105 protein-coding genes, 2 tRNA genes, 2 pseudogenes and 1 riboswitch (2 of these 110 only partly in view) are annotated in these 110,822 nt (G+C 64.0%); of the genes and pseudogenes, 64 read left to right on the forward strand and 45 right to left on the reverse strand.

Translation table 11 applies throughout. From position 1 onward, the window contains the following. Positions 1 to 244: the end of an energy-dependent translational throttle protein EttA gene (ettA, locus tag FQ664_RS03955; RefSeq protein ID WP_015268893.1), read on the forward strand. The gene continues 1,424 nt to the left of window position 1, outside the view; only the last 244 of its 1,668 coding nucleotides appear in the window; the start codon falls outside the window, past its left edge; the stop codon is at positions 242 to 244. 313 nt (positions 245 to 557) lie between these two features. Continuing rightward, the gene (gene gdhA / locus FQ664_RS03960) at positions 558 to 1,898 is read left to right on the forward strand and encodes an NADP-specific glutamate dehydrogenase (RefSeq protein WP_144170491.1); all 1,341 of its coding nucleotides are present in this window, start codon (positions 558 to 560) and stop codon (positions 1,896 to 1,898) included. A 129-nt stretch (positions 1,899 to 2,027) separates the two neighbouring features. On the opposite strand, the gene FQ664_RS03965 is transcribed toward gdhA, so the two are convergent. The 4 genes from FQ664_RS03965 to FQ664_RS03980 all read right to left on the reverse strand — a co-directional run bounded on the left by FQ664_RS03965 (position 2,028) and on the right by FQ664_RS03980 (position 5,606). Next, positions 2,028 to 2,525 (reverse strand): GreA/GreB family elongation factor, encoded by a 498-nt coding sequence (locus FQ664_RS03965; RefSeq protein WP_144170492.1) that lies wholly within the window; start codon positions 2,523 to 2,525, stop codon positions 2,028 to 2,030. A gap of 67 nt (positions 2,526 to 2,592) precedes the next feature. After that, a complete protein-coding gene (locus FQ664_RS03970; RefSeq protein ID WP_144170493.1) occupies positions 2,593 to 2,949 on the reverse strand; it encodes a hypothetical protein in 357 nt (118 codons plus the stop codon). 240 nt (positions 2,950 to 3,189) lie between these two features. Next, positions 3,190 to 5,043, reverse strand: coding sequence for an Lnb N-terminal periplasmic domain-containing protein (locus FQ664_RS03975; protein ID WP_144170494.1), 1,854 nt, complete (start codon positions 5,041 to 5,043; stop codon positions 3,190 to 3,192). 74 nt (positions 5,044 to 5,117) lie between these two features. Next, entirely contained in the window at positions 5,118 to 5,606 is a 489-nt protein-coding gene (locus FQ664_RS03980; RefSeq protein WP_144170495.1) for a DUF3015 domain-containing protein, read from the reverse strand. Between the two features lie 253 nt (positions 5,607 to 5,859). On the opposite strand from FQ664_RS03980, the gene FQ664_RS03990 reads away from it, so the two are divergent. The 5 genes from FQ664_RS03990 (at position 5,860) to FQ664_RS04015 (ending at position 10,729) form a co-directional block, all read left to right on the forward strand. After that, complete coding sequence (locus FQ664_RS03990; RefSeq protein ID WP_144170497.1) at positions 5,860 to 8,298, forward strand: Lon protease family protein; 2,439 nt, start codon at positions 5,860 to 5,862, stop codon at positions 8,296 to 8,298. A 161-nt stretch (positions 8,299 to 8,459) separates the two neighbouring features. Then, a complete protein-coding gene (locus FQ664_RS03995) occupies positions 8,460 to 8,798 on the forward strand; it encodes a PA4575 family protein (protein ID WP_003247487.1) in 339 nt (112 codons plus the stop codon). 199 nt (positions 8,799 to 8,997) lie between these two features. Then, positions 8,998 to 9,486 carry a TIGR00645 family protein gene (locus FQ664_RS04000; protein WP_016501546.1) on the forward strand — a complete coding sequence of 163 codons (489 nt, stop codon included), beginning with the start codon at positions 8,998 to 9,000 and terminating at the stop codon, positions 9,484 to 9,486. 234 nt (positions 9,487 to 9,720) lie between these two features. After that, positions 9,721 to 10,026: a DUF6482 family protein gene (locus tag FQ664_RS04010; RefSeq protein ID WP_144170499.1), complete on the forward strand. Its 306-nt coding sequence runs from the start codon at positions 9,721 to 9,723 to the stop codon at positions 10,024 to 10,026. A gap of 85 nt (positions 10,027 to 10,111) precedes the next feature. After that, complete coding sequence (locus FQ664_RS04015; protein ID WP_144170500.1) at positions 10,112 to 10,729, forward strand: BamJ family beta-barrel-assembly machinery protein; 618 nt, start codon at positions 10,112 to 10,114, stop codon at positions 10,727 to 10,729. A 66-nt stretch (positions 10,730 to 10,795) separates the two neighbouring features. On the opposite strand, the gene FQ664_RS04020 is transcribed toward FQ664_RS04015, so the two are convergent. From FQ664_RS04020 to FQ664_RS04035, 3 genes are all read right to left on the reverse strand, one after another. Beyond that, positions 10,796 to 11,041: a PA4570 family protein gene (locus FQ664_RS04020; RefSeq protein ID WP_003256316.1), complete on the reverse strand. Its 246-nt coding sequence runs from the start codon at positions 11,039 to 11,041 to the stop codon at positions 10,796 to 10,798. An 84-nt stretch (positions 11,042 to 11,125) separates the two neighbouring features. Continuing rightward, entirely contained in the window at positions 11,126 to 11,467 is a 342-nt protein-coding gene (locus tag FQ664_RS04025) for a zinc ribbon domain-containing protein YjdM (RefSeq protein WP_009686103.1), read from the reverse strand. A gap of 187 nt (positions 11,468 to 11,654) precedes the next feature. Next, positions 11,655 to 12,623, reverse strand: coding sequence for a polyprenyl synthetase family protein (locus FQ664_RS04035; RefSeq protein ID WP_144170502.1), 969 nt, complete (start codon positions 12,621 to 12,623; stop codon positions 11,655 to 11,657). A gap of 244 nt (positions 12,624 to 12,867) precedes the next feature. Between FQ664_RS04035 and rplU the strand changes: the two genes are divergently transcribed. From rplU to FQ664_RS04060, 5 genes are all read left to right on the forward strand, one after another. Continuing rightward, positions 12,868 to 13,182, forward strand: coding sequence for a 50S ribosomal protein L21 (rplU, locus tag FQ664_RS04040; protein WP_003247466.1), 315 nt, complete (start codon positions 12,868 to 12,870; stop codon positions 13,180 to 13,182). Positions 13,183 to 13,220: 38 nt separating this feature from the next. Beyond that, positions 13,221 to 13,478, forward strand: coding sequence for a 50S ribosomal protein L27 (gene rpmA / locus FQ664_RS04045; RefSeq protein WP_003247464.1), 258 nt, complete (start codon positions 13,221 to 13,223; stop codon positions 13,476 to 13,478). A gap of 189 nt (positions 13,479 to 13,667) precedes the next feature. Beyond that, positions 13,668 to 14,894, forward strand: coding sequence for an Obg family GTPase CgtA (gene cgtA / locus FQ664_RS04050; protein WP_144170503.1), 1,227 nt, complete (start codon positions 13,668 to 13,670; stop codon positions 14,892 to 14,894). 85 nt (positions 14,895 to 14,979) lie between these two features. After that, a complete protein-coding gene (proB, locus tag FQ664_RS04055) occupies positions 14,980 to 16,098 on the forward strand; it encodes a glutamate 5-kinase (protein WP_144170504.1) in 1,119 nt (372 codons plus the stop codon). After that, positions 16,095 to 16,556 carry a CreA family protein gene (locus tag FQ664_RS04060; protein ID WP_144170505.1) on the forward strand — a complete coding sequence of 154 codons (462 nt, stop codon included), beginning with the start codon at positions 16,095 to 16,097 and terminating at the stop codon, positions 16,554 to 16,556. Before proB ends, FQ664_RS04060 begins: the two co-directional genes overlap by 4 nt. Positions 16,557 to 16,643: 87 nt before the next feature. Here the strand turns inward: FQ664_RS04060 and mksF are convergent, their stop codons facing one another. Genes mksF through mksB form a run of 3 tightly spaced genes read right to left on the reverse strand, consistent with a single transcriptional unit; the run spans position 16,644 to position 21,458 of the window. After that, positions 16,644 to 19,475: an Mks condensin complex protein MksF gene (gene mksF, locus FQ664_RS04065; RefSeq protein ID WP_144170506.1), complete on the reverse strand. Its 2,832-nt coding sequence runs from the start codon at positions 19,473 to 19,475 to the stop codon at positions 16,644 to 16,646. Further along, positions 19,472 to 20,179 carry an Mks condensin complex protein MksE gene (gene mksE, locus FQ664_RS04070; RefSeq protein WP_063911191.1) on the reverse strand — a complete coding sequence of 236 codons (708 nt, stop codon included), beginning with the start codon at positions 20,177 to 20,179 and terminating at the stop codon, positions 19,472 to 19,474. Before mksE ends, mksF begins: the two co-directional genes overlap by 4 nt. Continuing rightward, positions 20,169 to 21,458: an Mks condensin complex protein MksB gene (gene mksB / locus FQ664_RS04075; protein WP_144170507.1), complete on the reverse strand. Its 1,290-nt coding sequence runs from the start codon at positions 21,456 to 21,458 to the stop codon at positions 20,169 to 20,171. The genes mksE and mksB overlap by 11 nt, the downstream gene beginning before the upstream one ends. Positions 21,459 to 21,743: 285 nt before the next feature. Between mksB and FQ664_RS04080 the strand changes: the two genes are divergently transcribed. The 4 genes from FQ664_RS04080 (at position 21,744) to FQ664_RS04095 (ending at position 24,314) form a co-directional block, all read left to right on the forward strand. Continuing rightward, positions 21,744 to 22,529 (forward strand): energy transducer TonB, encoded by a 786-nt coding sequence (locus FQ664_RS04080; protein WP_144170508.1) that lies wholly within the window; start codon positions 21,744 to 21,746, stop codon positions 22,527 to 22,529. Further along, the gene (gene rimI, locus FQ664_RS04085) at positions 22,526 to 22,981 is read left to right on the forward strand and encodes a ribosomal protein S18-alanine N-acetyltransferase (RefSeq protein ID WP_046616794.1); all 456 of its coding nucleotides are present in this window, start codon (positions 22,526 to 22,528) and stop codon (positions 22,979 to 22,981) included. Before FQ664_RS04080 ends, rimI begins: the two co-directional genes overlap by 4 nt. A gap of 51 nt (positions 22,982 to 23,032) precedes the next feature. Further along, on the forward strand, positions 23,033 to 23,671 hold the full coding sequence (can, locus tag FQ664_RS04090; RefSeq protein WP_025337641.1) for a carbonate dehydratase: 639 nt from the start codon (positions 23,033 to 23,035) through the stop codon (positions 23,669 to 23,671). A gap of 67 nt (positions 23,672 to 23,738) precedes the next feature. After that, entirely contained in the window at positions 23,739 to 24,314 is a 576-nt protein-coding gene (locus FQ664_RS04095) for a D-Ala-D-Ala carboxypeptidase family metallohydrolase (RefSeq protein WP_144170509.1), read from the forward strand. Here FQ664_RS04095 and FQ664_RS04100 read toward each other — a convergent pair. Beyond that, positions 24,254 to 25,171 carry a LysR substrate-binding domain-containing protein gene (locus FQ664_RS04100; RefSeq protein ID WP_144170510.1) on the reverse strand — a complete coding sequence of 306 codons (918 nt, stop codon included), beginning with the start codon at positions 25,169 to 25,171 and terminating at the stop codon, positions 24,254 to 24,256. The two genes, FQ664_RS04095 and FQ664_RS04100, sit on opposite strands and share 61 nt — an antisense overlap. 246 nt (positions 25,172 to 25,417) lie before the next feature. Here FQ664_RS04100 and FQ664_RS04105 point away from each other — a divergent pair, with 246 nt between their 5' ends. After that, positions 25,418 to 26,032 (forward strand): LysE family translocator, encoded by a 615-nt coding sequence (locus tag FQ664_RS04105; RefSeq protein ID WP_144170511.1) that lies wholly within the window; start codon positions 25,418 to 25,420, stop codon positions 26,030 to 26,032. 83 nt (positions 26,033 to 26,115) lie between these two features. Here FQ664_RS04105 and FQ664_RS04110 read toward each other — a convergent pair. Continuing rightward, positions 26,116 to 26,192: transfer RNA gene (locus FQ664_RS04110), tRNA-Met, on the reverse strand. 208 nt (positions 26,193 to 26,400) lie between these two features. Between FQ664_RS04110 and FQ664_RS04115 the strand changes: the two genes are divergently transcribed. The 6 genes from FQ664_RS04115 (at position 26,401) to FQ664_RS04135 (ending at position 33,579) form a co-directional block, all read left to right on the forward strand. Beyond that, positions 26,401 to 27,618, forward strand: a complete 1,218-nt coding sequence (locus FQ664_RS04115) for an MFS transporter (RefSeq protein ID WP_144170512.1) — start codon at positions 26,401 to 26,403, stop codon at positions 27,616 to 27,618. 200 nt (positions 27,619 to 27,818) lie between these two features. Further along, entirely contained in the window at positions 27,819 to 27,956 is a 138-nt protein-coding gene (locus tag FQ664_RS27180; RefSeq protein ID WP_178090946.1) for a hypothetical protein, read from the forward strand. Between the two features lie 83 nt (positions 27,957 to 28,039). Continuing rightward, positions 28,040 to 29,197, forward strand: a complete 1,158-nt coding sequence (locus FQ664_RS04120; protein WP_144170513.1) for an MFS transporter — start codon at positions 28,040 to 28,042, stop codon at positions 29,195 to 29,197. 88 nt (positions 29,198 to 29,285) lie between these two features. After that, a complete protein-coding gene (locus tag FQ664_RS04125; RefSeq protein WP_144170514.1) occupies positions 29,286 to 29,912 on the forward strand; it encodes a DNA-3-methyladenine glycosylase family protein in 627 nt (208 codons plus the stop codon). Between the two features lie 141 nt (positions 29,913 to 30,053). Next, positions 30,054 to 31,112 carry a bifunctional DNA-binding transcriptional regulator/O6-methylguanine-DNA methyltransferase Ada gene (ada, locus tag FQ664_RS04130; RefSeq protein WP_144170515.1) on the forward strand — a complete coding sequence of 353 codons (1,059 nt, stop codon included), beginning with the start codon at positions 30,054 to 30,056 and terminating at the stop codon, positions 31,110 to 31,112. 55 nt (positions 31,113 to 31,167) lie between these two features. After that, on the forward strand, positions 31,168 to 33,579 hold the full coding sequence (locus FQ664_RS04135) for a DUF3772 domain-containing protein (protein WP_144170516.1): 2,412 nt from the start codon (positions 31,168 to 31,170) through the stop codon (positions 33,577 to 33,579). Positions 33,580 to 33,664: 85 nt separating this feature from the next. Here the strand turns inward: FQ664_RS04135 and FQ664_RS04140 are convergent, their stop codons facing one another. The 5 genes from FQ664_RS04140 to FQ664_RS04160 form a co-directional block, all read right to left on the reverse strand. After that, on the reverse strand, positions 33,665 to 34,882 hold the full coding sequence (locus FQ664_RS04140; RefSeq protein WP_144170517.1) for a DUF3422 domain-containing protein: 1,218 nt from the start codon (positions 34,880 to 34,882) through the stop codon (positions 33,665 to 33,667). Positions 34,883 to 35,297: 415 nt separating this feature from the next. Then, the gene (locus FQ664_RS04145) at positions 35,298 to 35,543 is read right to left on the reverse strand and encodes a hypothetical protein (protein WP_144170518.1); all 246 of its coding nucleotides are present in this window, start codon (positions 35,541 to 35,543) and stop codon (positions 35,298 to 35,300) included. A gap of 384 nt (positions 35,544 to 35,927) precedes the next feature. Next, a complete protein-coding gene (locus FQ664_RS04150; RefSeq protein ID WP_144170519.1) occupies positions 35,928 to 37,358 on the reverse strand; it encodes an aldehyde dehydrogenase family protein in 1,431 nt (476 codons plus the stop codon). A gap of 13 nt (positions 37,359 to 37,371) precedes the next feature. Next, positions 37,372 to 38,871 carry a purine-cytosine permease family protein gene (locus FQ664_RS04155; RefSeq protein ID WP_144170520.1) on the reverse strand — a complete coding sequence of 500 codons (1,500 nt, stop codon included), beginning with the start codon at positions 38,869 to 38,871 and terminating at the stop codon, positions 37,372 to 37,374. Between the two features lie 96 nt (positions 38,872 to 38,967). Then, positions 38,968 to 39,357 carry a YybH family protein gene (locus FQ664_RS04160; RefSeq protein WP_144170521.1) on the reverse strand — a complete coding sequence of 130 codons (390 nt, stop codon included), beginning with the start codon at positions 39,355 to 39,357 and terminating at the stop codon, positions 38,968 to 38,970. Between the two features lie 305 nt (positions 39,358 to 39,662). Here FQ664_RS04160 and ycaC point away from each other — a divergent pair, with 305 nt between their 5' ends. The 7 genes from ycaC to FQ664_RS04195 all read left to right on the forward strand — a co-directional run bounded on the left by ycaC (position 39,663) and on the right by FQ664_RS04195 (position 47,342). After that, a complete protein-coding gene (gene ycaC, locus FQ664_RS04165; protein ID WP_144170522.1) occupies positions 39,663 to 40,283 on the forward strand; it encodes an isochorismate family cysteine hydrolase YcaC in 621 nt (206 codons plus the stop codon). Between the two features lie 231 nt (positions 40,284 to 40,514). Then, positions 40,515 to 41,333, forward strand: a complete 819-nt coding sequence (gene ppk2 / locus FQ664_RS04170) for a polyphosphate kinase 2 (RefSeq protein ID WP_144170523.1) — start codon at positions 40,515 to 40,517, stop codon at positions 41,331 to 41,333. 36 nt (positions 41,334 to 41,369) lie between these two features. Further along, positions 41,370 to 42,566 carry a monovalent cation:proton antiporter-2 (CPA2) family protein gene (locus tag FQ664_RS04175; RefSeq protein ID WP_144170524.1) on the forward strand — a complete coding sequence of 399 codons (1,197 nt, stop codon included), beginning with the start codon at positions 41,370 to 41,372 and terminating at the stop codon, positions 42,564 to 42,566. Between the two features lie 38 nt (positions 42,567 to 42,604). Continuing rightward, entirely contained in the window at positions 42,605 to 43,702 is a 1,098-nt protein-coding gene (locus FQ664_RS04180; RefSeq protein ID WP_144170525.1) for an AI-2E family transporter, read from the forward strand. Positions 43,703 to 43,715: 13 nt separating this feature from the next. Continuing rightward, positions 43,716 to 45,236: an efflux transporter outer membrane subunit gene (locus tag FQ664_RS04185; RefSeq protein ID WP_144170526.1), complete on the forward strand. Its 1,521-nt coding sequence runs from the start codon at positions 43,716 to 43,718 to the stop codon at positions 45,234 to 45,236. After that, positions 45,233 to 46,330: an HlyD family secretion protein gene (locus FQ664_RS04190; RefSeq protein ID WP_144170527.1), complete on the forward strand. Its 1,098-nt coding sequence runs from the start codon at positions 45,233 to 45,235 to the stop codon at positions 46,328 to 46,330. The genes FQ664_RS04185 and FQ664_RS04190 overlap by 4 nt, the downstream gene beginning before the upstream one ends. Then, positions 46,320 to 47,342 carry a DUF2955 domain-containing protein gene (locus FQ664_RS04195; RefSeq protein ID WP_144170528.1) on the forward strand — a complete coding sequence of 341 codons (1,023 nt, stop codon included), beginning with the start codon at positions 46,320 to 46,322 and terminating at the stop codon, positions 47,340 to 47,342. Before FQ664_RS04190 ends, FQ664_RS04195 begins: the two co-directional genes overlap by 11 nt. An 89-nt stretch (positions 47,343 to 47,431) precedes the next feature. Here FQ664_RS04195 and FQ664_RS04200 read toward each other — a convergent pair whose 3' ends face one another. The 10 genes from FQ664_RS04200 to FQ664_RS04245 form a co-directional block, all read right to left on the reverse strand. Continuing rightward, positions 47,432 to 49,144 (reverse strand): SulP family inorganic anion transporter, encoded by a 1,713-nt coding sequence (locus FQ664_RS04200; RefSeq protein ID WP_144170529.1) that lies wholly within the window; start codon positions 49,142 to 49,144, stop codon positions 47,432 to 47,434. 146 nt (positions 49,145 to 49,290) lie between these two features. Next, a complete protein-coding gene (locus tag FQ664_RS04205; protein WP_144170530.1) occupies positions 49,291 to 49,761 on the reverse strand; it encodes an OsmC family protein in 471 nt (156 codons plus the stop codon). 140 nt (positions 49,762 to 49,901) lie between these two features. Then, positions 49,902 to 51,002, reverse strand: coding sequence for a redox-regulated ATPase YchF (gene ychF, locus FQ664_RS04210; protein ID WP_013970895.1), 1,101 nt, complete (start codon positions 51,000 to 51,002; stop codon positions 49,902 to 49,904). A gap of 24 nt (positions 51,003 to 51,026) precedes the next feature. Beyond that, positions 51,027 to 51,611 (reverse strand): aminoacyl-tRNA hydrolase, encoded by a 585-nt coding sequence (gene pth / locus FQ664_RS04215; RefSeq protein ID WP_144170531.1) that lies wholly within the window; start codon positions 51,609 to 51,611, stop codon positions 51,027 to 51,029. A gap of 79 nt (positions 51,612 to 51,690) precedes the next feature. Further along, the gene (locus FQ664_RS04220) at positions 51,691 to 52,284 is read right to left on the reverse strand and encodes a 50S ribosomal protein L25/general stress protein Ctc (protein ID WP_144170532.1); all 594 of its coding nucleotides are present in this window, start codon (positions 52,282 to 52,284) and stop codon (positions 51,691 to 51,693) included. A 121-nt stretch (positions 52,285 to 52,405) separates the two neighbouring features. Then, positions 52,406 to 53,347, reverse strand: a complete 942-nt coding sequence (locus FQ664_RS04225) for a ribose-phosphate pyrophosphokinase (RefSeq protein WP_003247410.1) — start codon at positions 53,345 to 53,347, stop codon at positions 52,406 to 52,408. 47 nt (positions 53,348 to 53,394) lie between these two features. Then, positions 53,395 to 53,469, reverse strand: a tRNA-Gln gene (locus FQ664_RS04230). A 20-nt stretch (positions 53,470 to 53,489) separates the two neighbouring features. Then, positions 53,490 to 54,350 carry a 4-(cytidine 5'-diphospho)-2-C-methyl-D-erythritol kinase gene (gene ispE, locus FQ664_RS04235; protein WP_144170533.1) on the reverse strand — a complete coding sequence of 287 codons (861 nt, stop codon included), beginning with the start codon at positions 54,348 to 54,350 and terminating at the stop codon, positions 53,490 to 53,492. 3 nt (positions 54,351 to 54,353) lie between these two features. After that, positions 54,354 to 54,971, reverse strand: a complete 618-nt coding sequence (gene lolB / locus FQ664_RS04240; protein ID WP_085626905.1) for a lipoprotein insertase outer membrane protein LolB — start codon at positions 54,969 to 54,971, stop codon at positions 54,354 to 54,356. Between the two features lie 4 nt (positions 54,972 to 54,975). Next, entirely contained in the window at positions 54,976 to 56,697 is a 1,722-nt protein-coding gene (locus tag FQ664_RS04245; protein ID WP_144170534.1) for a tetratricopeptide repeat protein, read from the reverse strand. A 1,052-nt stretch (positions 56,698 to 57,749) separates the two neighbouring features. On the opposite strand from FQ664_RS04245, the gene hemA reads away from it, so the two are divergent. The 6 genes from hemA (at position 57,750) to FQ664_RS04275 (ending at position 63,095) form a co-directional block, all read left to right on the forward strand. Next, positions 57,750 to 59,027, forward strand: a complete 1,278-nt coding sequence (gene hemA / locus FQ664_RS04250; protein ID WP_144170535.1) for a glutamyl-tRNA reductase — start codon at positions 57,750 to 57,752, stop codon at positions 59,025 to 59,027. Further along, entirely contained in the window at positions 59,024 to 60,106 is a 1,083-nt protein-coding gene (prfA, locus tag FQ664_RS04255) for a peptide chain release factor 1 (RefSeq protein ID WP_144170536.1), read from the forward strand. Before hemA ends, prfA begins: the two co-directional genes overlap by 4 nt. After that, entirely contained in the window at positions 60,106 to 60,936 is an 831-nt protein-coding gene (prmC, locus tag FQ664_RS04260; RefSeq protein ID WP_144170537.1) for a peptide chain release factor N(5)-glutamine methyltransferase, read from the forward strand. The genes prfA and prmC overlap by 1 nt, the downstream gene beginning before the upstream one ends. Then, complete coding sequence (locus FQ664_RS04265; RefSeq protein ID WP_144170538.1) at positions 60,930 to 61,685, forward strand: molybdopterin-synthase adenylyltransferase MoeB; 756 nt, start codon at positions 60,930 to 60,932, stop codon at positions 61,683 to 61,685. Before prmC ends, FQ664_RS04265 begins: the two co-directional genes overlap by 7 nt. Continuing rightward, on the forward strand, positions 61,678 to 62,475 hold the full coding sequence (gene murI / locus FQ664_RS04270; RefSeq protein ID WP_144170539.1) for a glutamate racemase: 798 nt from the start codon (positions 61,678 to 61,680) through the stop codon (positions 62,473 to 62,475). The genes FQ664_RS04265 and murI overlap by 8 nt, the downstream gene beginning before the upstream one ends. Positions 62,476 to 62,576: 101 nt before the next feature. Continuing rightward, positions 62,577 to 63,095: an acyloxyacyl hydrolase gene (locus FQ664_RS04275; RefSeq protein WP_144170540.1), complete on the forward strand. Its 519-nt coding sequence runs from the start codon at positions 62,577 to 62,579 to the stop codon at positions 63,093 to 63,095. A 122-nt stretch (positions 63,096 to 63,217) separates the two neighbouring features. Here the strand turns inward: FQ664_RS04275 and FQ664_RS04280 are convergent, their stop codons facing one another. From FQ664_RS04280 to FQ664_RS04300, 5 genes are all read right to left on the reverse strand, one after another. After that, positions 63,218 to 63,916 carry an SDR family NAD(P)-dependent oxidoreductase gene (locus FQ664_RS04280; protein ID WP_144170541.1) on the reverse strand — a complete coding sequence of 233 codons (699 nt, stop codon included), beginning with the start codon at positions 63,914 to 63,916 and terminating at the stop codon, positions 63,218 to 63,220. Further along, entirely contained in the window at positions 63,913 to 65,355 is a 1,443-nt protein-coding gene (gene phrB / locus FQ664_RS04285) for a deoxyribodipyrimidine photo-lyase (protein ID WP_144170542.1), read from the reverse strand. Before phrB ends, FQ664_RS04280 begins: the two co-directional genes overlap by 4 nt. Further along, positions 65,346 to 66,245 carry a MerR family transcriptional regulator gene (locus tag FQ664_RS04290; protein WP_144170543.1) on the reverse strand — a complete coding sequence of 300 codons (900 nt, stop codon included), beginning with the start codon at positions 66,243 to 66,245 and terminating at the stop codon, positions 65,346 to 65,348. Before FQ664_RS04290 ends, phrB begins: the two co-directional genes overlap by 10 nt. Continuing rightward, positions 66,235 to 67,203 carry a YbgA family protein gene (locus FQ664_RS04295; RefSeq protein WP_144170544.1) on the reverse strand — a complete coding sequence of 323 codons (969 nt, stop codon included), beginning with the start codon at positions 67,201 to 67,203 and terminating at the stop codon, positions 66,235 to 66,237. The genes FQ664_RS04290 and FQ664_RS04295 overlap by 11 nt, the downstream gene beginning before the upstream one ends. Before the next feature lie 100 nt (positions 67,204 to 67,303). Continuing rightward, entirely contained in the window at positions 67,304 to 68,290 is a 987-nt protein-coding gene (locus FQ664_RS04300; protein ID WP_144170545.1) for an NAD(P)/FAD-dependent oxidoreductase, read from the reverse strand. A gap of 187 nt (positions 68,291 to 68,477) precedes the next feature. Here FQ664_RS04300 and FQ664_RS04305 point away from each other — a divergent pair, with 187 nt between their 5' ends. Together FQ664_RS04305 and hemH are read left to right on the forward strand one after the other, a co-directional pair. Then, positions 68,478 to 69,383, forward strand: coding sequence for a TIGR01777 family oxidoreductase (locus FQ664_RS04305; protein ID WP_144170546.1), 906 nt, complete (start codon positions 68,478 to 68,480; stop codon positions 69,381 to 69,383). A 13-nt stretch (positions 69,384 to 69,396) separates the two neighbouring features. Further along, positions 69,397 to 70,410 carry a ferrochelatase gene (gene hemH, locus FQ664_RS04310; RefSeq protein ID WP_144170547.1) on the forward strand — a complete coding sequence of 338 codons (1,014 nt, stop codon included), beginning with the start codon at positions 69,397 to 69,399 and terminating at the stop codon, positions 70,408 to 70,410. Positions 70,411 to 70,542: 132 nt separating this feature from the next. Here hemH and FQ664_RS04315 read toward each other — a convergent pair whose 3' ends face one another. Then, entirely contained in the window at positions 70,543 to 71,817 is a 1,275-nt protein-coding gene (locus tag FQ664_RS04315) for a uracil-xanthine permease family protein (RefSeq protein WP_144170548.1), read from the reverse strand. Positions 71,818 to 71,819: 2 nt separating this feature from the next. Next, positions 71,820 to 72,458: a uracil phosphoribosyltransferase gene (upp, locus tag FQ664_RS04320; RefSeq protein WP_087502882.1), complete on the reverse strand. Its 639-nt coding sequence runs from the start codon at positions 72,456 to 72,458 to the stop codon at positions 71,820 to 71,822. 159 nt (positions 72,459 to 72,617) lie between these two features. Between upp and FQ664_RS04325 the strand changes: the two genes are divergently transcribed. The 4 genes from FQ664_RS04325 to FQ664_RS04340 all read left to right on the forward strand — a co-directional run bounded on the left by FQ664_RS04325 (position 72,618) and on the right by FQ664_RS04340 (position 74,622). Further along, a complete protein-coding gene (locus FQ664_RS04325; RefSeq protein WP_003256346.1) occupies positions 72,618 to 73,175 on the forward strand; it encodes a hypoxanthine-guanine phosphoribosyltransferase in 558 nt (185 codons plus the stop codon). A gap of 2 nt (positions 73,176 to 73,177) precedes the next feature. Continuing rightward, a complete protein-coding gene (locus tag FQ664_RS04330; RefSeq protein WP_144170549.1) occupies positions 73,178 to 73,651 on the forward strand; it encodes a WbuC family cupin fold metalloprotein in 474 nt (157 codons plus the stop codon). A gap of 141 nt (positions 73,652 to 73,792) precedes the next feature. Beyond that, positions 73,793 to 74,263 (forward strand): hypothetical protein, encoded by a 471-nt coding sequence (locus FQ664_RS04335; protein WP_144170550.1) that lies wholly within the window; start codon positions 73,793 to 73,795, stop codon positions 74,261 to 74,263. 68 nt (positions 74,264 to 74,331) lie between these two features. Continuing rightward, entirely contained in the window at positions 74,332 to 74,622 is a 291-nt protein-coding gene (locus FQ664_RS04340; protein WP_144170551.1) for a PA4642 family protein, read from the forward strand. A gap of 155 nt (positions 74,623 to 74,777) precedes the next feature. Here the strand turns inward: FQ664_RS04340 and mqo are convergent, their stop codons facing one another. After that, positions 74,778 to 76,286, reverse strand: a complete 1,509-nt coding sequence (gene mqo, locus FQ664_RS04345; RefSeq protein WP_144170552.1) for a malate dehydrogenase (quinone) — start codon at positions 76,284 to 76,286, stop codon at positions 74,778 to 74,780. Positions 76,287 to 76,886: 600 nt separating this feature from the next. Further along, the gene (locus FQ664_RS04350; RefSeq protein ID WP_144170553.1) at positions 76,887 to 77,120 is read right to left on the reverse strand and encodes a hypothetical protein; all 234 of its coding nucleotides are present in this window, start codon (positions 77,118 to 77,120) and stop codon (positions 76,887 to 76,889) included. A 145-nt stretch (positions 77,121 to 77,265) separates the two neighbouring features. On the opposite strand from FQ664_RS04350, the gene FQ664_RS04355 reads away from it, so the two are divergent. Continuing rightward, on the forward strand, positions 77,266 to 77,850 hold the full coding sequence (locus tag FQ664_RS04355; RefSeq protein WP_013970929.1) for a YajG family lipoprotein: 585 nt from the start codon (positions 77,266 to 77,268) through the stop codon (positions 77,848 to 77,850). 164 nt (positions 77,851 to 78,014) lie between these two features. Then, positions 78,015 to 78,275, forward strand: coding sequence for a hypothetical protein (locus FQ664_RS04360; protein WP_144170554.1), 261 nt, complete (start codon positions 78,015 to 78,017; stop codon positions 78,273 to 78,275). A gap of 131 nt (positions 78,276 to 78,406) precedes the next feature. On the opposite strand, the gene FQ664_RS04365 is transcribed toward FQ664_RS04360, so the two are convergent. After that, positions 78,407 to 79,573 (reverse strand): 1-acyl-sn-glycerol-3-phosphate acyltransferase, encoded by a 1,167-nt coding sequence (locus tag FQ664_RS04365; RefSeq protein WP_144170555.1) that lies wholly within the window; start codon positions 79,571 to 79,573, stop codon positions 78,407 to 78,409. Positions 79,574 to 79,698: 125 nt separating this feature from the next. On the opposite strand from FQ664_RS04365, the gene FQ664_RS04370 reads away from it, so the two are divergent. The 4 genes from FQ664_RS04370 to FQ664_RS04385 all read left to right on the forward strand — a co-directional run bounded on the left by FQ664_RS04370 (position 79,699) and on the right by FQ664_RS04385 (position 81,794). Further along, positions 79,699 to 79,884: a CPXCG motif-containing cysteine-rich protein gene (locus FQ664_RS04370; RefSeq protein ID WP_063911241.1), complete on the forward strand. Its 186-nt coding sequence runs from the start codon at positions 79,699 to 79,701 to the stop codon at positions 79,882 to 79,884. Further along, complete coding sequence (locus FQ664_RS04375; RefSeq protein ID WP_085623735.1) at positions 79,884 to 80,144, forward strand: putative signal transducing protein; 261 nt, start codon at positions 79,884 to 79,886, stop codon at positions 80,142 to 80,144. The genes FQ664_RS04370 and FQ664_RS04375 overlap by 1 nt, the downstream gene beginning before the upstream one ends. A gap of 15 nt (positions 80,145 to 80,159) precedes the next feature. After that, positions 80,160 to 80,780 (forward strand): SOS response-associated peptidase, encoded by a 621-nt coding sequence (locus FQ664_RS04380; protein ID WP_144170556.1) that lies wholly within the window; start codon positions 80,160 to 80,162, stop codon positions 80,778 to 80,780. Between the two features lie 198 nt (positions 80,781 to 80,978). Then, positions 80,979 to 81,794 carry a M48 family metallopeptidase gene (locus FQ664_RS04385; RefSeq protein WP_144170557.1) on the forward strand — a complete coding sequence of 272 codons (816 nt, stop codon included), beginning with the start codon at positions 80,979 to 80,981 and terminating at the stop codon, positions 81,792 to 81,794. 35 nt (positions 81,795 to 81,829) lie between these two features. On the opposite strand, the gene FQ664_RS04390 is transcribed toward FQ664_RS04385, so the two are convergent. The 3 genes from FQ664_RS04390 to FQ664_RS04400 form a co-directional block, all read right to left on the reverse strand. Continuing rightward, positions 81,830 to 82,414 (reverse strand): TMEM165/GDT1 family protein, encoded by a 585-nt coding sequence (locus FQ664_RS04390; RefSeq protein ID WP_003247342.1) that lies wholly within the window; start codon positions 82,412 to 82,414, stop codon positions 81,830 to 81,832. A gap of 87 nt (positions 82,415 to 82,501) precedes the next feature. Next, positions 82,502 to 82,641: riboswitch (yybP-ykoY riboswitch) on the reverse strand. A 39-nt stretch (positions 82,642 to 82,680) separates the two neighbouring features. Further along, a complete protein-coding gene (locus FQ664_RS04395) occupies positions 82,681 to 83,679 on the reverse strand; it encodes a class I SAM-dependent methyltransferase (RefSeq protein ID WP_144170558.1) in 999 nt (332 codons plus the stop codon). A 54-nt stretch (positions 83,680 to 83,733) separates the two neighbouring features. Further along, the gene (locus FQ664_RS04400) at positions 83,734 to 84,699 is read right to left on the reverse strand and encodes a 2-hydroxyacid dehydrogenase (protein ID WP_144170559.1); all 966 of its coding nucleotides are present in this window, start codon (positions 84,697 to 84,699) and stop codon (positions 83,734 to 83,736) included. A 306-nt stretch (positions 84,700 to 85,005) separates the two neighbouring features. Between FQ664_RS04400 and FQ664_RS04410 the strand changes: the two genes are divergently transcribed. From FQ664_RS04410 to FQ664_RS04450, 8 genes are all read left to right on the forward strand, one after another. Next, entirely contained in the window at positions 85,006 to 86,688 is a 1,683-nt protein-coding gene (locus tag FQ664_RS04410; protein ID WP_144170561.1) for a fatty acid--CoA ligase, read from the forward strand. Positions 86,689 to 87,020: 332 nt separating this feature from the next. Next, positions 87,021 to 88,904: a DUF1302 domain-containing protein gene (locus FQ664_RS04415; protein WP_144170562.1), complete on the forward strand. Its 1,884-nt coding sequence runs from the start codon at positions 87,021 to 87,023 to the stop codon at positions 88,902 to 88,904. Positions 88,905 to 88,929: 25 nt separating this feature from the next. Further along, positions 88,930 to 90,294, forward strand: coding sequence for a DUF1329 domain-containing protein (locus FQ664_RS04420; RefSeq protein ID WP_144170563.1), 1,365 nt, complete (start codon positions 88,930 to 88,932; stop codon positions 90,292 to 90,294). A 338-nt stretch (positions 90,295 to 90,632) separates the two neighbouring features. Next, positions 90,633 to 93,350, forward strand: a complete 2,718-nt coding sequence (locus FQ664_RS04430) for a winged helix-turn-helix domain-containing protein (protein ID WP_144170564.1) — start codon at positions 90,633 to 90,635, stop codon at positions 93,348 to 93,350. A gap of 159 nt (positions 93,351 to 93,509) precedes the next feature. Continuing rightward, a complete protein-coding gene (locus FQ664_RS04435) occupies positions 93,510 to 95,117 on the forward strand; it encodes a response regulator (protein ID WP_144170565.1) in 1,608 nt (535 codons plus the stop codon). Further along, positions 95,114 to 95,806 carry a sensor histidine kinase gene (locus FQ664_RS04440; RefSeq protein WP_144170566.1) on the forward strand — a complete coding sequence of 231 codons (693 nt, stop codon included), beginning with the start codon at positions 95,114 to 95,116 and terminating at the stop codon, positions 95,804 to 95,806. The genes FQ664_RS04435 and FQ664_RS04440 overlap by 4 nt, the downstream gene beginning before the upstream one ends. 142 nt (positions 95,807 to 95,948) lie before the next feature. Beyond that, a complete protein-coding gene (locus FQ664_RS04445; protein WP_144170567.1) occupies positions 95,949 to 96,593 on the forward strand; it encodes an MBL fold metallo-hydrolase in 645 nt (214 codons plus the stop codon). 108 nt (positions 96,594 to 96,701) lie between these two features. Next, a complete protein-coding gene (locus tag FQ664_RS04450; RefSeq protein ID WP_144170568.1) occupies positions 96,702 to 97,424 on the forward strand; it encodes a YiaD family glycine zipper/OmpA-like lipoprotein in 723 nt (240 codons plus the stop codon). 125 nt (positions 97,425 to 97,549) lie between these two features. Here the strand turns inward: FQ664_RS04450 and pta are convergent, their stop codons facing one another. Further along, a complete protein-coding gene (gene pta, locus FQ664_RS04455; protein ID WP_144170569.1) occupies positions 97,550 to 99,637 on the reverse strand; it encodes a phosphate acetyltransferase in 2,088 nt (695 codons plus the stop codon). Between the two features lie 31 nt (positions 99,638 to 99,668). Beyond that, positions 99,669 to 99,971, reverse strand: a complete 303-nt coding sequence (locus FQ664_RS04460; RefSeq protein WP_144170570.1) for a DUF3565 domain-containing protein — start codon at positions 99,969 to 99,971, stop codon at positions 99,669 to 99,671. On the opposite strand from FQ664_RS04460, the gene FQ664_RS04465 reads away from it, so the two are divergent. Both FQ664_RS04465 and FQ664_RS04470 read left to right on the forward strand, forming a co-directional pair. Further along, positions 99,970 to 100,455 carry an FKBP-type peptidyl-prolyl cis-trans isomerase gene (locus FQ664_RS04465; RefSeq protein ID WP_144170571.1) on the forward strand — a complete coding sequence of 162 codons (486 nt, stop codon included), beginning with the start codon at positions 99,970 to 99,972 and terminating at the stop codon, positions 100,453 to 100,455. The two genes, FQ664_RS04460 and FQ664_RS04465, sit on opposite strands and share 2 nt — an antisense overlap. Positions 100,456 to 100,599: 144 nt before the next feature. Continuing rightward, a complete protein-coding gene (locus FQ664_RS04470; protein WP_144170572.1) occupies positions 100,600 to 101,082 on the forward strand; it encodes a glutathione peroxidase in 483 nt (160 codons plus the stop codon). Positions 101,083 to 101,146: 64 nt separating this feature from the next. On the opposite strand, the gene FQ664_RS04475 is transcribed toward FQ664_RS04470, so the two are convergent. Continuing rightward, entirely contained in the window at positions 101,147 to 102,337 is a 1,191-nt protein-coding gene (locus FQ664_RS04475) for a glycosyltransferase family 4 protein (protein ID WP_144170573.1), read from the reverse strand. Positions 102,338 to 102,604: 267 nt separating this feature from the next. Between FQ664_RS04475 and FQ664_RS28180 the strand changes: the two are divergent. Then, positions 102,605 to 103,285: pseudogene (locus tag FQ664_RS28180) on the forward strand (PAS domain-containing protein); the annotation flags it as partial. Between the two features lie 126 nt (positions 103,286 to 103,411). Continuing rightward, positions 103,412 to 103,831: pseudogene (locus tag FQ664_RS28185) on the forward strand (methyl-accepting chemotaxis protein); the annotation flags it as partial. A 152-nt stretch (positions 103,832 to 103,983) separates the two neighbouring features. Here the strand turns inward: FQ664_RS28185 and cysZ are convergent. Next, the gene (gene cysZ, locus FQ664_RS04485; protein ID WP_144170575.1) at positions 103,984 to 104,712 is read right to left on the reverse strand and encodes a sulfate transporter CysZ; all 729 of its coding nucleotides are present in this window, start codon (positions 104,710 to 104,712) and stop codon (positions 103,984 to 103,986) included. A gap of 329 nt (positions 104,713 to 105,041) precedes the next feature. On the opposite strand from cysZ, the gene trxB reads away from it, so the two are divergent. After that, complete coding sequence (gene trxB, locus FQ664_RS04490; RefSeq protein ID WP_144170576.1) at positions 105,042 to 106,004, forward strand: thioredoxin-disulfide reductase; 963 nt, start codon at positions 105,042 to 105,044, stop codon at positions 106,002 to 106,004. A gap of 176 nt (positions 106,005 to 106,180) precedes the next feature. On the opposite strand, the gene nadC is transcribed toward trxB, so the two are convergent. After that, on the reverse strand, positions 106,181 to 107,029 hold the full coding sequence (nadC, locus tag FQ664_RS04495; protein ID WP_046616049.1) for a carboxylating nicotinate-nucleotide diphosphorylase: 849 nt from the start codon (positions 107,027 to 107,029) through the stop codon (positions 106,181 to 106,183). A gap of 242 nt (positions 107,030 to 107,271) precedes the next feature. Between nadC and FQ664_RS04500 the strand changes: the two genes are divergently transcribed. The 3 genes from FQ664_RS04500 to ampE form a co-directional block, all read left to right on the forward strand. Further along, positions 107,272 to 109,416: a DUF1631 domain-containing protein gene (locus FQ664_RS04500; protein ID WP_144170577.1), complete on the forward strand. Its 2,145-nt coding sequence runs from the start codon at positions 107,272 to 107,274 to the stop codon at positions 109,414 to 109,416. A gap of 127 nt (positions 109,417 to 109,543) precedes the next feature. Next, positions 109,544 to 110,116, forward strand: coding sequence for a 1,6-anhydro-N-acetylmuramyl-L-alanine amidase AmpD (gene ampD, locus FQ664_RS04505; RefSeq protein ID WP_144170578.1), 573 nt, complete (start codon positions 109,544 to 109,546; stop codon positions 110,114 to 110,116). Then, positions 110,113 to 110,822 carry the 5' portion of a regulatory signaling modulator protein AmpE gene (gene ampE / locus FQ664_RS04510; protein ID WP_144170579.1) on the forward strand. It continues 121 nt past the right edge of the window, so only the first 710 of its 831 coding nucleotides appear in the window; it begins with the start codon at positions 110,113 to 110,115; the stop codon falls past the right edge of the window. Before ampD ends, ampE begins: the two co-directional genes overlap by 4 nt.

The raw sequence follows: 110,822 nt of genomic DNA on the forward strand, positions 1-110,822 counted from the left end.
CGACGTCGAAACCCTGCGTTCGCTGGAAGAAGCCCTGCTGGACTTCCCGGGCGCGGCGATCGTGATCTCCCACGACCGTTGGTTCCTGGACCGTGTGGCTACCCACATCCTGGCGTACGAAGACGACTCGAACGTGGTGTTCTTCGAGGGTAACTACACCGAGTACGAAGCCGACCGCAAGAAGCGCCTGGGCGATGCTGCTGCCCAGCCGCACCGTGTACGGCACAAGAAGCTGGCCCAGTAAGCCGGTTTTCTGATGCACAAGAGTGGGGCCCTGTGTGGCCCCATTTTTGTGCCTGGCTGGAAAGTGGTGCTGGCTTCTTCGACGGGTAAACCCGCTCCCACAGAGAACCCTCAACCTTGGGGCTTATGCAAACCCCTGTGGGAGCGGGTTTACCCGCGAAGAAGCCGGCACTGACGGTTGGTTTGTATACAGTTATAGAAAATGCACCAAATAATTTCAAAAAAACGACATCTCGCCCTGTTCCAGTGCGTTTGCTTCTTGGTACATTCCTGAAAAAACCAATAAGTCCAATCCTCTTGGTGAGATGTCTACCATGATCGAATCTGTCGACAATTTCCTCGCGCGCCTGAAACAACGCGACCCGGGCCAACCTGAATTCCACCAGGCGGTGGAGGAGGTGCTGCGCAGCCTGTGGCCGTTCCTCGAGGCCAACCCGCATTACCTGCAGGCCGGCATTCTGGAGCGCATGGTCGAGCCTGAGCGCGCCGTACTGTTCCGTGTGTCCTGGGTCGATGACCAGGGCAAGGTGCAGGTCAACCGCGGCTACCGCATCCAGATGAGCAGCGCCATCGGCCCGTACAAGGGCGGCCTGCGCTTCCACCCGTCGGTCAACCTGGGCGTGCTCAAGTTCCTGGCCTTCGAGCAGGTGTTCAAGAACTCCCTCACCTCGCTGCCCATGGGCGGCGGCAAAGGCGGCTCGGACTTCGACCCCAAAGGCAAGAGCGACGCTGAAGTCATGCGCTTCTGCCAGGCGTTCATGAGCGAGCTGTACCGCCACATCGGCGCTGATCTGGACGTCCCTGCCGGCGACATCGGCGTGGGTGCGCGCGAAATCGGCTTCATGTTCGGCCAGTACAAGCGCCTGGCCAACCAGTTCACTTCGGTGCTGACCGGCAAGGGCATGACCTACGGCGGCAGCCTGATCCGCCCGGAAGCCACCGGCTACGGCTGCGTGTACTTCGCCGAAGAAATGCTCAAGCGTCAGGACAAGCGTATCGATGGCTGCCGCGTGGCGATTTCCGGCTCGGGTAACGTGGCCCAGTATGCCGCGCGCAAGGTCATGGACCTGGGTGGCAAGGTGATTTCGCTGTCCGACTCCGAAGGCACCCTGTACGCCGAAGCCGGCCTGACCGAAGCCCAGTGGGATGCGGTGATGGAGCTGAAGAACGTCAAGCGTGGCCGCATCAGCGAACTGGCCGCGCAGTTCGGCCTGGAGTTCCGCAAGGGCCAGACCCCGTGGAGCCTGCCGTGCGACATCGCCCTGCCGTGTGCCACGCAGAACGAGCTGGACGCCGAAGACGCCCGCACCTTGCTGCGTAATGGCTGCATCTGCGTGGCCGAAGGCGCCAACATGCCGACCACCCTGGAGGCTGTGGACATCTTCCTGGAAGCCGGCATCCTGTACGCCCCGGGCAAGGCCTCCAACGCCGGCGGCGTGGCCGTCTCGGGCCTGGAGATGTCGCAAAATGCCATGCGCCTGCTGTGGACTGCCGGCGAGGTGGACAGCAAGCTGCACAACATCATGCAGTCGATTCACCATGCTTGCGTGCATTACGGTGAAGAGGCCGATGGCAGCATCAACTATGTCAAAGGTGCGAACATCGCGGGCTTTGTGAAAGTGGCCGATGCGATGCTGGCGCAGGGCGTGGTCTGATTCGAGGCCCTAGGGGCTGCTTTGCAGCCCATCGCCGGCAAGCGCGGCTCCCACAGGTACTGAAAGGCTTGAGAGCTGCGCGCTTCCTGTGGGAGCCGCGCTTGCCGGCGATGGGGCGCGAAGCGGTCCCTAGGGCTCACCTTCAATTTCGATCACCTCGATCACCTGATCCCCCACCGGCCGCCGCCAGGCCACCTCATCCCCCGGCCCCGCCCCGAGCAAGGCCTGCCCCAACGGCGACCCCCAGTTGATCAGCCCCCGCCCTGCATCCGCTTCATCCTCGCCCACCAGCCGCACCACATGTTCCTGGTCCTGCGCATCGACAAACCGCACCTGGCTACCAATCTGCACCTTGCTGCGCGACGTAGCCGCCGGCACTACCTGGGCACTCTGCACCCGCGCGCTGAAGTAGCGCAGGTCCCGTTCGGTATCCGCCAGCCGCTGCTTGTCGCCGCGCTCGCCCTGTGCCTGCAGTTCGCTGCGCAGGGCATTGAGCTCGGCCACGCGCGCCTGCAGCTGGCGCAGGCCAGTGGCGGTGAGGTAGTTGGGTTGTTCGCTGACCCGTCGCTCGACCGGCTGGTCAGCCTGGGCGGCGGCCTGGTCTTCGTTGACGAATGCTCGGCTCATGGGGGGCCTCCTTGTGCAGGAGACCATCATCGCAGGCCGCCGGTTTCAAGGGATATCCGTTTACGACTCAGTTGTGGCGATAGGCGCGTGCGGCGTCGCGGTCCTTTTCCTGCTCCCAGTCGCGCTCGCGCTGGTCCCGGAAGCGTTCGTGGTACTGGCGCTGTTCTTCGCTGTTCTGCATGGCGTGGCACTGGCGAAAGCCGTCGTCCCAGCCGCTTTCGTACTGGCGCTCGTGCAGGTAGCGCGGCACATCCTTGCGAAAGCCGCCAACCATCAGCCCGGCCGCCTGGCGGCCGCTGCTGCAGCCGTCCTGAAAACCATCGGCATAGGCCGGGGGATAGCCCTGGTTGACCATCTGCTCGTGGGTGGTTTCGCAACCAGACAGCAACAACGCCATGCACACGCCGAACCAGTACCGCGACATAACCACAAAACCCTCCGGTTGATACTGGCAAGTCTAGGTGGCGATTTGTCGGGGAGCCGTTAAAACAGTGTCAAAGAGTCGGTTGGTTCACACAGCTCAGCCTTGATGCGGTCATTTGTGGGAGCGGCCTTGCGTCGCGAAAGGGCCGCAAAGCGGCCCCGGCAATTCTGCATGAGTGCAACAATCTGGGGGCGCTTCGCACCCCTTTCGCGACGCAAGGCCGCTCCCACAAAGTCCGCTTCAGTAGTGATACCACTTCAATTCCAGCATCACCTCGTTCTGCGCCGTAGCCAGGTGGCTGAACTCCCGCGAAGCGCTCAACCGCAGCCCCAGGTTCTGGCTGATCTCCCACTGCTGGTTCAGGCTCACGCTGCGCCGTACCTCGCCATTGGTGAAGTAATCACCCTTGGCCTCCAGGGTCATGTTGCCCAGCCCGTTGCGCCACAGCAGCCCGCCATTGAAGCCTGCCGCCGGGGCGACGAACTGGGCGAAATCATTGTGATGCTCGACCCGCACCGTGCCCAGGGCAAAGCCCAGCAACCCGTCGGCCAGTTGCCAGGTGCCGCCGGCCCCGCCGTTCACATGGCTCACCAACACCTCGTCATCATGCTTGCCCGGCACCCGCTCCAGCCCGCCGGCCACCTGCCACGACCAGGGCTTGAGCAGCGCGTTGCGCGGTGTCAGCGAGCGGATGGTGGCCAGGTCCAGGCGCTGTACCTGCCAGTCGTTGCCTTCGTACTGGCGCAGCTTCAGTTGCAGGATCTCGATCTGCGCCCCCAGCGGGAAGCCATAGGCGTTGTCATTCAGGTCGTGATAGGCCATGCGCAGGCCGTACTCGGCGTAGGCGCGGTCTTCGCGGGTGCCCACGCCCAGCTGCCAGGTGCGAGAGTCGTGGCCGTCTTCGGGCAGGCCCGGACGCTCGATCTGCAGGGGCGGTGGTGGGTTGCTGTTGATCGCCCGCAGCAGTTCGAAGCTGCGCTTCGCCTGCCCGGGGTCGCGCTCCTGGCCATTGGCGCGGTAACGCTCCAGGCGGTACGCGGCATCCTGCACCAGCGCCTGGCGCTCGCGGGGCAGGGCCTTGAATTCGGCGCCCAGCAGTTGTGCGGTGTCGGCGCTTACCGCCAGCACCTGGCGCTTTTCGCCGTGATCGAGCGGCTCGGCCCGGGCCAGCAGTTCACGTTCGCGCGAGGGGCGGTACGTCTCGCTGGCGACCATGCCGGACTGCTTCACGGCCTTCACCGTGTCGGTCGGGATGGCGGTCAGCGGGAACTGCGAGGTCAGGTCCAGGCTCGGCCGGGCCACCTGCAGCAGCTCCAGCAGGCGATACGAGCAGTTTTCGTCGAAGAAGAAGTAGTCGAACTGGATCTGCTTCAACTCCCACACATGCTCGACCATGCGCCCGGTTTCTTTCGGGGTCAGGTCCAGCTGGTACTCCCACAGGTCGCGGTTTTCCAGGCTGCGGTATTCGGACAGTTTTTCCTGGTAGGGCATTAGCGCGAACAGGCCCGGGTAGCCGCCCATCAGGCCCTTCCAGGCGTACAGGATGCTGTTGTCGCTGCCTTCGATATAGGCGCCGAAGTTGATCGCGTAGCTCAGCAACGTGGTGTCGTCGCTGCGGGTGTTGGACTGGTCGATGCGCAGCAGGGTGTGGCCGAACATCGATGACGGGCTGTTCAGGTAGGCTGCCGGGAAAATCAGCGCCGCACTGTGCGGGTCGATCGACTGGTACCAGGTGGTGAATTCCTGGCAGTGCGGTTGCGGCAAATCTTGCAGGTCGAGCTGTTCGCGCAGCCACCGGGTGCGCGCCGGGAACACGCATTGGGCGTGCTTGTCACCGAGGTCGGCCGGGGCGTACAGCGCTGCGAGCGTGGCTTGCAGCTCCCGGTCGGGGTGGTGCGCGCCGTCCTCGGCGAGGAAGAACGCATCATCGTCCACATAGCTGCGCCAGCCACCGAACTTGGCGGTTTCGTAATGGCCCAGGGCAATCCAGTAAGGGGTGTTGGCCAGTTGCTGGGCACGGCCTTGGTCCAGCACGGGCGCGGCATGAACAGGGGCGCAGGCACACAGCGCCAGGGATACGAAGCGTTTGAGCATGTCGGGCAACTACTTCTTAACGATGCCGGTAAAAGGCGAAACCCGCCCCGGAGCCGGGGCGGGAGCAGCTGTACTCAGGCCTCGGGAGCGTATTTGGCCAGGCGTGGGTCGTTCTTCAGAACGGCCAGGGTGTTGCTGTGGACCGTTTCGGCAGTGACGTCGGCGCTGCTGAAGATCTGGTTGAAGTGCTGGTGGGTGACCGACGCGAAGTAGCCACGGTCTTCCGGGGCCACGCCGAGAACCACGGCATAGGTGGTCAGTGCTTCGCCCTGGCCCATGGCCATGTCTTCGGACAGTTCATTCATCATGCCGTTCATGGCGAACCAGGACTTGCCACCATAGGTCAGCGACGCCTTGGTCGAGCAGCCGTTGGTGCCGGAGGTCATGCCGAAGGTGGCGTTACCGGAGGTGCCGTTGGTGGTGGAAGCCAGGAAGTGTGCCGGAGTGCCGCGCTGGCCTTCGAACAGCATGTTGCCCCAGCCGCAGTTCGGGCCGCCTGGCGCTTCGGCCATGGCATTGAGTGAGGCTACGGTGAACAGAGTACCCAGAAGAATCCGTTTCATAGCATTTGTTCTCTATTTGACTTAACCAAGGGTCAGGGTTTCTGGCAACTCGGTTGCCAGGTCGGGAAAGCGTTTCACCCACCCGCGCAGCTTGGAGTTTAGGCACGATCTAACGGTTGCGTTGTTGATTGCGAAAAATTTGCTGTTACATGTCCCGCTCCGGCTGCGACATAAAGTCCTGTGGAGCCTTGCAAGGCGCGCGCAGGCAGCGCCAGAATGCTGCGTATCTGCCCCGCCGAAGTAAGGAAACCCAATGCCCGATCCTGTCGCTGCGCGCCTGCGTCTCGCGCCTGAAGCCCTGACCCGGCGTTTCTCCCCCGAGCAGTTTGCCTTTACCAATACCGACGATCTGGAGCCGTTTCGCGGAGTCCTGGGCCAGGAGCGCGCTGTCGAGGCCCTGCAGTTTGGCGTGGCCATGCCGCGCCCCGGTTACAACGTGTACGTGATGGGCGAGCCTGGCACCGGCCGCTTCTCGTTCGTCAAGCGCTATCTCAAGGCCGAGGGCAAGCGCCAGCAGACCCCGGCCGACTGGGTCTACGTCAACCACTTCGACGACACCCGTGAACCCCGCGCGCTGGAGTTGCCGTCCGGCAGCGCCGGGGCGTTCATCGCCGACATGAACGGGCTGATCGACAACTTGTTGTCGACCTTCCCGGCGGTGTTCGAGCACCCGTCGTACCAGCAGAAAAAGGGCGCTATCGACCGCGCCTTCAACCAGCGTTACGACCGCGCCCTGGATGTGATCGAGCGCGCCTCGCTGGAAAAGGACGTGGCCCTGTATCGCGACGCCAGCAACGTCGCCTTCACCCCGATGGCCGACGGCAAGGCGCTGGACGAAGCCGAATTCGCCCAGTTGCCGGAAGAGGTGCGCGAGCAGTTCCACGAGGACATCGCCCTGCTCGAGGAACGCCTGAACGAAGAGCTGGCCAGCCTGCCGCAGTGGAAACGCGAGTCGAACAACCAGCTGCGCCAGCTCAACGAAGAAACCATCACCCTGGCCCTGCAGCCTTTGCTGGCGCCGCTGTCGGAAAAGTACGCCGAGAACGCTGCGGTCTGCGCCTACCTGCAGTCGGTGCAGATGAACCTGCTGCGTACCGTGGTCGAACAACTGGTCGATGACAGCAAGACCGATGCCGCCGCGCGCAAGCTGCTGGAAGAGCAGTACGCCCCCAGCCTGGTGGTCGGCCACCACGCCGACGGTGGTGCGCCGGTGGTGTTCGAGCCGCACCCGACCTACGACAACCTGTTTGGCCGTATTGAATACAGCACTGACCAGGGTGCGCTGTACACCTCGTACCGCCAGCTGCGCCCGGGCGCGCTGCACCGGGCCAACGGCGGCTTCCTGATTCTGGAAGCGGAGAAGATGCTGGGCGAACCATTCGTCTGGGACGCGCTCAAGCGTGCGCTGCAGTCACGCAAGTTGAAGATGGAATCGCCACTGGGCGAGCTGGGCCGGGTGGCCTCCGTCAGCCTGACGCCGCAGATGATCCCGCTGAACGTCAAGCTGGTCATCATCGGTTCGCGCCAGCTGTACTACGCGCTGCAGGACCACGACCCGGACTTCCAGGAGATGTTCCGGGTGCTGGTGGACTTCGACGAAGACATGCCCATGGTCGACGAGAACCTGGAGCAGTTCGCCCAGCTGTTGCGTACCCGCACCAACGAAGAGGGCATGGCGCCACTGACCAGTGACGCGGTGGCGCGCCTGGCCACCTACAGCGCCCGTCTGGCAGAAAACCAGTCGCGCCTGTCGGCCCGCATCGGCGACCTGTTCCAGCTGGTCAGCGAAGCCGATTTCATCCGCCAGCTGGCCAGTGACGAAATGACCGACGCCGGGCACATCGAGCGTGCGCTAAAGGCCAAGGCCACCCGCACCGGGCGTGTTTCGCAGCGGGTGCTGGACGATATGCTCGCTGGCATCATTCTGATCGACACTGAAGGCGCGGCCATTGGCAAGTGCAACGGCCTGACCGTGCTGGAAGTGGGTGATTCGGCGTTCGGCATGCCGGCGCGTATCTCCGCCACCGTGTACCCGGGCGGCAGCGGTATCGTCGACATCGAGCGTGAGGTCAATCTCGGCCAGCCGATTCACTCCAAAGGAGTGATGATCCTCACCGGCTACCTGGGCAGCCGCTATGCCCAGGAGTTCCCGCTGGCGATCTCGGCGAGCATCGCTTTGGAACAGTCCTACGGCTATGTGGACGGTGACAGCGCCTCGCTGGGCGAAGCCTGCACGCTGATTTCGGCCTTGTCACGCACGCCGCTCAAGCAGTGTTTCGCCATTACCGGTTCGATCAACCAGTTTGGTGAAGTGCAGGCGGTGGGCGGGGTCAACGAGAAGATCGAGGGCTTCTTCCGCCTGTGCGAGGCGCGTGGATTGACCGGCGAGCAGGGGGTGATCATCCCGCGCGCCAACGTCGCCACGCTAATGCTCGACGAACGCGTGCTGCAGGCCGTGGAAAACGGCATGTTCCACGTCTACGCCGTCAGCCAGGCCGACGAGGCATTGAGCCTGCTGGTGGGCGAGGAGGCCGGAGTGCTGGATGACAAGGGCCAGTTCACCGAAGGTAGCGTCAACGCCCGGGTGGTGGAGCGCCTGCGTGAGATCGCCGAGATGATCAGCGAGGAAGAAATCGAGAAGGCGGAGAAGGAGCGTATGGAAGAGGTGATCGCCCAGGCCAGGCCGGCCTGAGTCAAGAAGCCGGCGCTAGCGGCGATGTGCTACCGTTCAGCGCCGGTTTTCCATCTTTCGATACTGTTCTTCTATGCTGGAACTCAAGGACGGTATTAGCGTTCAGGATGGAAACAGCCTGAGGTTCAGGCTGAACAAGGCTTATTGGAGGGGGCGCGGCCATGCGCAATCTCAGCCTCACACGCCAGTGCCTGGGCCTGGTGACCCGCATCGAATGCAGCATCCGTCCGCTGGCCGGGGACAATGGCATGTGGACGCTGCTGTTCGCCGCCGGCATGGCCGGTGAACAACCGTCCGCGATCAAGGCCCAAGGGCCGTTCCATGGGCCGCTGGTGGCCGAGTCGGTACTCAATGCCATTGTCGACAGCCTGACCTTGCATGGCTATCAGGTGGCCGAGGATCCGCAGATCTGGTGTCTGCATTTGCAGGCGCAGTTGCGGCGGATCAATGGTGAGCGGTGCCGGAACCTGGGGGATTACCAGTTTCATCCTGAGACCTGAGTAACTTTCACTGGCCTCATCGCCGGCAAGCCAGCTCCCACAGGTAAAGCAAAGGCCATAGGTCAGTGATCAACCTGTGGGAGTTGGCGTGCCGGCGATTGGGCTGCAGAGCAGCCCCTTTCACCGGGCTTTTGCTGTAACAGGTGGCTGGCTATACTCGCCGTCGCTTTTTTAGTCACCTGATGAGTCCCAACCCCCCATGGAACGTATCCTCGAAAATGCGATGTATGCCTCGCGCTGGCTGCTCGCCCCCATCTACTTCGGCCTGTCCCTCGGCCTGCTGGCCCTGGCGCTGAAATTCTTCCAGGAAGTGGTCCACGTCCTGCCCAACGTCTTTGCCCTGAGCGAAGCCGACCTGATCCTGGTGATCCTGTCGCTGATCGACATGTCGCTGGTGGGTGGCCTGCTGGTGATGGTGATGATCTCGGGCTACGAGAACTTCGTCTCGCAACTGGACATCGACGATAGCAAGGAAAAGCTCAACTGGCTGGGCAAGATGGACTCTTCGTCGCTGAAGATGAAGGTTGCCGCGTCGATCGTGGCCATTTCGTCCATCCACCTGCTGCGGGTGTTCATGGACGCGCAGAATATTTCCACCGATTACCTGATGTGGTACGTGATCATCCACATGACCTTCGTGGTCTCGGCATTCTGCATGGGCTACCTGGACAAGCTGACCAAGCACTGAGTCTTTCCCTTTGTGGGAGCGGCCTTGTGTCGCGAAAGGGCTGCGCAGCAGCCCCCGCTGTTCATGCATTGCTGCTGATATCCCGGGGCCGCCACGCGGCCCTTTCGCGACACAAGGCCGCTCCCACACAGTTCGGCTTCCAACTGACGAGCGGCGTCAGTCATGCCTTGTGTATTCTCCCTTCCTGTAGAAAAAATGAGCACTCATGCGTGGTTCCACCAGCGAGGTGCTCTCATGAACCTGCATCAGCTCAACACCGAGGCCAGGGCTGGCCATGTCGACGAACTGAACCTGATCGCCATCGAAGGCGGTGACTACCTGCTCGAGGCCCGGATCAAAGGCCACCCCCACCCCCTGTCCGACGCCCGTGGTGAACGCTTGCGCGTGCATTCGGTGGAGGATGCGCGCAAGTTGCTGCAAACCATCCCCTTGGTCTCGATGAACCTGGTGCACTGGTCGGTGCAGGACGAAATGTGCGGCATGGGCACGCACCCTGAAGAAGACTTGAAGGTGCCGATTTCCCAGCGCTCGGCCTGGTAGCTGCTCGCCGCGCCCCAGTGTGCTAGGCTGCTCGCCCTTTTCATCAAGGGCGCGGCTTCACTGCGCCCTGCAGTGGAGCACGACAATGTCCGAACTCAACCTGTCCACCGACGAAACTCGCGTCAGCTACGGCATTGGCCGTCAGCTGGGCGGCCAGCTGCGCGACAACCCGCCGCCAGGCGTCAGCCTGGAAGCCATCCTGGCCGGCCTGACCGACGCCTTCAGCGGCGCCGACAGCCGCGTCAGCGAAGCCGACTTGTCGGCCAGCTTCAAGGTCATCCGCGACGTGATGCAAGCCGAAGCGGCTGCCAAGGCTGAAGCCGCTGCTGCTGCTGGCAAGGCATTCCTGGTCGAGAACGCCAAGCGTGACGGCATCACCACCCTGGCCTCGGGCCTGCAGTTCGAAGTGCTGACCGCAGGCGAAGGCGCCAAGCCGACCCGCGAAGACAACGTGCGCACGCACTACCACGGCACCCTGATCGACGGCACTGTGTTCGACAGTTCCTACGACCGTGGTCAGCCGGCTGAATTCCCGGTGGGTGGCGTGATCGCTGGCTGGACCGAAGCCCTGCAGCTGATGAATGCTGGCAGCAAGTGGCGCCTGTACGTGCCGAGCGAGCTGGCCTACGGCGCCCAAGGCGTTGGCAGCATCCCGCCGCACAGCGTGCTGGTGTTCGACGTCGAGCTGCTCGACGTTCTGTAATGCTCTCGGGGCCGCTTTGCGGCCCCATTCGCGGGTTTACCCGCGAAGAGGCCGGCCCTGCTGGCCTCAATTCCAGTCTGTTCCCCCGGGGCGCAACGCCCGCGCATAGCAGAACAGAAACAGATTGCGCACCAGCTCCTTGAGTACCCCCGGTTCACTCGAATTCAGCCCGCTCATGTCCAGGTCACCCTGGTCACGCAGCTCGTCGAGCGCTTCTTCTTCAAGCACCGCGCACACTTCGCCGGTTTCCCGATGAAGGATGCGCAGGTAGGGGTGAGGGCGGTCCAGCCAGGCGTCGATCAGATAAGTCATGGCTATTCTCCTTGGATAGCAATTCCAATGAGAATAATTCCTATTATCAAAATAGCAAGCGCCAATTGGCGGATTTCTGGGTGATCAGACCTTGCGCACGAACTCGGACTTCAGCTTCATGGCGCCGATGCCGTCGATCTTGCAGTCGATGTCGTGGTCGCCGTCGCACAGGCGGATGTTCTTGACCTTGGTGCCGACCTTGACCACCAGGGAAGAGCCCTTGACCTTGAGGTCCTTGATCACGGTGACGGTGTCGCCGTCCTGCAGGATGTTGCCGACCGAGTCCTTTTTCACCACCTCGTCGCTGGCCGCTTCGGCGTCGCCGCTGGCCGACCACTCGTGGGCGCATTCGGGGCAGATCAGCTGAGTGCCATCCTCATAGGTGTATTCGGAGTTGCATTTCGGGCAGGGTGGCAGAGTGCTCACTTCGGTTCCTCAAACAAACAGACGGGCGGTTAAAGGCCCGCATTGTAAAAGGTATTTCTGCGAAAGTGATTATGTCCGGACAAAAGCTTCGCGGGTAAACCCGCTCCCACAGGTACAACATAGACCCAGAGGCCTGCGATATCCCTGTGGGAGCGGGTTTACCCGCGAATGAAGGCGACTCGATCTGTCAGTGAGTACGCGCGACAGCAAACTCGCTCAGCTCAACCAGCGCATCCCGGTATTCACTGGCTGGCAGCACCTCGAGACATGCGATGGCACGTTTGACATAGTCACGCGCCAGCTCCGCCGTGTAGTTCAGCGCCCCCGACTCCTCGACCGCCACGCGAATCTGCTCCAGGTCCTCCAGGCCACCCTTCTGGATCGCCTGGCGCACCAGCGCAGCCTGTTCGGCGGTGCCTTCGCGCATGGTGTAGATCAGCGGCAGGGTAGGCTTGCCTTCGGCCAGGTCGTCACCGACGTTCTTGCCCAGGGTCTGCGAGTCGCCCTTGTAGTCCAGCAGGTCGTCGACCAGCTGGAACGCCACACCCAGGTGGTCACCGAAGGTACGCAGGGCCTCGCGCTGTTCATCGGTGGCTTCGGCCAGCGCGGCGGCGCTGTGGGTCGAAGCTTCGAACAGCATCGCGGTCTTGCCGCGGATGACCTCCATGTAGACTTCCTCGGTGGTGCTGGCGTCGCGTACCCGCGACAGTTGCAGCACTTCACCCTCGGCAATTACACGGGTGGCCTTGGACAGGATCTGCATGACCGGCATCGAGCCCAGTTCGACCATCATCTCGAACGAGCGCGAATAGAGGAAGTCGCCCACCAGCACGCTCGGCGCGTTGCCCCACAGGGCATTGGCGGTGGAGCGGCCACGGCGCATGCCGGACATGTCGACCACGTCGTCGTGCAGCAGGGTAGCGGTGTGCAGGAATTCGATGGTGGCAGCCAGCAGGCGCAGGTCGTCGCCTTCGCGGCCCAGGGCCTTGCCACACAGCAGCACCAGCAGGGGGCGCAGGCGCTTGCCACCGGCGGACGTGATATAGTCGCCGATCTTCGATACCAGCGGCACGCGCGAGGTCAGCTGCTTCTTGATGATCTCGTCGACGGCGCTGAAATCATCAGCCACCGCGCGGTAGAAGGATTGGGGTTGCATCGGCTGCTCCAGTGAGGTTGCGCGGCATGCTAGGTCGCGGGTACCGGTGTGTCAAGGCGCGGTGCCAGTGCACCGGGGGCGGTACTTGCAAGCAAAACCGCGGTTGCGTACAATCGCGCACCCTAACTTCCTGGGCAGCACCTGCCTTACGCAATTGCGCCGGGCCGTTCCAGCCCTGTGCAGCCATGCCAGCCAATACTCATCATATAAAGCGCTGGGTGAGCAGGATTATCGGAGAAATACCATGTCTTACGCAGTAATCGTTACCGGCGGCAAGCAGTACAAAGTCGCTGAAGGTGAATTCCTCAAGATCGAAAAACTGGAAGTCGCCACTGGCGAATCCGTGACCTTCGATCGCGTCCTGCTGGTCGCCAACGGTGAAGAAGTCACCATCGGTGCTCCAGTTGTTGCTGGCGCTAAAGTAGTGGCCGAAGTCGTTTCGCAAGGCCGCCACGACAAGGTTCGCATCATCAAGTTCCGTCGTCGTAAGCACCACATGAAGCGTATGGGCCACCGCCAGTGGTTCACCGAGATCAAAATCACCGGCATCCAGGCTTAATCCCCTAGATCCCCTGAATTTATTTGGAGAATTGAACCATGGCTCACAAGAAGGCTGGTGGTAGTACTCGTAACGGTCGCGACTCAGAATCGAAACGCCTTGGCGTGAAGATGTATGGCGGCCAGGTTATCAAGCCAGGCAACATCATCGTCCGTCAGCGCGGCACCGAATTCCACGCTGGCTACGGTGTTGGCATGGGCAAGGATCACACCTTGTTCGCCAAGATCGAAGGCGTGATCAAGTTCGAGAAAAAAGGCGAGTTCATGCGCCGTTACGTGAGCATCGTCGCCGCTTAATCGCGACGTCGCTCCAGAAGCCCCGTCATGCGACGGGGCTTTTTCGTTTGTGGTGAGCCTCTTGCAAAGCTGTTTGTATGGGCTGCCGGCGTGGGTTTCTTCGGTCGTACGGGGCCGCCGCGCTCATTTTTGCAAGAGCCTCAGGTTTTTCAGGTATTCAACTCGCCAGTAGGCGAGAGGCGGTTTTGAATGAAGTTTGTTGACGAAGTATCCATTCGGGTCAAGGCCGGTGATGGTGGTAACGGTTGCATGAGCTTCCGTCGCGAGAAATTCATCGAGAACGGTGGCCCCAACGGTGGTGACGGTGGTGACGGTGGCTCGGTGTACATGGTTGCCGACGAAAACCTCAACACCCTGGTCGACTATCGCTACACCCGCCACCACGAGGCCCAGCGTGGCGCCAACGGTGGCAGCACCGACTGCACCGGCAAGAAAGGCGACGACCTGTACCTGCGCGTGCCGGTCGGCACCACCGTGATCGACGCTGCCACCCAGGAAGTGATCGGTGACCTGGTCACCCCGGGGCAGAAGCTGATGGTCGCCCAAGGCGGCTGGCACGGTTTGGGCAACACCCGCTTCAAGTCCAGTACCAACCGTGCACCGCGCCAGACCACCCCGGGCAAGCCAGGTGACCAGCGCGACCTGAAGATGGAAATGAAAGTGCTGGCCGACGTCGGCCTGCTGGGCTTGCCGAACGCCGGCAAGAGCACCTTCATTCGCTCGGTTTCGGCCGCCAAGCCGAAAGTGGCCGACTACCCGTTCACCACCCTGGTGCCGAACCTGGGTGTGGTCAGCGTCGACCGCTGGAAGAGCTTCGTCATCGCCGACATCCCAGGCCTGATCGAAGGTGCTTCCGAAGGCGCCGGCCTGGGTATCCGCTTCCTCAAGCACCTGGCGCGTACCCGCGTGCTGCTGCACCTGGTGGACATGGCGCCGCTGGACGGAAGCAGCCCGGCCGATGCCGCCGAAGTCATCGTCAACGAGCTGACCCGCTTCAGCCCGTCGCTGGCCGAGCGTGAGCGCTGGCTGGTGTTGAACAAGGCCGACATGGTCATGGACGACGAGCGCGACGAGCGGGTCAAGGAAGTGGTCGAGCGCCTGCAGTGGGAAGGTCCGGTCTACGTGATTTCGGCCATTTCCAAGCAGGGCACCGAAAAGCTCAGTCACGACCTGATGCGCTACCTCGAAGACCGCGCCGACCGCCTGGCCAACGACCCGGCCTACGCCGAAGAGCTGGCCGACCTCGACCAGCGCATCGAAGACGAAGCGCGTGCCCAGTTGCAGGCCCTGGACGACGCCCGCACCCTGCGTCGCACCGGCGTCAAGAGCGTGCACGACATCGGCGACGATGACGGTTGGGACGATGATTTCGAGGACGACGAAGACGGCCCGGAAATCATTTACGTGCGCGACTGACCGGTTGCAGTACACTAAACGCCGCTCTTTGGAGCGGCGTTTTTGTATCCACGGTATCTACAGATTCGACATAGGTTGGAAGAAGATGCGAAGCAAGGTGACGGGCGCCAAGCGCTGGGTCGTGAAGATTGGCAGTGCTCTGCTGACCGCCGATGGCAAGGGCCTCGACCGCGGTGCCATGGCCGTTTGGGTCGAGCAGATGGTTGCGCTGCGTGAGGCAGGCGTGGAGTTGGTACTGGTCTCCTCCGGGGCCGTGGCTGCCGGCATGAGCCAGCTGGGCTGGACCTCGCGACCGAGTGCGATGAACGAGCTGCAGGCCGCTGCCTCGATCGGTCAGATGCGCCTGGTGCAGGCCTGGGAGTCGAGCTTCGGCCAGCACGGCAAGCACACCGCGCAGATCCTGCTGACGCATGACGACCTGTCCGACCGCAAGCGTTACCTGAACGCCCGCAGCACCCTGCGCACGCTGGTCGACCTGGGCGTGGTGCCGGTTATCAACGAAAACGATACCGTGGTCACCGACGAGATCCGCTTCGGCGACAACGACACCCTGGCGGCGCTGGTGGCCAACCTGGTCGAGGCTGACCTGTTGGTGATCCTCACCGACCGCGATGGCATGTTCGATGCCGACCCGCGCAACAATCCCGAAGCCCAGCTGATCTACGAGGCTCGCGCCGACGACCCGGCGCTGGACGCCGTGGCCGGCGGTACCGGTGGCGCCCTGGGCCGTGGCGGCATGCAGACCAAGCTGCGCGCCGCACGCCTGGCAGCCCGTTCCGGTGCCCATACCATCATCATCGGTGGCCGCATCGAGCGCGTGCTGGATCGCCTCAAGGCCGGCGAACGCCTGGGTACCTTGCTGTCGCCCGAGCGCGGCATGCTTGCCGCGCGCAAGCAGTGGCTGGCCGGCCACCTGCAGACCCGTGGCACCCTGGTGCTGGATGCCGGTGCCGTGCAGGCGCTGCGTCAGGCCAACAAGAGCCTGCTGCCGGTTGGCGTGAAAACCGTGCAGGGCAGCTTCCGGCGTGGCGAGATGGTGGTGTGCGTCGGTCCGGACGGTGTTGAAGTGGCCCGCGGCCTGGCCAACTACAGCGCGCTGGAAGCGCAAAAGATTATCGGCCAGCCATCCGATGTCATCGAAAGCGTGCTGGGCTATATCGCCGAGCCGGAACTGGTGCACCGCGACAATCTGGTGTTGGTATGAGCCTGTTCAAGCGCGTGATCGGTGTGGCAGCACTGGTGCTGCCAATGCTGGCCGTGGCCGAGGAAGTCGGCCAGGTGTCCACCGTGTTCAAGTTCCTCGGGCCGAACGACCGTATTGTGGTCGAGGCGTTCGACGACCCCAAGGTCGAGGGCGTGACCTGCTACCTGTCGCGGGCCAAGACCGGCGGCGTGAAGGGTGGGCTGGGGCTGGCGGAGGACCGGGCGGAGGCATCGATTGCCTGTCGTCAGGTCGGGCCGATCAACTTCAAGGGTGAGCTGAAGGATGGCGAGGAAGTGTTCAAGGAACGCACCTCGCTGGTGTTCAAGACCATGCAGGTGGTGCGCTTCCTCGACAAGAAGCGCAATACGCTGGTGTATCTGGTGTACAGCGACCGCATCATCGAAGGTAGCCCGCAGAATGCGGTGACGGCGATTCCGATCCTGCCCTGGGCTCGTTGATAGCCTGACAGACTGCCGGGAGGCCGTTGGCCTCCTTTCGCCGGCAAGCCAGCGATAGGGCCGCAAAGCGGCCCCGATGCACCAATATCAGGCCAATTCCTCGGCCTGATCCTCACGCACAACCGCCTTCACCTCATCCCGACGGCTGATGAACTTCCAGTCCGCTTCGTCGATGTAGATGCCATTCGGCCCGCTGCCGCCTTCCAGGTCGATCGCCACCCGCGCCGACACCTGCGGCTTCACGCTCGCCAGAATCGGCACGAAGCCCAGCTGCAGGCTGGTTTCCAGCAGCGCCGCCTGGTTGCGTTCGTCGATGTCCGCCGCTTCGTCCAGGTAGTACGGCAGGCGGATGCGCCCGGCCAGGTCGCGGTCCATCAGGTGCAGCAACAGGTACATGTTGGTCAGCGCCTTGATGGTCATGGTGGTGCCGTTGGATGCCGCGCCGTCGATGTCGGCATGGATCACCGGCTGGCCGTTGACCTTGGTGATCTCGAATGCCAGCTCGAACAGGTCCTTCAGGCCCAGCTGGTTGTGGTTGGCCGCCACCAGTCGTGCCAGGTATTCCTTGGCCTCTTCGTTCTTGTTGTCCTGTTCGGCACTCTGGGTCAGGTCGAACACCGACAGGGTTTCGCCTTCTTCGTACTGACCGGCGCTGTGGATGATCTGGTCGATGTGCTTGAGCGCTTCCTTGTTCGGCGCCAGCACCACGCGGAAGCTCTCCAGGTTGGAGACCTGGCGCTTGTTGATCTCGCGGTTGAACAGCGCCAGCTGGTGTTCGAGGCTGTCGTAGTCGCTGCGGATGTTGCGCAGGGTCCGGGCGATGTCGGTGACCGCGGCGCGGCGGGCCTTGGCCAGGGTCAGCGCTTCGTCGGTGCGGTGCGCGTAGGCGTTCACCAGCAGCTGCAGGCGGCGTTCCATGTCGTCTTCGCTGTCGAACTTGGCCACGCCTTTCAGGCGCACCTGGGCGTACAGCGCCTCGATCTGGTTGTCCACCCGCTGCAGGCTCTGCCAGCTGTCCTGGTAGTCGTTGAGCAGCGGCAGCAGGTTGTCCATCGAGTCGTCGATGGCTTCCATGTACGGCGTGCCGTAGGGCAGGTCGGCCGGCAACAGCTGGCGACGGCGCAGGGCGTCTTCCAGGGTGCGTTGCTTGGCCTCGAGGTCGCCGATCTGCCGGCCCACCAGCTGCAGCTTGGCCGACAGTTGCTGGACGCGTTCGGTGAAGGCGTCGCTGGAGCGCTTGAGTTCGTCCTGGGCGGCTTCCAGCTGCGACAGCTGCTCCAGCTTCTCGGGCTCTTCGGCGGCCAGGGTTTCGCTGCGGCGGAAGTCTTCCAGCGCTTTCTGCGCGTCCAGTACTTGCTGGTACAGGGCTTCGGTCTGCGCCTTGGAGGCGGAGCGGTCGGCGGCCACTGCTTGCTGGGTCTTGAGCTGCTTCAGCTCTTTTTCCAGGCGCTCTTTCTGGTCACGCAGGGCGGCACGGTCGGCCAGGGCCTGCAGCGCCGGTGGGTCGATGTGCGACAGGTCGATGGACAAGCCAGGGGCTTCGAAGCGTTCGCCTTTGAAGCCGTCGAGTACTGCCTCCAGCGATTTTACCCACAGGTCGCTGTCGTCCAGTTCGATACCGCGGTCACCCAGCGGCAGGCTGAACAGCGCGCCGTTGAACAGGCGCATCAGGCGGTCGACGTCCTGCTGCGAGAACTCTTCGCGCAGGCGGGCGTAGCTGTTGTTGTCGGCGTGGTCGAGCTGTTGCCTGACCTGCTTCAGGCGCTTTTCCAGGTCGCGGACGCGTTCGTCGAGGTCTTCGGCGCTGAACTGCCGCGACTGGGCCAGGGCGCCGGCCAGTTCGTCGTGGGCGTCCTTGGCCGCCAGCAGTTGCTGCTCCAGCCCCTTGACGTCATCGACCAGGGCGAAGCGGTGCTTGAGCACCGACAGCTCGCCCAGCCAGCGCTGGATACCGGTGATTTCACGCTCCAGGCGCATCAGTTCCTGGGTGCCGCCGCGCTGGTCGTTCTGCAGGCGGTCCTGCTCGCCACGGTAGTGCTCGGCCTGGATCACCAGCTCTTCCTTGCGCGCCATGGCGTATTCCTGCCACGTGCCCAGCAGGGTGTCGAGCACCGGCGAAATGCGGTGCAGTTTGCCGCGCAGGATGTCGCGCTGGGCCACGCCACCGGCCAGGGCCTCGACCAGTGGGCCGGCGGCGACCAGGGCGTTGTAGTCCTGCTCCATGCGGCGTACGTCGCGGAAGGCTTCTTCGCAGGCGGCGATGTAGTCGACGCTGCCCGAGCGCAGGCTGTGTTCAAAGGCGTCGAGGAACAGCTGCTTGAGCTTGGCGGCGGTGATTTCGCGCATGTGCAGCAGGTTGATGAACAGCGCGCGGAAGGTTTTCAGGCTTTGCTCGCTGGTCGAGCGCAGCGGGATCATGGTCAGGTCCAGCGGCACCGAGGTGTGGCCACCGACCAGCAGCCGGCGCAGCTCGTCCGGCTTCAGCTCGTAGGCTTTTATCCCTAAGCGTTCGAGGTTGGTGAACAGCTCTTTGTGGCGCAGGCAGGTGTCGTTCTTCTGGTAGTGGGCCAGGTCCAGTTCGCCCTTGTAGGCAAAGAACTGGTGGCCGAAACCGCCGCCCGGGCCGCGGCCGACCACGCCGATCACGTGCGGGCCGTGGGGCAGGCTCAGTTCGCAGAGAATGTACGAAGTATCGCTGGCGAAGTAGAAGCGGCGCGACTGCTCGAGGCTGTACTTGCCGAAGCTCATGTCCGACATGCGCGCCAGGATCGGGAACTGCAGGGCGTTGATCGACGCCGATTTACCCAGGTTGTTGGCACCGTAGACCGACAGCGGCTGTTCCAGTGGGAACAGGCCAAGGCTGTAGCCGGCGGTGTTGAGCAGTGCGAAGCGGCGGATGCCGTAGCGTTCCTGGCTCATGCGTCAATCTCCTGTTGCTCTTCGCGGATGGCCCGGGCCAGGGCTTGCTCTTCGCTTTCCTCGCCCTCGAAGGGGCTGAGGTCGAGCGGGTCGTCGGTGCGGTTGAGTTCTTCGGGGCTTTCTTCCTCGACCAGCACCGGGGTTGGCAGCGGCAGGTCGCTGTGCAGGGTGGCAGCGAGGTCGCGGTCCTGCTGCACGGCCAGGCACACATCGAGGAAGCGATGCATCGGCGGCAGGAAGCGGTAGATACCGCCTTCCTCGAAGGCGAAGCCGAGCTGGGTCATGCGGCGCAGGATTTTTTCTTCCAGCTCGTCCACGGTCTGCACTTCGGCCTGCAGGAACAGGTCGCGGTACTTGTCCAGCAGCGAGGGCAGTTCGTCACGGCCGATGCTGCCGCCATCGAGCACGGCCATCGGGTCGCGGCCCTGGTCGGCCAGGTGTTCGACCAGGATGAAGGTGAACAGCGACAGGCGTTGCGCGGTCTTGTTGACCTGCGCGGCGGTCATGTCCGGGACGAAGTAGTAGAAGCCACGGGTGTCGCACACCAGTTCGAAGCCCAAGGCCTTGAACAGGGTGCGGTACTGGTCCTGGAAGTTCGACAGCTGGGCGTACAGCTCGGGGTCGCGGCGGCTGACGTGGAAGCCTTTGAACAGCTCGCGGAAGATCGGCGCGAGCTGGGACAGTTCGGAAAGATCAAGATGCATGGGCTGGGCTCGCGGTGGATTCGGTAGGCGCGCTGGCGGCGTCTTCGCGGCTGGAAGTCAGGGCGAACGAGCGCAGGCTGACCAGGTGTTCCTGGGTGCTGTACTCGCGGCGGTCGAGGCGTTCGCGCTTGAAGCGCTTTTCCCGCGACAGGCGTGAGAACCAGTACAGCAGTTCGTCGGTGGCGCCTTCGGGTTCCTGCTCCAGCAGCCAGACCATCAGGTCGGGCAGCGGCAGGGCCTGTTCGCAGCGCTCGGCCATTTCCTTGACCGTGCGCGGTGCGCGCGGCAGGGGGCCGGACTGGGTCTTGTGGGCTTTGGGGAAGCGCGCCGGCTTGGGCTCGAAGCGGGCCAGCGCGTAGACATAGGCCTCGACCTGGCTGGCGCTGCCGAGGAAGGTGCTTTGCGGGCGGGTGAACATCGGCATGGCCGCTTGCGGTACGGCGTCGATGCCCTTGCGCCGGATCACCGACAGGGCCAGTGCGGCGCCACGGGTCACGGCGTTGTGCCGGCGGGCTTCTTCACGCAGTGGCAGCAGCAGTTCACGGGCGTGGCGCAGGGTCAGCTGGGCGCTGGTCTGCATTTCCAGGATGCGCGCGTGGGTGCGCAGCAGCATGTCGTCGTCGACCAGGTGGCCCAGGCGCGCCTGTTCACCCAGCAGCTTCAGCAATACGGTCTCGACCTTGCGTACGCCCTGTTCGAAGGCGCCGTCGGCGTTGACCAGCTGGATCATCGGCTCGACGTACTCGTCCCAGGTCGCCAGTACTTCGGCATAGCGCTGGCGCAGCGGGATCTGGCGGTTGCTGGTCTTGGCCCGCTCGGCCACGGCCACCAGTGCCTGTTCGTCGTTGTCGAGCTTCTTCAGTACATCGCGCACGCGCATGTCGAGCAGGCGCAGCTGGCGCGCCAGGTCGTCGCTGTCGCGGTTGTCGAAGGCGTCCTGGATATGCCCGGCCAGGCGTTCCAGATGGCGCAGGTAGGCTTCGATCTCCAGGCACAGGCCCAGCCGGTGTTCACGGCGCAGGTAGGCGAGGAAGTCGTGGATCTGCGCGTTGAGCTCGAAACGGTTCGGGCTCTTGGCCACCGGGACCAGGATATCCAGACGGATCCACACGTCGAGCAGCTGGGTGATGTCCTGCGGGGTGCTCTCGACCTGCTGGCGGGCCACATGCTGGCGCAATTCGACCAGGCTCAGGGTACCCTGGTCGAAACGCTCGCACAGCGGCTCGATCAGGGCCCAGTGTTCGGCTAGGGCGCGCAGGACGCGCTTGGGTTCGATCATTGGCTTCGACTCGTTGCCAAGAAAAAGGGGGCGATTGTACTGCATCCGGGGGGGAGGTTTTCACCCCTTGGTCTGTAATGAGAGATATCCTTCATCCTTGTAGGGGATTCACTGGCCCTTTCGCGGGTGAACCCGCTCCCACAGGTACTGCACAAGGCCCTGTGGGAGCGGGTTCACCCGCGAAAGGGCCGGTACAGGCAACAAAAATCCGCCGACCAGTTGCGCCACTCGAATGCCAACAGCGTTAGAATGGCCAATTGTTTTCGCCCCTCGGAACCCCGCCCCTTGCTCACCGAACCCCGTCGCCGCGCCTACCTTTCCGCCATGCAAGTGGTGCAATGGCTGCCGCGCGCCGAATTGCCGTTCGCCGCAGCGTCGCGGCCCGAGCTGCTGTTGCCGGTGGCGCCGGTCGAGGACCTCGATTTCGACGTCAGGCCGGCACCGGCTGCCAACGAGGCGCCCGCCAGCCCCCAGGCCCGCTCCGGCGAGCGGCCGAAAATCGAGATCCCGCGCCCGGGCAGTGCGCCCAAGCCGGCCACCAAGCCCACCGAGGTCGAGGAGCCGGCCCCGCCACCGCGGCCGGCCCCGGTGCCGCCCCCGCGCTTCTCGCTGCAGCTGCTGCGTGCCGGCAGTTGCCTGCTGCTGGTGGAGTTGGCCACCGGCCAGCCGTTCCAGAGCCGCGACCCGTCCTACCTGCTGCTCAAGGACATGCTGCGCGCCGCCGGCCTGCCCGACGCCCCGCAGATCATCGGCGAGCCGGTGCGCTGGCCGCTGCTGGTGCGCGGCAACATGGACCAGGGCCCGGAGGCCGCGCGCGATTTCGTCCAGGGCTTTGTCCAGGCGCGCCTGGAAGACGCCTCGTGCACCTGCCTGTGGCTGATCGGCCTGCCGGCGCTGCGCTTTGCCGCCAATGTCGACGCCGAAGCCTATTACCAAACCCTGAAGCTCGAGGGCCTGGGCGAAGCCTGGGCCTTGCCGGGCCTTGAACTGTTGATGGACGAGCCGCAGCGCAAGGCGGACGTCTGGAAAGCCATGCGCCAGCTGATGGCGCGCTGGAAGAGCGTTGAATGAGTGACTCGATCAGCTTCCGCCCGATGACCGAGGCGGATCTGGATGCCGTACTTAAGATCGAATATGCCGCGTTCAGTCATCCCTGGACCCGCGGGATCTTTCAGGATGCGCTCAAATCGTACGAAGTCTGGCTGATGTTCGATGGCCAGCAGCAAGTGGGCCATGGCGTGATCAACGTGATCATCGACGAGGCGCACCTGCTCAACATCACCGTCAAGCCGGAAAACCAGGGCCGCGGGCTGGGTCTGCGTCTGCTCGAACACCTGATGGCCCGGGCCTACCAGCTCAATGGTCGCGAGTGCTTCCTGGAAGTGCGCGCCAGCAACCAGTCGGCCTATCGTTTGTACGAGCGCTACGGTTTCAACGAAATCGGCCGCCGCCGCGACTATTACCCGGTTGCCGGCGGCCGTGAAGACGCCCTGGTGATGGCCTGCACCCTGCTCGAGGATTGACCTTGCAGGGGCTGGCGCTGTCATGCAGGCACACCTGATGAGGCAACGACCATGCACGACCTGCAGGAACTGATCGACAACAATGCCCGCTGGGCCGACGCGATCAACCAGCGCGACCCCGACTTCTTCGCCAAGCTGGCCCGTCAGCAGACTCCGGAATTCCTCTGGATCGGCTGCTCCGACGCCCGCGTACCGGCCAACGAAATCGTCGGCATGCTGCCGGGCGATCTGTTTGTCCACCGCAACGTCGCCAACGTGGTGCTGCACACCGACCTCAACTGCCTGTCGGTGATCCAGTACGCGGTGGAGGTACTGAAAGTGCGGCACATCCTGGTTACCGGCCACTACGGTTGCGGTGGCGTGCGCGCCGCCATGCAGGACCGCCAGCTGGGCCTGATCGACGGCTGGCTGCGCTCGATCCGCGACCTGTATTACGAAAAGCGCGCCGAGCTGGCCAAGCTGGACAACGAAGAGGCCAGGGTCGACCGCCTGTGCGAATTGAACGTCATCCAGCAAGTGGCCAACGTGGCCCACACCAGCATCGTGCAGAACGCCTGGCACCGTGGCCAGGAGCTGTCGGTGCATGGCTGCATCTATGGCATCAAGGATGGCCGGTGGAAAAGCCTGGACACCACCATCAGCGGCTTTGCCCAGCTGCCGCCGCAGTATCGGTTGCGGGCGTTGGAGTAACGGGCGCCTGGGTTATTCACAGCGCGTTGTGGGCAGGTTTTGTTTGCTATGCAGGGATGGGTAAAGGATGAAAAAACGGCTGCTGGTGGCAGGCTTGCTGATAGCGGCCACTGCTCACGCCGAGGAGCGCGACCTGTGGATGTTCGCCCAGTGGGCTGGCGACCACCACACCCGTCCCTTCCGTGAAATGCTGGTGGATGCCCGCCTTTACGGCATAGTGCCTATCCATCAGCTGCTGCGTTCGGCTTCGGACTGGAAGCAGTGCCACGCGTCCCCCTTCGCCGTGCCGCCGGTCAGCAACTGGCCGGCAGTACGTTCGACGCTCTCGCTGATCAAGACGCTCGACGATCAAGGCATTCTGCGTCAGTTCGAGGTGGTTTCGGCCTACCGCGACCCACGCCTGAACGTCTGTGCCGGCGGGGCAGCCAACAGTGCCCATACCCGGGCCTTCGCCGTCGATATCTTGCTACCTGCCTGGGCGGACCCCAACCCGCTGTGCCGTTTCTGGCAGCAGTATGGCCAGGCCTGGAACATGGGCCTGGGCCGCTACCCGTCCGGGCGTATTCATGTGGATACCGCGGGCTACCGTACCTGGGGGGGTGACGGCCGTTCCGCTTCGTCGTTCTGTATCAAGCCCCGATGAGCCAGGCAGCCCCGGCATTCGCCTATCACCCATGCGGCGAAGCGCTGGCGCTTGCCACCGTCTTCCACGGGCTGCGGGCTGAGCAGGTGGTAGGCCGAGCCGTCGCGCACAAAGCCGAACGGTGCCTGCAACTGCCCGCTGTCGAGTTCGTCACCCACCATCAGGACTGAGGCCATGGCCAGGCCCAGGCCGGCGCTGGCGGCCTTGATCGACAGGTAGAAATGCTCGTAGTCGCTGCGCTCGGTGTGCCGGGCCTGCTGGCCGCTCAGGCGCAGCCAGGTGGGCCAGGCGCCGGGGCGAGTGGCGCTGTGCAGCAGGCGTTGGCCTTCAAGCTGGATGGGGGAGGTGGGGTGGCACACCGGGCCGATCCATTCGTCGCAGATTTTCTGGTTGTACAGCTGCTTGTCCCAGTGGAAGTCATCGCGGCGTATGGCCAGGTCGACACCGCTGCGGGTGAAGTCCAGTGGCCCGCCTGCGGCCACCAGGTGCAGCTGCAGGTCGGGGTGGGCGGCATGGAAGCGGGGCAGGCGCGGGATCAGCCAGCGCATGGCGATGGTTGGTTCGCACGACAGCACCAGCACGTTGTCGCGGGCCTGTTGCTGCAGGCGCTGCACGGCGCCTTCGAGCTGCTCGAAGATCGCCTGGGTGGTGCCCTGCAAGGCGCGACCGGCAGGGGTGAGGAAAATGGCCCGGTTGCGACGCTCGAACAGCTCCACGCCAAGGCTTTCTTCAAGCAGGCGCACCTGGCGGCTGACCGCGCCGTGGGTGACGTGCAGGTGCTCGGCGGCGCGCACGAAGCTCTCGGTTTCGGCGGCGATGTCGAAGTAGCGGAAGGCGTTGAGTGGCGGCAGTTTCATGGCATCCCTGTTTGCCTGTGCCGGCCTCTTCGCGGGTAAACCCGCTGCCACAGGGACTGCACCGAACTTGAGGGCGGCACATCACCTGTGGGAGCGGGTTTACCCGCGAAGAGGCCGGCACGGGTTCTATATATCTGTGAGGAAAGCTATCAGGTTTGCTTCACTATAAATCGATTTTTCCGGGGCTATAAGCTCTCGATAATTACAGGGTCTGTGCATTTCCATCGCCTATCGAGAGCCACCAGCATGACCGAACTCATCGCCGTCGCCCTGTTCACCCTGCTCGCCGTCATCAGCCCCGGAGCCGACTTCGCCATGGTCACCCGCAGCAGTTATGCGCAGGGCCGCAAGGCCGGGTTGGCTGCCGCCGTTGGGATCGCCCTGGGGGTGCAGGTGCATGTCCTGTACACGGTGCTGGGCATCGCGGTGATCATCAGCCAGAGCCCGGCCTTGTTCCTGGTTATGAAAGTGCTGGGCGCGGGTTACCTGGTTTACCTGGGCTACCAGTCGTTGACCAACACCCGGCGCATCAGCCTCGACGGGGGCGCCGCATCCGCGGCCAGCGTAACGCAGGCCCTGCGCACGGGGTTTCTGACCAACGCGTTCAACCCCAAGACCATGCTGTTCGTCATCAGCGCCTTTACCCAGGTGGTGCAACCCGGCAGCCCGCTGGTACTGGATTTTGCCTACGGTGCTTTCATGTCCGTTGCCCACTGGCTGTGGTTCAGCCTGGTGGCTGTGTTCTTTTCCAGTACGGCATTGCGCAAGGCGATGATCGAGCGGCAAGGGCTGGTGGATCGGGTGATCGGCCTGGCGCTGATAGGGCTTGGCCTGGCCGTCGCTGTTACCGGCATGCGTTGAGGCGGGAGAAGGAGGGCGGGCCTGTGGTGTTTTTCGCAGGCAAAGAAAAAGGGCTTACCTTTCGGTAAGCCCTTCGTCTTGTTTGGTGGCTACACAGGGACTTGAACCCCGGACCCCAGCATTATGAATGCTATGCTCTAACCAACTGAGCTATGTAGCCGATGGCGCGCATTATTCTCTTGAACGGCCCCCCTGTCAACACTCATTTCAAAAAAAATTTGCACGCTTTCAAAAACTTAGCGGCCAGGCCCGGTTTTAGCGCACTGCGGGCTGCTGCGCCGGGGCGATCCGGATAATAAAAAAGGTAGCTATGTATCTATTTCTTTTCCGATAATCGGATCCCAAACCGAGGACGGAGATTCTGGCTCATGGCTATCAGTAGTAGCGCCTCCGAGGCGTCCACCCATGCGGCGGCCAGCCAAGCCACACCGCTGGTGATGCGTATCATCGGCTTCTGCGCGCTGGCGCACCTGATCAATGACCTGATCCAGTCGGTGCTACCGGCGATCTACCCGATGCTCAAGGCCAACTACGATCTGAGTTTCGCCCAGATCGGCATGATCACCCTGACGTTCCAGATCACCGCCTCGCTGCTGCAGCCTTGGGTGGGCTTCTTTACCGATCGCCGACCAGCACCGAACCTGCTGCCGCTGGGCACCCTGTGCACCTTGGTGGGTATCGTGATGCTGGCCTTCGTCGGCAGCTTCCCGATGATTCTGCTGGCCTCGGCGCTGGTCGGTATCGGCTCGTCGACTTTCCACCCGGAGACCTCACGTATCGCGCGTCTGGCCTCGGGCGGGCGCTTCGGCCTGGCCCAGTCGAGCTTCCAGGTCGGCGGCAACACCGGCTCGGCCCTGGGCCCGCTGCTGGCGGCGGCCATTGTCATTCCGTTCGGCCAGACTCACGTGGCCTGGTTCGGCCTGGCTGCGCTGTTCTTCCTTGGCGTCACCCTGCTGCTGCGTGGCTGGTACAAGGAACACCTCAACCAGGCCAAGGCGCGCAAGGCAGTGCAGGCGACCCACGGCATTTCCCGCAGGCGGGTAATCGCGGCGCTGATCGTGCTGGGTTTGCTGGTGTTCTCCAAGTACTTCTACATGGCCAGCTTCACCAGCTACTTCACCTTCTACCTGATCGAGAAGTTCGATGTGTCGGTGGCCAGCTCGCAGCTGCACCTGTTCCTGTTCCTCGGTGCAGTGGCGGCGGGTACCTTCTTTGGCGGGCCGATCGGTGACCGCATCGGGCGCAAGGCGGTGATCTGGTTCTCGATCCTTGGCGTGGCGCCGTTCACCCTGGCGCTGCCGTATGCCGACCTGTTCTGGACCACGGTGTTGAGCGTGGTGATCGGCTTTATCCTGGCCTCGGCGTTTTCCGCGATCGTGGTGTATGCGCAGGAGCTGGTGCCGGGCAGCGTGGGCATGATTGCCGGGATCTTCTTCGGGCTGATGTTCGGCTTTGGCGGCATTGGCGCGGCGCTGCTGGGGTATGTGGCAGACCTGCGCGGTATCGAATATGTATATGGGGTGTGTTCGTTCCTGCCGTTGTTCGGGTTGTTGGCGGTGTTCTTGCCGAGTACCGGTAAGCGCTGATACTGCCGGGGCTGCTTTGCAGCCCATCGCCGGCAAGCCAGCTCCCACCTCGACCGCACCGGCCTCCAGTCATGCGCAATCCCTGCAGGAGCTGGCTTGCCGGCGATGGGGCGCGCAGCGGCCCCCGACGATTGACGGCCTGACACCCTTGGCCTAGAGTGCCGCCTCTTTTCCCAACCACCTGCGTAGTAGCCAAAGCAATGTGCCGTACCCAGTCCCTGCCAAATGCCCGCCAGCCGGCCCTCCAGGCCCTGCGTCGTGCCTGGCCGAGCGACACGGTGCTCAAGCGTCGGCGCAGCGTGCTGTTTGCCTTCACCTTCTCGCCACACCGCGCCTGAACTGATCTGCGCTTTCGCGTCGCTCGCCGCCCTGGCGTGCGCGCCTGTGTCTGCACGTCTTTTCGGTTTGCAAGGAGTGGTACATGAACATGCGTTTGCTGGCGGGCTTGTTGTTCGCCGTTTCGGTCGTGGGTTTCAGTTTGGGGGCCAGCCTGCCGCTGGTGTCGTTGCGTCTGCATGAGGCCGGTGCGAGTACCCTGGAAATCGGCATCATCTCGGCCATACCTGCTGCCGGCATGATGCTCTCGGCGTTCCTGGTCGACGCCTGCTGTCGCCACCTCACCCGGCGCACCATCTACCTGCTGTGCTTCAGCCTGTGCACGCTCAGCATCGCCTTGCTCGAATCGGCGTTCGCCTCGCTGTGGCTGCTGGCGCTGTTGCGCCTGGGCCTGGGGCTGGGCATGGGGATCGCCATCATTCTCGGCGAGTCGTGGGTCAACGAGCTGTGCCCGGAGCACAACCGCGGCAAGATCATGGCCCTGTACGCTACCAGTTTCACTGGCTTCCAGGTGCTCGGCCCGGCCATGCTGGCGGTGCTTGGCGCCGACAGCCCGTGGATCACCGCTGTGGTCACCGCCTGCTATGGCCTGGCGCTGCTGTGCATCGTGCTGACCGTGCCCAACGACCAGGTCGAACATGACGAGGGTGAAAAGAGCTTCGGCCTCGCCGGTTTCTTCCGCGTGGCGCCGGCGTTGTGCATGGCGGTGCTGTTCTTCTCGTTCTTCGATGCCGTGGTGCTGTCGCTGCTGCCGGTGTACGCCACCAGCCATGGTTTTGCCGTGGGCGTGGCGGCGCTGATGGTGACTGTGGTGTTTGCCGGTGACATGCTGTTCCAGCTGCCGCTCGGCTGGTTGGCCGACCGGGTGGAGCGTACCGGGCTGCACCTGGTGTGCGGGCTGTTGGCGATGGCGATCGGTAGCGGCCTGCCCTGGCTGCTGAACATGACCTGGCTGCTGTGGCCGCTGCTGGTGCTGCTGGGCGCAGTGGCAGGGGGCATCTATACCCTGGCGCTGGTGCTGATCGGGCAACGCTTCAAGGGGCAGGACCTGGTGACCGCCAATGCCAGCGTAGGCTTGTTGTGGGGCGTGGGTAGTTTGGTCGGGCCGCTGGTCAGCGGTGCGGCGATGGATGTGGCGCCGCATGGCCTGCCCATCGCACTGGCGCTGATGGCCGGATTGTTCGTGTGCTTTGCCCGGCAGTCGTACCGGCGCGCGGGGCGGTTGCGGGTGATAGCAGACTGACGGTCAGGAATTGGTCGCGCAAGAACCGGCGTTCTGGGGATGAGCGGCTGCGCTAAGCTGGACCTGCAATCGACTTGCTGGAGGTGCCATGATCCTGGCCGACCTTTCGCCTGCTGCTTACCGCGAGGCCACCGAATACCTGGCGGCGCTCGACCCGGACTGGTCGCGGCATATCGCGGTGACCGGGCCTTGCCTGCACCAGGCCACGCCGGGGCGTGAGCCTTACGAGGTGTTGGTGCGGGCGATTGCCTACCAGCAGTTGCATGCCCGTGCCGCCGAGGCAATTCTTGGGCGGTTGCTGGCGCTGTTTCCGCAGGCTGCGTTCCCAGGGCCGGAGCAGTTGTTGGCGGTTACCCCGGAAACCCTGCGCGCCTGTGGTTTTTCCGCGAGCAAGATGGCGACGATCCAGGGCATTGCCCAGGGCCGTGTGGAGGGTGTGGTGCCGACCCGGGAGGAGGCACTGACCATGTCTGACGAGGCGTTGATCGAACGGCTGGTGGCGTTGCGCGGGGTAGGGCGGTGGACGGTGGAGATGTTGCTGATCTATAGCCTGGCGCGTTCGGACGTGCTGCCGGTGGACGATTTTGGCGTGCGCGAGGGGTATCGGCGGCTGAAGGGGCTGGACAAGGCGCCGACGCCGGCGCAGATGCGTTCGCTGGGCGGCGGCTGGCGGCCGTACCGCACCGTGGCGGCCTGGTACCTGTGGCGGGCCTGACGTTTTGCACTGCCTGTACCGGCCTCTTCGCGGTAAACCCACAGGGATTCCCACAGTCTTGAAAGTCTATGCAGTATCTGTGGGAGCGGGTTCACCCGCGAAAGGGCCGGTACAGGCATCAACCTATCTGGACACTAACCAATGAACCCCTACACCACCCTCGACCAACGCTGGCAAGCCGTAGAATCCCGCGACAGCGCCGCCACCGGCCACTTCGTCTACGCCGTGCGCACCACCGGCATCTACTGCCACCCCGGCTGCAAATCACGCCTGGCCAAGCGAACCAACGTCGAGTTCTACGACACCCCAGCCGCCGCTGAGGCCGCCGGCTACCGCGCCTGCAAACGTTGCACCGCCACCATCAACGCCCGCGCCACCCGCCATAGCCTGCTGGTCACCCGCGCCTGCCGCCTGATCGAAGCCAGCGACCCCGCGCCCAGTCTCGACCAGCTCAGCGCCCAACTGGCCGTCAGCCCCTTTCACCTGCATCGCCTGTTCAAGGCCGAAACCGGCCTTACCCCCAAAGCCTACGCCACCGCCTTTCGCGCCCGGCGCCTGCGCGCGAGCCTGGACGATGGCCAGCGCTCGGTCACCGATGCCATCTACGACGCTGGCTACAACTCCAACAGCCGTTTCTACGAAAGCGCCGACCAGCGCCTGGGCATGCGCCCGCGGCAATACCGCGCCGGCGGCGCCGGGGCAACCATCCACTTTGCCCTCGGCCAGTGCTCTCTGGGCGCGATCCTGGTGGCCCAGAGCGAGAAGGGCATTTGCGCGATACTGCTGGGCGACGACCCCGAGGCACTGCTGCACGACTTGCAGGACCAGTTCCCCAAGGCCCGGCTGATCGGCGGCGACAGCGCTTACGAACGGCTGGTTGCCGAAGTGGTGGGCTTCGTCGAAGCCCCGGCACTGGGCCTGGCCCTGCCGCTGGATGTGCAAGGCACGGCCTTCCAGGAACGGGTGTGGCAGGCCCTGCGCGAAGTGCCGGCCGGTAGCCGGGTCAGCTACACCGACATCGCCGAGCGCATCGGCGCACCCAAGGCGGTGCGCGCGGTGGCCATGGCCTGCGCGGCCAACCGCATCGCCGTGGCCATCCCCTGTCATCGGGTGGTGCGCCGGGACGGCGACATCAGCGGCTACCGCTGGGGCGTCGAGCGCAAACAGCAACTGCTCAAGCGAGAAACGGCACTCACCTGATCGCGTGAAGCCGAGTAGAATCCGCCGCCAAATCGAATTGTAAGAGGAATATTCGATGAGGCGTCTCAGCCTTGCCCGTTATTGCCCTGGCCTGATGGTCCTGATGGCCCTGATGCTGGCGCTTGCCAGCCCGGCCTGGTCGGCCCCGGCCACGCCCTTGTCCAACCTGGCGGTTGCCGAAGCGCCCGTGCTGGATGAAAACGCCAGCTTCGAGCAACTGAGCGAGCGCCTGGACCAGATCCGTCAGGGTGTCTCCAACGAGGCCAACGACGATCTGCTGTCGCAACTGCGCCTGGGCGCCATGCAGGTTCAGCGCCAAGCCGATGCGTTGACTGCCCTGCGCACCGCGGATGTAGAAAAAGTCGACGACCAGCTCAAGGTCATCGGCCCGGTCCAGCCGGACGAGGCCGCCACCCTGACCCAGCAGCGTAAAGCGTTGGAGGCCGAGAAGAAGGCCTTGGTAGCCCAGCAGGACCAGGCTGCCAAGCTGACTCAATCGGCCCGCGACCTGTCCACGCAAATCGTCAACCTGCGCCGCAGCCAGTTCAACTCGCAGATCACCAGCCGCGCGGCCTCACCGCTGAGTCCGGCATTCTGGCAGAGCATCATTCGCCCCACCCAGGATGATGTGGGGCGCCTGCGTGACCTGCGTGGCGAGACGGCCGATGCCATCGGCAGCGCCTTCAGCGCCGAGCATCGCTGGCTGTTCATTACCAGCCTGGTGGCGGCAGTCCTGGTCTGGACCTTGGTGCGCCGCGTGCTCGAGCGCTTGCTGGCCAACGCCATGGTCAGCTGGCTACCCGAAGGCCGCCTGCGCCGCAGTGCGTTGGCGCTGGGTGTGAGCCTGGCAACCCTGGGTACCATCGCCGGCTCGGTCTCGCTGCTGCGGTGGGGGCTGGAGAGCAGCGCCGAGCTGGGCTCCGATATCGCCAGCCTGGCCAACCATGTGCTCGCCCTGGTGGTGTTCAGCGCCTTCATCACTGGCCTGGGCCGCGCCATGCTGATGCTGCAACGCCCGTCCTGGCGCTTGCCGCCGATCCACGACGAAGTGGCCAGTGCACTGGGCTGGTTCCCCAAGGTGCTGGCGTTGGCGCTGATGGTCATGATGACCATGGAACGCATCAACAGCGTGATCGGTGCCAGCCTGGCGCTGACCGTAGCGGTCAACGGCCTGACCGCGCTGGTAGTGGCGGTCACCTTCGCCTGTGCGTTGCTGCGTTACCGCCGCACCCTGCGCAAGCATGACCTGGAGCGCCCCACCGGCCTGGCCGGGTTGATCCCGTTCGTGATGGTGATCTGGCTGACGCTGATCCTGCTGGCCCTGCTCACCGGTTACCTGACACTCGCCTACTTCCTTACTGCCAAGCTGCTGTGGGTCAGCCTGGTGGTCACTTGTGCCTACCTGCTGACCACCTTCTTTGGCGACCTGTGCGAAACCCTGCTGTCGCCCCGCCAACCCGGCGGCCTGGCGCTGGCCTCGACCCTGGGCCTGGCGCCACGTCACCAGGCCCAGGCCAGCACCATCCTGGCCGGCATCGGCCGTACCGTGGTGCTGTTCCTGGCGCTGCTGCTGGCCCTGATGCCGTCGGGCACCAGCCCCAGCGAGCTGCTACTGAGCCTGGGTGATTGGGACGGTACCGGCGGCAAGCTGCTCGGCAACATGAACATTGTCCCCCAGGACATCCTGTTGGCGCTGGTGATGTTCTTCGGTGGCCTGTTCGCCATCCGCGTGGTCAAGCGCTGGCTGAGCGATCGCCTGCTGCCGGAAACCGACATGGACGCCGGCATGCGTGCCTCGCTGGTGACGCTGGTGGGTTACCTGGGCTTCATCTTCCTGGCCATGCTGGTGATGTCGACCCTGCGCATCAACCTCACCAGCCTGACCTGGGTGGTCAGTGCCCTGTCGGTGGGTATCGGTTTCGGCTTGCAGCAGATCGTGCAGAACTTCATCTCCGGCCTGATCCTGTTGACCGAGCGCCCGGTCAAGGTGGGCGACTGGGTCAGCCTGGCGGGCGTCGAGGGCGATATTCGCCGTATCAACGTGCGCGCCACCGAGATCCAGATGTCCGACCGTTCGACGGTTATCGTGCCCAACTCGCAGTTCATTTCCCAGAACGTGCGCAACGTGACCATGGGCAATGCCTTGGGCGTGGTCGGCATTACGCTGACGCTGCCGCTGGAGACCGATGCCAACCACGTGCGTGAACTGCTGCTGGCGGCGTACCAGGAGCACGAGGCAATTCTGGATGCGCCGGCCACGTCGGTGTCGTTCAAGGATCTGACCAGCAGCGGCATGGTGATTGGGGTGAGTGGATACGTAGCGGGGCCGCGGCAGGTCTCCGGTACCCGCAGCGACCTGCTGTTCACCATCCTTGGGCGCTTGCGTGATGAAGGCATTGCCTTGTCTTCGCCGCAGAGCATGGTGTTGGTGCAAGAGAACGGGCGCCCGGCTGACGAGTCGGCGTGAAGCCAATCGCCGGCAAGCCAGCTCCCACAAGGACCGCGTCGAGAGCTGACGAGTCGGCGATTGGGCTGCAAAGCAGCCCCTTGCCTCAATGCTGCTTGGCCTGCCTGATCCGCAGCAAGATCACCAGCAACACCAGCAGCACAGGCGGCGCCATGGCCAACAGCCCATCCCGCGCCGTCAGCCCCAGCCCCAGCACATTCAGCCCGCCGTACAGCAGCTTGAACAAGTTCAGCAGGTAATAGGTGATGGCAATGATCGACAGCCCCTCCACCGCCCGCTGGATCTTCACCTGGGCATCGGCCCGGGCATTGAGGCTGCGCAGGATCTCGGCGTTCTGTTCTTCCATCTCCACCTGTACCCGCGCCTGCAACAGGTCGCCCAGATTGGCCACATTCTTCGCCAACTGCTCCAGGCGCTGCTCGGTGGCCGCGCAGTAGCGCACGGTCGGCTTGAACCGACGTTCGATGAACACCCCCAGGCGCTGGCAGTCGCCCACATGGTTTTCCCGCAGCTCGCCCAGGCGCTCGAACACCAGTTGCGCATAGGCTTGCGTGGCGCCGAAGCGGTGGCGGGTTTTCACCGTGCGGCTGACCACCTGGCGTGACAGGTGGGCAATGGCTTCCAGCAACCCTTTGGAATCATGGCCATCGACCCCGGCACTGCGTTCCGAGAGGCTGACCAGGGTCTTGTCGAAGGCATCCAGTTCCTGGCTCAGGTCCTTGGCCGTGGTCAGGGTCAGCGAGGCCATCATGCGGTAGGTCTCGATCTCCAGCAGGCGGCGGATCATGCGGCCCTGGCGGTAGGCATTGAGGCGCCGGTTGATGAACAGGAAGCGGTTGGTGCCGTCCTCGGTCAGGCGAAAATCGCTCCACACCACCGCATCGCCACCGCCGACGCAGGAGCCGCACGGGTCCTTGAAACCGTATTGGGGCAGGTCCAGTTCGTGTTCGTCACGGACCAGCACCTGCACCGCGTTGATCACCTGCGCCGCTTGCGGGGCGATAGCCTCGGCCAGCACCGGCGGCAGCGTTTGCCACTCGGTGTCGGCGGCAGTGCAGGGCACCACCAGGGTCAGGGTGAAGAACTCGGTGTGCCGCTCCCACTTGAACGGATGGCCATCCAGGCGGGTGATGCCCTGGGCGGCTGCGGTGTCCAGGGCATCCGGGCAGCAGCGTTGCAGCAGTGCCGCACAGGCAGCATCGCCGCCGAGCAGGGCGAGGTGGAAGACCTGCGCCGGGCCGTCGAAATACAGCGACGGGCGGGCGTGCAGTTCATTGTGCAAGGCGGTGCGTTGAGGGTGCATGGGTGGTCCGGCCTGGTGTTGTGATTGTGGGGGTACCAGGAAGTGGGACTTTGCGGGGGAACGGGAAAGTCACGCGGGTGGGCGTTTTGTGTTGCCTGTGCCGGCCCCTTCGCGGGCACACCCGCTCCCACAAGTACGGCACCGCCCTTGAGTACTGTGCTGTACCTGTGGGAGATCGCCCAGTCCTTTGGGCTGCGCTGTCGCGTAGAGAACTGAATTCGCAAGCGGTACGCGTACCCTGTGGGAGCGGCTTTAGCCGCGAAGAATCCAACGCGGTGCATGGCACCGGCTGCGCCGGTGTTCGCGGCTAAAGCCGCTCCCACAGAGTCCCTGCTAAATCAATGATCTATGTGTTTTTCTATGAGAGCGGGCGTGCCCGCGAAGAGGCCGGTGAATCCGGCATCGATGTCAGGTCTTACTCACGGTTCAACAGCAACAGGTTGAGCGCCCGGGTCATCTGCACGTTATGCACGGTATTGACCAGCAACCCGACGCCTGGTTCGCCAGCATTGGCGCAGATGTATTCGTCGAGGGTGTCCTCGATGCCGAGCAGCAACTGCGAGATGTATCGCAGCGCCTCGGGGGAGGGCAGGTCGTTGTTGATGGTGTAGAACGGGCTGGAGCCAGGTTTTACAGGTGGGTCGGGTACAAGTTTCTTCATAGCGTTCACCTAGGTCGGTCAGGAGCTACCGCCCATTCCCTCTCACAGGATTGGGTGGCAGCTGTACGCGGAGTGAGAGACCGGAGACCTAGGAACCCGGCCAGGACGAAGCCTGCCCGCGCACAGCTACCGCTGAGGTTGCAACTAGATCAACACGGGCTCTCACACTCGGTCGCCATTTGTGACGACCCGGGGAAATTAGCCCTGATGCTCATCTTCAACAACAGAGAAACGGCTGCTGCGCGGGTAGGATAATTCCCAAGCTACTTCTATCTGAAGCATTTGGTTTCAGGTTGGGAAAAGTCTTACGGATGTCAGGGGGCCTGGCTTGAATTTTGTGGCGGCGCTTGATCTGACAGACGCTGAAAATCTCTCGGCGAACCCCTAGCCCAAACACCGCGTCACATGCTTCACCGACTGGTAGGCCGACAACCCCCAAGGCCCCAGCTCACGCCCGATCCCGCTACCCTTGGTGCCACCCCACGAGGTCTCGACGAACACCGCCTGCACCGAGTTGATCCACACATGGCCAACCTCCAGCGCATCGGCCACCCGCTCTGCGCGCTGCAGGTCGGCGGAGCACACCGTCGCCACCAGCCCGAAACGGCTGTCGTTGGCTTCGGCAATCGCCTGTTCCTCGGTCGCAAAACGCCGTGCGCACAGCACCGGGCCAAAGATTTCCTCGGTCCACAGGCGGCTGTCTTGCGGCACATCGGCATACAGCGTCGGGCTGACGAACCAGCCGTCCCGGTCCAGCGCCTTGCCCCCGGCCAGGCACTGCAGGCCTTCTTCCCGCGCGGTGGCAAAGTAGCTGACCACCTTCAACCACTGCGCCTGGCTGGTCAGTGGTCCCATGTCGACCTCTTCGGCCAACGGGTTACCGACCCGCAGCTTTTCCAGTGCCGCCTGCAAGCGCGGTAGCAGCGCATCGGCAATGCCGTCCTGCACCAGCAGCCGCGAAGTGGCCGAGCACATCTGCCCGGCGTTCCAGGTGATACCGGCGACGATCCATTCCACCGCCTGGTCGACATCGCAATCATCGAACACCACGATCGCCGACTTGCCACCCAGTTCCAGCGTCACCGGCCGGCACTGTGCCGACGCACTGCGCATCACCTGGCTGCCGACGCTGTTGCTGCCGGTGAACGACAGTTTGTCCAGGCCATTGTGGTTGCTCAGTGCGGCACCGGTCTCGGCCTTGCCGTTGACGATGTTCAACACCCCGGCCGGCAGGCCCAGGCTGTCGGCGATCTGGCCGTAGCTCTGCTCGATCAGCGGGGTGACTTCCGACGGCTTGAGCACCACGGTGCAACCGGCGGCCAGGGCCGGGGCCAGCTTCCAGGCGCTGGTCACCAGCGGGAAGTTCCACGGCACGATCAGGCCGACCACGCCCACCGGCTCCAGGCGAGTGCGCGCGGTGAAACCCGCTGCAGCCAATGGTACGTCACGGTTCTTCGATGGCAGTTGCTCGGCCAGTGCGGCGTAGTAGCTGAAGGTGGCGATGGCGTCGTCCAGGTCGATTTCCGCTTCGTGACGTGGCTTGCCGTTGTTGCGCATCTGCAAGGTGATCAGCGCTTCGCGGCGCTGGCCGAGTTGCTCGGCAAAACCGTGCAGGTAGGCAGCGCGCTCGTTCGCACTGGTGGTTTTCCAGGCGGGCAAGGCGCCACGGGCAGCGCTCACGGCTTGGTCGACCTGGGCGACGCTGGCCGCCATCAGTTCGGCGAACGGTTGCCCCAGCGCCGGGTCATTGACGCTGATGCAGTCGCTGCCCTGGCCTTCGACCCAGCGGCCGGCGATGTAGTGGGTAGTGGTCATGGTCGGTTTCCAGTCAGGTCATTTCGGCAGTGGTTACCGGCGTGTGCGCGGCGCTTTTGCAACGCACCCAACGCGGGCCCTGGGGGCCATACACGCCAGCAGGTTCGGGGAACAGGTTGAGCAGCAGCAGGTACAGCGCGCCGGCCAGCCCCAAGGTGACCGGCAGGCTCAGGTCGATGCCACCGGCCAGGTCGCCCAACGGGCCGACGAACTGCCCTGGCAGGTTGACGAAGCACAGGCCGACCGCCGCGCTGGGGATCCACGCCCCCATGCCGCGCCAGTTCCAGCCATGCAGGAACCAGTAGTGGCCGCCACGCTGGCCGCGGGTGAACACCTGCAGGTCGTCGGCATGGTAGAAGCCGCGGCGGGTGATCAGGCCGAGGATCATGATCACCATCCACGGGCTGGTGCAGGTGATGATCAGCACGGCGAAGGTCGACACGCTCTGCACCAGGTTGAAGGTGAAGCGGCCGATGAAGATGAAGCCGATCGCCAGCACACCGATCAGCAGTGTGGCGCCGGCACGGCTGAGCAGGCGTGGGAACACGCTGGACATGTCCAGGCCGGTGCCGTACAGCGCGGTGGTGCCGGTGGACATGCCACCGATCACCGCAATCAGGCACACCGGCAGGAAGAACCAGCTTGGCGCCACCGCCAGCAGGCCGCCGACGTAGTTGTTGGCGGCGATGTAGTCCGGTGCCTGGGTGGCCACCAGGGTGGCGGTGCACAGGCCGAACAGGAACGGGATCAGGGTCGCGCCCTGGGCCGCGATCACCGCCAGCATGATGCGCGCCTTGGGTGTTTCACGCGGGATGTAGCGCGACCAGTCGCCGAGGAACGCACCGAACGACACCGGGTTGCTCATGGCCAGGATCGCCGCGCCGACGAAGGCTGCCCAGAAGCCCGCCTGGCCGAGGTTGACGCTGCCCGCGTAACCGGCATCGAACGGCCCGGCAAAGGCAACGATGCCCAGCAGGAACAGCAGGCTTGAGGCCCACACGGCAACTTTGTTGACCCACAGCATGAAGCGGAAGCCGAAGATGCACACCACCAGTACCAGCACCGCGAACAGGCCGTAGGCCAGGCCCAGGGTCAGGTCGGTTTCCGGCAGGCCAGCCAGGCGCTTGGCGCCGCCAACCAGGGCGTCGCCCGAACTCCACACCGACAGCGAGAAGAACGCCACCGCGGTGAGCAGCGACAGGAACGAGCCGACGATGCGCCCGTGCACGCCAAAGTGCGCGCCCGACGACACTGCGTTATTGGTGCCATTGAGCGCGCCGAACAGGCCCATGGGCGCGAGGATCAGCGCGCCGACGCCGACGCCGAGCAGGATCGCCCACATACCGGCCTGGAACGACAGCCCGAACAGCACCGGGAAGCTGCCCAGCACGGCCGTGGCGAAGGTATTGGCGCCGCCGAAGATCAGGCGGAACAGGTCCAGCGGGGAGGCGTCGCGTTGATCGTCGGGGATCTGTTCGACGCCGTTGGTCTCGATACCGGTCGAGTGGCTCATGGTGATGCTCCAGCGCGGTTGTTGTGGGCCGGCGCAGTGCGCGGGCCTTCTTGTGGGGGCGATGGCAGGGCGGCAGGGCCGCGTGAAAAAAGTTGATCAGGCCGGTGAAACGACCGACAGGTGCTCGTGGCAGGCCAGCCACTGTTCGCCGTGGCGGCGGAAGATGATGGTCTCGCGCTCGCTCAACTGGTGTTCTGCGCCGGCAATACGGATGTGCGTGGCCACATCGTGCATGAAGATCGCCACGTCGCCTTGCAGGCTCACCTGGGCATTGCCTGATTCGCAGGCGAGCACGGCAAAACCGTCGGCCTGCCACAGGGCCCAGAGTTGTTCGTAGGCACGGCGCGACAGCAGCGGTTGCGGCAGGGTGTGGAAAAGGAAGCTGGCGTCTTCGCTGAAGCAGGCGAAATAGCGGGCGGTGTCGTTGCTGGCGAACGCGGCAACGAGGTCGGCGGCGGCTTGCCGTACCTGGAGTGTCTGGTCCACGGGAGTGGCCTCACGGTTCTTGTGATTGTGGTGAAGCGATTCTGGTGGCGGTTGGCGAGGGGAAAAATCGCTGCGGGCAAATAATCAGTTCAGGAATTTGTGAAGTGATGGCTGCGCTTTCTTTGCCCTCGTGGGATGCGTGGATCAAGGTCTTGGCAGGGACCCTGTGGGAGCGGACTGCTTACGAACTCAGTTCTCTAGACGACAGCGCCGCCCAAAGGGCTGCGATCTGACTGACGGCCTCCTCCAGCCCTCATCCTTGCCTACGCTGATATTCCCAACCCGCTACAGCAAGGAGATCTGTCATGGCCTTCCAATACAAGCGTCTGGACAAGAACAACGCCGCCGTGCTGCTGGTCGACCACCAGACCGGCCTGCTCTCGCTGGTAAGGGACATCGACCCCGACCGCTTCAAGAACAACGTTCTGGCCCTGTCGGACCTGGCCAAGTACTTCAAGCTGCCGACCATTCTCACCACCAGTTTCGAGACTGGCCCCAACGGCCCACTGGTGCCCGAACTGAAAGAACAGTTCCCCGACGCCCCGTACATCGCCCGCCCCGGCAACATCAACGCCTGGGATAACGAGGACTTCGTCAAGGCCGTCAAAGCCACCGGCAAGCAGCAACTGCTGATCGCCGGTGTGGTGACTGAAGTGTGCGTGGCCTTTCCGGCACTGTCGGCGCTGGAGGAGGGCTTCGAGGTATTCGTCGTCACCGATGCCTCCGGCACCTTCAACGAACTGACCCGTGACTCGGCCTGGCGGCGCATGGAGGCGGCCGGGGCGCAGCTGATGACCTGGTTCGGCGTGGCCTGTGAGCTGCACCGCGACTGGCGCAATGACATCGAAGGGCTGGGTACCCTGTTCTCCAACCATATTCCGGACTACCGCAACCTGATGACCAGCTACAACAAGCTGGCCAAATAACTCGGCCTCAAGGGCGCCGCATAGCCTGTGGGAGCGGGTTCACCCGCGAATGCGTCGGTGGCTTCAATGACTGTCTTCGCGGCTAAACCCGCTCCCGCACGCTCAGCAGAACACCCAACAATACTCATTAAAATCAAAGAAATAGAGACAGCGCCTGCGAAAACAGCAAGCGATGCGGCAAACTGCCATGGATCGACCATACTCACTCTTCAATCGCCTCAGGAGAGTGCCATGTCGAAGTCGTCCAGGAAGAAAGACCCCAAGAACCAGCCGGAAAAACTGGGCGGCAAGGCTTATGAGAAGGAACTCAAGCACCTGCATGTGGAACTGGTGAAGCTGCAGGAGTGGGTGGTGGCCAAGGGCCTGAAGGTGTGCATTGTCTTCGAGGGCCGCGATGGTGCCGGCAAGGGCGGCACCATCAAGGCCATTACCGAGCGCGTCAGCCCACGAGTATTCCGCGTGGTGGCACTGCCGGCACCGACCGAGCGGGAAAAGACCCAGATGTACGTACAACGCTACCTGGGCCACTTGCCTGCCGCGGGCGAGGTAGTGATCTTCGACCGCAGCTGGTACAACCGCGCCGGCGTCGAGCGGGTGATGGGCTTCTGCACTGAAGAGCAGAGCAGCAAGTTCCTCACTGTGGTGCCGCTGTTCGAAAAGTTGATGGTCGAGTCGGGGATCATCCTCATCAAGTACTGGCTGGAGGTCAGCGCCGAAGAGCAGACCCGCCGCCTGCAGGACCGCATCAAGGATGGCCGCAAGCTGTGGAAACTGTCGCCGATGGACCTCAAGTCGTACACCCGCTGGGATGAGTACACTCGCGCCCGCGACGACATGTTCGCTGCCTCCGACTCATCCTGGGCACCGTGGTTCATGGCCCATTCCAACGACAAGCGCCGTGCCCGGCTGAACATCATCAGCCATCTGCTCAGCCGCATCCCCTACAAGGACATTACCCGCGACCAAGTGGTGAAGCTGCCCGGGCGCGGCAAGATCGGCAAGTACCAGGCCGTGGCCTACCCGTTCAAGGTTGTTGACGAACGTTTCTGATCTCCTCCCTGCGGGGAGCAGCGAGGGTGTGAGCTTATGCCACATGATGGCAGCCTGTTGCAGGCGACGGTGGTGTTCCTGCTGGCTGTGGTGCTTCTGGTCCCGCTGGCGCAGCGTTTGAAAATGGGCGCGGTGCCGGGCTACCTGTTGGCCGGCATGCTGATCGGCCCCTCGGTGCTGGGCCTGCTGAACAACCCGGACAACGTGGCGCGCCTGTCGGAGATGGGCGTGGTGATGCTGTTGTTCGTCATCGGCCTGGAGTTGTCGCCGCGGCGCTTGTGGACCATGCGCCGGGCGCTGTTTGGCGTCGGTTCGCTACAAGTGGGCTTGAGCAGCGTGGTGCTTGGCCTGCTGGCGTACTGGCTGTTCGACCAGTCGAAGCCGGCGGCCATCGTGCTGGGCCTGGGCCTGGCGCTGTCGTCCACCGCATTCGGCCTGCAGGTACTGGCCGAGCGCAAGGACCTGGGCAAGCCGCACGGCCGCCTGGCCGTGGCCATCCTGTTGTTCCAGGATATTGCCGCAATCCCGCTGATTGCCGTGGTGCCGCTATTGGGCGGCAGTGTCAGCACCGCCGACGAAGGCGCCTGGCCGGTGCTGGCGGTGATAGCGGGTATCGGGGTGCTGATTGTCTTTGGCCGCTACCTGTTGACCCCTGTCTTCAAATGGACGGTCGGCTCGGGCTTGCCCGAGCTGTCAACCGCGACCGCCTTGCTGGTGGTGCTGGGCACCGCCTGGGTGATGGAGCACGTGGGCGTGTCCATGGCGCTGGGGGCATTCCTGGCGGGCGTGCTGATGGCCGAATCGCCATTTCGCCACGAACTGGAAACCCAGATCGAACCGATCAAGGGCCTGCTACTGGGATTGTTCTTCGTTGGCGTAGGCATGAGCGCCGACCTTCGCCTGCTGTTCGACCTGCCGCTGCGGGTGCTGGGGCTGACGCTGCTGTTGGTGGCGGTCAAGCTGCCGCTGCTGTATGCCTTGGGGCGCGCGGCCGGCGGGCTCAACCACCCCCAGGCACTGTGCCTGGGGGTGGTGCTGGCGTCCGGCGGCGAGTTTGCCTTCGTGGTGTTCAAGCTGGCGCTCGACCATCAGGTGCTGGCGCAGCAGGTACATGACCTGCTGGTGCTGGCCATCACCTTGTCGATGGCGGTGGTGCCCTTGGTAATGATGGCCCTGGCGCGGCAGTTGCGTGACGACAGCCCAGCCCAGGCAAGCCCTGAAACGGGCCACTGAATTGCGCCACATGGCGTACCTGAGTTTGGAGGTGATGCATGCAACCGGGTATCAAGCTGGACAGCAGCCTGTCGCGGGGCTTGCTCGATGTGCTCATCAAGGCCGGCCTGGTGGCTGCGCTGGTGATGTTCGCCTTCCAGACGTTCCAGCCGTTCCTGGAGCTGATGCTGTGGTCGGTAATCCTGGCGGTGACCTTGTACCCGTTGCATTGCCTCATCCAGCGCCGCACAGGGCTCAAGGACGGGCTTTCGGCGACGCTGGTGGTTCTGCTGGTACTGGTCGTGCTGCTGGTGCCGGTCTACCTGGTGGTGATGTCCATCGGCGAGTCGGTGGACAGCCTGGTGACGCTGCTCAAGAGCGGGGCCTGGAGCGTGCCGGCACCTCCTGAGTCGGTGGCGGCCTGGCCGCTGATCGGGCCAAAGGTGCATGCCCTGTGGCTGGCCGCCTCGGAAAACATGGCCGGTGTGCTGAACCAGTGGATGCCCCAGCTCAAGGGCGCCGGGCGCACGGTGCTGGGGGCAGCAGCCAGCGCAGGGGGGGCGTTTCTGTTGTTCATCGCGGCGATCATCGTCTCGGGCATCATCATGGCGTTCGGTGACCGCGGCGAAATCGCGGCGCAGCGCATCGCCATGCGGGTGTCGGGCGAGGAGCGTGGCAAGCCCCTGGCCAAGCTGTGCACCGCGACCATTCGCGCGGTGGCCCAGGGCGTGATCGGCATTGCCTTCATCCAGATGCTGCTGATCGGTGTCGGCTTCGTCATCAAAGGGGTACCGGGGGCCGGGATGCTGGCCATTGTCATCCTCATGCTGGGGATTGCCCAGGCACCGGCCACGTTGATCACGGTGCCGGTGATCATCTACGTATTCAACGTCGAAGGCTTTACCGTGGCGACCATCATCTTCGCCATCTACAGCTTTGTCGCCGGGCTTGCCGACAACGTGCTCAAGCCGCTGTTGCTGGGGCGCGGGGTGGACGTGCCGATGCCGGTGGTGCTGATCGGGGCGCTGGGCGGCATGGTGGTCAAAGGCATCATCGGCCTGTTCATCGGCCCGGTGATCCTTGCCGTCACCTATGTGCTGTTCTGGCAGTGGGTGGCACTGCAGGTGCCGGAAAACCCCGTCGAGCCATCGGCGTAAGCCAAGGCCTGCCATGCCCGGACGCTTCTATGGATGTGCACTGAGCCTGGCTGCCACGTTGCTGGGCTGTACCCAGGTCGGCCCGGATTTCCAGCCGCCGCAAGACCCGTGGCTGAGCACCTGGAACACCCCGCTGCTGGAGCAGGCCGGACGGCAGGCCGCTGCGCCCGACCTGCGCCAGTGGTGGGCCGTGTTCGCCGACCCGGTCCTGGATGCCTTGATCGCCGAGGCCGATGCCAACAACAGCAACCTGCGCGCGGCGGGCTTGCGTATTGCCGAAGCCCGCGCCCAGCTGGCCATCGTGCAGACCGGGCGTTATCCACAGCTGCAGCAACTGCGCGCCCAGAGCCTGTACCTGAAACAGGACCAGTCCGGCACCGCCAGCGCTCGCGACTCGGTGTTCTGGCAATCCAGCGCGGGCTTCGATATTGGCTGGGAAATCGACTTCTGGGGGCGCTTCAGCCGCGCCATCGAAAGCGCCGACGCCGTCTACTTCGCCTCCCAGGCCAATTACGCCGATGTCACGCTGCTGTTGCGTGCGCAGGTGGCCGACACCTACTTTGCCCTGCGCACCGCCGAGGCGCGGCTGGATATCGCCGAAGAAAACGCCCGCCGCCAGGCGCGCAGCCTGGAGATAACCGAACGGCTGTTCCGTCATGGTGAAAACGACGAACTCGACTGGCAACAGGCGCGTACCCAGTACCTGGCTACCCAGGCCACCATCCCCGAGTTCCAGAACCAGCTCAATGCCCTGCGCAACGTGCTGTGCTCGCTGCTCGGCAGGCCACCAGGGCCGCTGCCGCAGCTGGATGCAGGCCACGGCCAGCTGCCGTTGCCGGACCGTGCCGTGCTGCAGGACGTACCCGCCAACCTGCTGCAGCGCCGCCCGGACATCCGCGCCGCCGAGCAGGCGGTGGCGGCGCAGTCGGCGCTGGTCGGGGTGGCCGAGGCTGATCTTTATCCGCAGCTGAGCCTGCTGGGCAGCATTGGCTGGAGCTTCGTCACGGCCAATCACCTGCCCGATACCTTCGACATCGCCGCCGGGCCCAGCCTGATCTGGAACCCGTTCGACTACGGCCGGCGCAAGAACGCCGTGCGCGTGGAAGATGCCCGCTTGCAGCAGCTGATCGAACTGTATCACCAGGGCGTGCGCGAAGCCGCCCGCGAGGCCGACGATGCCGCCAGCGGGCTGGTACGCTCGCTGCAGAGTGCAAGCATTCGCGACCAGGCCTCGCAGGCCGCGCAGCGCTCGCTGAACCTGGCCAGCTCGCAATACCGCGAAGGCTTTGCCGACTTCCAGCGCGTGCTCGACGCCCAACAACTGCTGCTGCAGCAACAGGACGGCTACCTGGTCAGCCGCGGCAATGCCGTCAGCAGCCTGGTGACGCTGTACAAGGCCCTGGGTGGTGGCTGGGACGCCAGCCGCGCACCGATCGACCCGGCCACGCGCCAACAGATGCAGCAACGCACCGACTGGGGCGAACTGCTCGACGAGCCAGCCCCCAGCGCACATGCACAAGGTGAACCAAAATGAGCGACGTCACGCCAACACCATCCCCGCCAGCCCCCGATCGCGGCATGCGCTGGGTGCTGCTGCTGATTGCCGTGAGCCTGCTGTGGTACCTGCTGGCCGACCGCTTCACGCCCTACACCCAGCAGGCCCGCCTGCAGGCCTACGTGGTGCCGGTGAGTGCCGAGGTGGCCGGGCAGGTGAAGCGTGTGGCGGTGGGCAACAACCAGGAAGTGCGCCAGGGCGATGTGCTGTTCGAGCTGGACCAGGCGCAGTACCGCATCGCCCTGGCCCGCGCCGAAGCCGACCTGGACACGGTACGCCGGCAGATCGGCGCCCACACCGCAGGCATCGACTCGGCCCAGGCGGCATTGGTGGCGGCCCAGGCCAACGAGCGCAAGGCGCGGCAGGACGCCGAGCGGCTCAAGCGCTTGATCGATGAAGACCCCGGCACGGTGTCGGTGCGCCGCCTGGAGGGCGCTCAGGCCACCCGCGACCAGGCCATCAGCCAAGTGGCGGCAGCCCGTGCCGAAGTGGAGCGGGCCCGTGAGCAGCAGGGCGGCGCGCAGGACGACAACGCCCAGTTGCGCAGCGCGGCAGCCAATGTGGAAAAAGCCCGCCTGGACCTGGCGCGCACCGTGGTACGCGCCGACGCGAACGGGCTGATTACCGACCTGCGCACCGACGTTGGCCACTATGTCGGCGCCGGCAGCCCGATGATGACCCTGATTGCCATCCATGACGTGTGGATAAGCGCCGACATGACCGAGAACAACCTCGGCCGCCTGCGCCCCGACACCCCGGTGCTGGTGGTGCTCGATGCGCTGCCCGGCACGGTGTTGAAGGGGCGCATTCGCAGCATCGGCTATGGTGTGAGCGTGGGCCAGAGCACCCCGCCGGGCACGCTGCCGACCGTGCAGAACAGCCGCGAGTGGTTGCGCTCGGCGCAGCGCTTCCCGGTGATCGTCGAACTGGAGCGTGACCAGTTGCACGACCAGACCGGCTTGCGGGTCGGTGGCCAGGCCGAAGTCATGGCCCTGCCCGGCGAGGGCAACCCATTGAACCTGCTGGGCCGGCTGTTCATGTGGCTGATGAGCTGGCTGTCGTATGCCTATTGAGCTGCGCCGCCTGCGTGCCCTGCGCCTGGCGTGGGGCGTGGCGCTGTGCCTGGCGGTGAGTTTCGGCATCGGCTTGCCGGTGCCGATCCTGGCGCCGGTGTTCGCGGTGCTGTTGCTGGCCATGCGCAGCCAGCCCTTGCCCCTGCGTGCCGCACCGGCCCTGGCAGTGCTGGTGCTGCTTGCTTGCGGCAGCGGGCTGCTGCTGATTCCGTTGCTGCGCCATGCCCCGCTGAGTGGGGTGTTGCTGGTGGGCGTGGGGGTTTTCCTGGCCTTGCGCTATGCGCTGAAGGGCGGCAACGGCCTGCTGGCCAATTTGCTGGTGATCGGCCTGACCATGATCGCTGCCGCTGGCACCAGCGACTTCACCTTGGCGCTGTCGGTGGTCGAAGCGCTGGCCAAAGGCATGCTGCTGGCGGTGCTGGGCACGGCGGCGGCGCATGTACTGTTTCCGGAACCGGCCGATGCGCCGGCGCAACCGGCGCCGCCTTTGCTCGACAGTGACCAGGTGAGCTGGGTCGCTTTGCGGGCCACGCTGATCGTGATGCCGGCCTTTTTGCTGGCGCTGATCGCCCCGGACCAGTACATGCCGCTGATCATGAAGGCGGTGAGCCTCGGCCAGCAGGCCGGCGAAACCCGCGCGCGGCATGCCAGCCGCGAGCTGATCGGCTCGACCCTGCTTGCCGGGTTGCTGGCGATACTGATGTGGGGCGCGTTGAGCCTGTTCGTGCACCTGTGGATGTTTTTCCTGTGGGTGCTGCTGTTCGTCCTTTGGCAAGGACGCAGGCTCTACCGTGCGGTGGATACCAGGCAAAGCCCGGCGTACTGGGTGAGTTGCCTGACGACCATGCTGATTTTGTTGGGGCAGTCGGTGCAGGACAGCGCGGGAGGGCAGGATGTGTACCGCGCCTTTGCCGTGCGCATGGCGCTGTTTCTGGCGGTGTCGGTGTACGCCAGTGCCATGCTGATCTGGATCGACCGGCTTCGGCTACGGCGGGGGCTTCTTCGCGGGTAAACCCGCTCCCACAGGTATCGCGTTGCCCATGTGATCACGCAATCCTTGTGGGAGCGGGTTTACCCGCGAAGAGGCCAGCCCAGGAAAACCTAGGGCTTCCAGTCAACCCCACTCTCTGCCAGGTAGGCATCCACCGCTGCCCCAACAGTGGGATGAAACGCCGACTCCCCCATATGCTCGAACAACTCGAACTGGCGCATCTTGTCCTTCACCGGGTCCTTCATCTCGGCAAACTGCAACTCCACCCCCCGCGCCTCCAGCGCCCGGTCCAGCTCGGCCAGCATGTCCGCCGAGGTGATATCGATGCTGGTCACCGGCTCCGCCGCAATCACCAGGCGTTGTACCGGGGTAGGCGATGCATCCACCGCCGCCATCACTGTGCTCTGGAACTGCTCGGCATTGGCAAAGAACAGCGGCGCGTCCCAACGCAGCAGCACCAGTCCCGGAATGCGCCGGGCCTGTGGATAACGCTGTACGTCATGGTAACCCCGGGTGCCATCCACCCGGCCCAGCACCGCATGGTGCGGCCGCCAGCCGTCCCACAGAAACTCGATCACCGATATCGCCACGGCAATGCCGATACCGGGAATGGCCCCGAATACCGCCACGCCGACGAAGCAGGAGAATGACAGCCAGAACTCCCACTGCTGCATGCGGAAGATGCGCTTGAGGTCGGCGAACTCGAACAGGCCCAGCGCCGCGGCAATCACCACCGCTGCCAGGGCGCTGTTGGGCAGGTATTGCATCAGGTTGGGCGCCACCAGCAGCAGCAGGGTCACCGCCAGCGCGCCGATGATGCCGGTGAGCTGGGTCTGCGAGCCGGCCGCTTCGGCCACGGGGGTGCGTGACGAGCTGCTGCTGATGGGGATGCCCTGGAACAGCCCCGTGGCTAGGTTGGCCACACCCAGGCCGAACATTTCCTGGTTCGGGTTGACCGGCATCTTCATGCGTGCGGCGTAGGTGCGTGACAACACACTGGTATCGGCGAATGACACCAGGGCCACCGCGATGCCGCCGAGCAGCACCTCCACCAGGTCGATATCGCTGACCCAGGGGAACACCAGGCTGGGCAGCCCCTGGGGCAGTTCACCGAGCACTTTCACGCCTTGCTGGTCGAGCCTCAGCAGGCTCACCGCCAGCGTGGCCAGTACCACCGCAATGAGAATGCCCGGCAAGCGTTTGAATGGCTTGAGCAGCAGGATCAACGCCAGGCTACCGCCACCGACCACCAAGCTTGGCCAATGGCCCTGGCCGGCGAGCAAGGCCTGGATCAGGTTCCAGGTATCCCGCAGCGGGCCCTGGCTGTCGACCGACAGGCCGAACAGTTTGGGCAACTGGCTGATCAGCACCGTGAGGGCGATGCCGTTCATGTAGCCATAGCGGATCGGCTTGGACAGCAACTCGGTGATGAAACCCAGGCGCAGCAAACCGGCGATCACGCAGAACGCTCCGGCGACCAGAGCCATCATGCTGGCAATGGCGATCGCCCGCTGCGGGTCGCTGGCGGCGTACTGCACCACTACCGCCAGGATCGGCGCGGCCAGCGCCGAGTCCGGGCCCAGCACCAGGATGCGGCTGGGGCCGAACAAGGCATAGGCCAGCAGCGGGATGATGGTGGCGTACAGGCCGTAGATGCCGGGTACGCCCGACGCTTCGGCATAGGCGATGCCCACCGGCACCAGCATGGTGGTGAGCACCAGGCCGGCGGCGATGTCTTTGGGTAGCCAGGCGGGTTGGTAGTGGAGCAGGGTGACCAGGCCGGGTAGCCAGCGTTGCCAGTCGAAGCGGGTTTTTCCGGGCATGGTGCGGCTTCCAAGGGGAGGGTGCTGAATCACAGCTTAGATGCGGAAATCAGGGGCCGCTTTGCGGCCCTTTCGCTCAGGCAATGCGTTCCCCTGTGGGAGCGGCCTTGTGTCGCGATAGGGCTGCAAAGCAGCCCCCGAGCCATCTACACGACCGTCACCACGGCTTCGCACTCAACCGGAAAATTCACCGAGTTGGCAATGAAGCACTCATGGTGTGCATTCTCATGCAAACGCAGGGCAATCTCACGATCCGAGTCGGCACTGATAGTCACCTGCGGGCGCAGCAGCACATGGGTAAAGCGGCCTTTGCCCTGGGTGTCGCCTTCCACCATGCGCCCCAAGGGCCTGTCGACATATGCCAGCACATTCACCTCGTTCACTGCGCACAGGTGCAGGTACCAGAGCTTGTGACATGCCGACAGTGATGCCACCAGCAGATCTTCCGGATTCCAGCGCTGCGGGTCACCGCGAAATGCCGGGTCTGCCGAGCCTGCGAAGGGCGTTTTCCCTGGTGCTTCGACGCTGAAGTCTCGGCTGTAGGCGGTGTAGCTGGAGGTACCATCGCCCTTGTTGCCGGTCCAGGTAACCTGAACCTCGTACTGGTGTTCTTTCATCGTTCCTCCTTGGATTGATCCGCCGCACGGCAGGTAACGCCGCTCCCGCAGGGTGCACGTGCCGCTTGCCAAATGCCAGGAAAAACAAAACCCCTTGAGGCGCAGGCCTCAAGGGGTTTGTGGGTAGTGCAGGCTGCCGCTTAGACGTTGAAGCGGAAGTGCATAACATCGCCGTCTTTAACGATGTAGTCCTTGCCTTCCAGGCGCCACTTGCCGGCTTCCTTGGCACCGCTCTCACCCTTGAACTGGATGAAGTCGTCATAGGCTACCACTTCAGCGCGGATGAAGCCTTTTTCGAAGTCGGTGTGGATCACCCCAGCGGCTTGTGGTGCGGTGGCACCGACGCGTACGGTCCAGGCACGTACTTCCTGCACGCCGGCAGTGAAGTAGGTTTGCAGGTTCAGCAGTTCGTAACCGGCGCGGATCACGCGGTTCAGGCCAGGCTCTTCCAGGCCCAGGGCCTCGAGGAACATGTCCTTCTCTTCACCGTCTTCCAGCTCGGCGATTTCCGCTTCGATCTTGTTGCACACCGGCACCACCACCGCGCCTTCTTCCTCGGCGATGGCCTTGACCACGTCGAGGTGCGGGTTGTTGTCGAAGCCGTCTTCAGCGACGTTGGCGATGTACATCACCGGCTTGCTGGTCAGCAGGTGGAAGCCGCGGATGACCGCCTTGTCTTCGGCGCTCATGTTCTTCATCAGGCTGCGCGCTGGCTTGCCTTCGGTGAAGTGCGGGATCAGTTGCTCGAGAATGGCCTTCTGCGCCAGGGCTTCCTTGTCGCCGCCCTTGGCGTTGCGGGCAACCTTCTGCAACTGCTTCTCGCAGCTGTCGAGGTCGGCGAAGATCAGTTCGAGGTCGATGATCTCGATGTCACGCTTGGGGTCGACGCTGTTGGAAACGTGGATCACGTTCTCGTCTTCGAAGCAGCGCACCACGTGGGCGATGGCGTCGGTCTCGCGGATGTTGGCGAGGAACTTGTTGCCCAGGCCTTCGCCTTTCGAAGCACCAGCCACCAGGCCGGCGATGTCGACGAATTCCATGGTGGTTGGCAGGATGCGGTTTGGCTTGACGATTTCAGCCAGCGCATTCAGGCGCGCATCGGGCATTGGCACGATGCCGCTGTTTGGCTCGATGGTGCAGAAGGGGAAGTTCTCCGCCGCGATGCCAGACTTGGTCAGGGCGTTGAACAGGGTGGACTTGCCGACGTTGGGCAGGCCGACGATGCCGCAATTGAAACCCATGGGTATTCCCCTCTCTAAAGGAAATCAGGCCTTCTGGCTGTGCAGCTCGCGCATCGCCTTGGCGAAGTCGCCGGCAAGCACGTCCGGCAGCACGCCGAGGGCAAAATCGATGCTGGCGTCGAGCTTCTCCTGCTCGGCGCGCGGCGCGCGGCCCAGGACGAAGTTGGAGACCAGTTTGGCGTCGCCCGGGTGGCCGATGCCAAGCCGCAGGCGGTGGAAGTCGTTCTGGTTGCCGAGCTGCGCGATGATGTCGCGCAGGCCGTTGTGCCCACCATGGCCACCGCCGCGCTTGAGCTTGGCGACGCCCGGGGGCAGGTCGAGTTCGTCATGCGCCACCAGGATCGCTTCCGGCTTGATGCGGAAGAAATTGGCCAAAGCCGCCACGGACTGGCCGCTGCGGTTCATGTAGGTGGTGGGGATGAGCAGACGAACGTCGTTGCCCTGATGGCTGAATTTAGCCGTCAGGCCGAAATATTTGCGGTCAGCGGTCAACGAGACGCGCTGGGCGCTGGCAAGGCGTTCAACGAAAAGAGCCCCTGCGTTATGCCGGGTCTGTTCGTATTCGGGGCCGGGGTTACCCAGGCCGACGATCAACTGGATGGCGGTCACGTCAGGGGCTCTTCCTTGGAGTTGGTGGGTTACAGGGCGCGCGGCACTGTAACCCGATCAACGCCGGCGTGCGAGTGGATTACTCGGCAGCGCCTTCTGCTTCTGGAGCAACGCGTGGAGCGTGAACGTTGGCAACAGCTTTGTCATCACCGTGGGCCAGAGCTACGAACTCTACGCCTTTCGGAGCTTTCAGGTCCGACAGGTGGATGATGGTGCCGATTTCAGCGTTGGCCAGGTCGACTTCGATGAACTCAGGCAGGTCTTTGGCTTCGCAGGAAACTTCGATCTCGGCTTCTACGTGGGAGATCTCGCCGCCTTTCTTGGCCGGGGCTTCTTCGTTGATGAAGTGAACCGGTACCTTGGCGGTCAGTTTCTGGCCAGCAACGACGCGAACGAAGTCGGCGTGCATGATGAACTGCTTGGCTGGGTGGCGCTGCATGGCCTTGATGATGACGTTCTGCTTGACGCCGTCGACGTTCAGCTCGATCACGTGGCTGAAGGCAGCTTCGTTTTCGAACAGCTTGGTGATTTCCTTGGCCAGGATGGTCAGGGACTGGGCGTCCTGGTTACCACCGTAGACAACGGCTGGGATGTTGGCGGAGTGACGCAGGCGGCGGCTCGCACCTTTCCCCAGGTCAGTACGCGCTTGGGCGTTCAGAGTGAATTCGGTCATTTTGTTTCTCCAAAATAGCCCCCCGAGGGCGTTTGCGACCAGCGCCAACGGGGATGGCAAAAAAGCCCCGCCCCAACAACCAGTGTTGGGGCGGGGCGCTTTTCGTCAGCGTGTGTTCCGCTTAGCGGAACATCGCGCTGATCGATTCTTCGTTGCTGATGCGGCGGACCGCTTCAGCGACAACCGGTGCGATATCCAGTTGGCGGATACGGTCACAGGCTTGAGCAGCGGCGGACAGCGGAACGGTGTTGGTCACCACCAGCTCGTCCAGTACCGACTTCTCGATGTTCTCGATCGCACGGCCCGACAGGACAGGGTGCGTGCAGTAGGCATAAACCTTGGCAGCGCCGTGCTCTTTCAGGGCTTTGGCCGCGTGGCACAGGGTGCCGGCGGTGTCGACCATGTCGTCTACCAGGATGCAGGTGCGCCCTTCGACGTCGCCGATGATGTGCATGACCTCGGAGTGGTTAGCCTTCTCGCGGCGCTTGTCGATGATACCCAGGTCGACGCCCAGGGACTTGGCGACGGCACGTGCGCGCACGACACCACCGATGTCCGGGGAGACGATCATCAGGTTCTCGAAACGCTGGTCTTCGATATCGTCGACCAGTACGGGCGAGCCGTAGATGTTGTCGACCGGGATATCGAAGAAACCCTGGATCTGGTCAGCGTGCAGGTCGACGGTGAGTACACGGTCGATACCTACGACAGTGAGCATGTCAGCGACGACTTTGGCGCTGATGGCTACACGTGCCGAACGCGGACGGCGGTCCTGGCGGGCGTATCCGAAGTAAGGAATCACGGCGGTGATTCGAGATGCTGAGGAGCGGCGGAAGGCGTCGGCCATCACTACCAGTTCCATCAGGTTATCGTTGGTCGGGGCACAGGTCGGCTGAATAATGAAGACGTCTTTACCACGGACATTTTCATTGATCTCGGTGCTGATCTCGCCGTCGGAGAACTTACCGACAGAGACGTCACCGAGAGGGATATGCAGCTGACGTACGACACGCCGAGCCAGATCGGGGTTGGCATTCCCCGTAAAGACCATCATCTTGGACACGCGCAGTACCTGAAGGCTGAGGGTAACCTGGATGAGTATAAGGAAAATGGCAGGGGCGGCTGGATTCGAACCAACGCATGGCAGGATCAAAACCTGCTGCCTTACCGCTTGGCGACGCCCCTGTATCTGTTGCTGCGAACGCTTATGCGCTCGACTTCTTGACCAGACTTTGCAGCTTGCGATGCAACATCGAAACGTTGCTTCCTTTCGCCACAAACCCTGTTTGGGTCGCTGAAAGAAGGGCCAGAACTTTATCAGCTTCGGCTTTGCTTGGGAAGGCCCCAAACACACAACTTCCAGTACCGGTTAGCCGAGCCTCAGTGAATTTACCCAGCGAATTCAACGCATTGCGAACTTCCGGGTAACTCTGCTCTACCACCGGTTGGCAGTCATTTCGACTGTTTCCCTCGGGAACGGGGCGCATCTTAAGGGGGAGTGAATCACGTGTCAACTGTGGATGTGAAAAAATTTCTACTGTGCTGACAGACACTTGCGGCACCAGCACGACATACCACGGCTCTTCCGGGTCGACCGGGGTCAGCTGTTCACCCACGCCCTGGGCGAATGCCGCGTGGCCGCGCACGAATACCGGTACATCCGCGCCCAGGCTCAGGCCCAGTGCGGCCAGGCGGTCTTCGTCCCAGTCCAGTTGCCACAGGTGGGTGAGGGCCAACAGGGTAGTGGCGGCATCCGAACTGCCGCCACCGATGCCGCCGCCCATCGGCAGCACCTTGCTCAGCCAGATGTCGGCGCCCAACGTAGTGCCGGATTGCTCCTGCAACTTGCGCGCGGCACGCACGATCAGGTTGCTGTCGTGTGGCACCGCTTCGATCTCGGTATGCAGGTGGATCACGCCGTCGTCACGCACGACGAAGCTCAGTTCGTCGCCGTGATCGAGGAACTGGAACACGGTTTCCAGTTCGTGATAGCCGTCCGCGCGGCGGCCGATGATGTGCAGCCACAGGTTGAGCTTGGCCGGGGCGGGCAGGGTAAGGGTCTGCATGTATCAGTGCCCCAGCTGGCGCGGCTGCCAGTCCTTGACCACCAGGGTGACGTCGAGGTCCTTGCCGTGCAGCTTCAGGCGCTCGGGCAGCCAGTAGCCGTTCTGCTCCGTGTAGCTCAGGTACTGCACCTGCCAGCCATCCTGGTCGAGGCTGGCCAGGCGGCTGTCGCCGTCCAGGGTCAGCTTGCTCTTGCTGTCGGGGGCGGGCAGGCCGCGTACCCACCAGACCAGGTGCGAGACCGGCAACTGCCAGCCCAGTTGTTCTTCCAGCAGGGCTTCGGGGCTGGGGGCTTCGTAGCGGCCCTGGTTGGCCACTTCCAGTACCACGCTGCCGGGGCGGCCGGTCAGGCGTGCGGCGCCACGGCCCAGCGGGCCGGCCAGGCGAATGTCGTAGTAGTCCTGGCGTTGCAGCCAGAACAGCGTGCCGCTGCCGGAGTCGCGCGGGGCGCGGATGCCGACCTTGCCGTTGATCTGCCAGCCATCGAGGCTGCTCAACTGCTCTTTATGGGCACGCCACTGCTGCGGGTCGCCGTGGCCCTGCAGGGCCTCGCGGCTACCGAAGCCGGCACAGCCGGCCAGCAGGGCGATCAGGGTGAAGGTAATGCAATGGCGCAGGAACATGGTGTTAAAGAGTCTCGGATCCGGTCAGGCGCAGGATGGTCTTGCGCAGGATGGGGCTGTCGGCCTGGGCTTCGAAGCCCTTGGCCCAGATCTGGCGGGCTTCGCGGCGCTTGCCGTTGGCCCATAGCACTTCGCCCAGGTGGGCGGCCACTTCGTGGTCGGGGAAGCTGGCAAAAGCCTTGCGCAGGTAGCTTTCAGCCTCGTCGAGGTTGCCCAGGCGGTAATTGACCCAGCCCAGGCTGTCGAGTACCGCCGGGTCGTCCGGGGTCAGCTGGTGAGCCTTGTCGATCAGCGCCTTGGCTTCGCTGTAGCGGGTGGTGCGGTCGGCCAGGGTGTAGCCGAGGGCGTTCAGGGCCATGGCGTTTTCCGGCTCGCGGGTGAGGATGGCACGCAGGTCTTTTTCCATCTGCGGCAAGTCGTCACGCTTTTCGGCCAGCATGGCGCGGGTGTACAGCAGGTTGAGGTCGTCCGGGTAGCGCAGGATGGCTTGTTGCAGCACCTGGCTGGCCTGGGCGTCCTTGTTGTTGTTGCTGTAGCTTTCCGATTCGATCAGGAACAACTGGATGGCGTAGTCCGGCTGGGCTTCGCGGGCATCGGCGAGCAGGCGCGAGGCCTCGGTACCACGGCCATTGGCGATCAGGATGTCGGCCTGGCGCAGTTGCGCCGGCAGGTAGTCGGGGCCCGGGCCGACCAGGGCGTATTCACGCAGGGCGCCGGCGGGGTCGTGGCGCTCTTCGCGGATGCGGCCCAGGTTCAGGTGTGCGGCGTCGACGTTGCTGTCGCGCTCGATCAGTTCCTGCAGGTAGCCCTCGGCTTCGTCCCAGTCCTTGTTTTCCAGGCACACCAGGGCCAGTGAATAGCGCAGCTCGTCGTCCTCGGGGTATTGCTGGACCAGGCTGAGGAACTCGCCCTTGGCATCGGCGATGCGGTCCTGTTCGACCAGGGTGCGGGCGTAGGTCAGGCGCAGGCGCTTGTCGTCCGGGTTGTCGCGAATCGCCCCACGCAGCAGTGGCAGGGCTTCCGGGCCGCGGTCCAGGGCCTGCAGCAGGCGCGCACGCAGCAGGACCGGGGCGACTTCGCCGTTTTGCGGCGGGTGCGACTCGAGCAGCTCCAAGGCTTCTTCGGCCTTGCCGTCCTGGTTCAGCAACAGGGCCTTGCCGAATACCAGCTGGCTGTTGTCCGGGTACTTCACCAGCAGGCGCTCGAAGCTTTGCAACAGGCCGTCGCGGGTGCTCTGGTCGGTTTCGGCGGCGGACAGGGCGAGGAAGTCGAAATGGGTGTCGCCTTGGCCCTGCAGGACCTTTTCCATGTACGCCATGGAGTCGTCATAGCGACCGGCGCGGGCCAGCTGGATGGCTGCGGCGCGCTGGGCGTCGAGGTTCTGCGGGTCGTTGCGGGCCCAGACCAGCGCGTTGTCCAGTGCCGGTTCGTCGGCGCCGAGGTATTCGGCAATGCGGTACGCGCGCTCGGAAACCCCAGGGTCCTGGGTTTTCGCGGCCTGGTCGGTGTAGTTGGCCAGGGCGATGTCGAAGCGGTTGCGCTGGCCGGCCAGCTCCGCCACCAGCAGGCTATAGAGCGTGTCCTGCTTGAACGAGCCATACACCACGGGCTTTTCCGCCTCGCTCTTGCCGGCCTCGGCGACGGGGGGCTCGGCCTTTTGCGGGGCCAGGCTCTGGCAGCCCTGGAGCAGGGCGAAGGCAAGCAGCAATGCGTATGGTTTGTTCATAGAAGGCTTTAAGAAGACTCACCGGCGGTCGGAGCATGATGACACAAGCGCGGGGGCAAACCCACCTGCGAAGGTATGAGGTTGCGCTTCGCTTATGCAGACCGCGCGGTGCCCGCGTGGTTCGCCACAGAGCCTGTCACGGCGTCCAGAACACAGAATTCTTGCTCTTGCTCTTGCTCTTGCTCTTGCTCTTGCTCTTGCTCTTGCTCTTGCTCTTGCTCTTGCTCTTGCTCTTGCTTCTAAGCGCGCAATAGTTCGGGCGCCGCAGATTGCGACTTCAGGAGGCCGAGCGAAGGGACTGCGGAGGGAGGTGACGGGCATGGATGCCCGTCAAGCGCTGAGGCCCCATGGATGGGGCCTGCAGCGCGTACTCCCGGGAGCAGGCCCGCAGCGAGGGGACCCCGGAGCGAAGCGTAGGGGCCGGATGATGGGAGCCGACGGTTTTTGGTTCCTTTTTGCCACGACAAAAAGGGACCCGCCGTAAGGGCGGAAAGGTGACTTTGCGCCACCATCGCGAATGAATGTCTACTCGATGTGAATGCCCACATCCAAAAAGCCCAAAAAGCCCAAAAAGCCCAAAAAGCCCAAAAAGCTTAAGCGATGGTTTTGATATGGCGAACAGTCCGTTTGCGATGGCGACGCTGACTCACCTTTTCGCCCTTACGGCGAGTCACTTTTTGTCAAACGCGACAAAAAGTAACCATGGGCCTGCCCCTACGCTTCGCTCCGGGGTTCCCTCACTCCGGCCTTGCTCCCGGGAGGACCGCGCTGCAGGCCCCATCCTGGGGCCCAGCGCTTGACGGGCATCCATGCCCGTCACCTCCCTCCGCAAGGCCTGCGTTCGGCCTCCTGAAGTCGCGAAGATCAAGATCAAGATCAAAAGCCAGATCAAAAGCCAGATCAAAAGCGGGGGAGTGAGCTGAAATTGCCGTTGATGCTGGCCTGGAGGCGACGATAGCCGCAGCGCTATCAGCGCAATAGCGAACGGTGGTTGTCCTGAAACCTGCGAAAGAGGACAATTATCGGCTTCCCGTCACAACCAGCGACCTTGCATGGCCTTTCTTGCACTCGGTATCAACCATAAGACTGCCTCGGTAGACGTACGCGAGCGCGTGGCGTTTACCCCAGAGCAGCTGGTAGACGCCCTGCAGCAGCTCTGCCGGCTGACATCCAGCCGCGAAGCGGCGATCCTGTCGACCTGCAACCGCAGCGAGCTCTATATCGAGCAGGACCACCTGTCCGTCGATGCCGTGCTGCAATGGCTGGCCGACTATCACCGCCTCAGCCTGGACGAGCTGCGCGCCAGCGCCTACGTGCACGAAGAACACGAGGCGGTGAAGCACATGATGCGGGTGGCCTCGGGCCTGGACTCGCTGGTGCTCGGCGAGCCGCAGATCCTCGGCCAGATGAAGTCCGCCTACGCCGTGGCCCGTGAGGCCGGCACCGTCGGCCCGCTGCTCGGGCGCCTGTTCCAGGCCACCTTCAGCGCCGCCAAGCAGGTGCGCACCGACACTGCCATCGGCGAAAACCCGGTGTCGGTGGCGTTTGCCGCAGTCAGCCTGGCCAAGCAGATCTTCAGCGACCTGGGCCGCAGCCAGGCCCTGCTGATCGGCGCCGGCGAAACCATCACCCTGGTCGCCCGCCACCTGCATGAGCAGGGCGTGCGCCGCATCGTCGTGGCCAACCGTACCCTGGAGCGGGCCAGTATCCTGGCCGAGCAGTTCGGTGCGCACGCGGTCCTGCTGGCCGAAATCCCCCAGGAACTGGCCAACAGCGACATCGTCATCAGCTCCACCGCCAGCCAGCTGCCAATCCTCGGCAAGGGCGCGGTCGAGAGCGCGCTGAAGCAGCGCCGACACAAGCCGATTTTCATGGTCGACATCGCCGTACCACGCGATATCGAAACCGAAGTGGGCGAGCTGGACGACGTCTACCTGTACACTGTCGATGACCTGCACGACGTGGTGGCGGAAAACCTCAAGAGCCGCCAGGGCGCGGCTCAGGCCGCCGAAGAGCTGGTGTCGGTGGGGGCCGAAGATTTCATGCTGCGCCTGCGCGAGCTGGCCGCGGTGGACGTGCTCAAGGCCTATCGCCAGCAAAGTGAGCGCCTGCGCGACGAAGAACTGCAAAAGGCCCAGCGCCTGCTGGCCAACGGCGGCAACCCCGAAGAGGTACTGGCCCAACTGGCCCGGGGGCTGACCAACAAACTCCTGCACGCACCCAGCGTGCAACTGAAAAGGCTCTCGGCTGAGGGCCGCCTCGATGCGCTGGCCATGGCCCAGGAACTCTTTGCCCTCAACGAGGGCTCGACGGACAAATCCCCGCAATGAAAGCGTCGCTGCTGAACAAACTGGAAATCCTCCAGGATCGCTTCGAAGAACTCACCGCACTGCTCGGTGATGCCGAGGTCATTTCCGACCAGACGCGCTTTCGCGCCTACTCCCGTGAGTACGCCGAAGTCGAGCCGGTCTACGCTGCTTATAAAGAGTGGCGCAAAGTCCAGGACGACCTCGAAGGTGCCCAGGCGCTGCTCAAGGACAGTGACCCGGACATGCGCGAAATGGCCGTGGAAGAAGTGCGTGAAGCCAAGGAACAACTGCTGACGCTGGAGTCGCAACTGCAACGCATGCTGTTGCCCAAGGACCCCAACGACGGCCGCAACGTGTTCCTCGAAATCCGCGCCGGCACCGGTGGCGACGAGGCGGCAATCTTCTCCGGCGACCTGTTCCGCATGTATTCGCGTTACGCCGAAAAGCGTGGCTGGCGTCTGGAAATCCTTTCCGAGAACGAAGGCGAGCACGGCGGCTACAAGGAAATCATCGCCCGCGTCGAGGGTGAGAGCGTGTACAGCAAGCTCAAGTTCGAGTCCGGCGCGCACCGCGTACAGCGCGTGCCCGAGACCGAATCCCAGGGCCGTATCCACACCTCCGCGTGCACCGTAGCGGTACTGCCCGAGCCGGACGAACAGGCGGCCATCGAGATCAATCCGGCCGACCTGCGCGTGGACACCTATCGCGCATCCGGTGCCGGTGGCCAGCACGTCAACAAGACCGACTCGGCGATCCGTATCACCCACTTGCCCACCGGTATCGTGGTCGAGTGCCAGGAAGAGCGTTCGCAGCACAAGAACCGTGCCCGTGCCATGTCCTGGCTGTCGGCCAAGCTCAACGACATGCAGACCAGCGCCGCGCAGAACGCCATCGCCACCGAGCGCAAACTGCTGGTCGGCTCTGGCGACCGTTCCGAGCGCATCCGCACGTACAATTATCCACAGGGCCGGGTGACCGACCACCGTATCAACCTGACCCTGTACTCGCTGGACGACATCCTCGCCGGCGGCGTGGAGGCGGTGATCGAACCGCTGCTGGCCGAATACCAGGCCGATCAACTGGCCGCCCTGGGGGACTGATGACCATCATCGCCAGCCTGCTGCGCAACGCGCAGTTGCCAGAATCGCCTACCGAGCGGCTGGATGCCGAGCTGCTGTTGGCCGCGGCCATCGGCAAGTCGCGCAGCTACCTGCACACCTGGCCCGAGCGAATCGTCAGCAGCGAAGATGCCGAGATCTATGCTGGCTACCTGCAGCGCCGCCGTGGCGGCGAGCCGGTCGCCTACATTCTCGGGCAGCAGGGCTTCTGGAAGATTGACCTGGAAGTGGCGCCGCATACCCTGATCCCGCGGCCGGATACCGAGTTGCTGGTCGAAGCCGCTCTTGAGTTGCAACCTGCCACGCCGGCCAAGGTCCTTGACCTGGGCACCGGCACCGGCGCAATTGCCCTGGCCCTGGCCAGCGATCGCCCGGCCTGGCAGGTAACCGCAGTGGACCGGGTGGAGGAGGCCGTCGCCCTGGCCGAGCGCAACCGCCAGCGCCTGGGCCTGGCGAACGCCCAGGTAAGGCTCAGCCACTGGTTCGACAGCCTGGCCGGCGAGCGTTACGACCTGATTGTCAGCAACCCGCCGTACATCGCCGCCGCAGACCCGCACCTGGTCGCCGGTGATGTGCGCTTCGAGCCCAGCAGCGCGCTGGTGGCCGGTGCCGATGGCCTGGACGACCTGCGCATAATCGCCGTCCAGGCTCCCGCGCACCTGGTGCCGGGTGGCTGGTTGCTGCTGGAACACGGCTACGATCAGGCAGCGGCGGTGCGCGCCTTGCTGGCTGAACAAGGTTTCATCGAGGTCGCCAGCCGTACGGATCTGGGCGGCCATGAACGCATTACCCTGGGGCGCCTGCCATGCTGAGTGATCAGGAACTGTTGCGTTACAGCCGGCAGGTATTGCTGGCCCAGATCGACATCGACGGCCAGCTGCGGCTCAAGCAGAGCAAGGCGCTGATCGTCGGGCTCGGTGGCCTCGGCTCGCCAGTTGCCCTGTACCTGGCTGCCGCCGGGGTGGGCGAGCTGCACCTGGCCGACTTCGACACTGTCGACCTGACCAACCTGCAACGCCAGGTAATCCACGACAGTGCCAGCGTCGGCATGAGCAAGGTCGATTCGGCCTTGCAGCGCTTGCAGGCGATCAACCCGGAAGTCAGCCTGATCGCCCATCGCCAGGCGCTGGACGAGGACTCGCTGGCGGCCGCCGTCGCGGCGGTCGACCTGGTGCTGGACTGCTCCGACAACTTCGCTACCCGCGAGGCGGTCAACGCCGCCTGTGTCGCGGCTGGCAAACCGCTGGTCAGCGGTGCGGCAATCCGCCTGGAAGGGCAACTGTCGGTGTTCGACCCGCGCCGTGACTACAGCCCTTGCTACCACTGCCTGTACGGCCATGGCAGCGAAGCCGAACTGACCTGCAGCGAAGCCGGCGTGATCGGCCCGCTGGTGGGCCTGGTGGGCAGCCTGCAGGCGCTGGAGGCGATGAAGCTGCTGGCCGGGTTTGGCGAGCCGCTGGTCGGGCGCCTGCTGCTGATCGACGCCCTCGGCACCCGTATCCGCGAATTGCGGGTCAAGCGCGACCCGGCCTGTGCGGTCTGCGGCAAGCGCGATGGCTGAGCGTTCGGCGCCGGTCGGCGTGATGGACTCCGGGGTTGGCGGCTTGTCGGTGCTCGCCGAGATACAGCGCCAGCTGCCCAACGAGACGCTGCTGTACGTGGCCGATTGCGGCCACATACCCTACGGCGAGAAGTCGCCGGACTATATCCGTGAGCGTCTCCGGCGCATTGCTGCGTTCTTCCATGAGCAGGGCGCCAAGGCCATGGTGCTGGCCTGCAATACTGCCACGGTGGCGGCGGTGGCCGACCTGCGCGAGTTGTATCCGGCCTGGCCGCTGGTGGGCATGGAGCCAGCGGTGAAGCCCGCGGCCGCCGCTACGCGTTCCGGCGTGGTCGGAGTGCTGGCCACCACCGGTACCCTGCAGAGCGCCAAGTTCGCCGCCTTGCTCGACCGCTTTGCCAACGACGTACAGGTCATCACCCAACCTTGCCCGGGGCTGGTCGAGCTGATCGAGACCGGCGACCTGGCCAGCCCGGCGCTGCGCCAGTTACTGCAAGGTTATGTGCAGCCGTTGCTGGCTGCTGGCTGCGACACGCTGATCCTCGGCTGCACCCATTACCCCTTCCTGCGCCCGTTGCTGGCCGGCATGGTGCCAGCCGACGTGGCCATCATCGACACCGGTGCCGCGGTGGCACGCCAACTGCAGCGGCTGCTGGGCGCGAATGACCTGCTGGCCGATGGGCCGGCCCGGGATACCCGTTTCTGGACCAGTGCCGATCCGCAATTTCTCAGAAAAATCCTACCCTTGCTGTGGCATAAGTCCGACAGTGTGCAAAGCTTTTCATTGTGAAAAAAGCGTGAAAAGCAGCTGAACTATCGGACCGCTGCCGTTTTCTACCGCCTTGCCTGACATGAGGCAGACACTGATAACAGCAAAGAAGGATGTTGCTCATGAAGAAGCTGCTCGGCTTGGCGGCGGCTGCCGTCTTCACCCTGGGGCACTCACTGTCGGCGCAGGCTGCCGACGTTTCGTTTTCGCTGGGGCAGACCGGTGACTCGACCATGGTCTACCGCTTGGGGCTGCAATCGAATTGGCAGGCCAGCTGGTGGCAGACCAGCGTCGGGCGCCTGACGGGGTACTGGGATGGGGCCTACACCTATTGGGATGGGGACGAGACTGCGAGCAACCACAGCCTGTCGTTCGCACCGGTGTTCGTCTACGAGTTTGCCGGGGAGTCGGTGAAGCCCTACATAGAGGCGGGTATCGGCGTGGCGGCGTTTTCCAGCACCGAACTGGAAGACAATGAACTGGGCTCGGCGTTCCAGTTCGAGGACCGCATCGGCTTTGGTCTGCGCTTTGCCGGTGGGCATGAGATTGGCGTGCGGGCGATTCACTATTCCAACGCGGGCATCAAGCAGCCCAACGATGGCGTGGAGAGCTATAGCCTGCATTACCGCATGGCGCTCTGAGCATCCTGTGCCGGCCTCTTCGCGGGTAAACCCGCTCCCACAGAACTCCCTGCACCTTGAGTCCAGTGATGTACCTGTGGGAGCGGGTTTACCCGCGAAGAAGGCGGTGCCGATATCAGATTCTATCGCGTCAATGGCCACAGGCTATCGAGATCCAAAGCCTCCAGCACCAGCTCCGGCTGCCCCTGCGGCCAGCGCCGCAGCAGCTCTTGCGCCGCACTCTGCGCTGTCCATTCTTCCGGTATCGCCAGCACTGGTGTCACAGGTGTCTTCAGTGACTGCGGCCCCACCACCGTCAGCTCAACCCCCTGACCCTTCAACGCCTGACGCTGCTCGCGCATCCACTGCGGCATATTGTTCCAGCCCGCAGTCAGCTGCGTCGGGGCATACAACTGCAAGGCCGAATAGCGGTTGAACACTGCCATCACCTGCGGCGAGTCACCCTTCGCCAGCAAAGGCAGCGCACTGGCCAGGCAATGTTCGCCGGCCAACTGGTTGCCAGTGACGATCGCCCCGAACAACTCGCTGTCCGCCACATTGTCCGCCAGGTAATCGCTGGTACCGGCGTTGATGATCAAGCCGTCCAGCGCGCACCAGGCATGGCAGATCTGCTGGCTGGCCTGGGCCGCCTGCTGTTCTTCGTGCAACTGCCAGGGCAAGCGCAACAATTGGCTGCCATAACGCGTCGCCAAGGCATCCAGTGCCTCGCTGTCCTTGCCGCTGGCAGCTACCCGGTGGCCTCCAGCGAGCAACTTTTCCACCAGCGCCAGGCCTAGTCCATTGCCGGCCCCCGTTACCCAGATACTGCGTGCATTGTTCAAGATAGCGCCCTCTGATCCTGCCGGCGCTGGAGGCCCTTGAACGCCTCCAGCGCGCGCTGGCGACTGCTGCCGAGATCGACGATTGGACTGTAGTAGGATTGTCTGGCAAAAAGATCGGCTGATCTTACGGGAAGATGAATGGTTTTTTCATCCAGCTCCTGCAATTCCGGCAACCAATGCCGAATGAAACGCCCCTGCGGATCGAAACGCTGCGACTGCGAAACCGGGTTGAAGATGCGGAAATAGGGCACGGCGTCGGTGCCGGTGGACGCGCTCCACTGCCAGCCGCCGTTGTTGGCGGCCAGGTCGCCGTCTATCAAGTGGCGCATGAAATGCCGCTCGCCCTTGCGCCAGTCGATCAGCAGGTTCTTGCTGAGGAACATGGCCACGATCATGCGCAGGCGGTTGTGCATCCACCCGGTGTGCAGCAGTTGGCGCATGGCGGCGTCGATGATCGGGAAGCCGGTACGGCCCTGTTCCCAGGCTTCAAGGTCGGCTGGTGCGTCGCGCCAGGGCAGGGCTTCGGTCTGGGCGCGGAAGGCGCGGTGACGTGAGACCTGTGGGTAACCGGTCAGGATGTGCTTGTAGAATTCGCGCCAGAGCAGCTCGTTGATCCAGGTTTGCACGCCGCTGCTGCCGCTGTCGAACTCGCCGCGGTTGCTGGCCAGGGCGCCGTGCAGGCACTGGCGCGGCGAGATCACGCCAGCAGCCAGGTAGGCGGAGAGCTGGCTGGTGCCGGGTTTGGCAGGCAAGTCGCGCAGCTGTTGGTAGTCGTCGATGGTTTCGTCGAGAAAGCGGGCCAGCCGCGCTTGCGCCTCGGCTTCACCGGCCGGCCAGTGGTCGCGCAGGGCATGCGCGGGTTTTTCGAAGCCGTCCACCTGCTGGGGAATGGGGTCACTAACGATTGGCAGCGGTGCCTGGCGCTTTACCCGCTGGGCCAGGGCGGGGAGGCCGCGGTGCAGGTGCTCCAGGCAGCTTTTCTTGAACTGGCTGAACACCTGGAAGTAGTCGCCGCTGCGGGTAAGGATGGTGCCAGGGCGGAACAACAGCTGGTCGAGGTGGCTGTGGGCCTGGATAGCCGACTTTTCCAGCAGCACCCGGGTGGCGGCGTCGCGCCGTTGCTCGTTGATGCCGTACTCCTCGTTCCAGTGCACGCTTTGCACCTGATGTTGGCGGCAGACGTCGAGCACGGCCTGTGGCGCCTGGTCCCAGGTGTCGATCTTGCGGATCAGCAGGGGAATGTTCAGGCGTTCCAGCGACTGGCGCAGGTCGCGCAGGTTGCGCAGCCAGAAGTCGACTTTGCAGGCGGCGTCGTCGTGGGCCTGCCATTGCCCGGGGCTGACCAGCCACAGGGCGAGGCTGGGACCGCGCTCGCTGGCGGCGCTGAGCGCGGTGTTGTCATCGATGCGCAGGTCACTGCGCAGCCAGGTCAGGTGCATGGTGCGGTCATCTCTTCGGGCTGGCGGTCATGGGCTTGCAGCAAACGCAGTGCCGCCTGTGGGGTATCGAACAGGGCGAGGTTGGGCAGCCTGAGGGCGCGCAGCCGGGCTTCGTGCAGCGCCAGCGTTGGCCCGCCGACCAGGGTCGGCACGGGCAGGTTGGGCAGGGCGCGTTGCAGCGCCTTGTCATCGATGCGTGGCCCCAGGTGCAGCAGCACGGCGCGCGGCTTGAGCGTGGTGGCGGCGCGTTGCAGGTGCGCGCCGGCAATGGCGTGTTCCAGCACTTCGACCGGCAGGCCGTTGCTGGTGAACAACCAGGCGCATAACCACAAACCGGGGCTGAAGGCGCATTCGCTGTCTTCGGCCAGCAAGACGGCAGGGCCTTGCAGCAACTGGTTGTCGTGGTAGACCCGGGCGCCCAGCTTGCTGCGCAGCCAGCTGTGGAAAAACACCTGCTCCAACCGTGCATTGAAATAGTTGCGCCAGCGCAGGTCGAGGAGATCGAGCAGTGGCAACAGTAATTGCTCGCACAGGGTGACAGCCGGGTACAGGGCCATTGCCTGGTTGAGCTGCTGGTCGAGGGCTCGTTGCGACAGATTGGCGACGGCTTCGATCAGCTGGAACTGCCTGGCCTGCCAGTCGCCTTTGGGCGGTGTACTGGAGGGTTTGTCGAGCAGCTCGCGTACCTGGCTGACCGACGCGCCACGCTGTAGCCAGGCAAGGATCGCCTCGACCCGCTCGACCTGATCCAGCGGGTACAGGCGATGCCCCTTTGCCGTGCGCTGAGGCTTGAGCAGGCCGTAGCGCCGCTCCCAGGCGCGCAGCGTTACGGGGTTGACGCCGGTGCGCCGAACCAGTTCGCCGATGGGCAACAGGGTTTCAGACGGCATTGCGCAGGCCCAGGCGCTCGGGGTGCGGCTGCAGGTAGGCCTGCTGCTGCAGATACGGGTCGGGGTGCTTGCGCAAATGGTGCTTGAGCAGGGTCAGCGGCACTACCAGCGGCACAACGCCTTGCTGGTATTGGCCGATGACTGTCTGCAACTCGGCTTTGTCTTGCTGTGTCAGGGCGTCCTTGAAGTAGCCACTCAGATGCTGCAGCACGTTGCCATGGGTGCCACGGCTGGCACAGCGGCGCAGGGCCTGCATCAGCTGGCTGAAATAGCGCGGGCCGATGCTTTGCGGGTCATCGTCCTTGCTCATGCTGCCGAGCAGGCGCCCCAGGTTGCGGTAGGCCTGGGGGTTGTTGGCCATCAGCAGGTACTTGTAGCGCGAGTGGAAACGCACCAGGGCGCCCCGGCTCAGGCCCTCGGCCAGCAGGCACTGCCAGTCGGCGTAGGCGTACACGCGGCTGATGAAATTCTCGCGTAGCACCGGGTCGTGCAGGCGACCTTCTTCTTCCACCGGCAGGTCAGGGCGCCGTGCGCAGAACGCCTGGGCAAACACGCCCCGCCCGCCGTGGAAGGCCGGATGGCCATTGTCCTGGTACACCTTGACTCGCTCCAGGCCACAGGAAGGCGACTTCTGCATGAAGATGTAGCCGCAGATATCGTCGAGTTCGACGGCCATTTGCTCGCCGTAGCTGCGCAGCGGGCCGGTCAGGTCCATGTCGGGGTTGCGGGTGCCAACCACTTCCGGTTGCTCGGGGTCGCCGACCAGGCGGATCGGGTCGCGCGGTACGCCCAGGCCGATGGCGACCTCCGGGCACACCGGCAACCAGTCGAAGTGTTCCTCGAGCTGCATACGGCACAGGTCGGAGGCCTTGTGGCCGCCGTTATAGCGCACGCTGTGCCCGGTCAGGCAGGCGCTGATGGCGATGCGCAGCTTGCTGTGGGTGGATGGGTCGTGCATGGGCTGCCTCCAAATAACCTGTACGAGACAAAAAACTTGTATAGGTTATTCCAGCACAGCCCGATGGTTATGCAAACCGGTTTTTTTGTATGGCTTTACATCACTCGAGGTGTTCGAGCAGCCGACGCGCTGCTTCCTGGCCACTGAGCCAGGCGCCTTCGACGCGCCCGGACAGGCACCAGTCGCCGCAGGCGTACAAGCCTTGGTCGGCATCGGCCAGCGCACCCCATTCATGGTTGCTGCTCGGACGGGCATACAGCCAGCGGTGGGCCAAGGCAAAAGTAGGCGCCGGCACCACGCAGCCGACCAGTTCGGCGAACTCGCCCCACAGCTGTTCGATCACCTCTTCCTTGGGCAGGTCGATGTGTTGCCGGCTCCAGTTCGAGGTGGCGTGTAGTACCCAGGTGTCGAACTTCTCGTCACGGCCGGGCTTGCTGCGGTTGCGCGCCAGCCAGTCGAGCGGGTTGTCCTGCACGAAGCAGCCTTGCATCGGAGTGTCCAGCGGGCTCTGGAAGGCCAGGGCGACAGCCCAGGTGGGCTCCATCTGCACGCCGGCGGCCACGGCAGCGAGTTTCGGGGTGGAGGCCAGCAGCGGCGTGGCTTGCGGTGCCGGCACGGCGATCACCACGCGGCTGTAGGGGCCGTGGCTGCAGCCTTCGGTATCCTGCAAGTGCCAGTACTGCTTGCCGCGGAACACCTCGGCTATGCGGCAGCCAAAGTTGACCGTCACGTCCTTGAGCAGGCCACGGGTGATTGCACTCATGCGCGGCACGCCCACCCAGCGCGTCTGCTCGTCGGGGGAGGGGCTGAGTTCACCATCGCGGTAGTTGTACAGTTGCGGCTTCCATTGTTCGGCCCAACCAGCGGCAACCCACTGCTGTACCTGCTCGACGAAGCGCCGGTCACGGGCAGTGAAGTACTGGGCCCCAAGGTCCAGTGCGCCGACTTCGCTGCGCTTGCTGGCCATGCGCCCGCCACTGCCGTGGCCTTTGTCGAACAAATGCACGGATTGCCCGGCCTTCTGCAAGGCCTGGGCGGCTGACAGACCGGCGATACCGGCCCCGATGATGGCGATAGGTACTGTCATGATGGCCTCTTCAAACCTTGCTGTAAGCAGACTACGCTGTCAGGAAAACCTGTACAATACATAAATTTTGTATAAGGTTATTCCGCGTTGGCAGACAGGTTGACCTATGTTTATCCGAGAGCGTCGGGTCAAAAAAGTGCCTTGATGTTAAAAATAGACCACCGCCGCATTCTGCGAGGACACAGCCATGCATATATTGCTGACAGGCGGCACCGGGTTGATTGGCAAGCACCTGTGCCAGTACTGGCTCGGCCAGGGTCATCGCCTGACGGTGTGGAGCCGGCGACCTGAGCAGGTGCCGAAAATCTGTGGGACCGGCGTACGTGGCATCGCCCGCCTGGAGCAACTGGAGGCGGATGATCAACTGGACGCGGTGATCAACCTGGCCGGCGCGCCGATTGCCGACCGGCCCTGGACGGCCGCTCGGCGCAACCTGCTGTGGGCCAGCCGCGTTACCCTCACCGAGCAGTTGCTGGCCTGGCTGGGCACCCGCGAACAGCGCCCGGAAGTGCTGATCTCCGGCTCTGCGGTGGGCTGGTACGGCGACGGTGGCGAACGCGAGCTGACCGAGGCTTCACCGCCGGTGCGCGAAGATTTCGCCAGCCAGTTGTGCATTGCCTGGGAAGAGACGGCCCTGCGTTCCCAGGCCCAGGGCATTCGCGTGGTGCTGGTGCGTACCGGCTTGGTGCTGGCCAGTGATGGCGGCTTTTTGTCGCGCCTGCGCATGCCCTTCAAACTGGGGCTGGGTGGCCCTTTGGGTGACGGGCGGCAGTGGATGCCCTGGGTCCATATAGATGACCAGGTCGCCCTGATTGATTTTCTCTTGCAGCACAAGGATGCCAGCGGTCCTTATAATGCCTGCGCCCCGGAGCCGGTGCGCAACCGCGAGTTCGCCAGGCGCCTGGGCCGCACCCTGCGCCGGCCGGCGCTGCTGCCGGTGCCGGCACTGCTGCTCAAGGTCGGGTTGGGGGAGCTGTCGACCCTGCTGCTCGGCGGCCAGCGCGCCCGCCCGGTACGCTTGCTGGCGGCAGGCTTCACCTTCCGCTTCAACGATTTGCAATCGGCCCTGGACAACCTGTCCAGCCGCCTCTGACATAGGACGCTGCATGACCGATCACGCCCTGCTGCTGGTCAACCTGGGTTCCCCGGCCTCCACCTCGGTCGCCGATGTGCGCCGCTACCTCAACCAGTTTCTCATGGACCCGTACGTGATCGACCTGCCCTGGCCGGTACGGCGCCTGCTGGTGTCGTTGATCCTGATCAAGCGCCCGGAGCAGTCGGCGCATGCCTATGGCTCCATCTGGTGGGACGAGGGCTCGCCACTGGTGGTGCTGACCCGTCGTCTGCAGGCGGCGCTGGTCGAGCACTGGCCCCATGGCCCGGTGGAAATTGCCATGCGCTATGGCCAGCCGGCCTTGCCCGAGGTGCTGGAGCGTCTGGTGGCCCAGGGTGTGCGCAAGGTGACCCTGGCACCGCTATACCCACAGTTCGCCGACAGCACGGTGACCACTGTGGTGGAGCTGGCAAAGCAGACGGTCAGTGAACGCCAGTTGCCGCTGCAGCTGCGCGTGCTGCAGCCGTTCTACGAGCACCCGGACTACATCGAGGCACTGGCCGCCAGCGCCCGGCCTTACCTGGAGCAGGCTTACGACCACTTGCTGTTGAGCTTCCATGGTTTGCCGGAACGACACCTGAAGAAGCTGGACCCGACCGGCAAGCATGACTTCCAGGCGGCCGATTGCTGCAAGGATGCCAGTGCCGATATGCGCGCGGTGTGCTACCGCGGGCAGTGCCTGGCCACGGCCAGGGCCTTTGCGCAGAAAATGGGCATACCCGATGGCAAATGGTCGGTGTCGTTCCAGTCGCGGCTGGGGCGGGCCAAATGGATCGAACCCTATACCGAGGCACGGTTGGATGAGCTGGCCAAGGCCGGGGTGAAGAAGCTGCTGGTAATGTGCCCGGCGTTCGTGGCCGATTGCATCGAGACGCTGGAAGAGATCGGCATGCGCGGGAGCGAGCAGTTTGTCGAGGCCGGCGGGCGGGAGTTGGTGCTGGTGCCGTGCCTGAATGATCACCCGGAGTGGGTGAAGGCGCTGGCGGGGATGTGCGAAAAAGCCTGAGTCCAGGGTTGCCTGTTCTGGCCTATTCGCGGGTAAACCCGCTCCCACAGGTTTTGCACAAGACCTGAGGGCAGCGGGGTACCTGTGGGAGCGGTTTTACCCGCGAAGTGGCCAGGTCAGGCTAAAGCCGGATCAAGGCAACTGATCATCCAGCTTCTTGTGCTTCCAGCCATCATTGCCCGGCAAGATCAGGTTCAGGGCGATAGCCACGATGGCGCACAGGGCGATGCCCTTCAGGCCCCAGTCATCCGGGCCGTCACCGCTGCCGATCAGTACGCCGCCGATACCGAACACCAGGGTTACCGACACGATCACCAGATTGCGCGCTTCGGCCAGGTCGATCTTGTGGCGGATCATGGTGTTCATGCCCACCGCCGCGATCGAGCCGAACAGCAGGCACAGGATGCCGCCCATCACCGGTACCGGGATGCTCTGCAGCAGCGCGCCGAACTTGCCGATGAAGGCCAGCGTGATGGCGAAGACCGCTGCCCAGGTCATGATCTTCGGGTTGTAGTTCTTGGTCAGCATCACCGCGCCGGTCACTTCGGCGTAGGTGGTGTTGGGCGGGCCACCGAACAGGCCGGCTGCGGTGGTGGCCAGGCCGTCACCCAGCAGGGTGCGGTGCAGGCCGGGCTTCTTCAGGTAGTCACGGCCGGTCACGCTGCCGACCGCGATCACCCCGCCGATGTGCTCGATCGCCGGTGCCAGGGCAACCGGGACGATGAACAGGATGGCCTGCCAGTTGAACGCTGGCGCGGTGAAGTTGGGCAGCTCCAGCCACGGTGCGGCGGCGATCCTGGCAGTGTCGACCACGCCAAAGGCGAACGACAGGGCAAAGCCGACCAGCACGCCGGCAATGATCGGCACCAGACGGAAGATGCCCTTGCCGAACACGGCGACGATCAGCGTGGTCAGCAGGGCCGGCATCGAGATCATCATGGCGGTCTGGTACGGCAGCAGCACGCTGCCGTCACCGGCCTTGCCCATCGCCATGTTGGCGGCGATCGGCGCCATGGCCAGGCCGATGGAGATGATCACCGGGCCGATCACCACCGGCGGCAGCATGCGGTCGATGAAACCGGTGCCTTTGATTTTCACCATCAGGCCCATGAAGGTGTACACGAAGCCTGCGGCCATCACGCCGCCCATGGTCTCGGCCAGGCCGAACTGGCCCTTGGCGAGGATGATCGGGGTGATGAAGGCAAAGCTCGAGGCCAGGAACACTGGTACCTGGCGGCCGGTGACCAGCTGGAACAGCAGAGTGCCGATGCCGGCGGTGAACAGCGCGACGTTCGGGTCGAGGCCGGTGATCAGTGGCATCAGCACCAGCGCGCCGAATGCCACGAAGAGCATCTGCGCGCCCGAAACGACCTGGCGCCAGAGCGGGTCGTTGAAGCCGTCCTGCATGGTCAGGCGTCCTTTTGCTTGGTGCCGAAAATCTTGTCACCGGCGTCGCCCAGGCCTGGCACGATGTAGCCGTGTTCGTTCAGGCGCTGGTCGACCGAGGCGGTGTAGATCTGCACGTCCGGGTGGGCTTTTTCCACCGCTTCGATGCCTTCTGGCGCGGCGACCAGGACCATGGCGCGGATCTCTTTGCAGCCGGCTTTTTTCAGCAGGTCGATGGTGGCGACCATCGAACCGCCGGTGGCCAGCATCGGGTCGATGATCAGGGCCAGGCGCTGGTTGATGTCCGGCGCGAGCTTTTCCAGGTAGGTGTGGGCTTCGAGGGTTTCCTCGTTACGGGCAACGCCGACGGCACTGACCTTGGCACCCGGGATCAGGCTGAGCACGCCGTCGAGCATGCCGATACCGGCGCGCAGGATCGGCACCACGGTAATTTTCTTGCCGGCGATTTTTTCAACTTGCACCTTGCCGCACCAGCCGTCGATCTCGTAGGTTTCGAGCGGCAGGTCCTGGGTGGCTTCGTAGGTCAGGAGCGCGCCGACTTCCTGGGCAAGTTCGCGAAAATTCTTGGTGCTGATATCGGCACGGCGCATCAGGCCGAGCTTGTGGCGGATCAGCGGATGGCGGATCTCACGAGTGGGCATAGGGGGCTCCGAAAGGCGGGCAAAAAAACCGCGCTAGATTAATCTATCCAGCCTGTGCTGTCGTCTGGTCATTTTGGACGTTAGTCCATAAATGCTTGATCTGTGACGAGCGGATGCGTACCTTTGCCCGCTTTTCCAAAATGCCCCCCGGAGAGCACCATGTCCGCCGATCTCGAGCATATCCGTCAAGTCATGCGTGAAGCTGACTGCCTGTACACCGAAGCCGAAGTCGAAGCGGCCATCGCCAAAGTCGGCGAGCAGATCTGCAAGGACCTGCACGACAAGAACCCGGTGGTGTTCTGCGTGATGAACGGCGGCCTGATCTTCTCCGGCAAACTGCTGACCCACTTGCAGTTCCCGCTGGAAGCCAGCTACCTGCACGCCACCCGCTACCGCAACCAGACCAGTGGCGGCGAGCTGTTCTGGAAGGCCAAACCGGAAGTGTCGTTCATCGACCGTGACGTGCTGATCGTCGACGACATCCTCGACGAAGGCCATACCCTCAGCGCCATCATCGAGTTCTGCAAGCATGCCGGCGCGCGTTCGGTGCACACCGCGGTACTGATCGACAAGGACCATGACCGCAAGGCCAGCCCGGAGCTCAAGGCCAACTACGTGGGCCTGCCCTGCGTCGACCGCTACATCTTCGGTTACGGCATGGACTACAAAGGCTACTGGCGCAACGCCAACGGCATCTTCGCCGTCAAGGGCTTGTGATCATGCGCCAGCCTGCGTTCATCGACCAGTCGCTGTTCGCCGGGCTGGCCGCACAGGCTGCCGCCAACCCGCGCGGGCGGCAGCATCACAACTTCCATGAGATGGAAGAACCCTGCCACCGCATGGCGGTCGGCCTGCAGCCGAGCACCTATATTCCGCCACACCGCCACCTGAGCGCCGACAAGGCCGAGGCGCTGGTCGTACTCAAGGGGCGCCTGGGCCTGCTGATCTTCGATGAGCAGGGGGCTGTTACCGACAAGCGGGTGCTGCAAGCCGGTGGTGACTGCCTGGGTGTCGACCTGGCGCCCGGCATTTATCATGGGCTGGTGGTGCTTGAACCGGACAGCATCCTGTTCGAGTGCAAGGCCGGGCCATACCGGCCGGTGGGCGAGGGTGAGCATGCGCACTGGGCTCCGCGCGAAGGAGAACAGGGCGTGGCCGAGTACCAGGCCTGGATGCTCGCGCAGTTCGATTGATGTTGCCTGCACCGGCCCATCGCCGGCAAGCCGGCTCCCACATGGATAGCGGGGAACCTGTGGGAGCTGGCTTGCCGGCGATAGGGCCGGTACAGCCCAGACACAGCATGCTAGAGTGCCCTTTCATTCAAGGAGCCTCACATGCGTGCGTTTCTTCCCCTCCTGCTGGCGGTCAGCCTGCCACTCGCCGCCGCACCGCTGCACAGCCAGTTCCTGCCACCTGACGACCAGTCCCTGCGCCAGGAAGCGCCGACCGGCCAGCAATTGCTGCAAGTGACCGACTACTCGGTGGTAGTGGGTACCCAGCGCCAGTCCGACCAGCAGCCGATCCCGATCACTTCGTCGTTGCAGGTGCGCCTCAAGGGCAAACCGCTGAGCAAGGGCGCGACCATCGCCCAGGTGCTGCTGACCTTCGACGGTGAGGCCGGCAAGAGCCTGAAGAAGCCTGTGTACGACGAGAAAACCCGCACCCTGAGCCTGAATTACCCGGTCAGCGACTACCGGGTGATCATGGACCTGCTGCGCAACGAGACGCTGTATGTGCAGTTTCTCACGTACGGCAACGGCCACGTCTGGGCCGACCTGCACACCGGTACCGTACGTACGCGTTGAGGCGCCCGGCCTGCGGGGGGTACACTGCCGGCCTTCGAAATTTCGTGATGGTCCAGTTGGAGTCGGCAATGCGTAAAGACAAGAAACAGGTAATCGGTGACGAGATCAGCGACGACTACATCAAGACGTTCCTTCAGTTCGAGCCGGCCGATGGCGTGACCTCGCCGTCGCTGCACAAGCTGGTCAAGGCCTACCGCGGCCTGCGCATCGACGATTTCGCGCGTTTTGTCGGCTTCTTCGTCGAGGCCGGGCTGGACCTGGATGGCAAGGACGAGCACGGCAAGACCTTTGTCGAGCAGATTGCCGACCAGCGCAATGCGCCGGACTACATCGAGATCATCGCCAACGCCCGTGGCTGATCTGTAAGCCTGTCCCGGCCACAGGTACAGCACAGCCCTCAGCTGTGGTGCGGTCCTTGTGGGAGCGGGTTTACCCGCGAAAGGGCCGGAACAGGCTGACAAAGATCCAGGCACAAAAAAACGCCCCGCGGGGCGTTTTTTCGTTACCGGCCGAATCAGGCGTAATGCTTGGCCGCCGGGCTGCTTTCCACCAGTTCCAGCGCCACGTCGTTGTCGGCACTGATCTTGTGGTACAGGGCGGCATCGGTCGCCAGGATCTTCTCGCGAGCCGGGAAGATTTCCTTGAGCTTGGCAGCCCAGGCGCCTTTGGCCTGCTCGGGGAAGCAGCGCTCGATCAGTTCCAGCATGATCGACACGGTCACCGAAGCACCCGGCGATGCTCCGAGCAGCGCGGCCAGGCTGCCGTCCTGGGCCGAGACCAGCTCGGTACCGAACTGCAGCACGCCGCCTTTCTTCGGGTCTTTCTTGATGATCTGCACACGCTGACCAGCCACTTCCAGGCGCCAGTCTTCGGCCTTGGCCTGCGGGTAGAAGCGACGCAGGGCTTCCAGGCGCTGCTCCATCGACTGCATCACTTCGCTGACCAGGTACTTGGTCAGGTCCATGTTGTCACGGGCCACGGCCAGCATCGGGCCGATGTTGCCCATGCGCACCGACAGCGGCAGGTCCATCAGCGAACCGTGCTTGAGGAACTTGGTGGTGAAGCCGGCATAGGGGCCGAACAGCAGCGAAGTCTTGCCGTCGACCACGCGGGTATCCAGGTGCGGTACTGACATCGGCGGGGCGCCGACCGCGGCCTGGCTGTAAACCTTGGCCTGGTGCTGCTTGACGATCTCCGGGTTGTCGCAACGCAGCCACTGGCCGCTGACCGGGAAGCCGCCGAAGCCTTTGCTTTCCGGGATGCCCGACAGCTGCAGCAGCGGCAGCGCCGCGCCACCGGCGCCGAGGAAGACGAAGCGGGCGTCCACTTCACGGCTGCCGCCGCTGTTGACGTCCTTGATGCTCACGGTCCAGCCCTTGCCGTTACGGCGCAGGCCGACGACCTTCTTGCTGTACTTGACCTGGGCGTCCTGCGAGTCGCCCAGCAGCTTCAGCAGCTTGTTGGTCAGGGCGCCGAAGTTGACGTCGGTGCCTTTGGCCACGCGGGTGGCGGCGATGTGCTGGTCGGCCGGGCGGCCTGGCATCATCAGCGGCATCCAGTCGTTCATCACGGCCTTGTCTTCGGTGTATTCCATGTCGGCGAAGGCATGGTGCTGCTTGAGCAGCTCATAGCGCTTCTTGAGGAAGGAAACACCTTTGTCACCCTCGACGTAGCTCAGGTGCGGGACAGGGTTGATGAAGGCACGCGCCGAGCCGAAGTTGCCCTTCTTGCTCAGGTAGGCCCAGAACTGGCGCGAAACCTCGAACTGGGTGTTGATGTGCACGGCCTTCTTGATGTCGATGCTGCCATCGGCGGCCTGGGGCGTATAGTTAAGCTCGCACAGGCCGGCATGGCCGGTGCCTGCGTTGTTCCAGGGGTTGGAGCTTTCCGCGGCTCCGGAGTCCATCGCCTCCACGACCTCAAGCTTCAGGGTCGGGTCGAGCTCCTTGAGCAGTACGGCCAGGGTGGCACTCATGATGCCCGCGCCTACCAGTACCACATCAACCGATTCGTTCTGCGCCATTTAACGCGTCTCCACAATCTACAGCTACCTAATTGACAGCACGGGACCTGGGTTCGCCAAGGTCGCCATGTCCGACTTTTCGCAGTTCTTGCAACTTCCGCGGACACCGCCAATCAGTCTTCGGGTTCGGCTATTGAACGCCGTTTGCCACGGGTGCGGCAATTCGACTTATGGTCAGGGTGTCGTGCGTGCGTTATGGAACGGCTCAGACACTCATACGGGATGAGCGAATTTGCCGCCTGTTCAGGGCTGTTCGGGACACATCTGCCGCTTTTGCACATGCCAGACTGTTCATTTGCTCGCCACACTCTTGTGAAGTTGTGAAAACCGTTTTTTCACGCTCTTTTGGAGTCGTGAACCTCAAAAGGGGACTGCGCGATGGCAACCCGCAGGTTCATGCAATGTGAAGGGCCGGAAAAGCAGGCACGACAGCCGATGCAAGACCTGAGTGGAAGGCTCTCTGTGGGCGAAGCGTTGAAGTTGCCGGGGTCAATCGGCGAGTGCGGGGCCCGATCAGGAGACGTCCTTATAATCGGGGGGAGATTATAGCGATGTCGCGGGCAGAAATGTCGCCATTCGTGGTTTTTATTGCAGCGTTTGTCAGACCGCGAGGATGCGCTGGTGCCAGCGGCGGCTTGCGCGGGCGCAAACCCGGGCGCTGGCGGGCAGTTCGCGGCCCAGCCAGGCAAGCTGGATCTCGCCGACCTGGACCCAGCCGCTGCCGCAGGGCGCCTGGCTGCATTGCTTGAAGGCCAGGCATTTGCCGTCGCCGTCGAGGCGGGCATAGGCGTTGTGGCGCGGGCGTTGGAAGAGCAGGGTCCAGAGCGAGGCCATGGCGGCGAGTCCTGTGCGTTAGGGCTTGGCGCAAGGATAAGGGCGCGGCGATGAAACGATTGTGACAGGCGGGGTGGACCGATGACTGGTAGATGCCTGGCTAGGTATACTGTGAACCTTAGCCGCATTTTCTGGAGAAACGCGCATGTTGCAACGTCTGCTGTTCGGTTTGATCGCCGTAGCCAGCCTCAGCCTGGTCGGTTGTGCCCACAGCCCGCAACAACTCAACCCGCAACCCACGCTCAAGGCCCAGCTCGCCCCCGTCGGCCATGGCCAGCCGGTCGTGGTCCGGGTGGTTGACGGCCGGGCTTCGCAGTCCCTGGGCACTCGCGGTGGCATGTACCCCGAGACCAGCACCATCAGCGTCAGCGGTAACGACATCGTGCCCAAGCTGCAGGCCCAGGCCGAAGCCGCCGTACGCCTGCTCGGCTTCACCCCGACGCCGAACGCCTACAATGCGCCGCAGCTGACCGTGACCCTGGCCGAGCTGAAGTACCAGTCGCCGAAAGATAACCTGTACGTGACCGAGGCCACCATCGGCGCCACCTTCCGTGCCGACGTGTCCAATGGTGGCCGCCGCTACAGTGGTCGTTACGGCGCTTCGCTGGACCAGCGTTTCGGCATGGCGCCGAACCAGGAAACCAACACCCAGCTGGTGGGCGATGTGCTGAGCGATGCCCTGACCCGCATGTTCAAGGACCCGACCATCGGGCAGGTGCTGGGGCAGTAAGCCTTCAGCGGTAAAACAGAACCCGTTGCCTGTGTTCCAGGCAGCGGGTTTTTTGTTGTCTGTGCCAGATGAAATTTGATGACACTTTGTCGCCTGGGCCGGGCATCAGGGAACGACTTGGGTAAAATGCCGGGCTTTGCCGTCGCTCATACCTAGGTTGCGTGATGTCCTTGCAAGTGCTCTGGGGGTTCCTGGCCGCCCACCCGACCAAGCTGATCAATCTGCTGGCGCTGCTGCTGACCTGCCCGGGCGGGTTGCTGCTGCACAGTGCACGGCGGCGCGCGGCCGAGACCCGCGAATACATGGCAGTAGAGGAGGGGGTAGTGGACGCATTCGACCTGCGGGTGCCGCGCTATTTCTACATTCTCGGTTTTTCGTGCCTGGCGATGGCGTTGCTGTTGTCCTGGTTCAGTACCTGGGTTTGAGCGCCTGCGGCCGCTTTGCGGTCCATCGCCGGCAAGCCAGCTCCCACAGGATTGCACGAGCCTGAGGGAAGTGCGGTCTCTGTGGGAGCTGGCTTGCCGGCGATGGGCTGCAAAGCAGCCCCGGCATTCGCTCAGGCAACCGGCGCTTGCTGCCTGACCTGATACTGGTTACGCACCGGCGTCGCATACTGCAGCACCAGATACGGCCGCTGCTCCTCAGGGCAGGCCTCCAGGCGGCGTTGCCATTCCTCCCTGGCCCGGGCCAGCTCATCAGCCGGGAACACCTTATCGGCGCTCGGCACCTGCAGCGCCTCATCCTTGCCATCCCACATCGCATAGGCCAGGTAGTGCACCGGGAACAGCCGGTAGCCACCGAGGATCTGCCGGTCGATTTCCACCGCCAGCTGCTTGGTGTCCTCGTGGTACTCGCTCACCGGCGGGGCGAAGTTGATGTGCACCCGGCCCTTGTAGCCGGTAATGCCCTTGGCGATGCTGTTGTCGTCCTCGCCCGGCGCCTTCTTGTAGGTGCCGGTGGTGGCGCGGATGTACAGCTCGCGGGCCTTGGCCTGGTCGCACGGGTCATATTCGTAGCTGATCGACACCGGTGTCAGGTTCAGGCTCTGGATCACTGCGCCGAACGGCTCGTCCTTGCGGCTCATGTGGAACATCTTGAGGATCGCCGAGTCGGTGCGGTCGTCACCGTCCTTGGCCCGGCCTTCGGCCTGGGCGATCCAGATCGACGTGGCGTCGTTGCGGATCGAATGGTTGATGTAGGCCGAGAGCAGCTGGTAGGCCGCCAGCTTCTCGCGGCGCCCACTGATCGAGCGGTGCACGATGAAGCTCTTGTTCAGGCGCATCATGTCGCTGACAAACGGTTTTTGCAGCAGGTTGTCGCCAATGGCGATGCGCGGCGTGGGCAGGCCGGCGTGGTACACCGCATAGTTGACGAAGGCCGGGTCCATGACGATGTCACGGTGGTTGGCCAGGAACAGGTAGGCGGTGCCGGCCTTGAGCTGCTCCACGCCCGAATAGGTGACACCGTCGGTGGCGCGGTCGATGGTCTGGTCGACGTAGTACTCGACTTTGTCCTGCAAGGTCGAGACACAAGTGACGCCGGCGAATTCCTTGCGCAGGCGGCGGGCGATCAGCGGTTTGAGCAACCAGCCGAGAGCACCGGCCGCACGCGGGAAGCGGAAGTGGGTGAGGATATCGAGGAATGCCGGGTCGCTGAGCAGGCGTGCCAGAACGGCAGGGACCTCAGCGTCGTCGTACGGTCGGATGGCATCGAATTCGCCCATCATGCTCTCTTGTTGGAAACGGCTAGGGTAATAAGGTAGGGACGGGCTCCGAAAAACGGCTCGGACACACACAGGCCCTGTAAACAGACCGGCAATTATACGCATAAGTCACTGCGGAGACCGCGATGCTGGAAACCGACTTCTATGATTGCCCTTATTGTGGCGAACGTGTGGAAACCACTGTTGACCTGTCAGGTGGTGACCAGGTCTACACCGAGGACTGCCAGGTGTGCTGTCAGCCTGTGGTGTTCATTCTGCAGGTGCATGGTGACGAATGGATGCTCGAAGTCCGCCGCGAGGACGATACCTGATGCAACGCATCTACGAACCGGAAAGCCTGCTCGAGGCGGAAATGCTGGCGGGCATGCTCGCCAGCGAGGGGATCGAGGCGCACCTGGTCGGCCGTGACCTGGTCGGTGCTGCCGGCGAGCTACCGCTGCAGGGCCTGCTGGGGCTTGCCGTGGCTGATGAGCAGGCCGAGTACGCACGGCAGCTGATCGATGCGTACAATGACGCCCAGCCACTGGTTGGCGACGAACCGGAGAGTTTCCCCGGTACCTTGATCTGCTAGGTTCTGAATTCGCCCATGTGTGGACGTTACGCCCTGTTTCGCTGGCCCCAGGCCCTTGCCAGTCTGCCGGGCTTTCCCGTCGGCCAGCCGGCCCAATGGAATATCTCGCCGGGCGCCTCGGTGCTGATCCAGCGCCAGCTCGACGGCCAGCTGCAGCTGGCCATGGCGCGCTGGGGGCTGACCCCGGCCTGGCTCACCGACCTTTCCCGTACCCCCGCCCATGCCCGTGCCGAAACCCTGGCCGAGCAGCCAATGTTTCGCGACGCGTTTCGCCAGCGCCGCTGCCTGATGCCGGCCAACGGCTTTTACGAATGGCGTGGCAGCGTGCGCAAGCGCCCGTACTGGCTGACCCCGGGGCAGGGTGCGTCGCTGAACTTCGCCGCCGTGTGGGAGGCTTACCCGGTGCAGGACCAGGTGTGGCTGAGCTGCGCGGTGGTGACCCAGGCGGCGATGAACCAGCGTCGGCCGCTGATACTGGACGATGCGGGGCAGGCGGCCTGGCTTGACCCGGACACACCGCTGACCCGCCTGCATGAATTGCTGGCCAGCCCGCCGGCGACGTTGCGCGAGCGGGCCCTGGCCAACTTCGTCAATGACCCGAAGCTGGATGCGCCGGAGTGCCTGACCCCGGTTTGATGTTTTGCCTGTGCCGGCCCCATCGCCGGCAAGCCAGCTCCCACAGGTACTGCACAAGGCTTGAAGTCGATGCAGTCGAGGTGGGAGCGGGTTTACCCGCGAAGAGGCCGGTGCAGGCGACGAAAATCTTCCCTGCGGCTATGGCGGCCCCAAGCGACTCGGCCTAGGATACGGCGCATGTGGATAGGGAGTGTTTTCATGCGTAAGTCTTTTGTCGTCAGCCTGTTGAGTGCTGGCATCCTGCTAGCCGGCTGCCAGGCGGTGAATACCACCAGCGGCGGTGCTGTCGGCGTCGAGCGCCAGCAGTACATGTTCAGCATGCTCTCGACCGCTGAGGTCAACCAGATGTACGCCCAGTCGTACCAGCAGACTCTGGGTGAGGCATCGAACAAAGGCGTGCTGGACAAGTCCAGCGCTGATGCCAAGCGTGTCCAGGTCATTGCCAACCGCCTGATCGCCCAGACGCCCAAGTTCCGCCCGGATGCCGCGCAATGGAACTGGGAAGTCAACGTGATCAAGAGCGACGAGCTCAACGCCAACTGCGGCCCGGGCGGCAAGATCATCGTCTACACCGGGCTGATCGATCAGCTCAAGCTCACCGATGCGGAAATTGCTGCGGTGGTGGGCCACGAGATCGCCCACGCCCTGCGTGAGCACAGCCGCGAGGCGATGTCCAAGGCGTATGGCGTGGAAATGGCCCGCCAGGGTGCCGGTGCCCTCTTTGGCCTTGGCCAGGGTAGCATGGCCATGGCCGATACCGTGGTGAACTATGCCATGACCCTGCCCAACAGCCGGGCCAACGAGAACGAGGCCGACCTGATCGGCCTGGAGCTCTCGGCGCGTGCCGGTTACGACCCGAATGCCGCGATCACCTTGTGGAACAAGATGAGCCAGGCGTCCGAAGGCGCACCGCCTGAGTTCATGAGCACTCACCCGGCGTCCCAGAGCCGCATTGCTTCGCTGCAGGCGGCGATTCCGAAGGTGATGCCGCTGTATCAGGCGGCCAAGAAGTAAGACCTGAAGGGGCCGCAGCGCGGCCCTTTCAGCAGTTACCCGATCCAGCCACTGGCCTTCATCGCCGAGTACACGGCCACGATCGCCAGCACGAAGAACGCCGTGGCCGCCAGGCGACGGATCAGCGTCAACGGCAGTTTGTCCGCCGCGAAGTTGCCCGCCAGTACCACCGGCACGTTGGCAATCAGCATGCCCAGGGTGGTGCCGATAATGACCATGATCAGGTGCGGATACTGTGCTGCCAGCATCACCGTGGCGACCTGGGTCTTGTCACCGATTTCAGCCAGGAAGAACGCGATCAGCGTGGTCAGGAACGGCCCGAAGCGGCGTGCCGGGTTCTCGTCGTCATCCATCTTGTCCGGGACCAGCGTCCACAGTGCAGTGGCGGTGAAGCTCGCAGCCAGAATCCAGTGCAGTGCCGAGTCACTGAAGAAGCTGCCGACCCACGCGCCCACGGCACCGGCCGCGGCATGGTTGGCCAGGGTGGCGGCGATGATACCGGCGATGATCGGCCAGGGCTTGCGGAAGCGGGCAGCGAGAATGAGCGCGAGCAATTGCGTCTTGTCGCCGATTTCGGCGAGGGCAACGATGGCGGTGGGGACCAACAGAGATTCCAGCATCAGGATTCCTACGGGGGCGGGTCGACACGGCTATGACACGTACAGCCTCCCCGCCCCGGGTAAGGTGTGCGTGTCATAGGTCTTGTCAAACCCTGGATCCGTCTATGCGGATCTCGCCATGCAGGCTGCATGGTGGGTCGCACGCGCCATGGTCTGTTGACCAAGTATGTTGACGCGTACCGGGCGAGCTGGGCGCTCGCGGGAGACTACTCCCCTAGGACGGTGCGGATTCTGCCTAGGCGAAACGCTTTCGGCAAGCGCTGTTTTTATCCGCGTGTTGCCCGATAGATGCGGAAGCCGTCCGCCTCGTCGCGTACCTGGCAGTTGCCCAGCGCCCCTTCGATCAGCGGCTGGTAGCGCAGGAAACTGTTGGCAACCAGGCGCATTTCGCCACCTTTTCGCAGATGAACGGCCGATTTTTTCAGCAAGTTTTCTGACGCCTGGTAGTTGGTGTGCACCCCGGTATGGAACGGCGGGTTGCTCAGGATCAGGCTCAGCTCGGTCGGCGCCGCATCGATGCCATCGCCGCTGATCACTTCGCCTTCCAGACCATTGGCGGCCAAGGTCAGGCGGCTGGCGGCCACGGCGAAAGCATCCACGTCCAGCAGGGTGACCCGGCTTTGTGGATAACGGCGCTTGACCGTGGCACCCAGCACCCCGGCACCGCAGCCGAAGTCCAGTACATGGCCGCTCGGCAGGCCATCGAGGTGCTTGAGCAGCAGGGCGGTACCGCGATCGAGGCGACCATGGCTGAACACACCGGGCAGGCTGACCACCTGCAGCGGGCCGTCTTCCAGGCAGAGCTCGAAGCGTTCGGCCAGGCTTTCCAGGGGTTTGGCTGCTGGCGCGTGCTCGATGGTCACCTGCCACAGCTGGCAATGGCGGGCGCTGTCGAGCTTGCGCGGCTTGCCAAAGGCCTGCAGCTGCTTGGCCGCGCCTTCGATGCCACCGCGTTTCTCGCCGACCAGGTACAGCTCACGGCCGGCCAGGCGCGCGGCCAGGGCGTTGAGCAGGTAGGCGGCCAGTTCGCGGGACTTGGGCAGGAACAGCACGGCGTTGTCGAACGCCACTTCAGGGGGCGCCACTGCATAGTGGCTGCGGCCGGCGAAGCGGCTTTCGAGCATGGCCTGATCGCCCGCGTGCCAGGTCCAGGCCTGGGCCTGGGGCAACTGAGCGAGCAGGCCGTCGGCGGGGGCGCCGGCGAGCAGCAGCGGCCCCTGGAACAGCTCTGCCTGGCGGAGCAACACTTCACTGCGCGGGTCCATGGACGACGCCTCCTGGAAAAAAGTGGCGCAGTGTAGCAGAGCTGGGCGCCGGGCTCAGCTGACCACGCGGCGTGGCTGCCCGGCGAAGAAGGCCTGGGCGTTCTCGCTGAGCTGGCCGACGATACGCTGGCGCGACTCCACCGCCCCCCAGGCGCTGTGCGGGGTGATGATCAGGCGCGGGATGCCGGGTTCGAGCAGCGGGTTGCCATTGACCGGCGGCTCCACGCTCAGCACGTCGGTGGCGGCGCCGCCCAGGTGGCCACTGCGCAGGGCGGCGGCCAGCGCCTGTTCGTCGATCAGGCCGCCACGGGCGGTGTTGACCACCAGCGCGTTGGGCTTGAGCAGAGCCAGCTGGCGGGCCCCGAGCATGTGTCGGGTGTGCTCGTTCAGCGGGCAGTGCAGGGTCAGGGCATCGACTTGCGGCAGCAGCTCGTCCAGTGGCAGCCGGTCGGGGCGTTCCGGGCGGCCGGGGATCTGCCCGCTGAGCACGCGCATGCCGAAGGCTTCGGCCAGCCGCGCCACCGCGCCGCCCAGTTCACCATGGCCGAGCAGACCGAGGGTCTTGCCCTCCAGCTCGACGATGGGGAAGTCCAGCAGGCAGAACTGGCTGGCCTTGGCCCACTGGCCGTCGGCTACTGCCTGGTTGTAGTCGCACAGGCGGGTGGCCAGGGCCAGCAGCAGGGCCAGGGTGTGCTGGGCGACGGACGGCGTGCCATAGCCCTGGCAGTTGCACACGGTAATGCCCTGGGCACGTGCTGTCGCCAGGTCGACATTGTTGGTGCCGGTGGCGGCCACCAGGATCAGCTTCAGTTGCGGGTTGGCGGCCAGGGTCGCGGCGTCGAGCATGACCTTGTTGCTGATCACCGCCACCGCGCCCTGCAGGCGTTCGGCGACTTGCTCCGGACGGGTGGCGGCGAACAGCTCGAACTCGTCGAACTGCTGCTGCAGGGGCGAGAGGTCGAGATCGCCCAGGTCCAGGGACTGGTGATCGAGAAATACGGCGCGACGCGGGCTGGGCATGGGGCTCTCCGGTGCAGGGCAGGGGTATTGGTGTTGTGGCCTTTCGCGGGTAAACCAGCTCCTACAGGTACTGCACCACTCCTGCAGGTTGTGGTGAACCTGGGTTTACCCGCGAAAGGGCCCTTTGCTGCAGTACAAATCTTGAAGCTGCTCGGCGCAGTGTCTAGCCCGCGGTTACTGCCCGTCAACGCCCGCCACTCATACCTTCGCCACGCAAATCATTCCTTCGGCTGATTTAGCCGTCACATTGGCGAACTACAGTAGTTCCCAGACTTGTCCGGCCCGCTTTTCAGAAAAGGGATACCCATGTTGCAGACCCGCATCATCAAGCCCGCCGAGGGCGCCTACGCCTACCCCCTGCTGATCAAGCGCCTGCTGATGTCCGGCAGCCGCTATGAAAAGACCCGCGAAATCGTCTACCGCGACCAGTTGCGGCTGACCTACCCCCAGCTCAACGAGCGCATCGCGCGCCTCGCCAACGTGCTGACCGAAGCCGGGGTAAAGGCCGGTGACACCGTGGCAGTGATGGACTGGGACAGCCACCGCTACCTGGAATGCATGTTTGCCATCCCGATGATCGGCGCGGTGGTGCACACCATCAATGTGCGCCTGTCGCCCGAGCAGATTCTCTACACCATGAACCACGCCGAAGACCGCGTGGTGCTGGTCAACAGTGACTTCGTCGGCCTGTACCAGGCCATCGCCGGGCAACTGACCACCGTCGACAAGACCCTGCTGCTGACCGACGGCCCGGACAAGACAGCCGAGCTGCCCGGCCTGGTCGGCGAGTACGAGCAACTGCTGGCCGCTGCCAGCCCGCGCTACGACTTCCCGGACTTCGACGAGAACTCGGTGGCCACCACCTTCTACACCACCGGCACCACCGGCAACCCCAAGGGGGTGTACTTCACCCACCGGCAACTGGTGCTGCATACCCTGGCCGAAGCCTCGGTGACCGGCAGCATCGACAGCGTGCGCCTGCTGGGCAGCAACGACGTTTACATGCCCATCACCCCGATGTTCCACGTGCATGCCTGGGGCATTCCCTATGCCGCCACCATGCTCGGCATGAAGCAGGTGTACCCGGGGCGCTACGAGCCGGACATGCTGGTCAAGCTGTGGCGCGAAGAGAAGGTCACCTTCTCCCATTGCGTGCCGACCATCCTGCAGATGCTGCTCAACTGCCCGACCGCCCTGGGGCAGGACTTCGGCGGCTGGAAGATCATCATCGGCGGCAGCGCGCTCAACCGCTCGCTCTATCAGGCCGCCCTGGCACGTGGCATCCAGCTGACCGCCGCGTATGGCATGTCCGAGACCTGCCCGCTGATTTCCGCCGCCCACCTGAACGACGAACTGCAGGCCGGTAGCGAGGATGAGCGCGTCACCTATCGCATCAAGGCCGGCGTACCGGTGCCGCTGGTCGAGGCGGCGATTGTCGACGGCGACGGCAACTTCCTGCCCGCCGATGGTGAAACCCAGGGCGAGCTGGTGCTGCGTGCGCCGTGGCTGAGCATGGGCTACTTCAAGGAGCCGGAGAAGAGCGAGGAGCTGTGGCAGGGGGGCTGGCTGCACACCGGTGATGTCGCCACGCTCGACGGCATGGGCTACATCGACATCCGCGACCGCATCAAGGATGTGATCAAGACCGGTGGCGAGTGGGTTTCCTCGCTCGATCTTGAAGACCTGATCAGCCGCCACCCGGCCGTGCGCGAAGTGGCGGTGGTGGGGGTGGCCGACCCGCAGTGGGGCGAGCGCCCGTTTGCCCTGCTGGTGGTGCGCGAAGGCCAGGTCATCGACGCCAAGGCGCTGAAGGAACACCTCAAGCCGTTCGTCGAGCAAGGGCACATCAACAAGTGGGCAATTCCAAGCCAGATCGCCGTTGTTACTGAAATTCCCAAGACCAGTGTCGGCAAGCTCGACAAGAAACGCATCCGCCAGGACATCGTCCAGTGGCAGGCCAGCAACAGCACGTTCCTTTCCACACTGTAACCGCCATGCGGGTCGCGTACCGCAGCACGCGACCCGCATGCTAGAGCGGTGGCGTCTTGCCAAATGGCAAAAATACGCCATCCTTTAGCACTGCCAGCGCGCTACCGGTACCACATTGCAGCGAGTTGGCAGCACGGAGCGCAAATCACACTTTAGAGGGATCAAGCGCCTGTGCCTTGCTGGCTATAGTCGGGGCCAGGGGATTTTCAGGAATGGGGGAAGGCGACATGCGCAAGCCGTGTCGCCGCAGGCGCAAGCCTGCAAACCGCTCGCTCGGGCCGTTCTTGAAAGGACTCACTGCCATAACAAAAAAAGTACATGGAGTAGCGTCGATGAAATCTGCAAACCTGTTCTGGCGCCGGGCCAAGTTGCCCCTGGCCGTCAGCCTTGCTTCCACGCTCGCAAGTCCTGCTTTCGCTGTCAGTTTCAACATTGGTGAAATCGAAGGCCAGTTCGACTCGTCGCTCTCCGTCGGTGCCAGCTGGTCGACGGCCAACCCCAACAAGAACCTGATCGGGGTGAATAACGGCGGCAAGGGCCTGTCGCAGACCTCCGACGATGGCCACCTGAACTTCAAGAAGGGCGAAACCTTCTCCAAGATCTTCAAGGGCATCCATGACCTGGAGCTCAAGTACGGCGACACCGGCGTGTTCGTGCGTGGCAAGTACTGGTATGACTTCGAACTGAAGGACGAAGGCCGCGAGTTCAAGGACATCAGCGACTCCAACCGCAAGGAAGGCGCCAAATCGTCCGGTGCCGAGTTGCTCGACGCCTTTGTCTACCACAACTACTCCATCGGCGATCAGCCGGGCTCGGTGCGCCTGGGCAAGCAGGTGGTGAGCTGGGGTGAAAGTACCTTCATCGGTGGCGGCATCAACTCGATCAACCCGATCGACGTGTCGGCATTCCGCCGCCCCGGGGCCGAGATCAAGGAAGGCCTGATTCCGGTCAACATGTTCTACGTGTCGCAGAGCCTGACCGACAACCTGTCGGCCGAGGCCTTCTACCAGATCGAGTGGGACCAGACGGTTGTCGACAACTGCGGTACCTTCTTCTCCCAGCCGGACATTATTGCCGATGGCTGTACCGATAACCTGCGCGTGCTCAACAGCAGCCGGGCACTGTCGCCCCAGGCGCTTGCCGGCCTGTCGGCTTTTGGCGTGGACGTCAACAGTGAGGGCGTCAAGGTACGCCGAGGTGCCGACCGTGATGCCCGTGACAGCGGCCAGTTCGGGGTGGCGTTCCGTTACATGTTCGAGCCGCTGGATACCGAGTTCGGCGCCTATTTCATGAACTACCACAGCCGGGCACCGATCTTCAGTGCTACCGGGGCGCCGCAGGGACTGTTCAACCTGGTGAACAACCCACTCGCGTCACCTGCGGTGCGTGCGCTGGCGCCGTTGATCATCGCGGGCAACTCCGAGTACTTCGTCGAGTATCCGGAAGACATTCGCCTGTATGGCCTTAGCTTCTCCACCACCTTGCCCACCGGCACCGCCTGGAGCGGCGAGCTCAGCTACCGCCCCAACGCTCCGGTGCAGCTCAACACTACGGACATTCTGTTTGCAGGGGTAACGCCGATCGATCGAGCACCTTTCAATAATGCCTCGGTGCTGGCCGGCACGCCCGGGCAGGACCTGCATGGCTACCGACGCAAAGAAATTACCCAATTCCAGACCACCTTCACCCACTTCTTCGATCAGGTCATGGGGGCCAGCCGCCTCACCGTGGTCGGTGAAGTCGGTGTCACCCATGTGGGCGGGCTGGAAAGCACCAGCAAGGCGCGTTACGGGCGTGATCCGGTCTACGGCCCTGGTCCGCTGCAGAACGGTACCTGCGCCATTCTCAACGGCAGCACCATCATAGGCTCGGGGCTTGGTTCGTCGACCGCCAACCTGACCCGCAACTGCGAAAACGACGGCTTCACCACTAGCACCTCGTGGGGCTACCGCGCCCGTGCCATCTGGGACTACAACGACGTGTTCGCCGGGGTCAACCTGAAACCCAGCGTGGCCTGGTCGCATGACGTCTCTGGCTACTCGCCTGGCCCTGGCGCCAACTTCGAGGAAGGCCGCAAGGCTGTCAGCCTGGGCCTGGATGCCGAGTACCAGAACACCTACACGGCAAGCCTGTCGTACACCAACTTCTTCGATGGCAAGTACACCACCGTGGACGACCGCGACTTTGTCGCGCTCAGCTTCGGCGTGAACTTCTAAGCATACAGATCCAGGACGACACGACATGAACAAGACCAGAAGTCTGCTGCAAGCCGGTGTGCTGGGCCTGTCCCTGCTGGCGACCAGCGTCATGGCTGCGGTATCCGCCGACGAGGCGGCCAAGCTGGGCAGTACCCTGACCCCGATGGGCGCGGAAAAGGCCGGCAACGCCGATGGCTCGATCGGCCCGTGGGAGCCGCTGTCGAAGAGCGCGGGCAGCGCTGACGGCAAGGGCTTCCTGTCCGACCCGTACGGCAGTGAAAAACCGCTGTTCACCATCACGGCGCAGAACGCCGACCAGTACAAGGACAAACTCTCGCCGGGCCAGCTGGCCATGCTCAAGCGCTACCCGGACACCTTCAAGATCCCGGTATTCAAGACCCATCGCGGTTCCACGGTGCCGGCCGACGTGTTCGCCGCCATCAAGGCAAACGCCACCAAGACCACGCTGGTGGAGGGCGGCAACGGCTTGAACAATTTCAGCACTGCCGTGCCGTTCCCGATCCCGCAAAGCGGCCTGGAGGTGGTCTGGAACCATATCACCCGCTACCGCGGCGGCAGCGTCAGCCGCTTGGTGACCCAGGCCACGCCGCAGCAGAACGGCTCGTTCAACCCCGTGTACTTCTCTGACCAGTTCGTCTTCCGCGAAAGGATGAAGGATTACGACCCGAACAACCCGGGCAACATCCTGTTCTACTTCAAGCAGGAAGTGACCGCGCCTGCGCGCCTGGCCGGTACCGTGCTGCTGGTGCACGAAACCCTCGACCAGGTGAAGGAGCCGCGCAAGGCGTGGATCTACAACGCCGGCCAGCGCCGCGTGCGCCAGGCACCGCAAGTGTCGTACGACGGCCCGGGTACCGCCGCCGACGGTTTGCGCACCTCGGACAACCTGGACATGTTCAACGGTGCGCCAGACCGCTATGACTGGAAGCTGGAAGGCAAGAAGGAGCTGTACATCGCCTCCAACGCCTTCAAGCTCGACGACCCCAAGCTCAAGTACACCGACATCATCAAGGCCGGACACATCAACCAGGACCTGGCCCGTTACGAGCTGCGCCGCGTCTGGCACGTGGTCGCGACCCTGAAGCCGGGCCAGCGGCACATCTACGCCAAGCGTGACTTCTACATCGACGAAGATACCTGGCAGGCTGCGGTGATCGACCAGTACGACGGCCGTGGCCAGCTGTGGCGCGTGTCCGAGGCGCATGCCCAGCCGTACTACAACGTGGAGGTGCCGTGGTATACCCTGGAGACTATCTACGACCTGCAGTCGGGCCGTTACCTGGCCCTGGGCATGAAGAACGAAGAGAAGCGCGCCTACGACTTCGGCTTCAGCGCCAGCAAGGCGGACTTCCAGCCAGCGGCACTGCGTCAGTCGGGTATTCGCTAAATATCGCGCAACCCCGGAGCGCCCCGGCTTGTCCGGGGCGTTTCATTTTCCTGTACCGGCCTCTTCGCGGGTGAACCCGCTCCCACAGGGATTGCACAGGTTTCAAGTCCAGTGCAGTACCTGTGGGAGCGGGTTCACCCGCGAAGAGGCCGGTACGGCAATAAAGCTGGTGAATACCTCAGCAAACCCCCGCCCCAGCCGCTGTCCATCAGCCATGTTGCTTTTTGTCGCAGTCTTTTCCTGGGCAATTGCTCCCATCATCTTCAAATGCGCAGCGTTACCCGCTAGTCTCGCTAGCATCCATACCGCCGTAGTCTTCCAACCAGAACGAGCCGGCCATGACAGATCTGTCCCGTACGCATGGATTTACCAGCCAGGCCCTGGGCCTGCTGGACGGGCGTTTCTTCCGGCCGCCCTTGCCGGACGGCCATGTGCCGCGCCTGCGCCTGTGCCAGCGGCTGCAGGCCGGCCTTGGCGGGCGACTGTTGCTGGTCAATGCCCCCGCAGGGTTCGGCAAAAGCTCCCTGGCCATTGAATTTTGCGAAGCGCTGCCCGAACACTGGCGTAGCCTGTGGCTGGGGCTGAGCCAACGGGATGCCGACCCTGGCCGCTTCCTCGAACGCCTGCTCGAAGGCCTGCAGCAGTACTGCCCGGCACTGGGCGGTCAGGCCATGGGCCTGCTGAAAATGCGCCAGCGCCACCAGCCGTTCGCCTTCGAGGAATGGCTCGACGGCCTGCTCGACGAACTGGCGCTGTACCTGCAAGCCGATACGCCCTTGTTGCTGGTGCTGGACGACTATCATCTGGCCCAGGGGCCAGTGCTCGACCGTTGCCTGCAGTTCTTCCTCAACCACCTGCCCCCCGGGCTGCTGCTGCTGGTCACCAGCCGCCAGCGCCCGGACTGGCACCTGGCGCGCCTGCGCCTGTCGCGGCAGCTGGTCGAACTCAACGAACAGGACTTGCGCCTGACCGCCGAAGAGTCGCTGGCGGTGATCGGTCGCCAGCCCACCGGCCTGCGTGGCCAGGCCCTGGACAATCTGATCCAGCGCAGCGACGGCTGGGTGGCCGGGTTGCGCTTCTGGCAACTGGCGGCCAGCGAGTCCGCTGACGAGCATTCCTTGCCCCAGGCCTTGCATGGCGGCGAGGGCCTGATCCGCGACTATCTGCTGGAAGAAGTCATCGACATGCTGCCCGCCGATGTGCAGGCCTTTCTGTACGACACGGCCTGCCAGGAACGTTTCTGCGCCCCGCTGTGCGATGCCGTGCGTGGCCGCCACGACAGTGCCGCGATCCTGCGTTTCCTGCAGGCGCATCAGGTGTTCCTGGTGCCGCTGGACGAGCATGGTCACTGGTTCCGCTATCACCACCTGTTCTCCGACCTGTTGCGCAGCCGCCAGGCCAGCGAGCCGCTCGCGGGCCTGCAGTTGCGTGCCTGCCGCTGGTTCGAAAGCCAGGGCCTGCTGGACGAAGCGGTGGAGCAGGCGCTGCGTGCCGGGTATCTGGATGTCGCCGCCGACCTGGTGCAGAGCCTGTCCGAGGAGCAACTGCTGGCTGAACAGAACGTCGGCATGTTGCTGCGCTGGAAGATGGACCTGCCTGACAGCTTGCTGATCAGCACGCCACGGCTGATCGTGCTGTACAGCTGGGCGTTGGGCCTGGCGTGCCAGCTGGACGCGGCCGAGGAGCTGGCGGGTTACCTCAGCCGCTTCCTGCCCGCACCTTCGGCGACCGCGCAAAAGTCCATGCTGGCCCAGTGGCTGGCGCTGAGTGGCGTGATCGCCCGTGGCCGTGGCGACCGCGAGCGCACCCTGGCCTATTGCGGCGAAGCGCTGCAGAGCCTGCCGGGCAAGCGTTATGGCCAACGCCTGGTGTGCCTGTCGACGTTGTCCAACCTGGCGATTGCCGATGGCGATTTCTGGCGGGCCCGGGGCTGGAACCGCGAGGCCCTGGAACTGGCCCAGCGTGTCGGCAACCCATTGTTCGAGGCCCTGGCCCATTACGACCGGGCGCGGGTGCTGCATGCCCGTGGCGAGGTGTTGCGCGCGCTGGACGAAGTGCGCCAGGGGCTGCAGCGCCTGCAAGGGCTGTCGGCACAGCGCCTGTATGCCGTGCGCGCCCGCCTGACGCTTTACGAAGGCTACCTGCTGGTCTCGCGCCTGCAGCCGGCCCAAGGCCGTGCCCGCCTGCGTGCGGGGCTGGGCGAGGCGCGGGCCTGTCGCGATATCAGTGTGCTCATCGGCCACTGCGTGATCGCTACGCTCGATGGCAGGGAAGGGCACTTTGCCGAAGCCTTCGCCGAACTGGCCGAGGCCGAGCGGTTAATGCACATCTGGGATGTGCCGCCGGTCTACTACCTGGCCATGATCACCCTGGTCAAATGCGAGTTGTGGTTGGCCCAGGGGCGCATCGACCTGGCCGAGTCCTGGCTGCTGCGCCTGGGTCAGACCTATGGCGGCGAGCAACCGGCGGCAGCCCCGGAGTTCCACCCGTTGCTGCCGTTGCACATCGCCTTGCAGCAGGCGTTGCTCGAGCGTATCCAGTCGCGTAGCGGCGACGCGGCGCAACGCCTGGCCGGTCTGGTCGAGCACGGCCAGGCCAGCGGCTGCATGATGCTCACCGTCAGCGCCCTGTGCCAGTGGCTTGCCTTGCTGCTGGGCGAAGGCCGGGAAGAGCAGGCTGCCCAGTTGTTGCCAAGGTTGCTGGAGGCAGCCCATGGCGGCGTGTTGCAACCGTTGCAACCGTTGCTGGAGCAGCACCCGCAGTGGCTTCTTGAACAGCTGCAGGCAGTTGCCGCCTGCCCGGTGCAGGCCGAGCTGCTCAAGCGCCTGCCGCAGATGCCAAGCGCCAGCACCGGCAGCGGCGAAGCCCTGAGTGGCCGCGAGCTGGCCGTGCTCGAGCTGATTGCCCAGGGCTGTTCCAACCAGCAGATCAGCGAGCGGCTGTTCATTTCCCTGCACACGGTGAAAACCCACGCCAGCCATATCAACAGCAAGCTGGGGGTGGAGCGGCGTACCCAGGCGGTGGCCAAGGCCAAAGCCCTGGGGCTGCTGGCTTGATACTGGCCCTGCTGGCCATTGCTCGCTAAAGTAATAGCCCGAGGCCATGCATCGTGGCCGCCAGCGCTCTACCCTCATCTTTCCCGACCAGCTGCCGATACAGCGATCGGTGGCATCGCCTCGCGCGATTTTTCAATTATTCCAAGGCAGGTCGTGTTGATGCTGCAGTACGGGCAAAAGAGCTTTCTGATCGTCGACGACTTTACCGACTTTCGCACGTCGACCCGTTCCATGCTGCGTGAGCTGGGCGTGCGTGACGTGGACACCGCCGACAGCGGCGAGCAGGCGCTGCGCATGTGTGCGCAAAAGCGCTATGACGTCATTCTGCAGGACTTTCACCTGGGCGACGGCAAGAAGAACGGCCAGCAGGTGCTCGAAGACTTGCTCCTCGACAAGCACATCAGCCATGAGTGCATATTCATCATGGTCACGGCCGAGAGCAGCCAGGCCATTGTCCTCAGTGCCATCGAGCACGAGCCTGATGCCTACCTGACCAAGCCGTTCAACCGGGTTGGCCTGGCCCAGCGCGTCGAGAAGCTGTACCAGCGCAAGACCCTGCTCAAGCCGATCCTGCAGGCCCTGGACCGCAATCGCCCGGCCGAAGTGCTGGCGGCCTGCGCCGAGCTGTGCAAGCGCGACCCGCGCCTGGCCCCGCTGTGCCTGCGCTATCGGGCCGATGCCTTGCGCAACCTCAACCGCTTCGAGGAGCTGGAGAAGTTCCTCAAGGCCATCCTGGCCAGCCGCCCGCAACCTTGGGTGTACTCGGCGTTGGGCAGCCTGATGCACAAGCGCGGCCAGAATGCCCAGGCCCAGGGTGTGTACGAGCAGGCGCTCAAGGCCTTCCCGATCATGCCAGGCCTGTACGATGGCATGGCCGAGGTACTGGTGGCCCAAGGCGAAACCAGGCGTGCGCAGAACATGCTTGAAGAAGCCGTGCGCCTGTCGCCGTTGTCGGTGCGCCGACAGTCGACGTTGGGCAAGCTGGCGTTGGAAAACGAAGACTTCGAGAGTGCCTCGAAGGCGTTCCGTCATGCGGTGAACCAGGGTCAGAGCTCACGCTACAAGGATCCCGAGAACAATCTGGGCCTGGTGCAGGCGCTGATGAGCAAGAATGCCGGTTTTGGCCTGGATGCGCGCACCCGGGTCGAGATCAACAGCACGCTCAGCGAAGTGGCCAAGGAAAACCCCGAGGACCAAGGCCTGCAGGTGCGTGCCCGCATGATGAAGGCCGCCAGCCTGCAGCAGGCCGGCGACCCTGAAACGGCTGCCAAGCTGACTGAACAGGCAATCCAGCGCCTGGACAAGATGAACCAGTTCTTTTCGGTCGATTCGGCGTTGACCGTTGCCGCGCAGTTGCAGGCCATGGGGCAGGAAGCCGCCGCCATCGGCGTGCTGAAGAACTGTGTGGAAAGTTATGGCGATGACCCCAAGGTCATGGAGAGGGTCGGCAAGCTGACGGACGACCCCAGCGTGCTCAACGCCATTACCGAAGCGGTCACGCTCAATCGCCAGGGGGTTCGCAGTTACCAGGGCGGGCAGCTCGGCGAGGCGTTGCAACTGTTCCGCAAGGCGCTGGCTTTGCAGCCGAAGAACATCAGCATTGCCCTCAACACTGCCCAGGCGCTGCTGCGCATCGGCGGTGACAGCCCTCAGCCGGCGATCATGCAGGAGTGCCGCGACGCCCTGAGCAGCGTCGCCGGCATCCCCGCCAGCGACAACCGCTACGACCGCTACCGCAAACTGCACATCCGAGTGTTCGGCGCATGAATCAAGACAATCAGGGGCTGGATTTTTCCACGGTGATCGCCTCCACCGTGCACGACCTGAAGAATTCGCTGTCGGCGCTGATCCAGTCCCACAACCAGTGGATGCAGCGCTTGCCCGAGGAACTGCGCGGGGGGGCCGAGCAGGGGGTGATGGAGCATGAGTTTCGTCACCTCAACGGTATGCTGGTGCAGTTGCTGGGGTTGTACAAACTGGGTGTGAACCAGCTGCCGGTGTGCCCGGACTACCACGAACTGGACGACTTCATCGAAGCCCAGCTGGCCGCGCACGAGGAAGTGCTCAAGCACAAGGACATCCTGGCTACCTGGCGCATCGACACCGACAACCCGCTGGGCTTCTTTGACCGCGAACTGGTGGCCTCGGTGATCGCCAACGTCATCACCAACGCCACCCGCTTTGCTGCGCATGCCTTGCTGATCACCATCGAAGAGGCCGACAACCAGCTGGCGATCTGCGTCAACGATGACGGTCCGGGTTATCCACAGCGCATGCTCGAACGCCAGGAAGAATTCATCCAGGGTATCGATTCGAACAGCGGCAGCACTGGCCTGGGGCTGTATTTTGCGGCGCGGATCGCGGCGCTGCATGAAAGCGGCGGGGTACGCGGGCGGATCGAGATCTCCAATGGCGGGGCGCTTGGAGGTGGGTTGTTCAAGTTGTTCTTGCCTTAGGATGTGTGGCGCCTGATCGAGCGCCGTCCGCGTGGTGCTCGATCTCACAGGCGGCAAACCTTTCAAGGCATGAACCTCGTGCACCCACCCCAATTTCCTGTCAGGCTCTCAGCAGAACTCCAGCTTTGCTACCGAGAGCACCATGACCCAAGCCCTGCCTGCGCTCATCCGCGAAACCTTCCCCGTAGGCCCCCTGCAATGCAACTGCACCCTGATCGGCGACCCGCTGACCAGGAAAGCCATCGTCGTCGACCCGGGTGGTGACCCGGACAAGATCCTTGCCCGCCTGCAGGCCCACGGCCTGACACTGGTGAGCATCATCCATACCCACGCGCACTTCGATCACTTCCTCGCCTCGGGCAAGCTCAAGGCGCTGACCGGCGCTACGCTGCACCTGCACAAGGATGACCAGGCGCTGTGGGACAACCTGGAAATGCAGTGCCAGATGTTCGGCGTGCCCTACACCCCGGTACCTGCACCAGACCGCTGGCTGGCCGATGACGAAGAGCTGGCCTGCGGTTGCGGCGTGGCCCTGCATACACCAGGCCACACGCCGGGCTCGATGAGCTTCTGGTTTGCCGACGCCAAGCTGCTGATCGCCGGCGATACCTTGTTCCGCCGTGGCATTGGCCGTACCGATTTGTGGGGTGGCGACCAACGGGCTATCGTGCGTTCCATCAAGGAGCGGCTGTACCGGCTGGACGAGGAGGCCATCGTGGTGACCGGCCACGGGCCTGATACCCGCCTGGGTGATGAAATGCGCGAAAACCCCTTCGTGCGGGCCTGATGGCACATGAAGGCACTTTAATGGAATTTTTCGTTGCCCACGTGTTCCAAGGCTGGCATAGATCCGTTTGTGATCTGTCGCATTCATGAATTCAGTAGGAGCTTGTCCATGTTCACCATGCGTCGTCTGATTATCGTCGCAACTGCCGCTGCCCTGATGACCGGCTGTGCCGGCCAGAACCCTTATGACAGCCAGGGGCAGGCGCAGGGCTCCACGGGGATGAGCAAGACCGCCAAGTACGGCGGCCTGGGCGCGCTGGCCGGGGCTATCGCCGGTGCCGCCATCGACCATAACAACCGTGGCAAGGGTGCACTGATCGGCGCCGCCGCCGTGGGTGCCGCCGCAGCCGGCTATGGCTACTACGCCGACAAGCAGGAAGCCGAGCTGCGCGCGCAGATGGCCAACACCGGTGTGGAAGTGCAGCGCCAGGGTGACCAGATCAAGCTGATCATGCCGGGCAACATCACCTTCGCCACCGACTCTGCCAACATCGCGCCAAGCTTCTACTCGCCGCTGAACAACCTGGCCAGCTCGTTCAAACAGTTCAACCAGAACACCATCGAAGTGGTTGGCTTCACCGACAGCACTGGCAGCCGCCAGCACAACATGGACCTGTCCCAGCGCCGTGCGCAGGCGGTCAGCACTTACCTGACCTCGCAGGGGGTGGACGCCTCGCGTATTACCGTACGTGGCATGGGCCCGGACCAGCCGATCGCCAGCAACGCCGACGCCAATGGCCGCGCGCAGAACCGCCGGGTGGAAGTGAACCTGAAGCCGATTCCGGGTCAGCAGTATGACCAGCAGCAAGGTCAGGTTCAGCAGTATCCCTGATTGATCAGAGTGATCCTGTGGGAGCGGGTTCACCCGCGAACACCGGCGTAGCCGGTGCCAAACACCGTGTCGCATTCTTCGCGGGTGAACCCGCTCCCACTGGGGCTGCAAAGCAGCCCCAGTTTTTAGCCTGCTACGCTGGCCTGAATCGCCGTCAGGGCAATGGTATGCACGATATCGTCAACCTGCGCCCCGCGCGGCAAGTCGTTAACCGGCTTGCGCAACCCTTGCAGCATCGGCCCCAGGCTGACCCCGTCGGTGCTGCGCTGCACCGCCTTGTGGGTCGTGTTGCCGGTATTCAGGTCAGGGAACACGAACACCGTCGCCCGCCCGGCCACCTGGCTGTTCGGCGCCAGCTCCCGTGCAATCGCCGGGTTGGCCGCCGCGTCATACTGCAACGGCCCATCGATCAGCAGCTCCTGCGCCGCGTCCTGTGCCAGGCGGGTTGCTTCGCGCACTTTCCCGACTTCCTCATCGCTGGCCGAATCGCTTGAGTAACTGATCATCGCCACCCGCGGCGCGATGCCGAAGGCCTGCGCCGATTCGGCACTCTGCCGGGCGATTTCGGCCAGTTCGACAGCGCTCGGGTGCGGGTTCATCACGCAGTCGCCGTACACCAGCACCTGCTCGGGGAACAGCATGAAGAACACCGACGACACCAGGCTCGAGCCCGGTGCGGTCTTGATCAGCTGCAGGGCCGGGCGGATGGTGTTGGCGGTGGAATGCACCAGGCCCGAGACCAGGCCGTCCACTTCGTCCAGAGCCAGCATCATGGTGCCGATCACCACCGGGTCTTCCAGTTGCTGCTCGGCCATTGGTGCATTGAGGTTCTTGCTCTTGCGCAGCTTGACCATTGGCTCCACATAGCGCCCGCGAATCAGCTCGGGGTCGAGAATCTCCAGGCCCGGCGGCAAGGTAATGCCCTGGGCGCGGGCCACGGCGTCGACATCCTCGGGCTTGGCCAGTAGCACGCAGCGGGCAATGCCGCGGGCCTGGCAGATGGCCGCAGCCTGGACCAGCAACGGCTCGGCGCCTTCCGGCAGGACGATGCGCTTGTTGGCCTGCTGCGCCCGCTGGATCAGCTGGTAGCGGAACACCGCCGGCGACAGGCGCAGTTCGCGCGGGGTGCCGCAACGCTGGTGCAGCCAGGCGGCGTCGAGGTGGCTGGCGACGAAGTCGGTGATGAATTCGGCGCGCTCGCGGTCGTCCACCGGGATTTCGCGGTTCAGCGAGTTGAGCTGGTTGGCGGTGTCGTACGAGCCGGTACTGACCGACAGGATCGGCAGGCCGGCCTGCAGGGCGCCACGGCACAAGCCAAGAATGCGCGGATCAGGCTTGCCGTCGCTGGTCAGCAGCAGGCCGGCCAGCGGTACGCCGTTGATCGCCGCCAGGCTGACGGCGAGGATGATGTCGTCGCGGTCGCCCGGGGTCACCACCAGGGTACCCGGGGTGAGCAGCGGCACCGTGTTGGCCACGGTGCGCGCGCAGATGATGATCTTGCTCATGCGCCGCTGCTCGTAGTCACCGGCATTGAGCACCTGGGCACCGAGCAGGTCGGCCACGTCGCGGGTGCGCGGGGCGTTCAGTTCGGGCTGGTAGGGGATGCAGCCGAGCAGGCGGAAGTCGTTGCCGCGCAGCAGTGGCGAGTGCTCGCGCAGGCGGGTGGCAAAGTCCGCCATGCTTTCGTCGGTGCGCACTTTGTTGAGGATTACCCCGAGCACTTTCGGGTCGCGTGGGCCGCCGAACAGCTGGGCCTGCAGTTCGACCCGGCCGGACAGTTCACTGAGCACTTCGTTTTCCGGTGCCGATACCAGGATCACCTCGGCATCCAGGCTCTTGGCCAGGTGCAAGTTGACCCGCGCCGCGTAGCTGGCGTGGCGGGTGGGCACCATGCCCTCGACCACCACCACGTCGTTGCCGATGCAGGCTTGCTGGTACAGGCGGATGATTTCTTCGAGCAACTCGTCCAGCTGGCCATCGCCGAGCATGCGCTCGACCTGGGCCAGGCTCAGTGGCACGGGGGGCTTGATACCGTGGGTGCGGGCGACCAGCTCGGTGGAGCGCTCGGGGCCGGTGTCACCCGGGTGGGGCTGGGCGATCGGCTTGAAGAAGCCGACCTTCAGGCCGGCGCGCTCCAGGGTGCGCACCAGGCCCAGGCTGATGGAGGTCAGGCCGACACCGAAGTCGGTCGGCGCAATGAAAAATGTCTGCATGCGTGCTTCTCGAAATAAGCGGTGCAAGAAATTAACGGCCAAGGGTAGCGCTATCGGCCCCTTGTGCGCACCAGCCGCAAGCAAAAGGCTGGCCGATGCGCTGCGTGCGCTGGGCCGGGTCGAGCACCCAGGGGCGTGCCTGCCACGGTGGCTGGTGGCGCAGGTGCTGGGTGTGGCCGCAGGACAGTTCGGCCACCCAGTGGCCCTCTTCGTCCTGGTGGAAGCCGGTGATCCGACTGATGGGCCGTTGCTCGTCCGCAGTGCGTTCGCAATCGGGCGATGGCTTGGTTACACTTGTGCGCTCTACATACTTTTGCAAAAGGTCTTGCCCCATGCTGATCGCCGCCAACAAGGCTGTCTCCATCGACTATACCCTGACCAACGACGCCGGGGAGACCATCGACAGCTCCGCCGGCGGTGCTCCGCTGGTGTACCTGCACGGTGCCGGCAACATCATCCCGGGCCTGGAAAAAGCCCTGGAAGGCAAGCAGGCCGGTGACGAGCTGAACGTTTCCGTCGAGCCGGAAGATGCTTACGGCGAATACCTGGCCGAGCTGGTCAGCACCCTGAACCGCAGCCTGTTCGAAGGCGTCGACGAGCTGGAAGTGGGCATGCAGTTCCACGCCTCGGCACCGGATGGCCAGATGCAGATCGTCACCATCCGCGACATCGACGGCGACGACGTCACTGTTGACGGCAACCACCCGCTGGCCGGTCAGCGCCTGACCTTCCAGGTCAAGGTAGTCAACGTGCGTGACGCCAGCGACGAAGAAATCGCTCACCGCCACATCCACGGTGAAGGTGGTCATCACCACTGATTTTCTGCGCTAAGCTCAGAAAGTCGCCAGGCGCTCGGGCAAGCCGATTTGCCTTCCTACGGGAGGTGGACGGTTTGGACGAGCGCCTTTTTAGTGGGCGGAATTCGTCTGCGCGGCAACCGGGAACCTGAGAGGGGATTCATCATGAGTGCATTTCACGACCTGAAACTGGACGCGTTGAACGGCGGGGAGCTGCCCCTCGCACCGTTCAAGGGCCAAGTGGTGCTGGTGGTCAACGTTGCCTCCAAGTGCGGTCTCACGCCGCAATACAAGGCCCTGGAAAACCTCTACCAGGTTTACAAGGACAAGGGCTTCAACGTGCTTGGCCTGCCGTGCAACCAGTTTGCTGGCCAGGAGCCGGGCAGCGAAAGAGAAATCCGGGAGTTCTGCAGCCTCAACTACGGGGTGAGCTTCCCGCTGGGTGCCAAGCTGGAGGTCAACGGGCCGCAGCGCCACTCGCTGTACCGCCTGCTGGCGGGTGAGGGGGCAGAGTTCCCGGGCGACATTACCTGGAACTTCGAGAAGTTTCTGGTGGGCAAGGATGGCCGGGTGCTGGCGCGTTTCTCGCCGCGCACTGCGCCGGATGATCCGGCTGTGGTGCAGGCTATCGAGAAGGCATTGGTCTGAGTAGTGCCTGGCGAGACATTTTCAGCGCCTGTGAGATCGAGCGCCACCCGCGCGGCGCTCGATCTCACAGGCGCTGCACGTACTGCGTCGAACCCTCACCCGCCCCCCCGCTTTGCCGACAAGCACCATACAAATACTCCTCAAACTGCTCGACAATCGTCGCCCAACCTTGACGGCTGGCATGCTGCCGCGCGTTCAGGCGCACCCGGCGCAACGTTTCCTCTTCTTCCAGCAGCCAGCAGGCAGCGTCGATGAACGCTGCCTGATCCCCCGGCATGGCCAGTGCACCGCTATGGCCATGGCGAAGGTGCTGCGCAGCGGCCGCCTCGTCATACGCGACCACCGCCAACCCCGAGGCCATGGCTTCGAGCACCACATTGCCAAAGGTTTCGGTCAGGCTCGGAAACAGGAACAGGTCACCGCTGGCATAGTGTTCGGCCAGCACCTCGCCACGCTGGGCGCCGCAGAACACCGCATCGGGTACCTGCTGTTCCAGGGCGGCACGCTGCGGGCCGTCACCCACCATGATCAGACGCAGGCGTTTGTGTGGATAAGTTTTCTGCAGGGCCTCCAGGCTTGGGCGCAGCAAACCCAGGTTCTTTTCTGCCGCCAGCCGCCCGACGTGCAGCACGGCGATGTCATCCGGGCCAAGCCCCCAGCTTTCGCGTAATGCAGGGCTGCGCCGGGCTGGGTTGAACAGGCAGGCATCGACTCCCCGGGCCAGCAGTTCCAGGCGTTCGAAGCCGCGGCGTTCAAGCTCCAGGCGCTGGCTGAGGCTGGGTACCAGGGTGATCGCCGTGCGCCGATGGAACCAGCGCAGGTAGTGGGTGAGCAGGCGCGTCAGCGGGCCCAGCCCGTACTGGCCGGAATACTGCGGGAAGTTGGTATGGAAGCCGCTGACCACCGCTACCCCCAGGCGCCGTGCCGCGCGCAGTGCGCTGAGCCCCAGCGGCCCCTCGGTGGCGATGTACAGCACATCCGGGCGCTGCCGGCGCCAGCGGCGCAACAGCTTGTGCATCGACACCTCGCCCCACTGCAAACCCGGATAGCCAGGCAAGGGCCAGCCACGGCACAGCATCAGGTTCGGGTCGTTGTGCACCGGTCCTTCACCGGCCTGGCGCGGGCGCACCACCTCGATCTCATGGCCGCGTTGGCGCAGCCCTTCGCTGAGGCGGCCAAGGGTATTGGCCACGCCGTTGATTTCGGGTGGGAAGGTTTCGCTGACCAGGGTAATGCGTAGGGCGGGTGTATTCATGACAAAAAGTTTCCGCCTGCGGGGTTGCGTCAATGTGACTGCCATATGACGTACAGATGACGCCTGATCGCCGGCGTTTTTCGCTTTGTGAATTTTTCCTTGCGGGGCGCTCAAGAGGGTGCACCGGCAGCCGATGAAGATGCATTCGACTACCTGATGCGCTCCAGGAGAGCGGTGATGTTCAACAACAAGCTCAAGCAAGAAATCCGGCAGCTGCGAGAAGACCTGATGTCCATCGAGCAGGTCAAGAGTAGCCTCGACAGCGAAATGCTGGTGCTGCACCTCGACCCCCAGGGGCGGATCGAGATGGTCAACGGCAACTTCGAGAGCGAGATGCTCTACAGTGCCGAACAATTGCTTGGACGCAACATCGAGGACATCGTCCCTGCCCATGTGAAGACGCTGGATTTCTACCAGCGCATGAAAGGCGCGATCAGCCGCGGTGAACACCTGAATGGTGCATTCCGCCTGCTCCGCGGCAATGGGCAGGAAGCCTGGTTACGGTCGATCCTGCAGCCGGTCAAGAACAGCGAGGGGCGCATCAAGTATTTCACGCTGCACTCCAGCGACCTTACCCGCACCATCGAAACCTCCCGCGAGCACGAAAGCCTGATCAAGGCGCTGATGCGCTCCACCGCCGTGATCGAATTCGCCCTCGATGGCACCATCCTCACCGCCAACGAACGGTTCCTGGCTACCGTCGGCTACCGCCTGGAACAGATCCGTGGCAAGCATCACCGCATGTTCTGCGAGCCGGAGGAGGCCAGCTCGGCTGGTTACCAGGCGTTCTGGGACAAGCTGCGCCGTGGCGAGTACGTTGCCGAGCGCTTCAAGCGTATCGATGCCCATGGCCGGGTGGTCTGGCTGGAGGCTTCGTACAACCCGATCTTCGATGCCCATGACGTGCTGTACAAGGTAGTCAAGTTCGCTACCGTGATTACCGACCAGGTCAACCAGGAGCTGGCGGTGGCCGAGGCGGCGGATGTGGCCTTCAATACCTCGCTGGGCACGGATGCCAGTGCGCGCAAGGCGACCGATGTGGTGACCCAGACCGTCAGCGTGATGCGCGGGCTGGAAGCTTCGATGCAAGAGGCGGCCGACGGCATCCAGGCCCTGGATACCCAGTCGCGGGTGATCGGCTCGATCATCAAGACCATCAGCGACATTGCCGGGCAAACCAACCTGCTGGCGCTTAACGCGGCCATCGAAGCGGCCCGCGCCGGCGAGCAGGGGCGAGGGTTTGCCGTGGTTGCCGATGAAGTGCGCCAGCTGGCCTCGCGCACCAGCACCGCCACCGAGGAAATCGCCCGGGTGGTGCAGCAGAACGAGCAACTGGCCCAGGCGGCGGTGGCGATCATCGACACCAGCAAGCGCCAGGCCGAGCAGGGGCTGGCGCTGGCGGACGAGACGGGGAGCGTGATTGTCGAGATCCAGGACGGGGCAAAGCGGGTGGTGGATGTGGTGGGGCAGTTTTCCAGCCGGTTGGGGCAGTAGCAGTCAACTAATTGGGGCCGCTTTGCGGCCCATCGCCGGCAAGCCAGGCTCCCACAGGTACAGCGTAGCGCGGTCGATGTGGGAGCCTGGCTTGCCGGCGATGGGCTGCAAAGCAGCCCCGGCGATTTGTGAGGCTCACCAGACCGCTATGCTCAGTTCCGCTCCCGAACCCAGAACAAGGTAGCCCCCGCCACCGCCGCCGGCATCATCAGCACGTTCACCAGCGGGATCATCAACGCCAGGTAGGTAATGCCGCCAAAGCCCAGCGACTGCCAGCGCTTCTGGCGCAGCCAGGCGAGCATGTCCTGCCAGCTCATCTTGTTGTTGTCCGCCGGGTAGTCGATGTACTGGATTGCCATCATCCACACCCCGAAGATCAGCCACAGCGGCGCCGCCACCACGTTGACCACCGGAATCAGTGACAGGATGAACAGGGCGATGGCCCGCGGCAGGAAGTAGCCCAGCTTGCGCATTTCACGGCCGAAGGTGCGCGGTACCATGGCCACCAGTTCGCCCCAGCTGAACGCCGGGAAGTTGTCCTGGCCACGCACCACCACCTCGACCTTTTCCGCCAGAAAGCCGTTGAACGGCGCGGCAATGATGTTGGCCACCAGGGTGAAGGTGAAGAACACCATCAGCACCACCAGGGCGACGAACAGCGGCCAGAGAATGTAGGTAAGGAAGCTCAGCCAGCTAGGCAAGCTCGGCATCAGGGCGTCCACCCACAGGCTGAACTGGTGGCCGGCGAAGTAGATCAGGCCGCCGAACAGCAGCAGGTTGACCGCCAGCGGCAACAGCACGAACAACCGCAGGTTGGGGCTCAGCACCAGTTTCAGGCCTTCGCGCAGGTACTGGGGGCCAGAGAGGACAGGGGCTTGCATCGAGAAACTCCGCAGAGAAGGAAAACGCGCTGACCTTACCGAGTTTGCCGCGCCGACGAAAGGCGGGCAGCAGGTGGGAAACGGGCTGTAACAAAAGCAGCAGGGCTTGGCTATCGATGAAATCGCTGAATAGACGATGCCTATGAGGTGGATTGTCGAAGGATATTTCCTTAATCTTTGTGACCTCGCTACAGTGCGCTCAACTTTCCACTTTTCGGGCCTGCGCGTTGTAGCCTTCCCCAAGTGCTGCGTGGGTCCTTTTAATTTTCCAGCTGGCGCAGCCGGTACCTCGATGCCGGCCCCTGCGGCCCGCTCGACAGGAGTTCGACATGTCTGAAGTACGTCATTCGCGCGTCATCATTCTCGGTTCCGGCCCTGCCGGTTACAGCGCCGCGGTATATGCCGCCCGTGCCAACCTCAAGCCGCTGCTGATCACCGGCATGCAGGCCGGCGGCCAGCTGACCACCACCACCGAAGTCGACAACTGGCCGGGCGACCCCCACGGCCTCACCGGCCCGGCCCTGATGCAGCGCATGCAGGAGCACGCCGAGCGTTTCGAAACCGAAATCGTCTTCGACCACATCAACGCCGTCGACCTGGCCAGCAAGCCGTTCACCCTGCAGGGTGACAGCGGCAAGTACACCTGCGACGCGCTGATCATCGCCACTGGCGCCAGCGCCCGCTACCTGGGCCTGCCGTCGGAAGAAACCTTCATGGGCAAGGGTGTTTCGGCCTGCGCCACCTGCGACGGCTTCTTCTACCGCAACAAGCCGGTTGCCGTGGTCGGCGGCGGCAACACTGCCGTGGAAGAGGCGCTGTACCTGGCCAACATCGCCAGCAAGGTGACCCTGGTGCACCGTCGCGATAGCTTCCGCGCCGAGAAGATCCTGGTCGACAAACTGCACGCCCGTGTGGCCGAAGGCAAGATCGAGCTCAAGCTCAACGCCACCCTGGACGAAGTGTTGGGTGACAACATGGGCGTGACCGGTGCGCGCCTGAAGAACAACGACGGCAGCAGCGACGAAATCAAGGTCGACGGCGTGTTCATCGCCATTGGCCACACCCCGAACACCTCGCTGTTCGAAGGCCAGCTGACCCTCAAGGACGGCTACCTGGTGGTCAACGGCGGCCGTGAAGGCAATGCCACCGCCACCAACGTCGAGGGCGTGTTCGCCGCCGGTGACGTGGCCGACCACGTTTACCGCCAGGCCATTACCTCGGCCGGTGCCGGCTGCATGGCGGCGCTGGACGTCGAGCGTTACCTGGACGGTTTGGCCAACGCTTCGTTCTGATCGCCAGCAGGGGGCTGCTTCGCAGCCCTTTCGCCGGCAAGCCAGCTCCCACAGGCCAAGTGTTAGGCCTGAGGGCAGTGCAGTACCTGTGGGAGCTGGCTTGCCAGCGATAGGGCCATCAGCCACCCCACAAAAAAACCGGCTCGATGGCCGGTTTTTTTGTGTCTGCAATCAGCTCACAGGCTCAAGCGCATCGACAGGTCCACTGCCTTCACATCCTTGGTCATGGCTCCAATCGAGATATAGTCCACCCCAGTCTCGGCAATAACCCGCAAGGTCGTCTCGTTGACCCCGCCACTGGCTTCCAGCTTGGCTTTGCCTGCGGTAATGCGTACTGCTTCGCGCATCTCTTCCAGGTTCAGTTCGTCGAGCATGATGATGTCGGCGCCGGCGGCCAGCGCCTGGCGCAGTTCATCCAGGCTTTCCACTTCGATTTCCACCGGCTTGCCCGGCGCAATGCGGTGCGCCGCCGCCACGGCCGCGGCCACGCCGCCGCTGGCGGCGATGTGGTTTTCCTTGATCAGGAAGGCGTCATACAGGCCGATGCGGTGGTTGTCGCAACCGCCGCAAGTCACTGCATACTTCTGCGCCAGGCGCAGGCCCGGCAGGGTCTTGCGAGTGTCCAGCAGGCGCACCTGGGTGCCTTCCACCAGGTCGGCCAGGAAGCGCGCACGGGTGGCGACCCCCGACAGCATCTGCAGGAAGTTCAGCGCACTGCGCTCACCACTGAGCAGCGAACGCGCGGGGCCCTCCAGATGAAACAGCGGCTGGTTGGCCGTGGCGCGCTCGCCATCGGCCACCTGCCAGTGCACGGCCACGCGCGGGTCGAGTTGGCGGAACACGGCATCGACCCAGGCGGTGCCGGCGATCACGCAGTCTTCGCGGGTGATGATGGTCGCCTTGGCCAGGCGCTCGGCCGGGATCAGCTGCGCAGTGATATCGCCACTGCCGATGTCCTCCAACAGCGCGCGGCGCACGTTGGCTTCGATTTCAGCGGTCAGGTCGGCAAGGCGTAGGTTCGGCATGGTCGGCTCCACAAGCTAGATGCCCGCGATTATAGGGCAGGGGGCCAGTGTGTACAGCCGCCTTGGCGATGACCTTTGGTCGGCCGGTGTGAGCAACCGGGGTAAATCAGGGTCACTAGCCAGCCAGTGAATCGGCGCTGGCAGCTGTGCGGATTTTTACCGATAATGGTGACCGGTATTTGGCGTCATGAGTTTGACGATCTTCAGCCCCTTCGGGCGAGACACCCTGCAAGGAGTCCGGGATGCAAAAAGAAGGCAAGGTGGTGCCCTTGGCGGCAGCCATCGACCGAGGCGGGCGTGCGCCTCTGCCTTGCCTTCCGGTATTGCTCCTGCAGGTGCGCGACAAGGCCGCCTTGCAGTTGCGTCAGGGGCTGCAGGACTTGTTCGACAACGCCGACGACACCCTTTTCGAGATGGCCGACAAGGCTTTCGATCGCAGTGACCAGAACCTGTACTTCGAGGCCATGCGCGACCTGCGCCTGAAGCGTAAAAGCATCGAGCGCGGTTTTCTCGACACGTTCTATGATGCCTTTGCCCGTATCGGCCAGATTGACTTGCTGGCGCACCTGGTCGAGCCGGGCAACCTGCGCAGCAAAGCCCAGGTGGAGCGGGCCGCCGCGATCGAAGGCATGGTCGCGCAGGTGCTGTCACGCGACGGCGTTGCCCTGCAGCAACTGGGCCTGCGCTTGCAAGCACTGCTCGACCGCCCCCTGCACGAGCAGCACAACCCGCTGGGGCCTGCGGCACTGTGCGGCTACTTCCTCGACGCTGGGCGCGACCTGGGGGTTGGCCTGAGGGTCAGACTGGTCCTGCTCAAACTGTTCGAGCGCTATGTGCTGCGCGATGCCGACATGATCTATGGCGAAGCCAACCAGCTGCTGGCCGCCGCCGGTGTGCTGCCCGAGTTGCCGCCGGCACCGCGCCGGCGTGCCGAAGACCGGCGCATGAGCGCACGACGTGGGCCGGCGAGCCTGGGGCACGAGTCGGGCGCGGACGCAGCAGGGCAGGTTTTTTTTGCCTCGCTGCAAACATTGCTGGCCCCGCAGCGTGGGCAGTTTGCGCCTCGTTTGCAGGCGGTGGCCGCCGCCCAGCCAATCAGCACCGCCGACCTGCTGCGCCTGCTTTCGCATTTGCAGCACTACGTGCCTGCCACCCACGAGGCCGACGATTTCGAGCTTGGCCAACAGCTTGAACAATTGCTGCTGCGGGTCAGCGTGCGCAGCGGCACCCGCCGGCGCATCGGCGTGGCCGACGAGGACATGATCAACCTGGTTGGCCTGCTGTTCGCCTTTATCCAGAACGACGACAACTTGCCGGCCAGCCTGCGCGCGCTGATCGCGCGTCTGCATATTCCGCTGCTCAAAGTAGCCCTGCTGGACAAGGGGCTGTTCAGTAGGGCCAGCCACCCGGCCCGCAGGCTGCTCAACGAGATCGCCGGCGCGGCCATCGGCTGGGAATGCGGCGGCGGCCTGCGCGACAGCCTGCACCTGCGGGTGGAGCGTATCGTCCAGCGCTTGCTCAACGATTTTGCCGACGACGCCAGCCTGTTCGCCGAACTGCTCGAAGACTTCCTCACTTTCAACCAGGACGAGCGGCGGCGCAACGAGCTGCTCGAACAACGCACCCGCGACGCCGAAGAAGGGCGTGCCCGGGCCCGGCAGGCCAGGCAGCAGGTACAGCACGCGCTCAACCAGCGTCTGCGTGGCCGGGTATTGCCGCAGGCGGTGGTACAGATGCTGGTGCAGGCCTGGAGCCAGGTGCTGCTGCTGGCCTGGCTCAAGCAGGGCGAGGCATCTCAGGCGTGGCGGGATGCCTTGCAGACAATGGACACGCTGCTGGCCAGCATCACCCCGCCACAGGAGCCGCAAGCCTTGCTGCAGCAGGTGCCGGGCCTGCTCAAGGCGCTGCGCGATGGCCTGGCCAGCGTGGCCCTGGACTCGGCAGCGACCCGCGAATTCTTCCTGCAACTGGAGCAGTTGCATCTGCGCGCCTGCGCAGGTAGCGAGGTGCAGCCTGGCAGCGAGGGCCAGCCCCTGAGTGACGTGCTGGTGGCCGAAGACATCGTGCTGACGATTGCCGAAGAACCTGCCTGCGCCCCGTTGCAGTTTGCCGACGACCAGGCTGCGGCAGTGCGCCAGGTACAGCGCCTGCGCATCGGTACCTGGGTCGAGGTACTGGACGAGGACGAACCGCTGCGCTGCAAACTGGTGGCGCGTATCGACAGCAGCGACCGGCTGGTTTTCGCCAACCGTACCGGTATGAAAGCGCGCGAATGGAATGCTGGTAGCCTCGCCCAGGCACTGCACCGGGGTGAGGTGCGGGTGCTGGATGACGGGCTGCTGTTCGAGCGGGCGCTGGAGGCGGTGCTCGACGGGCTGCGGCGGTAGGCGCAACTGTCTGGCGCAAAATCTGCAAGCTGGCACGCTCCCACAGCATTACAATCATTCACATGCACAGCACATTGGCCGCAGGGCATACTGTTACCCTGTTCACGGCGCTTTCAGGATCTGCCCCATGCAATTGGACCGTGCCACTGGCTGGTTCCACGGAATCGGAATCACCCACTGCCCCTCGCCGAACTTCAATGCCCGCGCCGAAGGCGAATCGATTTCCCTGCTGGTGATCCACAACATCAGCCTGCCCCCGGGCTGTTTCGGCACCGGCAAGGTCCAGCAGTTCTTCCAGAACCGCCTGGACCCCGAGGAACACCCGTACTTCGCCAGCATCAACCACCTGACCGTGTCGGCGCACCTGTTCGTCGAGCGTGACGGTGCGGTGACCCAGTTCGTGTCGTTGCTCGACCGCGCCTGGCACGCCGGTGTGTCGTGCTTCGACGGGCGTGAAGGCTGTAACGATTTCTCCATCGGCATCGAGCTGGAAGGTACCGACGACCTGCCCTATACCGATGCCCAGTACGCAGTGCTGGAGCAACTTACCCGGCATATCCGCGACGCCTGGCCGGCCATCGACCTGAGCCGCATCCAGGGCCATAGCGACATTGCCCCGCAGCGCAAGACCGACCCCGGCCCGGCCTTCGACTGGCCACGCTACCGCCAGGCGCTGCAGCACAATGAGGATGAGGCATGAGTTTTCTGGTGTTGTTACTGGCGCTGTGGGTCGAGAAGTTCTCGGCCCTGCGCCATCAGGTGCAGCGTGATGGGTTCTTCCTTGGCGAACTGCTACGCCTGGAGCGCAGCGGCAAGGTGCACCCATGGTGGACGCTGGCCATCCTGGTGTTGGCGCCGGTAGCGCTGCTGGTGTTGCTGTTGCATGTGCTGGACCCGGTGGCGTACGGCTTGCTGGCATTGCCGGTGCACCTGCTGGTGCTGATCTACAGCCTTGGTCGCGGCGATGCCAAGGCATCGCTGGGGCCGTTCCGCGATGCCTGGCGGCGCGGTGATGACCAGGCTGCGCTGCACGTGGCAGAGCGCGACCTGGGGCTGGTGGCCGATGAGCCGCACAGCCTGTTGGTGCGGGTGCAGGGCAACCTGCTGTGGCAGGTGTACCAAGGCTTTTTCGCGGTGATCTTCTGGTACTTCATGCTGGGCCCGGGCGCAGCGCTGGCCTACCGCCTGCTGGCGCTGTGTGGGGAGCACAGCAAGCAGCCGGCGTTGAAGGCCCGCGCCGAGCGGTTGCGGCATATCATGGACTGGCTGCCGGTGCGGGTGCTGGCCTTGAGTTTTGCCCTGGTTGGCAACTTCCTCTCGGTCACCCGGGTGATGCTGCACGAGGTGCTCAACTGGCACATCAGCGCCGCACACCTGGTGGCCCGGGTGGGGCGCATTGCCGATGA

The sequence above is a fragment of the Pseudomonas persica genome, from assembly GCF_900291015.1.
In the GTDB taxonomy this organism is placed as follows: Bacteria; Pseudomonadota; Gammaproteobacteria; order Pseudomonadales; family Pseudomonadaceae; genus Aquipseudomonas.

Excerpts from the sequence above, each read along its gene's own strand:
- gdhA (WP_144170491.1), top strand. The coding sequence starts at position 558 with ATGATCGAATCTGTCGACAATTTCCTCGCGCGCCTGAAACAACGCGAC.
- FQ664_RS03965 (WP_144170492.1), bottom strand. The coding sequence starts at position 2,525 with ATGAGCCGAGCATTCGTCAACGAAGACCAGGCCGCCGCCCAGGCTGAC.
- FQ664_RS03970 (WP_144170493.1), bottom strand. The coding sequence starts at position 2,949 with ATGTCGCGGTACTGGTTCGGCGTGTGCATGGCGTTGTTGCTGTCTGGT.
- FQ664_RS03975 (WP_144170494.1), bottom strand. The coding sequence starts at position 5,043 with ATGCTCAAACGCTTCGTATCCCTGGCGCTGTGTGCCTGCGCCCCTGTT.
- FQ664_RS03980 (WP_144170495.1), bottom strand. The coding sequence starts at position 5,606 with ATGAAACGGATTCTTCTGGGTACTCTGTTCACCGTAGCCTCACTCAAT.
- FQ664_RS03990 (WP_144170497.1), top strand. The coding sequence starts at position 5,860 with ATGCCCGATCCTGTCGCTGCGCGCCTGCGTCTCGCGCCTGAAGCCCTG.
- FQ664_RS03995 (WP_003247487.1), top strand. The coding sequence starts at position 8,460 with ATGCGCAATCTCAGCCTCACACGCCAGTGCCTGGGCCTGGTGACCCGC.
- FQ664_RS04000 (WP_016501546.1), top strand. The coding sequence starts at position 8,998 with ATGGAACGTATCCTCGAAAATGCGATGTATGCCTCGCGCTGGCTGCTC.
- FQ664_RS04010 (WP_144170499.1), top strand. The coding sequence starts at position 9,721 with ATGAACCTGCATCAGCTCAACACCGAGGCCAGGGCTGGCCATGTCGAC.
- FQ664_RS04015 (WP_144170500.1), top strand. The coding sequence starts at position 10,112 with ATGTCCGAACTCAACCTGTCCACCGACGAAACTCGCGTCAGCTACGGC.
- FQ664_RS04020 (WP_003256316.1), bottom strand. The coding sequence starts at position 11,041 with ATGACTTATCTGATCGACGCCTGGCTGGACCGCCCTCACCCCTACCTG.
- FQ664_RS04035 (WP_144170502.1), bottom strand. The coding sequence starts at position 12,623 with ATGCAACCCCAATCCTTCTACCGCGCGGTGGCTGATGATTTCAGCGCC.
- rplU (WP_003247466.1), top strand. The coding sequence starts at position 12,868 with ATGTCTTACGCAGTAATCGTTACCGGCGGCAAGCAGTACAAAGTCGCT.
- rpmA (WP_003247464.1), top strand. The coding sequence starts at position 13,221 with ATGGCTCACAAGAAGGCTGGTGGTAGTACTCGTAACGGTCGCGACTCA.
- cgtA (WP_144170503.1), top strand. The coding sequence starts at position 13,668 with ATGAAGTTTGTTGACGAAGTATCCATTCGGGTCAAGGCCGGTGATGGT.
- proB (WP_144170504.1), top strand. The coding sequence starts at position 14,980 with ATGCGAAGCAAGGTGACGGGCGCCAAGCGCTGGGTCGTGAAGATTGGC.
- FQ664_RS04060 (WP_144170505.1), top strand. The coding sequence starts at position 16,095 with ATGAGCCTGTTCAAGCGCGTGATCGGTGTGGCAGCACTGGTGCTGCCA.
- mksF (WP_144170506.1), bottom strand. The coding sequence starts at position 19,475 with ATGAGCCAGGAACGCTACGGCATCCGCCGCTTCGCACTGCTCAACACC.
- mksE (WP_063911191.1), bottom strand. The coding sequence starts at position 20,179 with ATGCATCTTGATCTTTCCGAACTGTCCCAGCTCGCGCCGATCTTCCGC.
- mksB (WP_144170507.1), bottom strand. The coding sequence starts at position 21,458 with ATGATCGAACCCAAGCGCGTCCTGCGCGCCCTAGCCGAACACTGGGCC.
- rimI (WP_046616794.1), top strand. The coding sequence starts at position 22,526 with ATGAGTGACTCGATCAGCTTCCGCCCGATGACCGAGGCGGATCTGGAT.
- can (WP_025337641.1), top strand. The coding sequence starts at position 23,033 with ATGCACGACCTGCAGGAACTGATCGACAACAATGCCCGCTGGGCCGAC.
- FQ664_RS04095 (WP_144170509.1), top strand. The coding sequence starts at position 23,739 with ATGAAAAAACGGCTGCTGGTGGCAGGCTTGCTGATAGCGGCCACTGCT.
- FQ664_RS04100 (WP_144170510.1), bottom strand. The coding sequence starts at position 25,171 with ATGAAACTGCCGCCACTCAACGCCTTCCGCTACTTCGACATCGCCGCC.
- FQ664_RS04105 (WP_144170511.1), top strand. The coding sequence starts at position 25,418 with ATGACCGAACTCATCGCCGTCGCCCTGTTCACCCTGCTCGCCGTCATC.
- FQ664_RS04115 (WP_144170512.1), top strand. The coding sequence starts at position 26,401 with ATGGCTATCAGTAGTAGCGCCTCCGAGGCGTCCACCCATGCGGCGGCC.
- FQ664_RS27180 (WP_178090946.1), top strand. The coding sequence starts at position 27,819 with ATGTGCCGTACCCAGTCCCTGCCAAATGCCCGCCAGCCGGCCCTCCAG.
- FQ664_RS04120 (WP_144170513.1), top strand. The coding sequence starts at position 28,040 with ATGAACATGCGTTTGCTGGCGGGCTTGTTGTTCGCCGTTTCGGTCGTG.
- FQ664_RS04125 (WP_144170514.1), top strand. The coding sequence starts at position 29,286 with ATGATCCTGGCCGACCTTTCGCCTGCTGCTTACCGCGAGGCCACCGAA.
- ada (WP_144170515.1), top strand. The coding sequence starts at position 30,054 with ATGAACCCCTACACCACCCTCGACCAACGCTGGCAAGCCGTAGAATCC.
- FQ664_RS04135 (WP_144170516.1), top strand. The coding sequence starts at position 31,168 with ATGAGGCGTCTCAGCCTTGCCCGTTATTGCCCTGGCCTGATGGTCCTG.
- FQ664_RS04140 (WP_144170517.1), bottom strand. The coding sequence starts at position 34,882 with ATGCACCCTCAACGCACCGCCTTGCACAATGAACTGCACGCCCGCCCG.
- FQ664_RS04145 (WP_144170518.1), bottom strand. The coding sequence starts at position 35,543 with ATGAAGAAACTTGTACCCGACCCACCTGTAAAACCTGGCTCCAGCCCG.
- FQ664_RS04150 (WP_144170519.1), bottom strand. The coding sequence starts at position 37,358 with ATGACCACTACCCACTACATCGCCGGCCGCTGGGTCGAAGGCCAGGGC.
- FQ664_RS04155 (WP_144170520.1), bottom strand. The coding sequence starts at position 38,871 with ATGAGCCACTCGACCGGTATCGAGACCAACGGCGTCGAACAGATCCCC.
- ycaC (WP_144170522.1), top strand. The coding sequence starts at position 39,663 with ATGGCCTTCCAATACAAGCGTCTGGACAAGAACAACGCCGCCGTGCTG.
- ppk2 (WP_144170523.1), top strand. The coding sequence starts at position 40,515 with ATGTCGAAGTCGTCCAGGAAGAAAGACCCCAAGAACCAGCCGGAAAAA.
- FQ664_RS04175 (WP_144170524.1), top strand. The coding sequence starts at position 41,370 with ATGCCACATGATGGCAGCCTGTTGCAGGCGACGGTGGTGTTCCTGCTG.
- FQ664_RS04180 (WP_144170525.1), top strand. The coding sequence starts at position 42,605 with ATGCAACCGGGTATCAAGCTGGACAGCAGCCTGTCGCGGGGCTTGCTC.
- FQ664_RS04185 (WP_144170526.1), top strand. The coding sequence starts at position 43,716 with ATGCCCGGACGCTTCTATGGATGTGCACTGAGCCTGGCTGCCACGTTG.
- FQ664_RS04190 (WP_144170527.1), top strand. The coding sequence starts at position 45,233 with ATGAGCGACGTCACGCCAACACCATCCCCGCCAGCCCCCGATCGCGGC.
- FQ664_RS04195 (WP_144170528.1), top strand. The coding sequence starts at position 46,320 with ATGCCTATTGAGCTGCGCCGCCTGCGTGCCCTGCGCCTGGCGTGGGGC.
- FQ664_RS04200 (WP_144170529.1), bottom strand. The coding sequence starts at position 49,144 with ATGCCCGGAAAAACCCGCTTCGACTGGCAACGCTGGCTACCCGGCCTG.
- FQ664_RS04205 (WP_144170530.1), bottom strand. The coding sequence starts at position 49,761 with ATGAAAGAACACCAGTACGAGGTTCAGGTTACCTGGACCGGCAACAAG.
- ychF (WP_013970895.1), bottom strand. The coding sequence starts at position 51,002 with ATGGGTTTCAATTGCGGCATCGTCGGCCTGCCCAACGTCGGCAAGTCC.
- FQ664_RS04220 (WP_144170532.1), bottom strand. The coding sequence starts at position 52,284 with ATGACCGAATTCACTCTGAACGCCCAAGCGCGTACTGACCTGGGGAAA.
- ispE (WP_144170533.1), bottom strand. The coding sequence starts at position 54,350 with ATGCAGACCCTTACCCTGCCCGCCCCGGCCAAGCTCAACCTGTGGCTG.
- lolB (WP_085626905.1), bottom strand. The coding sequence starts at position 54,971 with ATGTTCCTGCGCCATTGCATTACCTTCACCCTGATCGCCCTGCTGGCC.
- FQ664_RS04245 (WP_144170534.1), bottom strand. The coding sequence starts at position 56,697 with ATGAACAAACCATACGCATTGCTGCTTGCCTTCGCCCTGCTCCAGGGC.
- hemA (WP_144170535.1), top strand. The coding sequence starts at position 57,750 with ATGGCCTTTCTTGCACTCGGTATCAACCATAAGACTGCCTCGGTAGAC.
- prfA (WP_144170536.1), top strand. The coding sequence starts at position 59,024 with ATGAAAGCGTCGCTGCTGAACAAACTGGAAATCCTCCAGGATCGCTTC.
- prmC (WP_144170537.1), top strand. The coding sequence starts at position 60,106 with ATGACCATCATCGCCAGCCTGCTGCGCAACGCGCAGTTGCCAGAATCG.
- FQ664_RS04265 (WP_144170538.1), top strand. The coding sequence starts at position 60,930 with ATGCTGAGTGATCAGGAACTGTTGCGTTACAGCCGGCAGGTATTGCTG.
- murI (WP_144170539.1), top strand. The coding sequence starts at position 61,678 with ATGGCTGAGCGTTCGGCGCCGGTCGGCGTGATGGACTCCGGGGTTGGC.
- FQ664_RS04275 (WP_144170540.1), top strand. The coding sequence starts at position 62,577 with ATGAAGAAGCTGCTCGGCTTGGCGGCGGCTGCCGTCTTCACCCTGGGG.
- phrB (WP_144170542.1), bottom strand. The coding sequence starts at position 65,355 with ATGCACCTGACCTGGCTGCGCAGTGACCTGCGCATCGATGACAACACC.
- FQ664_RS04290 (WP_144170543.1), bottom strand. The coding sequence starts at position 66,245 with ATGCCGTCTGAAACCCTGTTGCCCATCGGCGAACTGGTTCGGCGCACC.
- FQ664_RS04295 (WP_144170544.1), bottom strand. The coding sequence starts at position 67,203 with ATGCACGACCCATCCACCCACAGCAAGCTGCGCATCGCCATCAGCGCC.
- FQ664_RS04300 (WP_144170545.1), bottom strand. The coding sequence starts at position 68,290 with ATGACAGTACCTATCGCCATCATCGGGGCCGGTATCGCCGGTCTGTCA.
- FQ664_RS04305 (WP_144170546.1), top strand. The coding sequence starts at position 68,478 with ATGCATATATTGCTGACAGGCGGCACCGGGTTGATTGGCAAGCACCTG.
- hemH (WP_144170547.1), top strand. The coding sequence starts at position 69,397 with ATGACCGATCACGCCCTGCTGCTGGTCAACCTGGGTTCCCCGGCCTCC.
- FQ664_RS04315 (WP_144170548.1), bottom strand. The coding sequence starts at position 71,817 with ATGCAGGACGGCTTCAACGACCCGCTCTGGCGCCAGGTCGTTTCGGGC.
- upp (WP_087502882.1), bottom strand. The coding sequence starts at position 72,458 with ATGCCCACTCGTGAGATCCGCCATCCGCTGATCCGCCACAAGCTCGGC.
- FQ664_RS04325 (WP_003256346.1), top strand. The coding sequence starts at position 72,618 with ATGTCCGCCGATCTCGAGCATATCCGTCAAGTCATGCGTGAAGCTGAC.
- FQ664_RS04330 (WP_144170549.1), top strand. The coding sequence starts at position 73,178 with ATGCGCCAGCCTGCGTTCATCGACCAGTCGCTGTTCGCCGGGCTGGCC.
- FQ664_RS04335 (WP_144170550.1), top strand. The coding sequence starts at position 73,793 with ATGCGTGCGTTTCTTCCCCTCCTGCTGGCGGTCAGCCTGCCACTCGCC.
- FQ664_RS04340 (WP_144170551.1), top strand. The coding sequence starts at position 74,332 with ATGCGTAAAGACAAGAAACAGGTAATCGGTGACGAGATCAGCGACGAC.
- mqo (WP_144170552.1), bottom strand. The coding sequence starts at position 76,286 with ATGGCGCAGAACGAATCGGTTGATGTGGTACTGGTAGGCGCGGGCATC.
- FQ664_RS04350 (WP_144170553.1), bottom strand. The coding sequence starts at position 77,120 with ATGGCCTCGCTCTGGACCCTGCTCTTCCAACGCCCGCGCCACAACGCC.
- FQ664_RS04355 (WP_013970929.1), top strand. The coding sequence starts at position 77,266 with ATGTTGCAACGTCTGCTGTTCGGTTTGATCGCCGTAGCCAGCCTCAGC.
- FQ664_RS04360 (WP_144170554.1), top strand. The coding sequence starts at position 78,015 with ATGTCCTTGCAAGTGCTCTGGGGGTTCCTGGCCGCCCACCCGACCAAG.
- FQ664_RS04365 (WP_144170555.1), bottom strand. The coding sequence starts at position 79,573 with ATGGGCGAATTCGATGCCATCCGACCGTACGACGACGCTGAGGTCCCT.
- FQ664_RS04370 (WP_063911241.1), top strand. The coding sequence starts at position 79,699 with ATGCTGGAAACCGACTTCTATGATTGCCCTTATTGTGGCGAACGTGTG.
- FQ664_RS04375 (WP_085623735.1), top strand. The coding sequence starts at position 79,884 with ATGCAACGCATCTACGAACCGGAAAGCCTGCTCGAGGCGGAAATGCTG.
- FQ664_RS04380 (WP_144170556.1), top strand. The coding sequence starts at position 80,160 with ATGTGTGGACGTTACGCCCTGTTTCGCTGGCCCCAGGCCCTTGCCAGT.
- FQ664_RS04385 (WP_144170557.1), top strand. The coding sequence starts at position 80,979 with ATGCGTAAGTCTTTTGTCGTCAGCCTGTTGAGTGCTGGCATCCTGCTA.
- FQ664_RS04390 (WP_003247342.1), bottom strand. The coding sequence starts at position 82,414 with ATGCTGGAATCTCTGTTGGTCCCCACCGCCATCGTTGCCCTCGCCGAA.
- FQ664_RS04395 (WP_144170558.1), bottom strand. The coding sequence starts at position 83,679 with ATGGACCCGCGCAGTGAAGTGTTGCTCCGCCAGGCAGAGCTGTTCCAG.
- FQ664_RS04400 (WP_144170559.1), bottom strand. The coding sequence starts at position 84,699 with ATGCCCAGCCCGCGTCGCGCCGTATTTCTCGATCACCAGTCCCTGGAC.
- FQ664_RS04410 (WP_144170561.1), top strand. The coding sequence starts at position 85,006 with ATGTTGCAGACCCGCATCATCAAGCCCGCCGAGGGCGCCTACGCCTAC.
- FQ664_RS04415 (WP_144170562.1), top strand. The coding sequence starts at position 87,021 with ATGAAATCTGCAAACCTGTTCTGGCGCCGGGCCAAGTTGCCCCTGGCC.
- FQ664_RS04420 (WP_144170563.1), top strand. The coding sequence starts at position 88,930 with ATGAACAAGACCAGAAGTCTGCTGCAAGCCGGTGTGCTGGGCCTGTCC.
- FQ664_RS04430 (WP_144170564.1), top strand. The coding sequence starts at position 90,633 with ATGACAGATCTGTCCCGTACGCATGGATTTACCAGCCAGGCCCTGGGC.
- FQ664_RS04435 (WP_144170565.1), top strand. The coding sequence starts at position 93,510 with ATGCTGCAGTACGGGCAAAAGAGCTTTCTGATCGTCGACGACTTTACC.
- FQ664_RS04440 (WP_144170566.1), top strand. The coding sequence starts at position 95,114 with ATGAATCAAGACAATCAGGGGCTGGATTTTTCCACGGTGATCGCCTCC.
- FQ664_RS04445 (WP_144170567.1), top strand. The coding sequence starts at position 95,949 with ATGACCCAAGCCCTGCCTGCGCTCATCCGCGAAACCTTCCCCGTAGGC.
- FQ664_RS04450 (WP_144170568.1), top strand. The coding sequence starts at position 96,702 with ATGTTCACCATGCGTCGTCTGATTATCGTCGCAACTGCCGCTGCCCTG.
- pta (WP_144170569.1), bottom strand. The coding sequence starts at position 99,637 with ATGCAGACATTTTTCATTGCGCCGACCGACTTCGGTGTCGGCCTGACC.
- FQ664_RS04465 (WP_144170571.1), top strand. The coding sequence starts at position 99,970 with ATGCTGATCGCCGCCAACAAGGCTGTCTCCATCGACTATACCCTGACC.
- FQ664_RS04460 (WP_144170570.1), bottom strand. The coding sequence starts at position 99,971 with ATGGGGCAAGACCTTTTGCAAAAGTATGTAGAGCGCACAAGTGTAACC.
- FQ664_RS04470 (WP_144170572.1), top strand. The coding sequence starts at position 100,600 with ATGAGTGCATTTCACGACCTGAAACTGGACGCGTTGAACGGCGGGGAG.
- FQ664_RS04475 (WP_144170573.1), bottom strand. The coding sequence starts at position 102,337 with ATGAATACACCCGCCCTACGCATTACCCTGGTCAGCGAAACCTTCCCA.
- cysZ (WP_144170575.1), bottom strand. The coding sequence starts at position 104,712 with ATGCAAGCCCCTGTCCTCTCTGGCCCCCAGTACCTGCGCGAAGGCCTG.
- trxB (WP_144170576.1), top strand. The coding sequence starts at position 105,042 with ATGTCTGAAGTACGTCATTCGCGCGTCATCATTCTCGGTTCCGGCCCT.
- nadC (WP_046616049.1), bottom strand. The coding sequence starts at position 107,029 with ATGCCGAACCTACGCCTTGCCGACCTGACCGCTGAAATCGAAGCCAAC.
- FQ664_RS04500 (WP_144170577.1), top strand. The coding sequence starts at position 107,272 with ATGCAAAAAGAAGGCAAGGTGGTGCCCTTGGCGGCAGCCATCGACCGA.
- ampD (WP_144170578.1), top strand. The coding sequence starts at position 109,544 with ATGCAATTGGACCGTGCCACTGGCTGGTTCCACGGAATCGGAATCACC.